The 100,890-nt window shown below is 48.2% G+C and carries 82 protein-coding genes, 4 tRNA genes and 1 pseudogene; 38 read left to right on the top strand and 49 right to left on the bottom strand.

From position 1 onward, the window contains the following. Window positions 1–126 precede the first annotated feature (126 nt). A tRNA-Gln gene (locus JHU38_RS03780) sits at window positions 127–197 on the bottom strand. Between the two features lie 232 nt (window positions 198–429). Then, a complete protein-coding gene (gene alaS, locus JHU38_RS03785) occupies window positions 430–3,054 on the bottom strand; it encodes an alanine--tRNA ligase (protein WP_107582422.1) in 2,625 nt (874 codons plus the stop codon). Window positions 3,055–3,319: 265 nt separating this feature from the next. Here alaS and JHU38_RS03790 point away from each other — a divergent pair, with 265 nt between their 5' ends. After that, entirely contained in the window at window positions 3,320–3,670 is a 351-nt protein-coding gene (locus tag JHU38_RS03790) for a MerR family transcriptional regulator (RefSeq protein WP_107582219.1), read from the top strand. A gap of 96 nt (window positions 3,671–3,766) precedes the next feature. Here the strand turns inward: JHU38_RS03790 and JHU38_RS03795 are convergent, their stop codons facing one another. Continuing rightward, complete coding sequence (locus tag JHU38_RS03795; protein ID WP_107582218.1) at window positions 3,767–4,429, bottom strand: SprT-like domain-containing protein; 663 nt, start codon at window positions 4,427–4,429, stop codon at window positions 3,767–3,769. A gap of 55 nt (window positions 4,430–4,484) precedes the next feature. Further along, window positions 4,485–5,951 (bottom strand): ATP-dependent DNA helicase, encoded by a 1,467-nt coding sequence (locus JHU38_RS03800; RefSeq protein ID WP_107582217.1) that lies wholly within the window; start codon window positions 5,949–5,951, stop codon window positions 4,485–4,487. A gap of 151 nt (window positions 5,952–6,102) precedes the next feature. Between JHU38_RS03800 and JHU38_RS03805 the strand changes: the two genes are divergently transcribed. The 3 genes from JHU38_RS03805 (at window position 6,103) to JHU38_RS03815 (ending at window position 8,468) form a co-directional block, all read left to right on the top strand. After that, entirely contained in the window at window positions 6,103–6,543 is a 441-nt protein-coding gene (locus JHU38_RS03805; RefSeq protein ID WP_107582216.1) for a hypothetical protein, read from the top strand. 150 nt (window positions 6,544–6,693) lie between these two features. Further along, window positions 6,694–7,227, top strand: coding sequence for a phosphodiesterase (yfcE, locus tag JHU38_RS03810; RefSeq protein WP_107582420.1), 534 nt, complete (start codon window positions 6,694–6,696; stop codon window positions 7,225–7,227). Between the two features lie 191 nt (window positions 7,228–7,418). After that, window positions 7,419–8,468, top strand: a complete 1,050-nt coding sequence (locus JHU38_RS03815) for a hypothetical protein (RefSeq protein WP_107582215.1) — start codon at window positions 7,419–7,421, stop codon at window positions 8,466–8,468. Window positions 8,469–8,781: 313 nt separating this feature from the next. On the opposite strand, the gene JHU38_RS03820 is transcribed toward JHU38_RS03815, so the two are convergent. Then, a complete protein-coding gene (locus JHU38_RS03820; RefSeq protein ID WP_107582419.1) occupies window positions 8,782–9,291 on the bottom strand; it encodes a histidine phosphatase family protein in 510 nt (169 codons plus the stop codon). A 97-nt stretch (window positions 9,292–9,388) separates the two neighbouring features. Here JHU38_RS03820 and JHU38_RS03825 point away from each other — a divergent pair, with 97 nt between their 5' ends. The 7 genes from JHU38_RS03825 to JHU38_RS03855 all read left to right on the top strand — a co-directional run bounded on the left by JHU38_RS03825 (window position 9,389) and on the right by JHU38_RS03855 (window position 20,960). Further along, entirely contained in the window at window positions 9,389–10,051 is a 663-nt protein-coding gene (locus tag JHU38_RS03825) for a DUF308 domain-containing protein (RefSeq protein ID WP_107582214.1), read from the top strand. Window positions 10,052–10,696: 645 nt separating this feature from the next. Then, window positions 10,697–11,191 carry an RNA polymerase sigma-70 factor gene (locus JHU38_RS03830; RefSeq protein WP_107582213.1) on the top strand — a complete coding sequence of 165 codons (495 nt, stop codon included), beginning with the start codon at window positions 10,697–10,699 and terminating at the stop codon, window positions 11,189–11,191. A 31-nt stretch (window positions 11,192–11,222) separates the two neighbouring features. Further along, window positions 11,223–12,368, top strand: coding sequence for a FecR family protein (locus JHU38_RS03835; RefSeq protein WP_158267307.1), 1,146 nt, complete (start codon window positions 11,223–11,225; stop codon window positions 12,366–12,368). 144 nt (window positions 12,369–12,512) lie between these two features. Continuing rightward, entirely contained in the window at window positions 12,513–16,031 is a 3,519-nt protein-coding gene (locus JHU38_RS03840) for a SusC/RagA family TonB-linked outer membrane protein (protein ID WP_107582211.1), read from the top strand. A 6-nt stretch (window positions 16,032–16,037) separates the two neighbouring features. Continuing rightward, a complete protein-coding gene (locus tag JHU38_RS03845; protein ID WP_107582210.1) occupies window positions 16,038–17,477 on the top strand; it encodes a RagB/SusD family nutrient uptake outer membrane protein in 1,440 nt (479 codons plus the stop codon). Window positions 17,478–17,489: 12 nt separating this feature from the next. Next, a complete protein-coding gene (locus tag JHU38_RS03850; RefSeq protein WP_107582418.1) occupies window positions 17,490–18,410 on the top strand; it encodes a hypothetical protein in 921 nt (306 codons plus the stop codon). 24 nt (window positions 18,411–18,434) lie between these two features. Then, window positions 18,435–20,960 carry a zinc-dependent metalloprotease gene (locus JHU38_RS03855; RefSeq protein ID WP_107582209.1) on the top strand — a complete coding sequence of 842 codons (2,526 nt, stop codon included), beginning with the start codon at window positions 18,435–18,437 and terminating at the stop codon, window positions 20,958–20,960. 83 nt (window positions 20,961–21,043) lie between these two features. Here JHU38_RS03855 and udk read toward each other — a convergent pair whose 3' ends face one another. The 3 genes from udk to JHU38_RS03870 are packed head-to-tail and all read right to left on the bottom strand — an operon-like array spanning window position 21,044 to window position 23,291. Continuing rightward, entirely contained in the window at window positions 21,044–21,679 is a 636-nt protein-coding gene (udk, locus tag JHU38_RS03860) for a uridine kinase (RefSeq protein WP_107582208.1), read from the bottom strand. Then, window positions 21,676–22,248 (bottom strand): uracil-DNA glycosylase family protein, encoded by a 573-nt coding sequence (locus JHU38_RS03865; RefSeq protein ID WP_107582207.1) that lies wholly within the window; start codon window positions 22,246–22,248, stop codon window positions 21,676–21,678. Before JHU38_RS03865 ends, udk begins: the two co-directional genes overlap by 4 nt. Continuing rightward, window positions 22,245–23,291, bottom strand: coding sequence for an endonuclease/exonuclease/phosphatase family protein (locus tag JHU38_RS03870; protein WP_107582206.1), 1,047 nt, complete (start codon window positions 23,289–23,291; stop codon window positions 22,245–22,247). The genes JHU38_RS03865 and JHU38_RS03870 overlap by 4 nt, the downstream gene beginning before the upstream one ends. A 216-nt stretch (window positions 23,292–23,507) precedes the next feature. Here JHU38_RS03870 and JHU38_RS03875 point away from each other — a divergent pair, with 216 nt between their 5' ends. The 5 genes from JHU38_RS03875 to JHU38_RS03895 all read left to right on the top strand — a co-directional run bounded on the left by JHU38_RS03875 (window position 23,508) and on the right by JHU38_RS03895 (window position 29,802). Then, window positions 23,508–26,045, top strand: coding sequence for a TonB-dependent receptor (locus JHU38_RS03875; protein WP_107582205.1), 2,538 nt, complete (start codon window positions 23,508–23,510; stop codon window positions 26,043–26,045). A 21-nt stretch (window positions 26,046–26,066) separates the two neighbouring features. After that, complete coding sequence (locus tag JHU38_RS03880) at window positions 26,067–26,906, top strand: DUF5689 domain-containing protein (RefSeq protein ID WP_107582204.1); 840 nt, start codon at window positions 26,067–26,069, stop codon at window positions 26,904–26,906. A 43-nt stretch (window positions 26,907–26,949) separates the two neighbouring features. Next, complete coding sequence (locus JHU38_RS03885; protein WP_107582203.1) at window positions 26,950–28,308, top strand: hypothetical protein; 1,359 nt, start codon at window positions 26,950–26,952, stop codon at window positions 28,306–28,308. Between the two features lie 166 nt (window positions 28,309–28,474). Next, window positions 28,475–28,726 carry a type B 50S ribosomal protein L31 gene (locus JHU38_RS03890; protein ID WP_107582202.1) on the top strand — a complete coding sequence of 84 codons (252 nt, stop codon included), beginning with the start codon at window positions 28,475–28,477 and terminating at the stop codon, window positions 28,724–28,726. Window positions 28,727–28,890: 164 nt separating this feature from the next. Then, window positions 28,891–29,802, top strand: coding sequence for a DNA/RNA non-specific endonuclease (locus JHU38_RS03895; RefSeq protein WP_107582201.1), 912 nt, complete (start codon window positions 28,891–28,893; stop codon window positions 29,800–29,802). Between the two features lie 485 nt (window positions 29,803–30,287). Here JHU38_RS03895 and JHU38_RS03900 read toward each other — a convergent pair whose 3' ends face one another. After that, complete coding sequence (locus JHU38_RS03900; protein ID WP_146157018.1) at window positions 30,288–30,839, bottom strand: hypothetical protein; 552 nt, start codon at window positions 30,837–30,839, stop codon at window positions 30,288–30,290. Between the two features lie 257 nt (window positions 30,840–31,096). Between JHU38_RS03900 and JHU38_RS03905 the strand changes: the two genes are divergently transcribed. The 3 genes from JHU38_RS03905 to JHU38_RS03915 are packed head-to-tail and all read left to right on the top strand — an operon-like array spanning window position 31,097 to window position 33,801. Continuing rightward, complete coding sequence (locus JHU38_RS03905; protein ID WP_107582199.1) at window positions 31,097–31,651, top strand: glutathione peroxidase; 555 nt, start codon at window positions 31,097–31,099, stop codon at window positions 31,649–31,651. Between the two features lie 17 nt (window positions 31,652–31,668). Beyond that, window positions 31,669–32,598, top strand: coding sequence for a thioredoxin-disulfide reductase (trxB, locus tag JHU38_RS03910; protein WP_107582198.1), 930 nt, complete (start codon window positions 31,669–31,671; stop codon window positions 32,596–32,598). A gap of 12 nt (window positions 32,599–32,610) precedes the next feature. Next, a complete protein-coding gene (locus JHU38_RS03915; protein ID WP_107582197.1) occupies window positions 32,611–33,801 on the top strand; it encodes an anaerobic nitric oxide reductase flavorubredoxin in 1,191 nt (396 codons plus the stop codon). Window positions 33,802–33,888: 87 nt separating this feature from the next. On the opposite strand, the gene JHU38_RS03920 is transcribed toward JHU38_RS03915, so the two are convergent. Beyond that, a complete protein-coding gene (locus JHU38_RS03920; RefSeq protein WP_107582196.1) occupies window positions 33,889–35,340 on the bottom strand; it encodes a sodium:solute symporter in 1,452 nt (483 codons plus the stop codon). Between the two features lie 143 nt (window positions 35,341–35,483). On the opposite strand from JHU38_RS03920, the gene JHU38_RS03925 reads away from it, so the two are divergent. Both JHU38_RS03925 and rsmD read left to right on the top strand, forming a co-directional pair. After that, window positions 35,484–36,296 (top strand): DUF3822 family protein, encoded by an 813-nt coding sequence (locus JHU38_RS03925; RefSeq protein ID WP_107582195.1) that lies wholly within the window; start codon window positions 35,484–35,486, stop codon window positions 36,294–36,296. A gap of 35 nt (window positions 36,297–36,331) precedes the next feature. After that, window positions 36,332–36,862, top strand: a complete 531-nt coding sequence (rsmD, locus tag JHU38_RS03930; protein ID WP_107582194.1) for a 16S rRNA (guanine(966)-N(2))-methyltransferase RsmD — start codon at window positions 36,332–36,334, stop codon at window positions 36,860–36,862. Window positions 36,863–37,069: 207 nt separating this feature from the next. Here the strand turns inward: rsmD and cls are convergent, their stop codons facing one another. Both cls and dnaG read right to left on the bottom strand, forming a co-directional pair. Beyond that, a complete protein-coding gene (gene cls, locus JHU38_RS03935) occupies window positions 37,070–38,494 on the bottom strand; it encodes a cardiolipin synthase (RefSeq protein ID WP_107582193.1) in 1,425 nt (474 codons plus the stop codon). Between the two features lie 16 nt (window positions 38,495–38,510). Beyond that, window positions 38,511–40,445 (bottom strand): DNA primase, encoded by a 1,935-nt coding sequence (gene dnaG, locus JHU38_RS03940; protein WP_107582192.1) that lies wholly within the window; start codon window positions 40,443–40,445, stop codon window positions 38,511–38,513. A 116-nt stretch (window positions 40,446–40,561) separates the two neighbouring features. Here dnaG and JHU38_RS03945 point away from each other — a divergent pair, with 116 nt between their 5' ends. From JHU38_RS03945 to JHU38_RS03960, 4 genes are all read left to right on the top strand, one after another. After that, a complete protein-coding gene (locus JHU38_RS03945) occupies window positions 40,562–41,119 on the top strand; it encodes a methylated-DNA--[protein]-cysteine S-methyltransferase (protein WP_232369829.1) in 558 nt (185 codons plus the stop codon). A 15-nt stretch (window positions 41,120–41,134) separates the two neighbouring features. Then, window positions 41,135–41,449: an MGMT family protein gene (locus JHU38_RS03950; RefSeq protein WP_107582191.1), complete on the top strand. Its 315-nt coding sequence runs from the start codon at window positions 41,135–41,137 to the stop codon at window positions 41,447–41,449. Window positions 41,450–41,493: 44 nt separating this feature from the next. After that, on the top strand, window positions 41,494–42,495 hold the full coding sequence (gene mutY / locus JHU38_RS03955) for an A/G-specific adenine glycosylase (protein ID WP_107582190.1): 1,002 nt from the start codon (window positions 41,494–41,496) through the stop codon (window positions 42,493–42,495). A gap of 201 nt (window positions 42,496–42,696) precedes the next feature. Next, on the top strand, window positions 42,697–43,707 hold the full coding sequence (locus JHU38_RS03960; RefSeq protein ID WP_107582189.1) for a DUF6261 family protein: 1,011 nt from the start codon (window positions 42,697–42,699) through the stop codon (window positions 43,705–43,707). A gap of 68 nt (window positions 43,708–43,775) precedes the next feature. On the opposite strand, the gene JHU38_RS03965 is transcribed toward JHU38_RS03960, so the two are convergent. From JHU38_RS03965 to JHU38_RS04005, 9 genes are all read right to left on the bottom strand, one after another. Next, window positions 43,776–44,342: a GNAT family N-acetyltransferase gene (locus tag JHU38_RS03965; protein ID WP_107582188.1), complete on the bottom strand. Its 567-nt coding sequence runs from the start codon at window positions 44,340–44,342 to the stop codon at window positions 43,776–43,778. Between the two features lie 71 nt (window positions 44,343–44,413). Continuing rightward, complete coding sequence (locus tag JHU38_RS03970; RefSeq protein ID WP_107582187.1) at window positions 44,414–46,144, bottom strand: acyl-CoA dehydrogenase family protein; 1,731 nt, start codon at window positions 46,142–46,144, stop codon at window positions 44,414–44,416. 63 nt (window positions 46,145–46,207) lie between these two features. After that, window positions 46,208–47,230: an electron transfer flavoprotein subunit alpha/FixB family protein gene (locus tag JHU38_RS03975; protein WP_107582186.1), complete on the bottom strand. Its 1,023-nt coding sequence runs from the start codon at window positions 47,228–47,230 to the stop codon at window positions 46,208–46,210. 6 nt (window positions 47,231–47,236) lie between these two features. Next, entirely contained in the window at window positions 47,237–48,106 is an 870-nt protein-coding gene (locus JHU38_RS03980; protein ID WP_107582185.1) for an electron transfer flavoprotein subunit beta/FixA family protein, read from the bottom strand. A 309-nt stretch (window positions 48,107–48,415) separates the two neighbouring features. Further along, a complete protein-coding gene (locus tag JHU38_RS03985; RefSeq protein ID WP_107582184.1) occupies window positions 48,416–48,709 on the bottom strand; it encodes a glutaredoxin in 294 nt (97 codons plus the stop codon). Between the two features lie 18 nt (window positions 48,710–48,727). Next, complete coding sequence (locus JHU38_RS03990; RefSeq protein WP_107582183.1) at window positions 48,728–49,303, bottom strand: sugar O-acetyltransferase; 576 nt, start codon at window positions 49,301–49,303, stop codon at window positions 48,728–48,730. A 173-nt stretch (window positions 49,304–49,476) separates the two neighbouring features. Then, window positions 49,477–50,865, bottom strand: coding sequence for an MATE family efflux transporter (locus JHU38_RS03995; RefSeq protein WP_107582182.1), 1,389 nt, complete (start codon window positions 50,863–50,865; stop codon window positions 49,477–49,479). Window positions 50,866–50,963: 98 nt separating this feature from the next. Continuing rightward, entirely contained in the window at window positions 50,964–51,668 is a 705-nt protein-coding gene (locus JHU38_RS04000) for an FKBP-type peptidyl-prolyl cis-trans isomerase (RefSeq protein ID WP_107582181.1), read from the bottom strand. A gap of 45 nt (window positions 51,669–51,713) precedes the next feature. Beyond that, the gene (locus tag JHU38_RS04005) at window positions 51,714–53,276 is read right to left on the bottom strand and encodes a glycine--tRNA ligase (protein WP_107582180.1); all 1,563 of its coding nucleotides are present in this window, start codon (window positions 53,274–53,276) and stop codon (window positions 51,714–51,716) included. 619 nt (window positions 53,277–53,895) lie between these two features. Here JHU38_RS04005 and JHU38_RS04010 point away from each other — a divergent pair. Genes JHU38_RS04010 through JHU38_RS04020 form a run of 3 tightly spaced genes read left to right on the top strand, consistent with a single transcriptional unit; the run spans window position 53,896 to window position 58,462 of the window. Then, the gene (locus JHU38_RS04010; protein WP_107582179.1) at window positions 53,896–56,604 is read left to right on the top strand and encodes a DNA gyrase/topoisomerase IV subunit A; all 2,709 of its coding nucleotides are present in this window, start codon (window positions 53,896–53,898) and stop codon (window positions 56,602–56,604) included. 13 nt (window positions 56,605–56,617) lie between these two features. Continuing rightward, window positions 56,618–57,427: a DUF3316 domain-containing protein gene (locus JHU38_RS04015; RefSeq protein WP_107582178.1), complete on the top strand. Its 810-nt coding sequence runs from the start codon at window positions 56,618–56,620 to the stop codon at window positions 57,425–57,427. Window positions 57,428–57,442: 15 nt separating this feature from the next. Next, the gene (locus tag JHU38_RS04020) at window positions 57,443–58,462 is read left to right on the top strand and encodes a S41 family peptidase (RefSeq protein ID WP_107582177.1); all 1,020 of its coding nucleotides are present in this window, start codon (window positions 57,443–57,445) and stop codon (window positions 58,460–58,462) included. Between the two features lie 160 nt (window positions 58,463–58,622). Here the strand turns inward: JHU38_RS04020 and JHU38_RS04025 are convergent. The 8 genes from JHU38_RS04025 to rlmN all read right to left on the bottom strand — a co-directional run bounded on the left by JHU38_RS04025 (window position 58,623) and on the right by rlmN (window position 65,780). Then, window positions 58,623–58,696, bottom strand: a tRNA-His gene (locus JHU38_RS04025). A 113-nt stretch (window positions 58,697–58,809) separates the two neighbouring features. Then, complete coding sequence (gene secG, locus JHU38_RS04030) at window positions 58,810–59,205, bottom strand: preprotein translocase subunit SecG (RefSeq protein WP_107582176.1); 396 nt, start codon at window positions 59,203–59,205, stop codon at window positions 58,810–58,812. Window positions 59,206–59,272: 67 nt separating this feature from the next. Continuing rightward, complete coding sequence (locus JHU38_RS04035) at window positions 59,273–60,040, bottom strand: hypothetical protein (RefSeq protein WP_107582175.1); 768 nt, start codon at window positions 60,038–60,040, stop codon at window positions 59,273–59,275. 18 nt (window positions 60,041–60,058) lie between these two features. Next, a complete protein-coding gene (locus JHU38_RS04040) occupies window positions 60,059–60,640 on the bottom strand; it encodes an LptE family protein (protein WP_369917213.1) in 582 nt (193 codons plus the stop codon). Between the two features lie 82 nt (window positions 60,641–60,722). Beyond that, window positions 60,723–61,949 (bottom strand): sigma-54 interaction domain-containing protein, encoded by a 1,227-nt coding sequence (locus JHU38_RS04045; RefSeq protein WP_107582174.1) that lies wholly within the window; start codon window positions 61,947–61,949, stop codon window positions 60,723–60,725. Between the two features lie 549 nt (window positions 61,950–62,498). Next, entirely contained in the window at window positions 62,499–63,512 is a 1,014-nt protein-coding gene (locus JHU38_RS04050; protein ID WP_107582173.1) for a lysylphosphatidylglycerol synthase transmembrane domain-containing protein, read from the bottom strand. Next, window positions 63,509–64,681, bottom strand: a complete 1,173-nt coding sequence (locus tag JHU38_RS04055) for a PdxA family dehydrogenase (protein WP_107582172.1) — start codon at window positions 64,679–64,681, stop codon at window positions 63,509–63,511. The genes JHU38_RS04050 and JHU38_RS04055 overlap by 4 nt, the downstream gene beginning before the upstream one ends. Window positions 64,682–64,733: 52 nt before the next feature. Continuing rightward, window positions 64,734–65,780 (bottom strand): 23S rRNA (adenine(2503)-C(2))-methyltransferase RlmN, encoded by a 1,047-nt coding sequence (gene rlmN / locus JHU38_RS04060; protein ID WP_107582171.1) that lies wholly within the window; start codon window positions 65,778–65,780, stop codon window positions 64,734–64,736. A 103-nt stretch (window positions 65,781–65,883) separates the two neighbouring features. Between rlmN and JHU38_RS04065 the strand changes: the two genes are divergently transcribed. Both JHU38_RS04065 and JHU38_RS04070 read left to right on the top strand, forming a co-directional pair. Continuing rightward, window positions 65,884–67,260 (top strand): SpoIID/LytB domain-containing protein, encoded by a 1,377-nt coding sequence (locus tag JHU38_RS04065; RefSeq protein WP_199222655.1) that lies wholly within the window; start codon window positions 65,884–65,886, stop codon window positions 67,258–67,260. Between the two features lie 64 nt (window positions 67,261–67,324). Continuing rightward, a complete protein-coding gene (locus JHU38_RS04070; RefSeq protein ID WP_107582170.1) occupies window positions 67,325–68,563 on the top strand; it encodes an MFS transporter in 1,239 nt (412 codons plus the stop codon). Window positions 68,564–68,824: 261 nt separating this feature from the next. Here JHU38_RS04070 and JHU38_RS04075 read toward each other — a convergent pair whose 3' ends face one another. The 8 genes from JHU38_RS04075 to JHU38_RS04110 all read right to left on the bottom strand — a co-directional run bounded on the left by JHU38_RS04075 (window position 68,825) and on the right by JHU38_RS04110 (window position 78,460). Further along, the gene (locus JHU38_RS04075) at window positions 68,825–70,282 is read right to left on the bottom strand and encodes an aminoacyl-histidine dipeptidase (RefSeq protein WP_107582169.1); all 1,458 of its coding nucleotides are present in this window, start codon (window positions 70,280–70,282) and stop codon (window positions 68,825–68,827) included. Window positions 70,283–70,293: 11 nt separating this feature from the next. Then, window positions 70,294–71,304 carry a lysylphosphatidylglycerol synthase transmembrane domain-containing protein gene (locus JHU38_RS04080; RefSeq protein WP_107582168.1) on the bottom strand — a complete coding sequence of 337 codons (1,011 nt, stop codon included), beginning with the start codon at window positions 71,302–71,304 and terminating at the stop codon, window positions 70,294–70,296. A 392-nt stretch (window positions 71,305–71,696) separates the two neighbouring features. After that, complete coding sequence (locus JHU38_RS04085; protein WP_107582167.1) at window positions 71,697–72,578, bottom strand: CvfB family protein; 882 nt, start codon at window positions 72,576–72,578, stop codon at window positions 71,697–71,699. A gap of 206 nt (window positions 72,579–72,784) precedes the next feature. Further along, window positions 72,785–73,450, bottom strand: coding sequence for an ABC transporter ATP-binding protein (locus tag JHU38_RS04090; RefSeq protein ID WP_107582166.1), 666 nt, complete (start codon window positions 73,448–73,450; stop codon window positions 72,785–72,787). Between the two features lie 17 nt (window positions 73,451–73,467). Next, on the bottom strand, window positions 73,468–75,591 hold the full coding sequence (locus JHU38_RS04095) for a cation:proton antiporter (protein WP_107582165.1): 2,124 nt from the start codon (window positions 75,589–75,591) through the stop codon (window positions 73,468–73,470). Between the two features lie 593 nt (window positions 75,592–76,184). Next, complete coding sequence (locus JHU38_RS04100) at window positions 76,185–76,748, bottom strand: flavin reductase family protein (RefSeq protein ID WP_107582164.1); 564 nt, start codon at window positions 76,746–76,748, stop codon at window positions 76,185–76,187. A 103-nt stretch (window positions 76,749–76,851) separates the two neighbouring features. Continuing rightward, window positions 76,852–77,766: a helix-turn-helix domain-containing protein gene (locus JHU38_RS04105; protein WP_107582163.1), complete on the bottom strand. Its 915-nt coding sequence runs from the start codon at window positions 77,764–77,766 to the stop codon at window positions 76,852–76,854. A 100-nt stretch (window positions 77,767–77,866) separates the two neighbouring features. Then, window positions 77,867–78,460 (bottom strand): flavodoxin, encoded by a 594-nt coding sequence (locus JHU38_RS04110; protein ID WP_107582162.1) that lies wholly within the window; start codon window positions 78,458–78,460, stop codon window positions 77,867–77,869. 316 nt (window positions 78,461–78,776) lie between these two features. On the opposite strand from JHU38_RS04110, the gene JHU38_RS04115 reads away from it, so the two are divergent. After that, complete coding sequence (locus JHU38_RS04115; RefSeq protein ID WP_107582161.1) at window positions 78,777–79,790, top strand: aspartate-semialdehyde dehydrogenase; 1,014 nt, start codon at window positions 78,777–78,779, stop codon at window positions 79,788–79,790. A gap of 11 nt (window positions 79,791–79,801) precedes the next feature. On the opposite strand, the gene JHU38_RS04120 is transcribed toward JHU38_RS04115, so the two are convergent. Continuing rightward, window positions 79,802–80,179, bottom strand: coding sequence for a RidA family protein (locus JHU38_RS04120; protein WP_107582160.1), 378 nt, complete (start codon window positions 80,177–80,179; stop codon window positions 79,802–79,804). A 50-nt stretch (window positions 80,180–80,229) separates the two neighbouring features. Beyond that, the gene (locus JHU38_RS04125) at window positions 80,230–80,400 is read right to left on the bottom strand and encodes an RNA polymerase sigma factor (RefSeq protein ID WP_158267305.1); all 171 of its coding nucleotides are present in this window, start codon (window positions 80,398–80,400) and stop codon (window positions 80,230–80,232) included. A gap of 154 nt (window positions 80,401–80,554) precedes the next feature. Between JHU38_RS04125 and JHU38_RS04130 the strand changes: the two genes are divergently transcribed. Next, entirely contained in the window at window positions 80,555–80,824 is a 270-nt protein-coding gene (locus JHU38_RS04130) for a DUF1573 domain-containing protein (RefSeq protein ID WP_107582158.1), read from the top strand. 192 nt (window positions 80,825–81,016) lie between these two features. Then, window positions 81,017–82,801 (top strand): alpha-L-fucosidase, encoded by a 1,785-nt coding sequence (locus JHU38_RS04135; protein ID WP_232369831.1) that lies wholly within the window; start codon window positions 81,017–81,019, stop codon window positions 82,799–82,801. A 109-nt stretch (window positions 82,802–82,910) separates the two neighbouring features. On the opposite strand, the gene JHU38_RS04140 is transcribed toward JHU38_RS04135, so the two are convergent. Further along, window positions 82,911–84,794 carry a heavy metal translocating P-type ATPase gene (locus JHU38_RS04140; RefSeq protein WP_107582414.1) on the bottom strand — a complete coding sequence of 628 codons (1,884 nt, stop codon included), beginning with the start codon at window positions 84,792–84,794 and terminating at the stop codon, window positions 82,911–82,913. A 325-nt stretch (window positions 84,795–85,119) separates the two neighbouring features. Here JHU38_RS04140 and JHU38_RS04145 point away from each other — a divergent pair, with 325 nt between their 5' ends. After that, window positions 85,120–85,557, top strand: a complete 438-nt coding sequence (locus tag JHU38_RS04145) for an Hsp20/alpha crystallin family protein (RefSeq protein WP_107582156.1) — start codon at window positions 85,120–85,122, stop codon at window positions 85,555–85,557. Between the two features lie 118 nt (window positions 85,558–85,675). Here JHU38_RS04145 and JHU38_RS04150 read toward each other — a convergent pair whose 3' ends face one another. Continuing rightward, window positions 85,676–88,270: a transglutaminase-like domain-containing protein gene (locus JHU38_RS04150; RefSeq protein ID WP_107582155.1), complete on the bottom strand. Its 2,595-nt coding sequence runs from the start codon at window positions 88,268–88,270 to the stop codon at window positions 85,676–85,678. Further along, a complete protein-coding gene (locus JHU38_RS04155) occupies window positions 88,267–89,016 on the bottom strand; it encodes a copper homeostasis protein CutC (protein ID WP_107582154.1) in 750 nt (249 codons plus the stop codon). The genes JHU38_RS04150 and JHU38_RS04155 overlap by 4 nt, the downstream gene beginning before the upstream one ends. 816 nt (window positions 89,017–89,832) lie before the next feature. Here JHU38_RS04155 and rsmA point away from each other — a divergent pair. The 3 genes from rsmA to JHU38_RS04170 all read left to right on the top strand — a co-directional run bounded on the left by rsmA (window position 89,833) and on the right by JHU38_RS04170 (window position 92,502). Beyond that, entirely contained in the window at window positions 89,833–90,636 is an 804-nt protein-coding gene (gene rsmA / locus JHU38_RS04160) for a 16S rRNA (adenine(1518)-N(6)/adenine(1519)-N(6))-dimethyltransferase RsmA (RefSeq protein ID WP_107582153.1), read from the top strand. A gap of 54 nt (window positions 90,637–90,690) precedes the next feature. After that, a tRNA-Leu gene (locus JHU38_RS04165) sits at window positions 90,691–90,772 on the top strand. 74 nt (window positions 90,773–90,846) lie between these two features. Continuing rightward, complete coding sequence (locus tag JHU38_RS04170) at window positions 90,847–92,502, top strand: phosphatase PAP2 family protein (RefSeq protein ID WP_232369830.1); 1,656 nt, start codon at window positions 90,847–90,849, stop codon at window positions 92,500–92,502. A gap of 353 nt (window positions 92,503–92,855) precedes the next feature. Here JHU38_RS04170 and asnS read toward each other — a convergent pair whose 3' ends face one another. The 7 genes and pseudogenes from asnS to JHU38_RS04205 form a co-directional block, all read right to left on the bottom strand. Beyond that, the gene (gene asnS / locus JHU38_RS04175) at window positions 92,856–94,250 is read right to left on the bottom strand and encodes an asparagine--tRNA ligase (protein WP_107582152.1); all 1,395 of its coding nucleotides are present in this window, start codon (window positions 94,248–94,250) and stop codon (window positions 92,856–92,858) included. A gap of 12 nt (window positions 94,251–94,262) precedes the next feature. Continuing rightward, on the bottom strand, window positions 94,263–95,690 hold the full coding sequence (locus JHU38_RS04180; protein ID WP_207859307.1) for a pseudouridine synthase: 1,428 nt from the start codon (window positions 95,688–95,690) through the stop codon (window positions 94,263–94,265). Between the two features lie 80 nt (window positions 95,691–95,770). Continuing rightward, window positions 95,771–97,117 carry an adenylosuccinate lyase gene (gene purB, locus JHU38_RS04185; protein WP_107582150.1) on the bottom strand — a complete coding sequence of 449 codons (1,347 nt, stop codon included), beginning with the start codon at window positions 97,115–97,117 and terminating at the stop codon, window positions 95,771–95,773. A 157-nt stretch (window positions 97,118–97,274) separates the two neighbouring features. Next, a tRNA-Val gene (locus tag JHU38_RS04190) sits at window positions 97,275–97,349 on the bottom strand. Between the two features lie 720 nt (window positions 97,350–98,069). After that, window positions 98,070–99,086: an IS3 family transposase gene (locus JHU38_RS04195; protein WP_107582149.1), complete on the bottom strand. Its 1,017-nt coding sequence runs from the start codon at window positions 99,084–99,086 to the stop codon at window positions 98,070–98,072. 2 nt (window positions 99,087–99,088) lie between these two features. Further along, window positions 99,089–99,439, bottom strand: a complete 351-nt coding sequence (locus JHU38_RS04200; protein ID WP_107582148.1) for a helix-turn-helix domain-containing protein — start codon at window positions 99,437–99,439, stop codon at window positions 99,089–99,091. A gap of 467 nt (window positions 99,440–99,906) precedes the next feature. After that, window positions 99,907–100,227, bottom strand: a pseudogene (locus JHU38_RS04205) (DUF4372 domain-containing protein); the annotation flags it as partial. 354 nt (window positions 100,228–100,581) lie between these two features. Between JHU38_RS04205 and JHU38_RS04210 the strand changes: the two are divergent. Then, window positions 100,582–100,890: DUF4372 domain-containing protein (locus JHU38_RS04210; RefSeq protein ID WP_207859311.1), on the top strand; the 309-nt coding region annotated here is incomplete at its 3' end.

A 100,890-nucleotide genomic window follows, 5' to 3' on the forward strand; every position in this document is an offset into this window, starting at 1 on the left:
TGACCCGATATTATTGATACTTGTAAACCTGTCCCCATTAATTTTCTACTGAGCCATAAACAAGCCTAAGAATTTATAATTATAAAAACAAAAAAGTTAGATAGTTTTTACCATCTAACTTTTTTGTTGGGATACTCGGACTCGAACCAAGAATGACAGGACCAGAATCTGTAGTGTTACCATTACACCATATCCCAAGATAATTTGCTCAAGAAATCCGTATCTCTTGTTTGCGTTTGCAAAGTTACTATGAAAAAGTGGAATCTGCAAAGGTTTTAATTAACTTTTTTGCAAATAACCTGCTTTTTTTGTTTAGAGGAGTATACATGCCCGTTTCGAGTCGCAGAAGAGTGGACGAACAAGAAGAAAGCCGCGAATCTTTCGAATCGCGGCTTCGCTTTTGAGATTTAGTGAAATTATAACATCTGATTACAGATTCGAAAGTTCGATAACCCTATCGACAGCCTGATTGATTCCGTCGAGGTTCTTGCCGCCGGCCTGCGCGTAATGAGGCTGCCCGCCGCCGCCACCCTGGATGAGTTTGGCTGCTTCGCGGATAATCTTGCCCGCATTGAGTTCGTGGCTCTGAACCATGTCGTCGCTGAACATGACGGTTAGCAACGGCTTGTCGCCGGCGGTGCTGCCGATGACCGCCACGAGGTTTTCGGACTGCGTCTCGCGCAGTTTGAAGACGAGATCCTTGGCGGCGTTGGGTTCCAAGGGTAATACGGCCTTGACGACCGTCACGCCATTGACGTGGTGCGCACGGTTGAGCAGCTCCGTCTTGGTACGCTCTACGGCCTGTGCCTGAAACTTTTCTATTTCCTTTCTCATGTCGTCGTGCTCTTCAATGTACTTCCTGATGGCCGACGTGAGGTCCTTGGCGTTATTGAACATACCTTTCAGTGCCGTCATGGTGTCTTGAAGCAAGTAGATGGCGTCCTCGCATGGCTTGCCCGTAAGCGCCTCGACGCGGCGTATTCCGGCGGCCACACTACTCTCGCTGATAATCTTGAAGAAGCCGATGCGGCCGGTGCTTTGGGCGTGGATGCCACCGCAGAACTCGCATGAGGGGCCGAAACGCACCACGCGAACCTTGTCGCCATACTTCTCGCCGAAGAGCGCGACGGCTCCCAGACGCTTGGCTTCCTCCAAAGGCATGTCGCGATGTTCGTCGAGCGGCAAATCCTGACGAATCATTCCGTTGACGATTTTTTCCACTTGGCGCAACTCTTCGTCGGTCACTTTCTGGAAGTGGGAGAAGTCGAAGCGCAGCGTGGTAGCGTCGACATACGAGCCTTTCTGCTCTACGTGGTCGCCCAGCACCTGCTTGAGTGCGTAGTCGAGCAAGTGGGTGGCTGTATGATTGGCTGCCGAACCGTTGCGCTTGTCAACGTCCACACAAGCCATGAAGTCGGCGGTTATATCCTTCGGCAATTCCTTGATAATATGAATGCTTTGGTTATTCTCACGTTTGGTATCGACGACACTGATGGTTTCGTTCTCGGAAACGAGCACGCCCTGATCGCCTATCTGACCGCCCATCTCACCATAGAACGGCGTGAAGTCGAGCACAACCTCATAGAAAGTGTTCTTTTTTTGTGTCACTTTACGGTAACGGAGGATGTGGCACTCGTATTCCGTGTAGTCATAACCCACAAACTCCTGCTCGCCTTCCTTTACGACCTCCCAGTCGCCATTCTCCACGGCAGCCGCGTTGCGGGCACGGGCTTTCTGTTTGGCCATCTCTTCGTCAAACCCTTTCTCGTCGACGGTGAAGCCGTGCTCACGACAAATCAGTTCGGTCAGATCGAGCGGGAAGCCGTATGTGTCGAACAGGCGGAACGCGCTGGCTCCGTCAAGCTGTGTCTGAGCGTGTGTCCTCAGCTCATCCATATCACCGTTGAGCAGGTTGATACCCTTTTCAAGCGTGCGGAGGAACGAGTCTTCCTCCTCTTTCATGACCCGGCTGATGAGCTCCTGCTGGGCAGGAAGTTCGGGATAGGCGCCGCCCATCTCCTGAACTAGTACGGGAATGAGCTTAAACATGAAGGCCGACTTCTGGTTGAGGAACGTGTAGGCATAGCGGACAGCCCGACGCAGGATACGACGGATGACGTAGCCGGCCTTAGCATTGGCGGGCAACTGGCCGTCGGCGATAGAAAACGCTACGGCGCGCAGGTGGTCGGCGATGACCCGCATGGCCACGTCAACGTTCTCCGTCTGCCCGTATTTCATGCCCGAGAGGTTTTCAATCTCCTTGATGATGGGTTGGAAGATGTCGGTGTCATAGTTGGAGTGCTTGCCTTGCAACATGCGCACCAGGCGCTCGAAGCCCATGCCCGTATCGATGACGTGCATCGGAAGGGGTGAGAGCGAACCGTCGGACTTACGGTTGTATTGCATAAATACGATATTCCAGATTTCAATGACCTGCGGATCGTCCTTGTTGACAAGTTCGCGACCGGGCACTTTAGCCTTCTCCTCCGGCGTACGTGAGTCCACGTGAATCTCGGAGCAGGGGCCGCAGGGCCCCGTATCGCCCATTTCCCAAAAATTGTCATGCTTGTTGCCGTCGATAATATGGTCGGCCGGTACGTGCTTGGCCCAATAAGCGGCTGCCTCGTCGTCGCGGGCGAGCCCTTCTTCCTTGGAACCTTCGAAGACAGTGACGTAGAGGTCGGCCGGATTCAGATGCAGTACGTCCACCAGATATTCCCATGCCATGTCGATGGCGCCTTCCTTGAAGTAGTCTCCAAAGCTCCAGTTGCCGAGCATTTCAAACATCGTGTGGTGATAGGTGTCGTGACCTACCTCTTCCAGATCGTTGTGCTTGCCGCTCACGCGCAGGCATTTCTGCGAGTCGACACGGCGCACGTCCTGGCCGGGATCCTTTGTTCCGAGGATAATATCTTTCCACTGGTTCATACCAGCGTTTGTAAACATAAGTGTGGGGTCGTCCTTGATGACCATAGGAGCGGATGGTACGATTTTATGTCCGTGAGCTTCGAAGAATTTTTTGAAAGACTCGCGGACTTCATTAGCTGTCATCATCATATATTATTATTTTAATTCTATTTCTTTACAAAAACACTGCAAAGGTACAAATAAAATGAGAATATGAAATTGAGAAATAGCATTAATTTCTTATCTTTGCATAAGATAGGCTGCGCTCGGCAATTTGAAAGCAAGCTTTCATTGCGCTCACTGGCGCTATCTTTGCATAAGATAGGCTGCGTTCGGCAATTTGAAAGCGAGCTTTCATTGCGCTCACTGGCGCTATCTTTGGCATTAAACTGGTACATCAAACGCTTTTATTATGGCATTAAATACCGATAAGAATCTGAAATTGTATTTTTCTATCAAGGAAGTGGCTAAGATGTTCGACATCAACGAGAGTACTTTGCGCTATTGGGAGTCGGAGTTTCCCTTGCTTAAACCGAAAACGCAGGGGGCCAGCAAGGTGCGGCAGTACACACAGAAAGATATCGATCAGATTAAGGTTATCTACAACTTGGTAAAGGTCAGGGGATTTAAACTGGCCGCGGCCCGTAAGATGTTGAATGAGAACAGAGAAGGGGCCGACCGCAGCGCTACCGTCATGGAGACGTTGGTGGCGGTGAGAGACGAACTGAAAGAACTGAAACGCCATCTTGACGGACTGGTTTGAAAAGCAAGGATAAAAGAAGCTACTGATATACGACTACGCCTTTCTCATAGTGTCTGTATGGAATGAGTGACGGGTGATGGGTGACGCGAGAAAGGATTAAATCAACACTTGTCGCATCGCGGCCAACTTGTTTTCATACTCATCTTGCGTCACGCGCTTGCCTCGCAGCGAACGCACGACGGGCATACGGTCGAACGCCGTGTCGGAAGAAGCATACCAACCATACCGCTCCACTTCCGCCAGCCGGCCCAATTGGTGATCTATTTGATGAGCGTAACGAGGATTGACAACCGACAGGAAATGTCGGTTGTTTTTCATTTTAAGCGCTAATATCAGATAGGTGACAGGACGGCGGTTGGTACGCGTCTTGGCCGATTCGGCCTTTTTCCATCCTTTCGTGGTTGTCATGGCTTTGATATTCCAACCATATTGTCGATTCAACTTATCGGCAATACCCCGAAAAACGACGCCATGCGGAGCCGTATCTTTCAATCCCGTATAGGCTATACTGTAATGGATCATCTCATGGAGCAGCACGTTCTGCGCCTGCCGTTCCGTCATATCATAATAAGTAGTCAGCTTGATGGTGAAATCATAGTATTTCGTGCGGCCCCATCGCGTAGTTCGCTTACACGACATCTGCCCCAACCGTGTACGGGCAGTCGAAGTCTTGAGAATGGGCAAGGGCAAGCCCGAGCCGAAATAGTCGTCATTAAACTTGTGAAACCATGTTTCCATCCATGCCGTTGTAACTATCATTCCCCGTTTTCTCCTATCTGTCTTAGTTTGATGATTTGATTCTTGGACCGTCAGATTAATCTTCTTCCGAGTCTGCCGTTTGACTTTTAGGCCAATTTACTAAATAAAGTTTCTCCGTGGCACGGGTCACTGCCGTGTAGAGCCAATGGATATAATCGGGTGTCAGCATGTCTTCGGTCATGTAGCCTTGGTCCAGATAGATATGAGCCCACTGCCCACCCTGTGCCTTGTGGCACGTAATGGCATAGGCAAACTTGATTTGCAGGGCATTGAAGTAGTCATCCTGCTTCAATTTAGCCATGCGATCACGTTTCAAGGGCACATCGGCATAATCCTCCATCACGCGTTGAAAGAGTAATTCGCTCTGCTCCTGACTCAACGCCGGAGCCTCTGTCGTGAGCGCTTCCAGTATCACTGTCTGATCCATTTCCAACAAATCGTAGTCGGGAAACTGCAGGGTCACATCGGCAAAATGGAATCCATAGAGTTCACGGATGTTCCGCACTCGCCGCACACGGGCCCTGTCGCCGTTGGCTATGAAGCCTAATTGCCGGTCATCGGACGACCGTGGTGTCTCTTCGATATACTTATTCTTGACCACCATTACCATATCGCCGGTGGATAATTGGTCTTCGCAGTCCAGAATCATGTTTCTGATACCCTGATTGTAGATATTGGCCCGCTTGTTGCTGCGCGTAATCACCATCGTCTCATCCACGCCCACCTCTGTATAACTGCCGCTCAACGCTTCAATAAGTTCGTTACCGGACACGTTCCGCACATCGGCAAACTGCTTGAAATGAATCTTCGGCAAGGACAGACAAACAGAATTATCCGCCGTCAGCGCGTCCAACCGACCGCGAATCATGGTCGCGTTGAAGAGTATACCGCTTTCACGGTCCTGCCTCACCACCTCGTTCAAGTCGCATTCATATACTTTCAGGCCCATGCTTTGCAGCTGCTGTCTGCTCAAAGCATGCGATTCGGTTTCGCCCACCGGAGGTAACTGCGCTTTATCGCCAATCAGCATCAGATAGCAGTCGCGACCCGAATAGACAAAACTGATCAGATCATGAAGCAGGCTGCCCGAGCCGAAGTTCCCACCGGACTCTCCTCCCTGCCCACTCGCTATCATGGACGCCTCGTCTACCATGAAAAGTGTATCTGTGTTCAGGTTGTTATTCAACACAAAAGAGCCATAAAGTCCGCTGTAACTTCGCTCTCGATAGATACGCCGGTGAATGGTAAAAGCCTTACAGCCGCTATTGAGCGAGAATATTTTCGCGGCTCTGCCCGTCGGTGCCATCAGCACAAGCTTCTGCTTCAGCATCGTCAATGTCCGTACGATAGCACTTGCCAGACTCGTTTTTCCCGTTCCGGCCGACCCACGCAGCAACATTACCACCTGCTCGTCACGATCAAACATAAAGGCGGCAAACGTCTCCAAGGCCTTCTGCTGGTCGGCCGTAGGCTCGTGGCCAAATTGGCGGGACACGGAAAATACCAACTCGTCTGTTATCATATATTAATTTATAAAGGCAAACCAACGCCTTACCCTTTTTTTATTAACTTTGCACGTATCAAGCTTACGCACGCCGGCCTTATAAAGGCATGCTTCACGCCACCTGCCGGCTTTGCTTGTGCAAAAATATAAAATAAAAACCGCTTTTCGTATGAAAATAAATAATAATCTCATCCTTTCATTATCGGTTTTAGCCCTTGTCATTCTCTGCTTCCTAAGTATATACTCCCCTATTCGATTCGACCGCGAACAGCAGCGCCGTGAACACATCGTACACCGCCACATGCTCACCATCCGCAAAGCCGAACAGGCCTATCTGCACCGCCACGGTGTCTATACCGGCAACCTACAGACGCTCGTCGACGAAGGACTGCTGGCCGACAGCCTGCAATACATTCCCTTTTCCAACGGTCGGAAGTTCAGACTCCAAGCCACGGTCGAAATAACTAAAAGCGGCCGGCAAGTTCCGCAGATGCAATGTCACGCTACTTACGATGACTACCTGCAGGGAATGGACGCCAACCGCATAGCCTCCCGGATAGAAGAAGCCACCGGTAAAGGTGAGTTTCCGGGACTGGAACTCAATAACTGATCATGAACGATTCATACATAAACAGGCGCCATGCCGTCGGTCGTTGGTCATCTGAAAGAGGCCGAACAGGCTTATGACTACCGGATTGTCATTGACCGCGACTATAAGAGCGACAACGAAGAATATTTATCAACCCAACAGTTCACCATTATGAAATATTTAATCTTATCAGATATTCACGGATCCTTACCGACCCTGCAACAGGCCCTCGCTTTTTATCATCAACAACACTGCGACATGCTGTGCATTCTGGGCGACATCCTCAACTACGGTCCCCGCAACGGGCTGCCCGAAGGACTCGATCCCAAGGCTATTGCCGACACGCTCAATGCCATGGCCGATGAAATCGTGGCCATTCGGGGCAACTGCGACTCCGAAGTCGACCAGATGCTACTCGACTTTCCCATCATGCAAGACTATATGTTGCTGGTCGATCAAGGCCGAAAACTCCTCCTGACCCACGGCCATATATATAATAAGGTGGAACTTCCAAAAGGTCGTTTCGACTTTGTTTTCTACGGACACACCCATCTTTGGGAACTCACCCGGCAAGAACAGACTCTCATTTGCAACACGGGTTCGATTACTTTTCCTAAAGGTGGCAACCCCAAAACACTGGCCATCTACGAGAACGGACACGTAAAAGTATTCACACTCGATGGCCAATTATTAGCCGAAGAATAATTCCCCGCTTCTTCCATCCTTATTTCAACCATAGGGATTCCCCCCTCTCCATTTAGGGAAAATCCGTTTTTCCCATCGTTTTATAGCCTTATCTTTGCGTCAGAAAGTGAAGACAAAGCGGCGTCCGACATGGAAATTCATCCTCCGGACACCCTTTCAAGCAAGGAAATAACCCTTTAAAGCATAAAACGATGAAGAAGTTTGTATTAGCCCTTATAGCACTGTTGACACTGACAGCATCAGCCCGGGCCATGAGTTATGAGCAGGCACGTGAGCAAGCGCTCTTCCTGACGGACAAGATGGCCTACGAACTGAATCTTACCGACGATCAGTACGAAGCCGCATACGAAATAAATCTCGACTATCTCTTGAGCATCGACGATTATAACGACCTGTATGGCACCTACTGGCAGCAGCGTAATCTCGATTTGAGCTACATCCTTTTGGATTGGCAATACCAGTCTTATCTGGCCGCCAGCTATTTCTATCGTCCGCTCTATTGGAGTTCAGGCTACTGGCATTTTGGTATTTACGCCCGCTATCCACGCCGTGATTACTTCTATTTCGGACGCCCGTCATTCGTCACCGTATATCGTGGCGGCCACAGCTGGAGAGTGAACGGCGGACGCTCCTGGTATCACGGCCGCACATTCGGTCAAGCGCCCGGCCGCAGAGAATATTTCGGTATGCGCGACGGATTTAATCGGGGCGATTACGGACGTGGTTACAGTCGTGGCGACTTTGATCGCAACAACCGCTATGGCAACCGAACCTATGACTATCGTTCTTACGACAACCGTTCTTACGACAACCGTTCTTATGATAATCGCGCCTCCGGAGCAAGGTCTAATGGCACTTTCAGCCCGAGAGACGGCCGCTTCAGTCCAAGAGACAACCACAACGATTCCTACACCGACAACCGCAGGACATACAACTTCGGCAACCGTGGCAATGGAAGTTTCGAAAATCGCCAGAGCAGCACCCGCACAACCGTAACCCGACCGGGGGCCATCGAAAGAGGAGTTTTTGGCGGTAATCGTTTCAACAGCGACAGAAGCAATTCCGTTCCCAGTCCTTCTTTCACTCCACGTGCGTCGGGCGACCGCGGAAACCTCAATAACAGCCGTGGCAGCTTCGGTGGAAACCAAGGATCAATCGGCAGCGCACGCAGCGGAGGTTCATTCGGTGGAGGTTCGTTTGGCTCATCTCACAGCAGAGGTAGCTTTGGAACAAGAAGATAACAATAGGTAAACTAAGGTAAAAGATTGAAAGGATAACCCTTACCGGTTTGAAAAAAAATATACGATTGAGTTATTGATAAAAACTATCTCGTGTCAAAAATAGAGAGTCATTATTCAAGAAACATAGGTTTATTCCAAAATCAGAGAATTATATTTAAAATTTCATTGGTTTATATTCAGGATTAGAGAGCTATAAAAACAAGTTAAGCAAAATGGAGCTCAGAATTAGAGAGTCATAAAAAAGAGAATTTTCTGCGAAGAACGTTCTCTTTAATCATTTTATTATAAGGCAGCTCTCAAGCGCTTGACGGATTTACAATATCAGCATACGAACCTCGGCATTACTCATCTTCTCAACCTCTTTCATCGGTTTGTTGAAGAATACACTCTGCACGGCTTTGTTCACAATGCCGTGTCCCACGGCCAACACCGTTTTGTCTCGATACTTCGTTTTAACCATTGCCAGAAAATCGCGGGCACGATTTTTAATCGACTCCAGCGACTCCACATTCTCGGGCCACTCCGTTACAGTCTGCAGATCGGGTATATAACATCCCGTGAAATCGCCCCAGTCACGTTCCCGCAACAACGGTGTCGTCTCCACCGGCTTGTGGTGGGGCGCGGCTATAATCTCACAAGTCTGGATGGCGCGACGCAAATCGCTGGCCATAAACACGTCGATTGCCGCATTCTTCATCTTATCACGAACTTCCTCTGCCTGTCTGACACCCGTCTCGTTGAGCCTTCCCGGCTCCTGCCCTTGCAAAATATGCCGGGCATTATCTACCGTCTCGCCGTGGCGAACCAGATAAAGTGTTGTCATCATCAAATCCTTTTTCGGCGCAAATATATCATTTTTCTCCCGAGAAACATAATTTATTTTCGTACATTTGCAATCATAACATCACAACAACTACAATATGAGAGTACTACAAAGTTCATTTTTCAGAGCCATCATAGCCATTGTTATCGGCGCGTTGCTCGTTCAGTATCGTGAGCAAACCGTGCAATGGATTACGATTTCGATTGGCGTTCTGTTTTTCCTGTCGGGTATCATCTCGTGCGCAACCTATGTCAGCGCTACCCGAAGCACAGCTTCAGACATGGAAATATTTGACGCGAACGGCGATAAGATAGCCCCTCTGAAACCTAACTTCCCCATTGTGGGTCTGGGTAGTTTGATTCTTGGCATCATTCTGGCCCTCATGCCCACAACGTTTATCAACTGGCTCATGTATATTCTGGCCGCTATTCTCATCTTGGGTGCCATCAATCAGTTTGTCAATCTGGCCTCAGCCACGAAGTATGCCCGTGTGGGCGCGTTCTATTGGATTATGCCTTCGCTGATACTCCTCATCGGAATCATCGCTATCCTTTATCCTCAAGCTACCGCCTCAGCCCCAATGTTTGTAATTGGTTGGTGCATGATCGTCTATGGTGTCGTAGAGTGTCTTAACTCCATCAAGATACATCAATGCTACAAAGCCTTTGCCAAAGCAGAAGAAGCCCGTCAGGCACAGCAGCAACTGCCCTCTTCGGATGATAATCAAGTAGAAGAAACGATCAGTGAACCCGCAGAATAAGCAGGAAAACTTATTCCCGAAGCTGTTGCTACGGCTAAAATAACTTGGCTAATTACAAGAAATTAATAGTAAAGAATATTGACTTTACCCCTTAAAATACGCGTGTTTTTTCAATCACCAACCCTTTTGGCTGAAAAAACACGCGTATTTTGCGTTTTAAGTAAGCTGCTGATAATCAGCATTTTGCTTTCTTTGCTGTTGTTTTGTTGTGCTTTTCATAACCATTTTGTCCCCTTTTCACTCCTCAAAGCATAGCTTTTACCACGTCAAAGCATAGCTTTTATCGTGTCAAAGCATAGCTTTTACGGCCCCAAAGCATAGCTTTTACCTTGTAAAAGTAGGCTTTTACAAGATAAAAACTCCATTTTGTCTCCTCCACATGTTTTTTTCGACCTTCTTCCTCCACTTTTTCTCCTTTTTTATCTGCTAGATTGCGTCACCTCGAAGGGCCCAAAAACCGTCGCTTTTTTTGACAAAATGCCCTCCGTATCATAAGGCGATTACGCTCTTTGCTTCAGATTTGTATCTATTTGTTACCTATCGGCATGTAAAAGGCCAAGCAAATATCATGGCATTAGCGTATAATTGCGTAACTTTGTTGCCACGAAATCAGAACCGCGACTATTGATTGGTTCTGTTTTGACAATGAGAGAATGCAGAGAATTTGACGTGATGTTCAGAGAATGGTATCGTCCATTCTTTTATTTTGCATACCGCTACGTGAAAGACGAGGAGGTATGTCGAGACATCGTGAGCGAAACTTTTGCAGTGTTGTGGCAGAACTTTGATACGATTGCCCGACCCACGGCCAAATCCTATCTGCTTTCCGTTCTGCGAACCAAGTGCATCGATTATTTGCGACACCAACAAGTGCACGACAACTACATCCAATACGCTACTCAACTGAACGATACGTTTACCCATGAAGGCACCTTGGAAGAGGTTGAATATCGGGTGTCGATGGTCAGAAGCAGCATGGAAAAACTCACACCCTACAACCGAAACATACTGGAACAGTGCTACATTCATCACAAGAAGTATAAAGAAGTGGCCGAAGATTTGGGCGTAAGCGTTGCCGCCATACACAAAAACATTGTTAAAGCCCTCCGTATTTTAAGAAAAGAACTAAAAAACAGGTAACCGATTTCATTTTGAATACGTAATGGTGGTGATGGAAAATCAAGATACAATCAGTCAGTCAGAGCAAAGGGCACTGCGCATGAGCGAGCCTGAGGCCGATATTTCTGCTGCCGACCTCCACGAATTTGCACAAGATGAGGAGGCCCAAGCGTTATGTCGTCTATTATCAGAAGTAGACGCCACGGCCTTATCTGTGCCCAATCCGGAAGAAGAGCTGGCCGTTTTCCATCGCCGTCACATTTACCGCAAGCCTCTGATAGCCCTCACAGCTCTGCTTACGGCAGCTGCCATTGGGTTGTTTGTTTGGCTTTTGCGCCCCACCACGGCCGTAGAACCACAACCTGCGGCGTCCGAAATAGCGCTTATCAAGGCCACGACAGGGCAGAAGAAAGCCATGCTTCAGATACCCGCCACTCATCAAGATATTCCTTTATATAGCAATATGGGCAGCCCTGCGGCCACTATTGCCAGCATGACTGCCCGTCAACTGGTCTATCGCCCGATACCGCTCGGCGGCTCTCTGCCGGCCGACGCCGATATAGCAACGCATCGGGTAGTTATTCCGCGAGGCGAAACCTATCAGCTAACGCTGAGTGATGGCACGCAGGTATGGCTCAATACCGACAGTCGCATCACCTATCCCGAAGTATTTGCCAAGGCCGAACGTATCGTCTATTTAGAAGGAGAAGCCTATTTCAAGGTGGCTGCGGATAGCCAGCATCCCTTCATAGTGCGCACGCAAACGATGGAAACGCGTGTGCTGGGTACGGAGTTCAATTTTCGCAGTTATGCTGATGAGCCGGCGCAAGTGGCTTTGGTGAAAGGATTGGTCGAGGTGTCGCTGCCCGGTACTTCTACGAAAACCAGCATCCATCCGGGGCAAAGTGCCGCTGTCGGCAAATCAGGCAAGATTCATGTCAACCATGTTGACGTAGACGCTTATACCTATTGGCGCGAGGGGCTGTTCTATTTCGACAACTGTTCGTTGCCCTATATTCTGAAAGAAATAGGCCGTTGGTATAATGTTGATGTCGAATTGCGATCCAAACGATTGGCTGCGCTCAACCTGCATTTCGTGGCCGACCGCCATAAACCATTAGCCTATACCATCCGTTTGCTCAATCAGATGGAACAGATGGAAGCCCATTTGGTCGGAGGACGTCTTATTGTAGAGTAAAAACTATTGCTTTTTATGTTTTTAATCGCTTTTCATACAAAAGCGTAAGAAAAGCGATTTTATTTGTTTAAAAGGGTAACCGTTTTTGTAAGCATTTCGTATACCTTATTAGTATAACATTTTTTATATTATAACGTGCTAAGTATGAAAGCCCTTCATCATTTATTTGTTTTATGGCTGCTGTGTTTTCTGCTGGGAACGGTTACTACGATTCATGCCCAAGGCCGTAGTGGCGGCATTACAGCCGTGGCCGATGACGAACCGTTGCCCACTGTTTTCAAGAAAATAGAAAAGCAGTCGAAGTATAAGTTTATCTTTGTCTACGAGGACATCAGTCAGTATCGAACCACTGTGCGGCTGAAAAACGTATCTGTCAGTGAAGCCTTGAACAAGATTATAGGTCGGCATCCGCTGAAATACACCATTAACGACAATTTCATTAACATCGTATTGCGCAAAGGCAGCAATGAAGTTATCGAAGTAAAAGGCAGCGTACTCTACGACGAAGATGGCACCACGGTGCAAGGCGCTACGGTTCGCGTGAACGGCAAACCGGCCGCCACTACTGATTTAAATGGTAGTTTTGTATTGCGTAATGTGCCTTCCGACGCTATCCTGACCGTTTCTTATCTCGGTATGGAAGACCTCCATGTCAAGGCTTCGTCATCCGTCAACCTGCGTATGAAGAGCAATGCTCACGTACTCGATAACGTGGTAGTGACCGGTTATCAGGAATTGGATCGGCGCAAGCTCTCCAGTTCTATTGTATCTGTGAAGATGGAAGACCTGGCTACGCCATCGGCAACGTCGCTTGACCAGATGTTGCAAGGCCGTATTGCAGGTATTGCCGTGATGAACGCTACTTCCACGCCGGGTGTAGCACCTAAGATTCGTATACGAGGTGCCTCTTCCATCACCGGAAATCGCGACCCGCTGTGGGTAGTTGACGGTATCATTCTGGACGATCCAGTCTCGATATCAGCCGAAGAGCTCAATAATATCGACAATGTGAACTTCGTAGGCAATGCTATTTCAGGCCTCAATCCCAGCGATATTGAGCGTATCGATGTCCTGAAAGACGTGAGTGCCACGGCTATCTATGGCGTGAAAGCGGCCAACGGCGTCATCGTTGTGACCACCCGACGTGGACATAAGGGCGCTCCGGCCATCAGCTATACGGGTAGCATGAGCCTGACGAGCCGTCCCACTTATAGCAATCTGAACCTTATGACCTCAAAGGAGCGCGTAGAAATGTCGGAAGAAATGGTCAATCGTGGCCTTCAGTTCAACTCCTATCGCCCTTCCACCATGGCCTATGAAGGCGAATTGCAAAAACTTTGGAGCAAACAGATAGACTACGATACGTTCCGTGAGAACGTGAAAAACCTCAAAGAGTTGAATACCGATTGGATGAAGCTGCTCTATCGCAATGCTTTGACCCAGCAGCATACGGTTTCCGTATCGGGTGCGGGAGAGCGAATGGACTATTATCTCTCGCTGGGCTACATGAACCAACAGGGTGCCAATCGCTATGAGGGACTCGATCGACTGACCGCCATGTTGAAAGTAAATGTCAAACTAACCCAAAAACTAACGGGAAGATTTAAAATCAGTACCACCAATACAGAAGCAAATTATCCTCATAGCAGCATTTCTGTACTCGATTACGCCTATCGCACCTCACGGGCCATACCTGCTTACAATGCTGATGGTTCGCGGTTTTATTACGATGAGGACAAAACCATCTTTGGTTCACTACCTTATAATATATTCAACGAACTGGAAAACAGTAGCCGTGACAACAAAACACGCAGTACGTTGATTAACCTGAGCTTAGACTGGAAGCCACTCGACTGGCTGAAAGTGTCCTCGCTGGCAGGCCTTAACTTAGGTAATACAGAAGAAGAAAACTGGGCAGACGAAAGAACCTTCTACATTTCAAAGAAAAGGTTGACGGCCTATGGCCAGAAAGACTACGATCCAGTTGAGTTTTATAAACATTCTGGTATACCTATCGGTGGAGAGTTGCAGCACAACACGACTCGTAGTCATCGGTACACATGGCGCAATAGTGTTGACGTAGCTTATCCCATGGGAAATCATCTTCTGTCCGCAAATGTGGGAAGTGAAATCACCTCGTTGAAATACGATGGCTACAAGAGTATACGCTACGGCTATATGCCATTCCGTGGCAAGCAGTTTGCCGACATCGACATCGCGGCTTATCCGACTTATGCAAACACCTTGCGACTTTATCCCGATGTGATTACTGACAATACGACCAATACATTGTCGGCTTATGGAACCTTTACCTATTCTTATGGTAATAAGTATTCTGCCAATTTCAATATTCGTACCGATGGTTCCAATCGCTTTGGACAGGACAAGAGTGTACGTTTTCTTCCTGTTTGGTCGGTTTCGGGCCGTTGGAACGTCAGCGAAGAAAAGTGGTTCAAGTCGCAAAAGTGGATTGATGAACTGGCTTTCCGTGCGTCGTATGGTGTGCAAGGCAACGTGCACCCTGATCAAACACCCAATCTGATTGTACGACAGGAAAACTACAACAGCACCTTGGGCGACTTCGTCTCTACGCTCAAGCAATTTCCTAATCGCAATCTGAGATGGGAGAAAACTATTTCAAACAACTTTGGCCTTGATTTCGCGTTCTTCAAGAATCGTGTTTCGGGTGCGGTTGAGCTATATCGCAAGCGTGGCTACGACCAGATTGTAAGTCGCAATATTGCGGCGTCGAACGGTGCAACGACGGTTACTATCAATGCCGGTGATATTGAGAACAAGGGATGGGAACTGAGTCTGAATGTGATTCCCGTCGTAACAAAAGACTGGACGTGGAGTCTTTCTTTCAATACGGGCAAGAACTATAATCAAGTCATTAACGAAGGTGACGGCGAAGCTACCTGGCAGCAATATGTCAACGGCACACTGGTCAAAAACGGACGGCCCGTGAACAGCCTGTATGCCTATCGTTTTAAAGGATTGGATCACAATACGGGACTTCCGACCTTCTATGGGGAAAGCGAAATAGATGAAAACGGCAAGACCATTATCAATAGTTTGCAAGAAGCTTATGACGCGGCCTTCGTGTATATGGGTAAACGCGAACCCGATTTGAGTGGTGGTTTCTCTTCTTCCGTGAAGTTCAAACGTTTTACTTTCAATGCCCTGTTCTCGTTTAATTTGGGTAATAAGATTCGTCTGAATGATCTCTACAAGGCTTCGGGGCAGGCTTTACCCTATCCACAGCAGAATATGTCGAATGAGTTTGTAGACCGTTGGCAACAACCGGGCGATGAATTACGAACGAATATCCCTGTGTTGTCAGACAAGACTCTGAACTTTGCCACTTCCGGGCGGAAGTATCCTATTGCGGAAAACCGCTGGGAAATGTACAACAAGAGCGATGTTCGGGTTGTGTCAGGTAACTTCCTGCGCTGCCGTTCCATGAGTCTGCGTTATGAATTTGAACCTGCTTTGCTGAAATTCCTGCATATTCGGGGTGGCAGCATCGCGTTAGAAGGCTCTAATCTCTTTGTTTTGAAAAGCAGTAAGCTGAAAGGTAAAGACCCGGAACAGCTGTCGCTGACATCGGGAACAATTCCACCACAGCAAACTTACACATGTCAAATCTTCTTAAACTTTTAATCAGAGATGAAGTTTCAATATATCGCTCGGCCATTTCTCTTGGGAATGATGGCCATGAGTCTTACCGCCTGCGGTGACTTTTTGGAAGAGAAGTCACAGGATCTCTATATTCCAAAGACCACCAAAGACTATAAGGAATTCCTCTTAGGCGAGGGACTCAACCACGGAAAGAATAATCAGGTGTCTCTATCGGAATATCTGGATGTGCTGACCGATGATGTCAGTGAATACGTAAATGTGCGCCGCAAGAATGCAACGGACAGCCGCGAAAGAATGTGGGGTTACTATATCTGGAACGATGACCCCGAAGTTGACTATAACAATACGGTGAGAGCGGATAATTCATGGGATGTATATTACCACAGAATACTGGTTAGCAATGTTATCCTCAACAATCTGGCCGAAGCAACAGGCACCGAACAGGAACGCAAAGATCTGGAAGGGGAGGCTCGTTTCCTGCGCGCATGGTCTTATTTTATGCTGGTCAACACTTACGCTGCGCCTTATGAGAACGACGCTCAGGCTAACGCAACCCAGGCTGTGCCCATTAACAATGCCATCAGCGTGGAGAACAAGAAATTGGCGAAGGCAACACTTGGTGATATTTACCGCCTCATCGAGCATGATCTGGAGGCTTCGATCAAGGCCTTTGAAGCCGCGGCAACAGAAAAGACAATTTACCGTCCGAATCTAAGTACGGCTTGGTTGTTGCGCTCACGTGTGGCTTTGTTTAAGAAACAATACGACAAAGCTGCCGAATATGCTACGCAAACCATCAAGACAAGCAATAAGAAACTCTATGATCTGACGAATGGGGTAGAAGAGAATAAAGATCGTTTCTTAAATGAAAAGAATACAGAAGTTCTCTTCACATACGGTCCTGACGCAGCAGACGCTTTCAAACTGCAAAATTATATCACGGCCAACAATAGCGAAAAGGGCTGCTTCATCGTCAATCCGGAGTTGATTAGCATGTACACTAAAAAAGATGTACGCCTAGAAGCCTGCTACTATACGAAAATGCGGCGTGCGAAACCCTATAAGTATTATGCTTTACGTTCGCACGGCATGTATCCTTATGCTTTCCATTTGGCAGAAGCCTATCTGAATAGGGCAGAGGCCTATGTAGAGGGGGGCAAGGTTGCGGAAGCCTTAAAGGATCTTGACGCGATCAGAGACAATCGTATCTATAACAACAAGGCTCTCACGGCTACATCGGCCGAAGAAGCTTTGCAATTGGTAAAGGACGAGCGTCGACGTGAACTTTCGTTTGAAGGAATCCGATGGTTTGACCTGCGTCGATGGGGCTGTCCGGAGCTGAAGCACACCTACAGTTCGAGTGACGTAGGCGGTGAAAAGACCGAATACGTGCTAAAGCAGGGCGACAAGCGCTATACGCTACCGATACCACGTGCCGAAAGATTAATAAACACTAACTTGCAGTAGACAATGGGAAAGATGAAATCTATATTATCGATAACAGTTTGCCTGTTGGGCATGCTGACTTCATGCACCAATGAGAGCGCTATACACGCAGAATTGGAAGACGCGCTATATGACTTTACTGACAATCCTGCCGATCCTATTCAGCATGAGCGTTATCTCTTGTTCTCTAAATATAAAACCTATCTGGTAACAAATCCGGTAACGAGAGATTATAAATTTAACTTCCAAAAGAAGAATAATCTGCGAATAACGCCTGTGAAACAGGATACGGAGCTACTGAAACGTGGCATTGAGCGATTGCATACGATGTTTTTGGATGTGTATTCGGAAGAGTTCAAGCAAAAACATCTGCCATTTTCTATCATCCTGGCCGATAGTATTCTCTTTTTGGGTATGGAAAATAAAACACCCAGCTATCATGCTTATGCAGCCAATCGCTTTGTTGCCATGGCTGGTGTGCGCCCGACAATGGGGCTGGAGAGTGATAGTTTGAAACAGGCTATCAAAGGCGACCTTCACTCCCGCTATTGGATTGATTATCTGGGTGGTGAAGCCAAGGTGTTTACGATTCCCGATTCGTTGGATGATATCAGTAAAGCTTATTTTGCAAAGGATGTCGGCGACCTGACGAAAACCCCATTGGGCAATGTTGTTGGCAAGTTGCCATGGCAGATAGACTTTCATCCGCTGGGCTTCGTGAGCTACAATCCGGCAACAACGTTCTTTGATCCTGATCCCGACTGGGGTGGTTGGTGGATAGAAACACCTAACGCCGATACAGACAGACGCCAGTGGATAGCGTTCATTTTTACAACACCTAAGGCAGAACGAGAGCGCATCATCAACAGCTATCCGCTCATGAAGCGGAAGTATGAGATACTGAAAAAAGCCTTTATGGCCTGTGATAACTTTGACATAGACCAATTACCCTAATCTTATTATAGTTAAATTACGGAAATGAAATTTGTATTATTACTCCTCTGCTTGTGCTTCAATATCAGCACAATGGATGGAAAGGATATAAAGAAAAATAAGAAAAAAACAACGGAAGTAGCCGAAGTTGTTACGCAGAGTGCCCCGGATAGTAAGTATCGCAGCCTGACGGCAGGCTATACTCGTAAGACCGGGCTGATGAACGTGTACCGGCAGGGTGATAATTACCTGTTTGAAATCCCCCAAACGTTGCTGGGTAAAGACTTGCTGCTGACCTCGCGCGTGGCAACAACGAGTAACAATGCAGGAAGTGTGGCAGGGCAAATGCCTCATTCGCCTGTTCTCATTACATTGTCGGTGCAGGGAGAACGACTCTATATGCATAAGAAGGTATATAAAACGCTATGTGATCCAACATCTTCCTTGCAGGCTTCATTCAATCGGAATTTCACAAATCCTATTTGGAAGTCGTTCAAGATTAAAGGAACTTCGGCCGAAGGTGATGTTTTGGTCGATCTTTCTTCTCTTTTTGAGAATGACGTAAAGGAATTGAATCCATTCAGTTCGGGAGCTAAAAATGGTGGAGGCGGCTCACAGGTAGGTGACCTTTGCATGATTATGGGTGTAAAAACATTTCCTAAGAATCTGCAAGTACGCTCTCAACTTGGTTACAATAGCGGTGGCGAGCCACTGACGGTGACAATGTTGCGTAACATTATTCTTTTACCCGAACAGCCCATGCGTCCTCGTCTGGCCGATCCGCGCATCGGTTATTTTGATGAGAAAAAGGAATATTTTACCGATAAGGAAGATGGTGTGACAAGCTTTTCATACATTAAACGATGGGATATTCGGCCTACGGACTCTGCCGCTTACGCCCGTGGTGAACTGGTAGAGCCATCGAAGCATATTGTCTTCTACGTAGATACAGCCATTCCACGCAAGTGGCGGCCTTATATAAAACAAGGTATATGTGACTGGAACAAGGCTTTCAAGCAGATAGGATTCAAGGATGTGATAGTAGTGAAGGACTATCCTGCCAACGATCCGGACTTCGATCCAGATGATATTCGCTACAATTGTTATCGTATGATTACGACAAAAGTAGAAAACTCCGTTGGCCCCAGTTGTTCCGATCCTCGTACTGGTGAGATTATTCAAGCCGATGTCTTATTTTATTACAACAGTGTAAAATTACTGCATAACTGGGAGTTTGTACAAACAGGGGCTGTCGATCCACGTGCCCGTGCCAAAGTGTTTGACAGCGACATGACGGGTAATTCACTTCGCTATGTAGCTGCCCATGAAGTGGGCCATACTTTGGGTTTGCTCCATAACTTCAGAGCATCGTCAACAATTCCGGTAGACTCGTTGCGCTCAGCTACTTTTACGGCAACCTATGGCACCACTCCTTCCATAATGGATTATGCTCGATACAATTATGTGGCACAACCGGGTGATAAAGGCGTCAATCTGCGTCCGCCTCATCTGGGCGTTTACGATGCTTACGCGCTGGCATGGGGCTATAAGCCTATCTTCGAAGCCAAGACCCCGCAGGATGAACAGCCTGTTTTGAATCGTTGGATTCGTGAAAAGGAGGGTAATCGTATGTATGTGTATGGTCCACAATATTTCTTCAATTCGGTAGATCCTTCTTGTCAGTCAGAGGACTTGGGTGACAATGCCGTGAAGGCTGGAACCTATGGTATCAACAATCTGAAGTACATCATGAAGCATCTGAATGAATGGTGCGTGGAAGAAGGAAAAGATTATCAGCGGTTACAGGAGGCTTACACCAATCTTACCAACCAGCTGCAAACCTATCTTTATCATGCGGTGATGTATGTGGGTAGTATCTATATGGATGAGCCTGTGGCCGGAGATGGAAATCGCAACTTCCATTTTACGGACAAGAAGATACAGCAAGAAGCCTTGCAGTTTGTCTTGAAGAATATTTATGATATGCCTGCGTGGTTGCTCAATAAGGATATTATCAATAAGATAGGCCCGGTTGTGTCTGTTACCAATTTACAGGCACGTGTATTGAAAAGCCTGTTTGCCAAACCGGTAAGTTCGGTCATGGCACTCAATGAACAACTGGAACCTGCCACCGCCTATACGTATAGGCAGTATATGATGGATCTGTATAATGCGGTGTGGAGCAAAAGTATGCGTGGAGGTAGCCCTGATATCTACGAACGTCAATTGCAAAATGTGTATTTAAGTTCCTTGTTACGCTTGTTGCCCGGTAAGGGAGATGGCAAGAAGGCCGCCCCCAGTTATCTGCAAACCATACAGCATGATGAGATATTACCTTGCATGTGGGCTGTTTGCCCCGATGAAAGCCTGAGTCGGAAGTCTTCAAACGCCTTCTTTGAGTTTGATCCGATGGAAGATTTCAAGATGGTGAAGTCGCCGGTAGACTTGAGTACAGCTCAGGATTTATTGACTTTGTTGGCAAAATTGCGTTTGTCAGCACCAACTAAACTGCTCAAGGCTCACTATCAGAGCATGTATGTGGAATTGAAAAAAGCGTTGAGCATGTCCTAAAAACTTATTTGGGAATATAATAAAAGTGCCGTTTTGTTCAAAACATATTAGAACAAAACGGCACTTTACCATTTTACATGGGCTTACTCCATAGGAACGAGGCCCTCGATATACTTGCAGAGAATGCCGATACCCTTGATATTCTCGCCACCTTGTGGAATAATGAGGTCGGCATAACGCTTCGTCGGCTCAATAAATTGCTCATGCATGGGTTTCAATACTTCCAAATAACGGTCTACAACCATGGAAACCGTTCGTCCACGGTCTATCGTATCGCGCTGAATGTTGCGTATCAATCGCTCATCAGAGTCGCAGTCGACGAATATTTTCAAGTCCATCAGGTCGCGTAGCTTCTTGTTGAGTAGCGTCATAATGCCCTCGATGATAATAACAGGCTTCGGTTCTACGCGGATGGTTTCGGGCAACCGGTTGCACTTGAGATAGCTGTAGGTAGGCTGATCGATAGCATGGCCCTCGCGTAATTCGTGGACTTGCTTATGTAACAGTTTCCAGTCGAAAGCGTCGGGATGGTCGAAATTAATCTGATGTCGTTCTTCGTCGGTCATGCCCGTCGTATCATTATAATAAGAATCAAGTGGAACTACGGCTACGAAATGAGGCGGCAAGGCCTCTACGATTTTTCTTACAACGGTCGTTTTACCACTGCCGGTGCCACCGGCAATACCGATGATTGTGATTTTATCTTCAGAGATATTCATACTAAGATATCATTAAACATTATACGGTAGAATTCTGATTTCTTTTCTACGGCCATGGGATAAGCCCGTGAGCTACTGGGCATGCGATAGAGCCGGAGCTCACGCCCTTCGAAAGTAAAGGTAGTGTACTGTCCCATCTTGGGTATGGTCTTGATTCCAAAGTGCGACGTGAAGACCTGCGTAGCCAGCTGACCGGCCAACAACACTCCCCTGCAATCGGGCAAGGCCCGCAGCATGCCGTCAAGATCACTCTGTTCGACGATTTCCAGATCCTTATCGGAGGCCGTGTTCTTGGTGCGACGAACACGTAATGCCGTATCGAAGAGGGCCACTCGCTTCTCTTTTAGAAAAGCTTTGAGTGCATCCAGTCTGAAAGTTTTATTGGATTGATCTACAAAATGAAACTTATCGTCGAAAAATACATGCCCAAAGATGCGCCACATGTCATTTTGGAAGTTTGGATAATACCACTCCATGCACCAACGCTTGGATGCCGGCGGAAAGGTGCCAAGCATGAGCAATCGGGCGTCGGTAGGCAACCAAGGCTCAAAGGGATGCGTTTCAATCATTGCTGTTGCTTGACCAAATAAACAACAACGGGCAGGTGATCGCTATAACCGTTGAGCCATACACCTGCGGCATGGGTACGTTTAGGCGTTCCCTTGTACTGGCCTTCGGTTTGGAACAAATAATCGAAGCGTACAACCTGATTCTTCCAGAATTTCAATGTAGTAAAATCTTTCTGCCCATTTTGATTCAAGAGATTCGGTGTAAGCAATATCTGATCGAAAAGATTCCATGCTCCTTGATAAGCTAAAGTACCCGTACCATTGGCCAGAACATTCCACCAAGGATTGTACATATCGCCTTCGGCCACTTCGTCAATATTGCGACGGCCACGCAGTTCTTTGGCCATGCTGGCGTCAGCAGGATCATCATTCATGTCACCCATGACAAGAATCTTGGCTTTAGGATCTTCGGCGATCAGCGAATCCTTTAAGGCCTTGATCTGTCGGGCACCTAACTCACGATAATAAGGCCCTGCGAAGCGGCTGGGAAGGTGGTTGACGATGGCCACGACATGCTCTCCGGCCAAGTCGCCGCTCACGGTAAGGAAACCGCGCGTGGCACGGTTGCTGTCCTTGGCCAGTTCGTAGACATAGGGAACGAGCTTTACGTCGCGCACAGAGAACAACGAAGGGTTGTAGAGCAACGCGCAGTCAACACCACGTTGGTCGGGGCCTTCGACGTGACAGAACCGGAAATTACGGGCTTTCAACGGTTCCTGGTCGCACAAATCCGTGAGACACTTCGCGTTTTCCACCTCGCTCACACCGATGATAGCGCATCCTACGCCTTTCAGAACATCAGTACCCATATCGGAAAGCGCCTGGGCCATGTTGCGAAGCTTGTGACTGTACTTCAAACCGTTCCACTTCATGCTGCCTGCGGGCAGATATTCATAGTCGTTTTTACCCACGTCATGACAGGTGTCAAATAAGTTTTCGAGATTGTAAAAACCAACGCCATAAACAGAAAATTTCTTTTCTTGCGCCTGAACGGTTACTGCCAAAAGAGTTGGCAGCAACAACAAAAGAAGTAACCTTTTCATTATTATTCGATTATTTAACTGCAAATATCGCTATTTTCAACGAAAATATGGCATGGAAAGGTAAAAAACATACGACAATGAGGCTTTTTCAGAAATAATTTCGTTACTTTGCAATGCTTGTATCAAGACATCCATACGACTGACCGGAATACAAGTCGTCATCGGATAAATGAAGTAGAATCATATTTACAACAAGACAAAAAATAACCAAAGATTATGCAGAAACAGCTCAAATTAGTGTTGCTTGCTCTATGCTGCACCGCTCCTTTGTCGGCCCAGAACAACAACACTTCGGGCCAAACGACGAGCGACGCGAACGAAGCGGCTTTTACCTTTACGGAGGCGCAGTTGGGCGAGGACGACAACGTCAACCAGAATGTCACCATTCTGAACTCCAGCTCGAATGTCTATGCCAGCGGAGTGGGTTATCTATTCTCACCGGTACGCTTCCGCTATCGTGCTTTCAATCAGAAGTACAATGAGATTTACATCAACGGCGCGCCCGTGAACGATGTCGAGCGCGGCCAGTTCGCCTTCTCCTCCATCGGCGGTCTGAACCAGATGACACGCAACGTAGACTTCTCGCTGCCTTTCGAGACCAACAATTTCGGCATGACCGCCATGGGCGGAAGCAACAACTACAATTTCCGTAGCGGCGCCATGAGCACGGGACAGCGTATCAGCTTGGGCGGCGCCAACCGCAGCTACACGCTCCGCGGCATGTATACCTACAACAGCGGATTCAACAACAAGGGGTGGGCCTATAGCGCCAACGTCACTTATCGCTGGGCGAAGCGCGGCTATGTGGAAGGAACTTTCTACAATGCGCTGTCTTATTTCGTCGGCGTACAGAAACTGCTGGGCAACCACAGCCTGTCGTTCGCCACTTGGGGCAATCCTACCGAGCGCGCCTCGCAGGGCGCGGCCACCGCGGAAAGCTACTGGATAGCCAACGACTACCAGTACAATCCCTACTGGGGTTACCAGAACGGAAAGGTTCGCAACTCGCGTGTCGTCACCGATTTTGCGCCTTCGGCCCTGATCACCTGGGACTGGACCATCAACAACAAGACCAAGCTCGTAACGACATTGCTCGGCAAATACAGCATGTACAAGAGCACGAAGCTGAACTACAACAATTCCGACAACCCCGCGCCCGACTACTACAAAGTACTGCCCAGCAACTTCTACGACGTCTGGGGCTCTAACGCCCGCTACCAGACAGCGGCGGCTTATGCCGACTGGAAAACAGCCTACGAGTGGCTGTCGGGCAGCAAGGCCAACCGCCAGATTAACTGGGACCGCCTCATCGCGGCCAACCACAACGTCAACGCCGTGAATGCCGACGCCATGTACTACGTTCAGGCCCGCCACAACAACAACCTCTACCTAACCTTGGCTTCGGCGCTGACCAAGCAAGTGGCCAAGCAGAGCACACTGAACTTAGGCTTCACCGTGACCGGCAACAAGGGTATGCACTATCAGACAATGGACGACCTGCTGGGAGCCAATTACTTCCACAACGTGAACAACTACGCTATCGGCACCTATGCCAAAAACTCCGACGCCGTGCAGTACGACCTCAACCATCCCAATGCTTTGGTGAAAGAGGGCGACAAGTTCGGCTACGACTATGACATTAACGTGCTGTGCGGCAACGTCTGGACAAACTATACCGAGACTTTCGGCATTGCCCACTACAGCATCGCCGCCAAAATAGGCTACGACGCCATGAACCGCGACGGCAAGATGCGCAATGGTCTGTTTGCCGACAACTCTTACGGCAAGAGCAAGACGGCACGGTTTGTAACGGGCGGCTTCAAGGTGGCCAGCTCGTTCGACTTCGGCAAGGGGCATGTCGTGTCGCTGGGACTGGGCTATGAACTGAAAGCGCCCAATGCCAACGTAGCTTTCCAGGCCCCGGAAATGAATAATGACTTCGCCCTGGGACTGAAAAACGAGCGTGTTTTCAGCAGTGAGCTCGCCTATCAGCTCAAGACTCCGTGGCTCAACGTGAACCTAAGCAGTTACTACAGCCGCGTGGACAACGCCACAGAGTGGACTTGTTTCTATTTCGACGACATCAATTCGTTCTCTTACAACTCCATCACGGGCCTCGCCAAAGAATATTACGGCGCGGAACTGGGCGCCAAGATGAAGCTGACCTCTTTCCTCGACCTGAAAGTAATCGGAAGTATCAGTGAGGCAAAGAACATCAGCAATGCTAATGTCATCTATCTCAACGCCACCGAAGGCAAACCTTACCAAGACCGGGCCTACATCAAAAATATGCGCGAAAGCGGCACGCCGCTCACCGCTGCCAGCCTCGGACTGAGCTATCATCAAAGCGGATGGTTCGTAGACCTCAACGGCAACTACTACGATCGCATCTATCTGGGCTATTCCCCTTACTACCGCTATGCCAAGTCGATGACCAAAGCGGGCTTGGTAGACAATGAAGGCAACTACATGGTTTCTCCCCAAGACAAGGGTAAGGGTGGTTTCATGCTCGACGGAAGCATCGGCCGCAATATCCGGCTCAAGAAAGGAAGTCTCTCCATCAACCTGATGGTGACCAACATCCTCAACAACCAGAAGATCATCACGGGCGGTTACGAACAGAGCCGCAGTGACTACTCGACCAACCAGACCACCGGCGTGGCCAGCCAGCGCTCGTACAGCTTCTCCAAGAACCCGAAGGTATTCCACGCATGGGGCACCAACGGCATGCTTCAGATTGGTTACAGATTCTAACTTAAACATTGATCAGAAAATATGAAGACTATTAAATATATCATGCTGGCCCTGGCCTGTGGCTTCTTCATGCAGAGTTGTATGAACGACGGCTTCGACGAGGTATCGGGCAACGTGAGAGGCAACGCTGCCATCAAGGAGACAAACGTCATGACGATCGCGCAGCTGAAAGAGAAATATGCCGGTACACTGAAAGAGCAATACGGCTATACCCAGATAACCGACGACATACAGCTGAAAGCCTATGTAACGGGTAACGATATCGAGGGTAACCTTTTCAGCCAAATCGCTTTGGAAGACGGCACCGGAGCTATGATAATTGCCATCAGCGAAGGTGGAATTTTCGGCTATCTTCCCGTGGGAACGGAGATTCTCGTCAACCTCAAGGACCTCTACATCGGCAACTATGGATACCAGCCACAGATAGGAACGCTCTATGAAAGCGCCAAGGGAGAGGTGTCGGTAAGCCGCATGGCCCGCATGCGCTGGGACCAACACTTCAACTATACGGGCAAGACCGTAGACGTAGTGCCGACAGAGTTTGACCAGACCAAACTGAAAGACGAAAGCTACCTGGCTGCCAACTGCGGCAAGCTGATGACCCTAAAAGGTGTCACCTTTGCCGACGGAGGACAAAAAGTATATGCCAACAAGGCCGATATCGTGAACAACAACAGCTGCGAACGTGCGCTGAAAGGAATCTCTTCCTATAATCTTGTGGTAAGAACGAGTACCTATGCTGACTTTGCGGCCGACCAACTGCCTACCGGCAAGGTCAACATCACCGGTATCTTCACCCGCTATGGCAATAAATGGCAGGTCATCATACGTCAGGCCAGTGACGTGACTGCTGCTCAATAACACCTATTTATATATATCATTGAAGAAATAAAAGAAATATCATATGAAAAAGATTATCAATTCATTGTTTGTTTTGGCCCTCGCAGCCATTACATTCACCGGTTGTGAGGATGTGCCCGCACCTTACAACATGCCTACCGACAATGGCGGTACAACGCCTCAGACAGAAACAAAAGCCGAGCCGACAGGTAAGGGAACGGAAACAGAGCCTTACAATGTAGCGGCAGCCATCGAACTGATTAAGGCTACTGAAGCTGACAAGAACACGGCACCGATCTATGTTAAGGGTACGATTTCCAAGATCGACAACGTGGAAACCGAGAAATATGGTAATGCTACTTATGAGATTGTAGATAAAGGTATGACACAGAAGCTCAGTATCTACCAGAGCCTTTACTTGGGCAACAAGAAGTTTACAAGTGCCGACCAGATTAAAGTAGGCGATGAGATTATCATCTATGGCCCGTTTGTCAACTTCAAAGGCAAAACGCCGGAGACAGCCGGCAAGGGTGCCACCTACATCTATTCGCTCAACGGCAAGGTTGAAAAGCCTCAGGAAATCCCTGCCGATGATAATTCCATTGATAAGCCTTACTCCGTAGCCAAGTCTATCGAACTGATTACAGCCGGCAAGGCGCCAACCGTAGAGGTTTACGTGAAGGGTATCATCAGCAAGGCTCCCACCTTCTATGCCCCGGCAGGAAGTCTTACCTATTACATTTCTGACGACGGAAAAACAGAGAAGGAACTGCAAATCTTTGGTGGTTTGAGTTTTAATGGCGGGAAGTTCAGTGGTGCCAAAGACCTGCAAGTAGGACAAACGGTTGTTGTGCATGGTATTATCAAAGCCTATAAAAACAAGGCTGGCAAAGTAATCAACCAAATGGACAAGAACAACAAGCTCATCACCGTAAATGGAAAAACTGAACTCATCAAAGGAGAAGATACCCCGGGTGACGACATATCCGGAAAAGAGATTACAGCCGCAAGCCTTGGCTTAGGTAACACAAAAGCTATCGCGACCCAGACTCTTGCCGATGGCACCAAGCTTATTGCAGACAAAGGCTCTAATGAAAAGAATGATCCCAAATACTATACGGCAGGTAGCGGTTCCATCCGCATGTATGCCGGCAACACGCTTACTTTCGACGCAGGCAGCAAGAAAATTGAAAGCATCGTATTGACCTGTGATACATACACGGATCAGAAGACAGGCGCTAAAACAGATTATACTGCCGAGGGAAAAGCTACTGCTTCGGCAGGCACTATTGCGCTGAAAGACCTTGTTTACACGATCAGCGGTATCAATGCCGCCAAGGTAACGATTACCAACGGCAATACGACTACCGGCGCCAAATCACAGCTCCGCATAGTGAAGTTCGTCATCACCTACGCCAAATAAGATACGGCGTCATGTCGTAGGACCAATTTTTATTAAACCTCCATCGATGTAAACAAAACGCCTACCAAGCATAAAATGTTTAAATAATTTGGCAGCGTACGAAGTTTTCACTAACTTTGCACGCTGATATACGGACAACAACATTATAAACATAATATTTAGAAAAATGAAAAAAGGTATTCATCCCGAAAACTATCGCCCCGTCGTATTCAAAGATATGTCCAACGGCGATATGTTCCTTACAAAGTCTACATGCAGAACAAACGATACTGTAGAATTTGAAGGTGAGACTTACCCCGTAGTAAAGATTGAAATCTCAAGCACCTCTCACCCATTCTATACCGGTAAGAGCAAGCTTGTTGATACAGCCGGTCGTGTTGACCGCTTCATGAACCGTTACGGTAAGTTGAAGAAGTAAATATATACCTTTTCTCTTAAGGATATATTATCATAGAGTGAGAGTGCGTTCGAACGTAGTTGCATATGCGTCGACCGCACTCTTTTGTATTTTTCAGCCCCCCCCAAAATAACTAATGGAGAAGCCGGTCGCCGTGTGTGGACTTCTCATTATCAAGATTCACTATGAAGATTCAGCATTTATTATTCACATTATTGGCTGCCGGCATGATGATGACATCATGCGGAGACTGTGACAATACGCCTGAAGACAGTCCCCAAACTGCCAACAGAAACAAGAATACCCCGTCAGCTTCAATGCCAATAGAGATCACACGTCTGGAATTTCCTCACGTGAAAGGCGACAGCAACGACCCCATCATCATGCACAAGGCTGACGGCGAAGTGAATTTCTCGCTCGAATGGGACAACGCCAAGCGGGCACAACGCTGGACTTGCTACCAGATGTATGCCTCAAACAGAGTGATCCGCTGGAAACGAAGCAACTGGAAGAAGATCGACCCATGGTTCGGTGATCCATTTCAGGTAGACCCAATGATTCAGCCCTCCTACCAGTCTACCGAAGAAGACCACTGGAACGACGGCTACGACCGTGGGCACATATGCCCTTCACAGGATCGTGTGAACAGCCGCGATGCCAACATGCAGACTTTCTACTACTCGAATATGCAACCGCAGCTGAATGGTTTCAACTCGGGCGTGTGGGAAGTACTGGAAGAGAAAATACGCGGCTGGATAACTCAAAACTCTCCCCAAAGCGATACTCTTTACGTATGTAAGGGCGGAATCATTGATGGCACGCCGGGAAACGACTTTACTTACAACAATCACAAGCTGATCGTGCCCGGTCATTTCTTCTGTGCGCTGCTTATGAAGAACGCAGGCGGCTACAAGGCCATCGGTTTCTGGTTTGAGCATAAAAACAACAAAGACAAGGATTTGGGTAAATATGCCATCAACGTTCGCGAACTGGAACGGCAGACGAAGCTCGATTTCTTCTGCAATCTGCCCGACGACGTAGAAAGTCATGTGGAGAACTTGGATCAAGACCGTGTGAAAACGGCCTGGGGATTATAGACCGACACCCTCGACAAACAAGTCAAGAGCGGACATACTACGATGATAGTATGCCCGCTCTCGCTTTATTTATATAAATTATTATTGGTGTCCGGTAAAAACTGATTGACAGTTCTGCAAGCCTTTATTTATCGACACTACAGGCATGTATAGCCGGTAGTGGCTTACTTTTTGCCCCCAATAGCAACCCTTACTAAAAACATTCCTTTTGCTTTGGTGTTTTCCACGCGCCGGGAAAGGTTGCCGGCATTTGCCGTGGCGTTTGCCGAACTTCGGCATTTAACATCTGTTTTGCTTTGGCGTTTGCCGAGCTTCGGCATTTAACACCTGTTATACCTTGATGTCTTCCGAGAACCCGGAAAGCCTGTCGTCATTTGCCGGGACGATATTTCCCGCGGCGCAAGCCTGTCTGCATTTGCCGGGATGGCGAAAGGCATGATTTATCGCTATAATTTGTTTATCGGACAGCAATAATAAATTATTCCTTACTGATTGGTCTTCGCAAAAGCTCCCATAGCTACAGCTTTTTTGCCTGCCGAGCTCCTTGTCAGCACGTTGTTGCCTTTGGCATAGCCACGATCATAAAGCTCATAAAAGGGATTCCAGTCGAACGAACCGTCATAGACAAATCGGAATACGATGTCCCGGTTGGTTCCGTCGTCCATGTAACCGCTGAAATAATTGTCGCTCAAACTATAATCGTAGATGTAAACGGGATTCCATTCGCTGTCCTTATAACGCAGGGTGATGGTGCCGTTGTTCACTGTCCACAGGAAAGGACAATACCAGTGGTCCCTATATGGCGAACGTACATCATAATCGATTTCCTCGCCCGTGCCGTCTTGATAGAACGTGATCGTCGTGCGATAATGGTCGCCTACCAGTCCCCAACGATCCTGATAGTAGGCCGAGAGATTTCCGGTCCACGTTCCGTTCAGCGTATAAGCGATTTCATCATCTTCGTCGCAAGAGACAAACAGCGACACTGTCATGACGGCCATAAGGGCCATTGCGAGAATTGTAGTCAACTTTTTCATAATCGTATGTTTTTTTATGTGAATATTCTTCTGTTTAATTTCAACAGCAAAGTTAAGCATAAAAAAAAGCGACTATATGGAGATTTTCCATATTCATCGATAGGGAGTTTCCTATTTAATCGGGGAATAATCCCCTAAAACCTAAATTATTATAATTATCCAACCACGCGACCATCCATCTCATTTTAAATGAGTACCTTTACGCATTAATATATATATCATTTAAGTATCATAACATTCATAAAAGCATAAAAAAGATGAAAACAGTCTATGATTTCTCTGTAAAAGACAGAAAAGGTAAAGACGTATCGTTGAAAGAATACGCTAACGAAGTTCTCCTGATTGTAAATACCGCTACCAAATGCGGTTTCACCCCACAGTATGAGGAATTGGAGAAATTATATAAAGAACTGCATCCCAAGGGTTTTGAGATTCTCGACTTCCCCTGCAACCAGTTCGGCCAACAAGCTCCCGGCACCGACGAGAGCATTCACAACTTCTGCAAGCTGACCTACGGCACCGAATTTCCACGGTTCAAGAAGTTGAAAGTGAACGGTGAAGACGCCGATCCGCTCTACAAATTCCTGAAAGAACAGAAGGGATTTGCCGGTTGGGACGAGTCGCATCCTATCTATCCCATCCTCGACAAGATGCTTTCTGAGGCCGATCCCAACTATAAGGAAAGCGCGGACATCAAGTGGAATTTTACAAAATTCCTCATCAACAAGAAAGGGCAAGTTGTCGCCCGCTTCGAGCCGACAACAAAAATTGAACTCATTGCCAAGCAAATCGAAGAACTTCTTGAAGCTTAATTTATCCCCCGAACATTATGAAAACAAAACTCTTAATCATAGGTAGTGGCCCCGCCGGCTACACCGCAGCCATCTATGCCGGACGTGCCAACCTACAACCCGTACAATACTGCGGCATTCAGATGGGTGGACAACTTACCCAAACCACAGAAGTAGAAAACTTTCCGGGCTACCCCGACGGCGTAGACGGCAATCAGATGATGATGGAACTTCGTCGTCAGGCCGAGCGTTTCGGTGTCGAAATGCACGACGGATCGATCGTTTCGGCTGACTTCAGCCAGCAACCTTACCGTTTCAAGACCGACAGAGACGAGGAAATAGAGGCCGAAAGCGTCATTATCGCTACCGGTGCCACAGCCAAATACTTAGGACTTCCCGACGAACAGAAGTATATGGGACAAGGCGTGAGCGCCTGTGCCACGTGCGACGGCTTCTTCTATCGCAAGAAAGTGGTGGCCGTCGTTGGCGGTGGCGACACTGCCTGCGAAGAGGCCAGCTACCTGGCAAGCCTCTGCGCCAAGGTCTACATGATCGTCCGTAAGCCTTATCTGCGTGCTTCCGACGTTATGAAGAAGCGTGTGGAGAATATCGAAAACATCGAAATACTCTACGAAACCAATACTTTGGGTCTCTTCGGCGACAACGGCGTAGAAGGCGCCCACGTAGTATATCGCAAAGGCGAGGCCGACGAGAAGGTTTACGACCTGCCCATTGACGGTTTCTTCCTGGCTATCGGGCACAAGCCACAGACCGATCTCTTCAAGGGATCTATCGATCTTGACGAGCAAGGATTTATCAAAATATCCGGCCATAGTCAAGCCACCAACCTTCCCGGCGTGTTCGCGGCAGGCGACGTGTGCGACCCGCACTACCAGCAAGCTATTGTCGCGGCCGGCACCGGTGCCAAAGCGGCCCTCGACGCGCAAGAGTATCTGCTCAACAAATAACCTTGACAAATTATGGCGAAACGAATTACAGACAATATCTCGTGGGTGGGTAAGATCGATTGGGAGCTGAAACGCTTCCACGGCGATGAACTTTCCACCCTGCACGGGTCCAGTTATAACTCTTTTCTCGTCAGGGATGAGAAGACTGCCCTTATTGATACCGTGTGGCAACCTTACGACAAGGAGTTTGTCAGTCGCCTGAAACGGGAAATCGATCTCAAGCAGATTGATTACATCATCATGAATCATAATGAGATTGATCATAGCGGTGCTCTTCCCGAACTGCTGCGCGAGATTCCGGGTACCCCCATCTATTGCACCAAGAAGGGCGAGGCTATCCTTCGCGGACACTATCATCAGGACTGGAACTATGTAAACGTGAAGACCGGCGACACGCTTTCACTCGGCAAAGCCACTCTCACCTTCATCGAAGCGCCCATGCTTCATTGGCCCGACACGATGATGACGTATGTCGATACCGAGCAGACACTCTTCTCCAATGATGTTTTCGGCCAGCATTTTGCCAGCGAGTCGCTTTACGACGACTGCGTTGACGATTATGAAGTGTTGTATGAGGCTAAGAAATACTATGCCAACATCATCAACACCTACAGCAACATGGCCATCCGCAAGGTGAAAGAGCTGAAGGAAATGAATCTGCCCATCAAACTGATATGCCCCAGTCATGGTATCATTTGGAAGAAAAATCCGACCGCCATCATCGACCTCTACCTCGAATGGGCCGGCGGCTACAGCGAAAACCAGATATCCATTGTCTACGACACGATGTGGCAGTCGACCCGCCTGATGGCCGAATCCATTGCCGAAGGCATTCTCAAGGCCGACCCAAGCGTCACGGTGAAACTCTTCAACGCGGCTCATGAGGACAAGAACGACATCCTCACGGAAATGTTCCAATCGAAAGCCGTGCTCGTAGGATCGCCCACTATCAACTACGGCTACTCCTATGCGATAGCCGGTATCTTGGAGATGACCCGCGGAATGAAGCTCAAGAACAAGAAAGCCGCGGCCTTTGGTTCCTACGGTTGGAGCGGCGACGCCCCCAAGATGATCAGTCAACATCTGCAGGAAGCCGGCTTTGAGCTGGTCAATGACGGTATCAAGAAACTCTGGGTACCTGACGAAGCCACGCTTCTCGAGTGCATAGAATACGGTAAAGACTTTGCGTTGCAGACGAAATAAGTTTTATAAGAACTAGCAAAAAAGCCAAGAACCAACCATGAGGTCGTGTTCTTGGCTTTTTTCGTTATCATTAATCAATTCTCAAAATCATTGTACGACGGCCGTCGCGGCCCCTTTCTCCCGCAGGAAAAAGCCCGAAATCCACAGGCCGACAAACGTCAGGAACCCGTTCAACATCAGCAGTTCGTAGCCAAACCGATAGCCCGTAGCGGCTGAAACCAATCGGTCGAGCGCGAAGCAGAGCAGCGGCGAGGCCACGGCAACCCACGGCGCCCAGCTGTCCTTGGGTCGGCGTCGCGTAAAGAGACCGAAGGCGAAGAGTCCCAGCAGCGGTCCGTAGGTATAGGAACAGAGAATATAGATGGCGTCGATGACGCTTGTGCTATTGAGAACCTTGAAAACCAGGATAAAGAGCACGAACAGCAAGGCTATCGCAAAGTGCGCCCGCTTGCGCAACCGCTCATCAGCGGGTCGTTCGCACACGTCTACGCAGAAGCTGGTGGTCAGCGCGGCCAAAGCACTGTCGGCACAGGAGAAACTGGCTGCCACGATACCGATGGTAAACAACACGACGACGACTTCGCCCAATCGCCCCGTCGCGGCAAACATTGGCAGCAAGTCGTCGCCCATCTCGGGCAGTGCCACCCCCTGCTTTTGGGCCAACATCATCAGCAGAATACCCAAGACGAGGAACAACAGATTGGCCGGAACAAAGGCAAAACCATAGGTACACATGTCTTTCTGCGCCTCACGCAACGACTTACACGTCAGATTCTTCTGCATCATGTCCTGATCCTGCCCCGTCATGACCACCACGACGAACGCGCCGCTCAGAAACTGCTTCCAGAAATTCTGTCGCGAAATCCAGTCGTCGAACACGAATATCCGGCTGTGGGCGTCGTTCACCACGGCGTCGACGGCCTCACCGAGCGTCAATCCCAATTGGCTGATAACCTGAAAGATAATCAATATCAGGGCCGTAAACATGCAGAACGTCTGAAACGTATCGGTGAAGACCAGCGTCTTGATACCTCCCCGACGCGTATAAAACCAGATGAGCGTCACCATAACCAGCGCCGTCAGGACAAACGGCACGCCCAGCCGGTCGAACACAAACCGCTGCAAGATGATACAGACCACGTAGAAGCGCACGGCCGCGCCCGTCATCTTGGAAAGAAGGAAGAAAGAAGCCCCCGTCTTATAAGCCCTTCGGCCCAGCCTGAGTCGCAGATACGAATAAATCGTGGTAAGATTGAGCCGATAGTAGACGGGCAAGAGGATGAAGGCCACCAGAAAGTAGCCGACAATAAAACCCAAACACATCTGCAGATAGGTCATATCCATCCGCATGGCCATGCCCGGCACACTGACAAACGTAATGCCCGAAATCGACGCGCCCACCATGCCGAAGGCCACCATGTACCAGGGTGACCGACGATTGGCCCTAAAAAACGTATCGTTATCGGCCCGGCGACCCGTCAGCCGACTAAACAACATCAGCAAACCAAAATAACACAAAACGGTAACGATAATGAGCATAGGTATCTATATTTCGGAAAAATATACAAAACAGGAGCAAAAGTACAATATTCGCGGCGTTTTCTGCCGCTTTAGACACTCATTAACAAAGATTCAAGTGAAAATTTGGAGTTATCAAAAAGATAAACTACTTTTGCAACAGCATGCAAAATGAAGCTTACAACATATTAAACAATCGGCTGACAATACGTATCAGTCAGAGTTTCATGTCGTTTGCCGTTATCAATCAGGCATCGACCGTAGGTATCGAATACGAGCCTTATGCCGTAAAAAACGGAATTTCGATAGCGGCCAATTTGCGTGAAGCCTTCAACGAAAGCGCCCTGTTGGGCATGGGATTCATCAAAGTTCAGGTCATGATCGATACCCCGGTGCTGCTGGTGCCCATTGAAGAGTTTGACGAATCGCAGAAAGAACTACTCTACAGCCACGCTTTTACCCGGCTGGGCAACGATATCATCATCCATACGATACTTCCTAATGAGAACGCCGTTGCTCTTTTTCCACTCAATAAAGACTTGAATATGGTCATCAACGACCACTTCAACGACATCAGAATCATCCCTATGATGCAATCGGTATGGAGTTATATGCACCACCGTAGTTTCAGCGGCAATCGCAAAAAGCTCTATGCCTACTTCCACGATCACAAGGTGGAAGTATTCTGTTTCAAGCAAAACCGCTTTAAATTTTACAATCATTACAAGATCGTAACGCCCTACGACGCTTCCTACTTCATTCTTTACGTATGGAAACAGCTTGGCATGGATGCCCAAAACGATGAATTGCACATCTTCGGCAGCATCAATGAAAAGGAAGTGCTTATCGAAGACCTGAAGAAATACCTGCGGGGCGTCTACGTCATCAATCCCGAAGCCGAATTCAACCGTGCACCCATCACTAAAATCAAAGGACTTCCCATTGATATCAGCATTTTGTTTCTGAAGGGAAGATAAGCGAAGGCTCCCTCCTCAATATTATTTACAGGCTTATGAGAATCATCACCGGCAAGTATAAAGGCCGTCATTTCGACATTCCACGCGCCTTTAAGGCACGCCCCACCACCGATTTTGCCAAAGAGAACATCTTCAACGTCATGATGGGCTACCTCGATTTCGAAGGCGCCGAAGCCCTCGATCTCTTTGCGGGAACCGGCAGTATCAGTCTCGAACTCGTGTCGAGAGGTTGCCGTCAGGTCATCAGTGTGGAAGCCGACCGTGACCATGCCAACTTCATACGCCGGTGTTTCGAAAAGCTGAACGACCAGACGGATATTCTGATACGTGGCGACGTGTTCAAATTTATCAAGGCTTGCCACCGGCAGTTCGACTTCATCTTTGCCGATCCGCCCTACGCGCTTGAGCAACTCCCCCAAATTCCGGAACTCATTTTAAGCAAGCAACTGCTCAAAAAAGACGGTGTACTTGTCTTCGAGCATGGCAAACAATACGACTTCAGCCACATTCCCGGATTCGTGGAACATAGAGTGTATGGCAGTGTCAATTTCTCCATTTTTCAATAGTCGTGCTTTCGGTTTCTAAAAGCATAGCTTTTACCTCCTCAAAGCATAGCTTTCAGCGTGTAAAAGGGCTGCTTTTGGCGTGTAAAAGCATTGCTTTTACAACACAAACAAAACAAGCCCGGACGCCCGCCGACAAGCAAGCTCCCAACAGATTGATTATCAACGAAATAAAAAACAGAAGAGAAACATCGCTTCGAAGCCCACAGGTCACAGCAACGGTGACAATAAGCGAATGATACTTTCCCACAGACGCTGCAAGAAAGGTGTGTGCAACAGATTTCTCACTTCCTCGATCGACAGGCTGTCAGCCTGATCATCGAGGAATATTTGTTTGATTTTGAGCGCCATTTCCTGATGGTAGAAGAACGCGTTGGCCTCAAAATTATTCTCGAAACTGCGAAAATCGACATTCGTACTTCCACAACTGCAAATAAAATCGTCGGAAACCAGAAGTTTTGAGTGGTTGAAACCTTTGTTATAGAAAAACACCTTTACGCCCGCTTCGATTACTTCCATCACATAAGACTTACTGGCCCACTCCACCAGTTTGGCATCGCTATGCATCGGTATCATCAGCCGCACGTCAATACCGGCCACGGCTGCCGTGCGCATAGCAAACAAAATAGGTTCGGTAGGCAGAAAATAAGGCGTTTCGATATAAACATACCGCTTAGCTTCGAGCAGAATACGCACATAGCCCTGCATGATATCGGGCCAGGGTTGGATAGGACTGCTCGTGACAATCTGCCCCAGACAGTCGTTATTGATGGTCGGGTCGAGCTCGAGATAATAAATGCGCGACGTGATAAGGCTACGTTCCACGAAATACCAGTCAATCAGAAACGAACGCTGCAAGGCATAAACAAGTCCGCCCTCAAGCCGCATGTGGGTGTCGCGCCAAGGCTGATGCTTGCTGCCACGCAGGTAACGCAGCGCGATATTCATACCTCCGATGTAACCGACCTTGCCATCCACGATGCATATCTTACGGTGGTTGCGGTAATTCACCTTACCCGTAAAAGCCGGAAACTTCACCGGCATGAACGAACAGACCTTCACGCCACCGGCTCGCATACGGTCGAAGAAGCGCTTTCTCACCTTCCATGAACCTACGTCGTCATAAATGACTCGCACTTCAACGCCGGCCCGCGCCTTGTCGATCATGACATCAGCCAAGAGATTGCTCAAAGGATCGTCTTCAAATATATACGATTCTAAATGGATATGATGTTGGGCTGTTCCTAAATCACGTATCAGATTCAGGAAAAACTGATAACCGTCGGTATAAATGTCTACGTTGTTATCCTTAAACGGCAGTGCCATACTTTGGTTGGCGAACTGACGCACCAAGGCCGCACAGTCTTCCGGAATCTTCAGATTACGCTGTCCGGCAAACTCCAACATCGAATGTTTGGTAAGCTGGTCAAGACTACGTTGGCTCACAAGCCTCTCCTTACGCGTATTCTGACCGAAAAAGAAATAGAGAATGATACCGACTAAAGGCAAAAAAAGCAACACCATCAGCCACGCAATGGTCTTAGCCGGCTGACGACGATCCATCAACACCGTCACCATCGCAGGTACGATGGTGAGGATATAAAACGCTAAAAAGAGCCAATGAAAGTAAATCATTCCATAATCTCCCTTCCTACATAATAATATTGTTGCCCAACTGCTGGGCCAGTGCGTTGCGAATCATCTGTAAATCCTTAAACTCCTCCAGCAACTTCATCATGCGGTCGTGGTCGGAAACGGCCTGCGCTATTTCCTTCTGCAGGTCTTTCAGTTTCTGCTCTACGTAATCCATACGGAAATCGAGTATCAAATGAATCACCCGTTGACGCAAGGTTTCTACAGTTTCTTTCATCTGCTGGCTTTCCGAAAGCCTGAACTTATCGGTGCTCATGTCCACAGCCAATTGGCTGATACCGATATCATGATGATGCACAAAGTATGGCTCAGCCATAAAACCCTCTTTGCCGGCGTGCGCCACGGCCTCGTCAAGAATCTGATTATACAGCGGCGTGTGGAAATAGAGCCCGTCGGCCGAGAGCGTATAATGAATATACTGGGCAAGAGTAAGGTCAATGAGGTTGCCGTCGTGGTCTTCCACATGGTCGAAGATAATCTGCTCACCATAACGGATGACCAACTGAATGAGCATTTGCTCTACTTTAGTTGCCTGCTGCAAAGGAGTGGCTGGCTCTAAACTGGGCAACGGCATGGCCGGTTGGCGTTCGGCTTCGCGTATCTGCGCTTTCTGCTCCTGATTCTTGTCCTCACGAATCATGCGGTTCATCGTGTTGATGAGCGTCCGCTCATTGATATTGAGGTAGGACATGCTGTCGTGGATATACGTGTCGCGCAGAATCTGGTTAGGAATGACGGATATGGATCTGACAATCGAGTTGATAGCTTCCGACCGTTTCAGAGGATCATTCTCCTTGTCAAGCAACAATTGGGTCTTGAAACGGATGAAGTCGGTTTCGTGTTCCTTGATATAAGCCTGAAAATCGCTTGCCGTATGCTTGCGGGCAAAGCTATCGGGGTCTTCGCCCGCGGGCAGAAGGAGAACCTTCAGATTCATACCCTCCGACAGCAGCATGTCGGTGCCTTTCAAAGCAGCGTGAATACCGGCCTCGTCATTGTCATAAATCATGGTGATATTGTTGGTGAAGCGTCGGAGCATGTGAATCTGGGGCAACGTTAGGGCGGTTCCCGAGCCGGCCACCACGTTTTCGATGCCACTCTGGTGCATCGCAATGACGTCGGCCTGACCCTCAACAAGGTAGACACGATCGTTCTTGGCCATGGCTTTCTTGGCCTGATAAATGCCATAAAGCTCATAGCCTTTATGATAAATTTCGGAATCGGGCGAATTGACATACTTCTGACTGACTCCCTTGGTGCGCGAATCAAGCACACGGGCCGTAAAACCGACCACACGACCGCTGTTGCCTATCCACGGAAAAACCACGCGACCGGCATAACGGTCAATCAGTTCGCCACGATCGTTCTGATAACAGATGCCCGTTTTCAGCAGAAACTCTCCCTTATAACCTTTAGCCAAAGCGGCCTTGGCCAAAGCATGGCGGTCGGGAAGATCATAACCGAGATGAAATTTCTCGATAATGTCGTCGCGGAAACCACGGCTCCGGAAATACTGCATGCCCACGGCCAAGCCGTCGACATCGTGATGAAGAATGTGTTGGAAATACTTTTCGGCCCAGTCATTGATGATAAACATGCTCTCGCGCTCGCCCTGCTCACGTTTCTCCTCGTCCGAAAGCTCACGCTCCTTAATCTCAATGTGGTATTTAGCGGCCAGCCATCGCAGGGCCTCGGGGTAGTCCATCTGTTCATGTTCCATGATGAATCCCACGGCATTGCCCCCTTTGCCGCAGCCGAAACAGTGGCAGGTACCTCTCGACGGAGAAACATAAAACGACGGAGTCTTCTCATTGTGGAAAGGACACAGCCCTTTATAATTGCTGCCACTCTTGTGAAGCGTTACAAACTCTGAAACAACGTCCACAATATTGGCGGCGTCCTTAATGCGGTCTATCGTCTGTCTGTCGATCATATTTGCAAAGATACACGAAAACAAATGAACCGCAAAGCGAAAAAGGGGCTTTTAATACTTGGCCTGCTTAAAGAATATGCGTATTTTTGTCAAATAAATCACAGCAAACACAAGCTATGCCGGAATTTATTTTCATGGAGAATCAAAGGAATACGACCGTCCATTATGTGGCTTATTACAGTTCGCCGCTGGGCACCATCACCATGGCAGCCGACAAGAAAGGGCTTATCGGATTATGGTTTGAAGGCCAAAAACACTACGGACGAGGACTATCCGACAACCCACGGCAGGCCGAAACGCCAATGATCCGGCAGACTCGGCGCTGGCTCGATCTGTATTTCGCGGGACAGCCCACCGACTTCACGCCGCCGCTTCACCTCACAGGCAGTGATTTTCAGCTGGCTGTGTGGCATGAACTCTTAACGATAGCCGCAGGACAGACCGCCACCTACCGGCAGATTGCCATGTCGATAGCCCGCCGAAAGGGCGTCCGTAGCATGTCGGCGCAGGCTGTGGGCAATGCCGTTGGCCGCAACCCCATCTCGATTATCATCCCCTGCCATCGGATATTGGGCACGGACGGCAGCCTGCGAGGCTATGCGGGCGGACTGGAACGCAAGGAGTGGCTGCTTCGCCACGAAGGGATCGCACTGCCGTTGGCGCCTCGCGAATAATTGACAGACCATATAATGCAAGTTGACACAAAACTTTTTCAGCAGAGCGTGGCAGACATCGTGCGGGCCATTCCGCCTGGACGGGTACTCACTTATGGCCATATCGCAACCTTGGCAGGCTTTCCGAAGCATGCCCGCCTGGTGGGACGCGTGCTCCACGGCATGGACGCGCCCGACATGCCGTGCCACCGCGTGGTCAACGGAACAGGCCGAACTGCTCCCGGCTGGTACAGACAAATAGAAATGCTACGAAGCGAGGGCGTACGATTCAGACCGAACGGATGCGTGGATTTGAAGACTTCGTTGTGGCTGCTCGACGATTTAATCTGAGCCGAAAATCCGTGACGAAACGGATACAGAGACTGACTTGAACGATGAAAAAGATACAAAGCCATTTCACAGAAATATTATTAAGGTGGTTTGAGGAGAACGGCCGTGATTTGCCGTGGCGCAACACGCGCGACCCATACGCCATCTGGCTGAGCGAAATCATTCTTCAGCAAACCCGTGTCGTCCAAGGCACCGACTACTGGCTGCGCTTCATGGCCAAATGGCCTACAGTAGACGACCTTGCCCAAGCTTCCGAAGACGAAGTGCTGCGCATGTGGCAGGGGCTCGGCTACTACTCACGGGCCCGCAACCTGCACACGGCGGCCCGACAGATGGTAGCTTTAGGCCGGTTTCCCGACACGATTGACGACATCAAAAAACTGAAAGGGGTAGGCGATTATACGGCGGCGGCCATCGGAAGCATTGCGTTCGGACTGCCCGCAGCGTCGGTCGACGGCAATTTCCACCGCGTCCTCGCCCGCTATTTCGGTATCGACACGCCCGTCAATTCTACAGAAGGCAAGAAACTCTTTGCGGCTTTGGCACAGGAACATCTGCCCGACGAAGCACCGGCCGCGTACAATCAGGCCGTCATGGACTTTGGCGCAACCCAGTGTACGCCCGTCAGTCCCAAATGCGTCATCTGCCCTTTGGCCGAAACCTGCACCGCCCGGAGGATGGGAAAGACGACAGAGTGGCCCGTGAAACTGAAAACAATAAAAGTACAGGAACGCCGATTAACCTTCTATTATGTACGCAGTAAGGGACGAATCGCCATCCACAAGCGTGGCAGCGGTGATATCTGGCAGGGGTTGTGGACATTTCCGGAAGGCGAGCACTTGCAAAAGAGCGACAAAGCAAAAGCCAAGCTAATCGTAAAGAATTTTAAGCACATACTCACCCATCGCGTCCTTTTTACTGATTTTTATACGCTCGATGCCTCAAAAAAGCCATGTCTGCCGTCCGATTTTATTTGGATAGATGAAAAAGACATCAATGATTACGGAATCCCCCGTCTCATCGACCTTTTGATAGCGGAAATATAAGAAAAACACGTCAAATCAATCAAAACTGTATTTCCCAATTTTGGGAAATGCAGAAATCAGTAAAAGTTGCGCTTCCCAACTTTGGGAAATACAGAAAATGGCAAAAGTTGCGCTTCCCAACTTTGGGAAATGCAATAAAATATCTAAAACAACGTTTCTCTGTATGAAGAAACTCAAAAAATGACCTAAACTCAAGGACTTATGAAAACGAAGAGAATTTATCTCCACGCGCTCCAAAATATGGAGCATTTTCAGTTTGCCAGCCATGTAATTATCATGTGCGAAGAGGCGAATATCGCAAAAATCAAGCCGCTGCTGACTGCACTCAAGGCTGCTGTGGCCGAAGAGGATTTGGCGCTGAATCGCCCTCGAAAGGAAGATGGGACGCGGGATTTGGAGATGCTCGACAAGGCGCGCGACCAGGCGTATAGGTCGCTGCAACTGCTTGTCGAGATGCATGCCTGCTCGGAGGACGTGACCCTGCGGAAGGCCGCTCAGCAGGTGAGCAACGTGATGAGATGCTATCCCAAACTTACTGCGGCCAACTACGACAAAGAGACGGGTATGGTGAAAAATCTCGTTACCGACCTGCGAGCCACAGCCATGACCGCCGCCGTTGCGAAACTTGCTGCCGCCGACTATATCAATCGTCTTGCTACGGCCAATGACCTCTTCGACGCCCGTTATCAATCGCGTCTGAAGGTAGCCATGCCATCCGGAACATTTGACGTCAAGGCTCTTCGTGCCGCCACCGACAAGGCTCTCGGGGCTGTTCTGCGTCGAATAGAAGCCCTCGATGAACTTGAGCCTTCTGTTCCCGTTTCCGAATTCATCACGCACTATAATAATCTGGTGCACGACCGCCGCATGCTGCTTGCTCGCAGAGCCGGTATGGCAAAGCTGGCTCGTAAGAAGCGCACAGCCGAGTATGCCGAATTATTAAAGTCGGGATTGCCCGCCATCGAACAGCAACTGGGGCTCACTGCCGGCACGCTCGCGGTCAGCGGAAAGGCTGTCGGCAGGGGATTGAAACGCCACTACCAGCTGTGCGTGAATGGGCAGACTGCGCCCGATGGCAGCCTCGCCACGATTTGGGTGGGCATCAACAAAGACGGCTCGCTCTACCGCTACGAGCCAAAGCCGAAGACGGTAGGTCCGAAGCCAAAAAAGCCGGCGCTCACTCCTGAAACGCCGGCCCAAACGAAGTCCTGAAAAAATGGTGTCGCTCTGATATTCGGCGCAGGCTGTGTTGACAAACATGGTCTGCGCTTTTTCATGGCTTATACTTTTCGCTGCAAATGGCGCATGGGATGGCTCCCCCATTCGGCGTCATTTACGTATTCAAAGCCCAATCGGGCATAAAGTCGCTCGGCCGCGGGGTTGCCTTGGTCAACCAGCAGTCCCGCCGGCAGATTCATCCGCCGGGCTTTCCGGCAGGTGGCTTCGAGCAACGAGGTGGCAATGCCTTGTCCGCGATGGCTTGCGGCTACGGCCAAGCTGTCTATATACAGTTCGCCGGCCCGCGTTTCGTCATCCATGTCCGAATGATCCATGCCAAAGGCCGCCTGCGCGCCTGCAATGAAAGCCTGTCGCAGGCGATGGAGTCGCGCGCCGTCGTAGCTCACGCAGCAGCCCACGACCTCCGTTCCGTCTAATGCCACCAACGTATTTGTGTAGGAATATTGCGAATCCGTGCGCTCCACAAGACTTTTCATCAAGCGGTGGAAGTCGGCCGTCGTGTGGCGTGGGCCCGCAAAGTATTGGCAGCACTCGTGATTCATCGCCTCCATAATAAGCGTTGCGATGATGGCTGCCTGTGTCGGCAGGGCATTCTCTATTCGTATCATATCGGTAAAATTAAAAAGGCCGCACTCGGAAAGTACGGCCTTCAATGATTTGTATTGAATTGTTGAGCCGATTAAGCCTCAACTTCTTCTGTCCGTTCAGCAACTTCAAAGCTCTTCAGGTCGTCTGCGTTGAAAGCCTTGATGTAGGCAGCCTTGCCGAGAACATTCTCTTCTGCCATGCGAACATATACGTGGGCACTCTTCTTGAAGAGTTCAGGTGCCTTGCCGGCATCGGCTATGATGAGCAGCGACATGATGATTTCGGCTGTCATATCATAGAGACGGCGGGCCAGGAAGTCGTGTTCGTCCTGATTGTCGTCGGCCTTCACCTTGTCAAGCGCTTCCTCGTATAAGGCCACGAGCTTGGCTACACGCTCCTTCAAAGGCTTCATGCAGTCGCAAACTTCTTCCTCGAGCATTTCCTTCATGATTGAAAGGTAAGTGCCGTTGGTGATGTAGCGTACGGCAGCAACCACCTGTAATTGCGTAGTTCCTTCGTAGATAGAGAAGATACGGGCGTCGCGGAACAGGCGCTGGCTCTTGTACTCCATGATAAAGCCTGAACCGCCATGGATAGAAATGGCGTCGTAGGCATTCTGGTTGGCGTATTCGGAGTTCATACCCTTCGCCAGCGGAGTGAACGCGTCGGCCAGACGGCTATACTGCTTCAGTTCCTTGCGCTCTTCGGGAGTAAGCTTGCGGTCGCGTGCGATGTCTTCCAATGCCTTGTAGATGTCCACATAGCGGGCTGTCATGTAAAGAAGCGAACGACCGGCCTCGAGCTTTGCCTTCATGCGAGAGAGCATGTCGTAAACTGCCGGGAACGTAATGATCTTCTTGCCAAACTGCGCACGCTCCTTGGCATAGGCCAAGCCCTCGTTGTAAGCCTCCTGAGCAACACCGACACTCTGTGCGGCAATACCCAGACGGGCACCGTTCATCAGAGCCATCACATACTTGATAAGACCCAATTTGCGGTCGCCGCAAAGCTCACACTTGGCATTCTTGTAAACCAACTCACAGGTCGGGCTGCCATGAATACCCAGTTTGTTCTCGATGTGGCGCACGGTTACGCCACCATCTTTCTTGTCATAAATGAACATCGAAAGACCACGGCCGTCGCGGGTGCCTTCTTCTGAGCGAGCCAAAACCAAGTGAATATCGGAGTCGCCGTTCGTGATGAAACGCTTAACGCCGTTCAACCGCCATGTTCCGTCAGCATCCTGGGTAGCCTTGAGCATGACACGCTGCAAGTCGGAACCGGCATCCGGCTCGGTTAAGTCCATCGACATGGTTTCGCCTGCGGAAATGCGAGGAATGTATTTCTTACGCTGTTCTTCTGTTCCAAACTCATAAAGCGTATCAATACAAGACTGCAACGACCAAATATTCTGGAAGCCGGCGTCGGCGGCAGAGATAACTTCCGAAGCCATGGAGAATACCACGTTCGGAATATTCAGGCCGTCATAACGGCGTGGCATGGAGATTCCCCACAGGCCGGCCTTGCGCGTTGCGTCAAGATTCTCGAATGTCTTGCTGGCATAAATCATGCGGCCGTTCTCCAAGTGTGGACCTTCCTGGTCAACGGATTCAGAGTTGGGCTCTATGATATTGGCTGCAACATCACCTGTAATGTCAAGCATGCGCTTGTAGTTCTCGATTGCGTCCTCATAATTTACGGGAGCGTCATCGTAGTTTGCCGCATCCTCAAAACTCTTTTCCTTCAATTCTACAACACGCTTCATCAAAGGATGGTCCAAGTGGAACGCAATTTCGGGATGATCACTATAATAATTTGCCATAATTGTTCTATGTTTTTTGATTACTGTAAACAAGCAGTGACAGGTCGTTCATAAAGGACCGGATTACTTGCTATTCTGTTTGTAATACTTAATCAGTTTGGGAACCACCTCTTCTACCGTACCATTGATTACATAATCGGCAATCTTGTTGATCGGTGCTTCAGGGTCGTTATTGATAGAAATAATGATACCGCTGTCCTGCATACCCGCAATGTGCTGAATCTGTCCGGAGATTCCGCAAGCGATATATACCTTGGGGTGAACGGTCACGCCCGTCTGACCAATCTGACGGTCATGATCAACCCAACCTGCGTCAACTGCTGCACGGCTGGCACCAACCTCACCATGAAGTTCCTTAGCGAGTTTGAAAAGCTGATCGAATCCTTCCTTGCTACCCACACCATAACCACCGGCTACAACGATGGGCGCACCTTTCAGATTATGCTTAGCGGCTTCTACGTGGCGATCAATAACCTTCACGGCATAAGCCTCTGCCGATACGTATTTATCTACTTCAGGATATACTACTTCGCCTTTGGCCTGACCTTCATACAAGGCCTTCTGCATAACGCCGGAGCGAACGGTAGCCATCTGCGGGCGGTGATCGGGATTCACAATAGTAGCAACGATGTTACCACCGAAAGCCGGACGAATCTGATAAAGCAAGTTATCATAGTGCTTACCGGTTTTCTTCTCTTCGTAATCGCCAATCTCCAATTGTGTACAGTCGGCGGTCAGACCTGATGTCAACGAAGAACTGACACGGGGACCAAGGTCACGGCCGATTACGGTAGCACCCAACAAGCAAATCTGAGGCTTCTCCTCTTTGAACAAGTTTACGAGAATATCCGTATGAGGAGCCGATGTATAGGGAAAGAGACCTTCACCGTCAAATACAAACAATTTATCTACGCCGTAAGGAAGAATCTGGTCTTCCACCTTACCTTTAATGCCGTTGCCGGCAACAACTGCATGCAGGTCGACACCGAGCTTATTGGCAAGTTTACGACCTTTTGTCAGCAATTCCTGAGAAACTTCCTGTACGGTTGTTTCTTCTATTTCGCAATATACAAAAACGTTATTCATATCTTATTAGCCAATAATCTTTTCATCCAACAATTCTTTAACCAGACCTTCTACATCGGCGTCACTGCCGGTGAGAGTCTTACTTTCTTTCGCCTGAAACACAATGTTCTGCACAGCCTTTACCTTTGTAGGAGAGCCAGCCAAACCACACTGTTCATAATCAGCTCCACAGTCAGCAATACTCCACTGACCCAATGTCAAGTAAGGCCGAGCGTCATACAGCTCTTTCCAAGGCTCTTCGCCGGTACGTTCCATTGGGCAAGTAGCATATTTATACTTCATCACGAGTTTAGCGTTGCACGGACGAGCGGGAGCGGCAGAGCCATTGACCGTGATCATAACGGGCAGCGGAGCCTCAACGGTCTCTACACCACCGTCAATATGCCGACGAATCGTTGCCTTGCCATTCTCGATCTTTACAACTTCCTCTGCGTATGTTACCTGATTCAAACCGAGCTTTTGAGCAACTTGCGGACCTACCTGTGCGGTATCGCCATCAATAGCCTGACGGCCTCCAATCACCAAGTCTACATTGCCAATCTTCTCAATACCCTTAGCCAGGAAATAAGAAGTTGCCAACGTATCAGCACCGGCACTCTTGCGGTCGGTAAGCAACCAACCTTCGTCTGCGCCACGATAAAGTCCCTGACGGATGATTTCACCGGCACGCGGAGGTCCCATCGTAAGGATACCAACAGTGGTTCCGGGGTTTTGGTCTTTAATGCGGAGAGCCTGTTCGAGCGCATTCAAATCTTCAGGATTGAAGATAGCAGGCAGAGCTGCACGATTCACAGTTCCTTCTGCGGTCATCGCGTCCTTGCCCACATTTCTTGTGTCTGGTACTTGCTTGGCAAGTACAACAATTTTCAAACTCATAAAAAATTAATTATATATGATTGTATTATTTGCAAAAACCGGAGCAAATTTACTTATTTTTTGCTTGTCAGCCAAACAAAATGCACAAAATCAAACCTTCTGTGCACAAAACAAATGATTTGTGCAGGTTTTTATCCCTCTGTTTAAAAGGAGAAAACAGAGGGTCTTTATGAAAAAAATATAAGCCTTGCAAGAAGATAAAAATGGTCGATAAAGGTGTTTTTTCTTCACTTTATCGACCATTCTGCGTTTGGATACTCACATATCTTCGTGTAATTATATAAGGTGTGTGTCATCATGCTTATGATTTCAGCAGCCTGTTCCGTCAATACTACAAGCTGGGCCGTCAGGCATAGGCTCTAAACCGGCATCGGCTGACGAAAGTGTTACCGTACCATCCTCCAATACATAGCAGGGAATACCTACGTCCCCCATCTTCTTTGCCTCGTCAAAAGCAGGATGACTGTCGCGCAAATCCAGAAATTGCTTCAGATTGCGCACATGCTTACTGATATCTATTACTTGAAAATCATTATTTCCTACAACCTGTTTCTCTACATATTCGCAATACGGACAGGTTTCCATTACAAACATTTTAATCATACGTTTAATGTCTATTCGTTATTCTTTCAATGATTCTTGGCCCACTTTCTTAATCACACGGCAGGGATTACCCACCGCAATAGAATTGGCCGGAATATCTTTTGTCACTACCGAACCGGCACCAATGGTGCAGTTGTCGCCTATCGTCACGCCGGGCAATACCGTCACGCTACCACCAATCCATACATTATTACCTATCGTTATAGGCTCTGCCCATTCCCGACGCGTGTTTCGTTCCACGGGATCGGTAGAATGGCAGGCGGTATAAAGGCTCACGTTAGGACCGATAAAGACATCGTCACCTATTGTGACGTAAGCCTCGTCGAGTACCGTAAAGTTGAAATTGGCAAAGAAACGGTCGCCTACCCGTATATTAACACCATAATCACAAAGGAACGGTTGATTGAAAAATGGTTTCACGCCACACTTCCCGATAATCTTTCGGATGGCTTTTTCACGCTCTTCCAATCGTGTTGGTTGAATCTGATTATACGCTCTGATGGCGTCTTTCGTCAGATTGAGCACACGAATTATCTCAGGATCGTCGGCCTGATATTCCTCACCACTCACCATTTTCTGCCATGCTGTATTCATTTCTTTGCTTTTATTGATACACTACAAAGTTATAATAAATCGCGAAGAAGCCATTCAGCGTTTTAAATTATTAACCCATGGAGGTCTCGACTGATGTTTTTTAGTTATCGGTTATATATATATAATGTATATTCATGGCGACACCGACAAAGCCGACCATGTATATCAAGGCATTAAGCCACAGGCTCTTTGATCTTATTCAGCCACTTTCCACGGAACAGACGGATGAGGAACATCGTGCCACGGAACGTTAGTTCAATGGCCATGGCCGTCCATACGCCTTTCAGTCCGTAATCCTTAGCGAGCCAGGCAGCCAATGTCAGACGCACACACCACATCGAAACCAGATTGATAATGGCCGGCCGCAAGGTATCGCCCGCTCCCACGCAAACATAGTAAGCAACAATACTGGCGGCAAAAAACGGTTCAGCAAAGGCTTCGATACGCAGAACAGTGGTTCCCAGCTCACGAATGGCTGTCACAGGACTCAACACACCGATCATCTCCGGGGCAAAGATATACATAATCGCACCCATGATGGCCATGATGGTCATACCCAATGCCACCGAAAGATAAGCAAAATTCTTACACAGGTTCTTCCGTCCGGCACCAAAAGTCTGGCCCACTAACGTGGTGGCCGCTTCGCCGATACCATAGCCGGGCATATAACAGAGGCTCTCGGCCGTGATGGCAAAGGAATTACTGGCAATGGCAATATTGCCCAAAGGGGCCACAATGCGCGTGCTCACAATCTGCGCGCCACTCATCAGCACGGACTGAATAGCCATTGGCAAACTTATTTTCACGGCATTGCGCACATAATCCCACACCCACCGAAATGGTTCGGTATCTTGCTGCAAAGCCAGAATCTTGTTCTTACGTGCCGTAATCCACGTGGCCGGTAGCGACACCGTGACGTAAGCTAAGGCCGTTCCGATGGCCGCACCCATTACTCCCAAACCAAGAAAGTAGATAAAAAAATAGTTATACATAACGTCGAGCACGCACAATACGACACTCATTACGCTCGGCACGTGCATGTTTCCGGCACTCTTAAGCATGTCGCACGACAGATGAAACAGCAGCATAAAGGGCAACGACAGCGAAATGACCAGAAAATAGTTAGAGGCGGCCGGAGCGATATCTGCTTTGCCACCCAGCCAAAAGGGCAATGATGTATGAATGGCAACACCCATGAGCATAAGGGCCGTAGCGAAAACGATACCGCAGACGAAAGCATGGCGCAACACCTGACGGGCTTTCACGAAATCGTTAGCGCCAATAAAGTGGGCCACCATCACCGAAAAGCCCATGGCCGAGGCACCCATTACGCTGCCCAAAAGCCAAGTGGTAGACTCCACAAGGCCAATACTGGCCGATGCCTCCTCACCCAAATGTCCCACCATCGACGCGTCGATGAAAAACATCAGCACGTTGGTTATCTGCGCCAAGATCGAGGGAATGCTCAATCCGATAATCAGATTGATCTTCTCACGGCGGGTCATGGGCAGCCCGTTACGAATACTTGCCATCAGGGCTTCGTTGCGCTTGTTGCTGAACATACGTAAATTCTAAAACTTCTATGCAAAAAACACGAATAGTGGCGGAAGGTTTTGCGGTTCCGCCACTATTCATGGTCTTTTATTACGATTGATGTAATTTACTTTTCTATCCACTTTCCGGCTGTTACCACGCCGCTTCGGCTATCGGGCACTTTCTGTCCCGGACGGTAGTAAGCCTTTAGATTCAGATTGAATATCAAGGTAGAATAGGCCGGAAGGCCTCCTTTAGTCGCGCCACGATAAGCCAACTGATAAGGGATATACACTTCCCACACGTCGCCGATGTGCATATTCTGCAAGGCTGTGGAGAATCCGTCTACGACACCACCCCCTGCCGGAAGTTTGACAGGCTGTGCCGTATCGTCCAAAGTGCCCGTATAGCTTTGGTCAAAGACCTTTCCCGAAGGATAAGAGGGCGACGGGAGCAGACGACCACGATAGTTCACTTTGACTGAATCGGTATAGAGCGGACAGCCGGAGCCTTTACCTTCTGTCAGCACATGCACATAAATAAACTGCGAAGCCTCCTTAGCCACGCTGGCCTCGAGCGACCAGTTGCGTATTTTCTTCCAGCTCTTGTCGCCGGCAGCGATACGCTGGTCAACCATCGTTTGAAGTTTACTGATATATTGGTCGTTCACTTCCTGCCAATTGGCAAACTCGTTGGTCGTGCCGTCATCTTCCTTGCACGACACCATGAGCACGCTTACAAGCACCAAGCCCAACAAGGCCCTACCTATCACGGCAAGACGCAGGCCCGGACGAGCCGATGTTATTTGTTTATTTTGATTTTTAAGGATCATGATAACCTTATTTTAAAGGACAGTCACCATGTGGTGACCGCCCGGTTAGTATTTCTTGATTTCCTCGCCCAGCTTCTTCAGTACAGAAGTAATGCTGACACGATCTTCGATAATCGAACGGAGCTGGCTGATATCAACACGTTCCTGTTTCATCGTATCACGATAACGCAAGGTCACCTTGTGATCCTTAGGCGTTTCGTGGTCAACGGTCACACAGAACGGTGTACCGACAGCGTCCTGACGACGGTACCGTTTGCCGATGGAATCCTTGGGATCACCATAGTGGGTGTTGAAATGGAACTTCAGTTCGTCCACGATTTGCTCGGCCAGTTCGGGCAGTCCATCTTTCTTATCGAGCGGGAATACGGCACATTTCACGGGCGCCAATGCCTCGGGCAATCGCAGAACGACACGCGACTCGCCGTTTTCAAGCTGCTCTTCGCAGTACGAATGGCAGAGCACGCTGAGGAACATACGGTCTACACCGATAGAAGTCTCGACGTCATAGGGCACATAGCTCTCGTTCTTTTCAGGGTCAAAGTATTTGATACTCTTGCCACTGAACTTCTCATGCTGCGCAAGGTCGAAGTCGGTACGTGAATGGATACCTTCAACTTCCTTGAATCCGAACGGCATTTTAAACTCAATATCGGTGGCGGCGTTAGCATAGTGAGCAAGTTTTTCGTGATCGTGGTAACGATAGTTCTCCGTTCCCATGCCGAGCGCTTCGTGCCATGCACGGCGCACACGCTTCCAATACTCAAACCATTTCATCTCTGTGCCGGGCTGACAGAAGAACTGCATCTCCATCTGCTCAAACTCACGCATGCGGAAAACGAACTGACGGGCCACAATCTCGTTGCGGAATGCCTTACCTATCTGCGCGATACCGAACGGCAGTTTCATGCGACCGGTCTTCTGCACGTTCAGATAGTTGACAAAGATACCTTGTGCCGTCTCGGGGCGCAGATAAACTTTCATGGCACCATCGGCGCTGGCTCCCATCTCGGTAGCAAACATCAGGTTGAACTGACGCACGTCGGTCCAATTCTTGGTACCACTGATAGGGTCGATGATTTCCTCATCAACGATAATCTGCTTCAGCATTTCGAGGTCGGGACCTTGCATCGCTTCGGCATAGCGGGCATGCAACGCATCGCGCTTTTCTCGCGCTTCCTTCACACGCTCGCTGGTTTCCATGTATTTCTCTTCATCAAAGCTGTCGCCAAAACGCTTGCGGGCCTTGGCTACTTCCTTCTGTATCTTCTCTTCGTACTTGGCGATCTGGTCTTCGATGAGCACGTCGGCACGATAACGCTTCTTCGAGTCGCGGTTGTCGATCAGCGGATCGTTGAAGGCGTCGACGTGGCCCGAGGCTTTCCAAGTGGTGGGGTGCATGAAGATGGCGGCGTCGAGTCCCACGATGTTGCTGTGGAGCAACACCATGCTCTGCCACCAATACTGCTTGATATTGTTTTTGAGCTCTACGCCGTTCTGTCCGTAATCGTAAACGGCGGCCAGCCCATCATATATTTCACTGCTGGGGAAGACGAAGCCGTACTCTTTGCAATGGCTTACTATCTTCTTGAAAACATCTTCTTGTGCCATAAACTAATTTGAATTTCGAAATTTGCGACAAAGTTACTACTTTTTTCCCAACAACGCTTTATATAGATGTAAAAACAACTTAAAACAAGGGGACAGGCGGACGGACCGATAGTCTACCTGACACCAAATGATACTCTCCCTTTCAATCAAGCCAAGCGATCTTGCTGTCATTTTTCTTAACAAACAGCATCAAAAAAGTGGCATTATTTTCACGGAAAAAAATATTTGTCCGGAAATAAGCGATTCCTGGCACATTTTATTTTGCGCTGATTATCAGCCACTTACTTATTCGCACGACCGCGAGAGCACAATTTTCATGCCCATTACGCACGTTTTAAGCCGCCAAAAAGGCCCTTCCGGCCGACCAATAGCAACCCTTTAGCGTTGCAAAAGCATTGCTTTTACCTCGCAAGAGCTATGCTTTGGCCGTACAAAAACCGTTTTTCGCCTTTTCATCCGCCGATTTTCACCCGTCAATTTATTAGATGGGCAAAAACAAAAGGTATGATTTTCGGTCAAGAAAATTGACAATCCATATTCTTCTTTCCGATAGCTATTGCCATTGTAAATAAAAAATCGTATCTTTGCATGGATTGCACTAATACCGCGATTTTTTCTTATGGACGACGAGATCATAGACAACGGGCAGCCGGAAAGCAGAAAAGAGGAAGAAACCGCTGCCGACACCCATAGCGACTACAAACCCGCAAACAGGTTTGACGCTTCGGCCGTACATCATCTGAGCGGCATGTATCAGAACTGGTTTCTGGATTATGCCTCCTACGTAATACTGGAGCGGGCCGTGCCGCATATCGAGGACGGACTGAAGCCCGTGCAGCGGCGTATTCTCCATTCGATGAAGCGCATGGACGACGGCCGATACAACAAAGTGGCCAACATCGTGGGCCACACGATGCAGTTTCACCCGCACGGCGACGCCTCCATCGGCGACGCGCTGGTGCAGATGGGACAGAAAGACCTGCTCATCGACTGCCAAGGCAACTGGGGCAACATCCTCACGGGCGACCGGGCTGCCGCCCCTCGCTATATCGAGGCCCGGCTATCAAAGTTCGCGCTCGACGTGGTGTTTAATCCGAAGACCACCGACTGGCAGCTGTCCTACGACGGACGCAACAAGGAGCCTATCACGTTGCCGGCCAAGTTCCCGTTGCTGCTGGCACAAGGGGCCGAAGGTATCGCCGTGGGACTGAGCAGCAAGATATTACCCAACAACCTTAACGAAATCTGCGAGGCCGCCATCCGCTACCTGCGAGGCGAGGCATTCCATCTCTACCCCGACTTCCCCACGGGCGGCAGTATCGATGCCAGCAAGTATAACGACGGTCAGCGGGGCGGCGTGTTGAAGGTGAGAGCCAAAATAGAAAAGTTTGATACCAAAACGCTCGTCATCAAGGAAATTCCGTTCAGCAAGACCACGGCCACACTGATCGACTCGATTACCAAAGCGGTGGAGAAAGGTAAGATCAAGGCCAAGAAGATAGAGGACAACACAGCGGCTGAAGTGGAGATATTGGTGCATCTGGCACCGGGCGTTTCGTCGGATAAGACGATAGACGCGCTCTACGCGTTCAGCGACTGCGAAATCAACATATCGCCCAACTGCTGCGTCATAGAGGACAACAAGCCCTGCTTCCTGACGGTGAGCGACGTGTTGCGTCATAGCGTAGACCGTACGATGGGACTGCTGCGCAAGGAATTACAGATCAGAAAGGACGAACTGTTAGAACAACTTTTCTTCGCCTCGCTCGAACGCGTCTTCATCGAAGAGCGTATCTACAAAGACAAGAAGTTTGAGGAAGCCAAGGACATGGACGCCGCCGTGAAGCATGTAGACAGTCGGCTGGAACCCTATAAGCCCGATTTCATTCGAGAGGTGACCCGCGACGACATCCTGCGACTCATGGAAATCAAGATGCAGCGTATCCTGAAATTCAGCAAAGACAAGGCCGACGACCTGATAGCCCGTATGAACGCGGAAATCAAAGAGATAGACAACGACCTGGCACACATGACGGATGTCACCATTCACTGGTTTGAGTTTATCCAAAACAAGTATGGCAAGGACCACCCGCGAAGGACGGAAATCAGGTCGTTCGACACTATTGAGGCCACCAAGGTGGTAGAGGCCAACGAGAAACTTTACATCAACCGTCAGGAAGGATTCATCGGTACGGGACTAAAGAAGGATGAGTTTGTATGCAACTGCTCCGATATTGACGACGTAATCATCTTTTACCGCAACGGTATCTTCAAGGTTATCAAGGTGGCCGACAAGATATTCGTGGGTAAAAACATCATCCATTTACAGGTGTTCAAGCGCAACGACCGCCGGACGATTTACAATGTGGTGTATCGCGACGGCAGACAAGGATTCTATTATCTCAAGCGTTTCAACGTGTCGGCCATCACCCGCGACCGCGAATACGACCTGACGAAAGGCACGCCGGGCTCAAAGGTGATCTACTTCACGGCTAATCCGAATGGCGAAGCCGAAGTCATCAAGGTGACGCTGGAGAACGATCCGCAGAAGAGACGGAAAAGTATTTTCATGGAGCGCGACTTCAGTACTGTCAATATCAAGCACCGCAGTGCCCAGGGCGTGATTCTGACGAAACGCCCCATCCACCGCATCGGCCTGAAAAGTCACGGACACAGTACGCTGGGCGGGCGTAGGGTTTGGTTCGATCCCGACGTGAACCGCATCAATTACGACGAGCACGGCCGCTTCCTCGGTGAGTTCTACGACGAAGACCAGATACTCGTCATCTTGCCGGGCGGCGATTTCTACGTGACTAACTTCGACGCCAACAATCATTACGAAGACAACATGACGCGGATAGAGAAATGGGACGAGCACAAAGTGTGGACAGCCATTCTCTACAACGCCGACAACAACGGCTTGCCCTATATCAAACGCTTCACGCTGGACGCCACGAAGCGCCATCAGAACTTTATCGGCGAGAATCCCAAATCGGAACTGTTGCTGCTGACCGACACGCCCTATCCGCGTATTAAGGTGACGTATGGAGGAGTCGACGCGATAAGACCCGCGGAGGAAATCGACGCCGAACAGTTTATCGGGCAGAAGAGTTTCAAGGCCAAAGGTAAGCGACTGACGACTTGGGAGCTGGCAAAGGTGGAGGAACTGGAACCCGTGCGCTTCCCCGAACCGGAGCAGGAAACCGACGCTCATGACGAAGAGAGTGAGCCGGAAAATCTTGATCCCGACAAGAATAAAAGCGAACAGCAAGTGATTGACGAAATGACAGGACAGTTGAGCCTGTTCTCAGACGACGACCTTCAATAATATTTTTCAAGCCATGCGTATCAGGAAAATTATCGGCGCCCTACTATTGGCTGTCTGCACGGCAGAAGCATGGGGCCAAACCGTTATCCACGACACCATCTACATCATGGAACCCCAAATCAAGCAGGCCGTCACGGCCCGTATGGTAGGCTTTGGGCACAGTAATATTCTTGATACCTATCTCTCGCCCGAGAAATATACCGGGCCGGAAGTGAAGTATATCTCACACACCACCTATCGTAAAACGGGCAGACAGATGTCTACGCAAATTATCAATCAAGGTAGCTTCGCTTATACAGACAATCGCTCCGGAAACGGCCGGGAGATGGCCGGGGCCTATAATTTTGGCTATGGACGCCACTACAACTGGGACCTGCGAGGTGGCGATATCAATATCAAGGCCGGCCTGATGGCGGAAATGATGTTGGGATTTATCTACAACACACGCAATAGTAATAACCCGGCACAAGCCAGAGCCAACTTCTGTCTGTCGCCCAATGCCTCGGCTCAGTACAAGTTCAGCCTTCATAACCGTCTGTATATATTAAGGTATGAACTTAATATACCCCTCATCGGGCTGATGTTCTCGCCCAACTACGGCCAATCGTATTATGAAATCTTCTCACGGGGCAATTACGACCATAATATCGTGGTCACATGGCCGGGCAACGCGCCATCGATGCGCCAGATGTTAACGGTTGACTTCAAACTTGGGCGCCGTACATTTCGTATAGGTTACTTAGGTGATTTTCAGCAGGCCCGGGTCAACCAACTGAAACAACATGTCTATTCCAACGCGATCGTACTGGGCATGGTGCTTTAAGAGAAAAGGAATTCTATGAGAAAATTGAGAAAGATACTCGGATTGGCTCTCTGCACGCTACTGCCTTTCGTAAGCAGTTGCGTGGATGAAGAGCAGTATGCCGATAATCCCAAAGGCAACTTTGAGGCATTATGGCACATTATCGACGAACACTATAGCTTTTTTGACTATAAGGCAGAACAATATGGACTCGACTGGGATGATGTCTATCGGCGCTTTAGCCGCCAGATTAGTGACGACATGACGGAAGCCCAGTTGTTTGAAGTGTTGGGAAATATGCTGAAGGAATTACGCGACGGGCATGTTAACCTCTACTCCAGTTTCGATATCGCACGTAATTGGAGCTTTCATGAAGATTATCCAAGTAACATTTCCGACTCTTTGATTAACAAATATCTGGGCACGGACTACAAGATTGCGGGTGGCATGAAGTATCGAGTGCTGGATGATAATATTGGTTACTTGCGTTGCGCGTCGTTTCAACACGAGTTTGGCAACAGCAGTATCACGAACATTCTGAATGAATTTCTGGCTTGTAACGCGCTGATTATCGATATTCGCGACAACAGCGGAGGCATGCTGACAAGTGCGGAAGAGCTGGCAGCCCACTTCACCAACGAAAAACTGCTGGTGGGCTACATGCAACATAAAACAGGTAAAGGTCACTGTGACTTTTCGGCTATGGAAAAACAATGGTTAAAACCGGCCAAAGGGTTGCGGTGGCAAAAGAAAGTTGTCGTATTGACTAATCGCCAAGTCTACAGCGCTGCCAACGAATTTGTAAAATACATGAAATGCTGTGGCGCCATCATTGTAGGCGATCAGACGGGAGGTGGAGCAGGTATGCCGTTCTCAAGTGAACTCCCCAATGGTTGGGGTGTTCGTTTTTCTGCTTGTCCCATGTACGATCATCAAAAGCAATCCACCGAATTTGGCATTGCGCCCGATTATAAAATCGACATGACTTCCGCAGACTTCTATCGAGGCATTGATACAATTATTGAAAAGGGAAGAAAGGTTGCTGTCGGCAAATAATCATTTCACCACAAGGCTTCCCACAAATATCGCATTGAAATTAATAAAGAATACTCAATCACTGGCGATTGAAGAACATAATAGGAACTTCGACTTGATAGAATGGTTCCGGGCAAACTAAACAAAAGCGGAAGCCTTACATGAAGACTTCCGCTTTAAGGGTGCCCGGTGGGATTCGAACCCACGACATTCAGAACCACAATCTGACGCTCTAACCAACTGAACTACGGGCACCATGTTGGTTGCTTATCAAAAGCGAGTGCAAAGATATAACATTATTTTTTATTTACAAAATAAAATATTATATTTTTGCACTCTTATTATCCTTTTTATCCTTTCGGCAAATATTATTTAGCCGAAGAAGGTTTTGCTGCCGGTGTTGCAGACTGCTGAGAAGCTCCATTCGGCTGCTGACCGGTCGCAGGAGTCTGACTTGCTCCAAAACCGGGAGCATTATTGGGGTTAGTCGCGGCGTTTTCAATAGCGTTATTTTCCATAACACTCTGGTCTGTCACAGCCGTAGGAGCTACATAAGCACAAACTACACTGATTACAACCATTGCTGCCGCCAATACCCAAGTGGCCTTTTCTACGACATCATTGGTCTTACGAACCCCCATAATAGAGTTTGAAGAAGAGAAGTTTGAAGCCAAACCTCCGCCTTTGGACTCCTGGATAAGTACAATTCCAATCATCAGAATTGAAGCCAGGACAATAAGAATTACGAATAAAGTGTAAATCATTTTGTTGTTATTATTATATTATTTATTGCTCAATAACCATTTTCTAAAGAAAAAATTACCATGCTTATTAATGATGCGCACCATGTGACGCGTTGATAATCAATTTCTCCAAGAAACGTATTTGGTCTGCAAAGTAAGCATTTTTTTTTGGATAATTCAAATTTAATCGCTTAATAATTTCCAGAGCTTTGGAATAACGACCTTGTTTGATATAAATTTTGGCTAAAGTCTCTGTAAAGTAGCCCTCATCACCAACTTGACCTGTCTCTCCATCCAAGTCTTCAACCTGTGGAAGATACTCCGGGGTTTCCTGTAATGTAAAGCTTCCTCCTTCATTATTAATAAAAGCATCGATAAGATTTTGCCCTTTCATTTGAGGAGTATCTACTTCCATTGGTGCTGTTTCTTCTGACTCAATTTCCATCAGATAAGAAACGTAATCAACAGCAGCGTCTGCCGGCGTAGGCTTTCGCTTTTGCTTCTTAGAATCTTCCGCGTCATCAACAGGGATTGTATTCAGAAAATCATCAATCAATGAAATGGTACGATTTGTCTTTTTCTCATCCAAACCAGAAAGAGTAGCCTGTTTGCCTGCCTGCTGAAGTTTGTAATGGGCCGCCTCTATCATATTAAAGATGATCCGACGATCTGTTATATAGATGGCTGTTCGGCGAAGCTCTTCGTCGAAAGAAGAATCATGAAGAATATAGAGGTTTTGCAATAATAGGAGTCTGGCCGTTTGAAAATAGGGATACAAAGCCAAAAGGCTTCGCAGATCGTATAAAGTCTCACGATCCATGCGTTCGGGATGCAGTATCAGTTCGGTCAAATTCATAATGATTACTTATAGAGATTACCAACTGGCAACTGTTGCGTTAAAAATCTGATCACATAGATCCTTACACATTTGCGTTACAAGTTCTTCCTGGACAGAGTTTAAACTGCGTGTGGTTTCATAAGTTTGAGAGGCCGTAAATTGCCGTTCAAAGTTTTCCGCGTGATTGGCATTATTCGTAAACCGCACATTCACAGTAATAGAAAGTTCTGTTTGGGCCGAATAACCTTCACTTGAAACACTCTTATTGCGCTGACTATATTGCGTGATTTCGCCCTCTATTTTCATGTCACCATTTCGTCTAACCTGAATCAATTTGGTATGATTGGCAAACTGGTCTTTCAAAGCATTATTGAATAATGGTCCCATAGGTCCCCACACATAACTGGAACGAATCGGGAAGTCGGCTATCTGAATCGTTTTGGTTTTAGAATAGTCAATACTCGCTCCATCCATACGCAGTTTGATCGCGCATGAAGAAAATAGCAGAAGAAACAAGACGGGAAGAATTGCATGCAGTGCGGGCTGCCGCGTCAAAGAAAAGAACCTCTTTGGCAAATTGCCCTTCATCGGATAAATAAATGTTTTATTATTCTTCATTTAAAAAGTGGTCGATTAATTCACACACATAATTATTTTCTTCGGCTAAGATCCATCAAATGTTCTTTCAAAAAGAGCGATATCAATCCAAGCCAAACTGTTTGATACGTCTATAGAGTGTCCGATCAGATATTCCAAGTTCTTGAGCGGCTTTTTTCCTATTGCCTCCATTACGCTCCAACGCCTTCTCTACCATCTGTCGCCCCAAATCACTCAAGTTCAAACTCTCGGGCTCATTGATTTCTTCTGCCACAGCGTCTTGAATCGTAGAACGGTGTAATTCCGAATCAGCCTGCAAAGTTGGAAAGTTTCTACCTGTGTCAAGTTGCCGGACTTGGATTGCGGTTGCATCAGAAAGGGTTCTTGCCTCATCCAGTTGTTTACGCAATCCATTCATCTCACGGCGCAAATCACTCACATTGCCACGAAGTTCATAAAGAATCTTATATAGAAGTTCCCTTTCATTTTCATACGAATGAGCACCGACAGAATTGATTGTTGCCAACTGGCGACTTTCCATGTCTTGCGGAATAAACTGAAGAATTGTCTCTGTATCGATCTCTCGCTGCTTACTCAAAATCGACATCTGTTCTGTTATATTTTTCAGTTGCCGAACATTTCCCGGCCATTTATACTTCAACAGCAACCGCTTTGCGTCCTCTTGCAAAGTAATCTTAGGCAACCGATACTTCTCGGCCATCTGCATGGCAAAGAGGCGAAAGAGTAATACTATATCTTCACCACGATCACGCAAGGGGGGAATAGAGATTGGAATTGTATTCAATCGATAAAAGAGATCTTCCCTAAAACGACCTTCACTGATAGCTTTGCGCATATTAACATTGGTTGCAGCCACAATGCGCACGTCTGTTTTAAGAACTTTCTGGCCACCCACACGAATATACTCACCTGTTTCCAACACCCTCAAAAGACGTGCTTGCGTTGCTAAAGGCAACTCGCCAACCTCATCTAAGAATATTGTACCTTTATTAGCCACTCCAAAATAGCCTTCACTTTCGCCAACAGCTCCTGTGAACGATCCTTTCTCATGGCCAAAGAGTTCACTATCTATCGTTCCTTCGGGAATAGATCCACAGTTAATTGCAAAATATTTCTCACGGCGACGAGGAGAATTATCATGTATCACCCGTGGAAAGATCTCCTTACCAACGCCACTTTCGCCTACAATAAGAACGCTAAGATCGGTAGGAGCCACCTGAAGGGCCACATTCAACGCATGATTCAACGCGTCGCAGTTACCCACGATGCTGTATCTTTGCTTTATATTCTGTAATTCTGATGTATTCATTAGGTGACAAAATTACATATTAAATTCCAATATACTGCAATTTTGGCAGTTTTTAACCCAAACATATATAAAACCACTTTTACACCGGTAGAATAAAGTAAGCCCATCCAATTAATTGATTCCGCGTATCCGTAATTTTTGTCAGAAAAAACTACCGGATTTTAACACTTCCGCAACACGTCATCTAACTGCCGGAACGCCGAAAAAGTCCTTCGCTTTGCCGATTTTTATATCCTTTTATGCCCAAAGCTATGCTTTTATCGGCTCAAAGCACAGCGATTACACGGCCAAAGCATAGCTTTTAGTCGGCAAAAGGGCCGCGATTATGGCCTGAAAGCATAGCGATGAAGGGTAAAAAAGCGAGGGAAAAATACGCTAAAAAGCACAACGTGTTGATAACCAGCGTTTTATAAACTTGCTCTACAATCGCTTATTTTCGTCCGGTTCTTTTCTTTTTCAAAATAATACCACTTTTTTGATGGTATATGTAAAGATAATTCAGGGTGCGGTAGATTTGAGTTTAATATATCTTGCATCATATCATCCTGCTTATTTCAAGCTATCTGACCGACGCTTCTTATCCAATTTTATCAACAAGAGGCCAATGCCTGTCCAGACTAACTCACGAATACGGACAATAAGGGCTACAAAAACACCGGCACTATACGATATTCCTAAATTCGTTATTGAAAGGACAAAGCCACCTTCTCGTCCACCTAATTGCAGAGGCATAAAGAATAAAAGGTTAGCAAATAATGTTGTAAAGGCCAATATCAATATGCTTTGAACATAGTCTACACCGGGCAACATTACCATTAATATGAAATAAACCTCAAGCGCAGAGCAGACACGACAAGCAAATTCAAGTAAAACCGCACTGACAAAGGCTCTGGGATTCTGCTTGTGTAAAGCCGCTATTTGCATATCTATTGTATCTAATTGCTCGCGATGGCTCTCTACAAAAGGACTTGCCCATTTCTTCACAAAAGGTATATGGCGAACCAAATTCATCACCCTTACAGCCAATCCTTTCCGATAACCTGAGATGAAAAACCATAAGCCCAATACACAAAAAGCCCCCGCTGCACCAAGCAAAACATCCATCATGAAATTAAGCGGCTGCGTCAGTAAATAAAGAAATATTGACAACGTCCAAAACCAAAAATGACTAAAGATGTGTGTCATGGCATAAAGAATTACTGACGAGGACGCGCGTTCAGTACCAATCTTGGGGGCCAGCTCCATCACACGATAAGGTTCTCCACCCATCAATCCTCCTGGTGTTGCGTAATTCAAAGCAAACCCCGAAATCGTTACTTTATATAACCACCAGAAAGATATATCAGACGGTTTGCTTTCTTTAGAATCCTGACTCCGAATGATAGTAAACCAGGACGCTGTATTAAGCATGTACAGGAAAAACCATAACAAAAGCACCGCGAAAAACCAATAACCGGCATGCCGTAATCCTTCCCACACTTGTGAAAAGTCGAGTTGGGTAATCATAATCACCAACACGACTATTCCAAAAATAAAGAAACCGTTCTGATATTTTTTTCTCATTCTGTTTTCGCTTCTACCGCATGATCGCCCTCACTCTTTTGAGACTTTTTAGACCGTGGAGTATCCTTACCGGACTCACGCTTTTGCTGAACAGAAAAACGGACTTTCTCACTCTCATCACGCTTTTCATGATAAAGTTTCGGTAAAGGATTGGCCAATGGCTCTTGATAGCGTTCCCTGTTGCGTAACACATCTATAGCCAGATAGATCGCACGACGGAAAGAATCTGCTTCACACATATTCTTACCGGCGATGTCAAAACAACTGTCAGTATTGACCGCCGTACAAACCAAAGGAAGTCCGGTCAGTAATTTCACGGATGGTTCGGCCGTCAATATGCTCAACGGAATAGCGGCCTGATCATGATACATGGCTACCACACCGTCAAATTCCTGATAACTTCCTTTCTCAAAAAAAACGTCAGCTGCATAAGGACCAAAAACATTGATACGTTTTTCGTCAAACAACGTTTGAATCGCGGGTATGATGATGCTCTTCTCTTCCTCTCCCCAGTTCCCGTCTTTGCATAACGGATTCAAAGAAAGAACGGCTATTCTGGGATTTGAAATATTAAAATCACGACGCAATGACTCAAAGAACAAAGTAACCTTTTTCTCTATATTTTCAGCTGTCACCGCTTTTGATACGTCGTGCAGAGCCATCTGATGCGTCAATTGAATCGTTCGGATATGGTCGTTGACAAAAACCATCAACCCATTCTTGCCATTATCCAAACTTGTTTCTATATACTCGCGATGTCCGGGAAACTTAAAACCTTCACCTTGAATATTATGGTTGCAGATCGGAGCGGCCACCAATACATCAAAAGTTCCTGTCCGAAAATCGGTCATCGCCTTATCAATCGCTTTCAAGGCTGCCCGACCACTCTCTTCCGTAGGTGTTCCAAATTCCACTTTAACTTCCTCATCAAAGCATGGCAACAAGTTCAGTCGCCCGTCCGTTGCCTCTTCTACACTATTGATAATCGTGAAATTACCAGGAATATCCAACGCCTTACGATGGTATGCCGCTATTTTAGGCGAACCATATATAATCGGAGTGCACAACTCCAACATCTCCGGTTCTGCAAATGCTTTAAAGATGAGTTCATATCCTATTCCATTGGTGTCGCCATGTGTAATGGCAACGCGAATCTTTCTATTTTCCATTATATTATAATTTTATCGGACCAAACACAGTTTCAATCTGTTTGGTCCTCTTTTATTGTTCATTCCGTATCTCTCCGATCTTCTTTGAAGTCGAGAGTAGTCCGCAAGCCGCAAAAATATCTTGTCCACGACTGGCACGAATGGTTGTAAAAACGCCATGCTTTGTCAGATAATCACGGAAATGTTCCATCGTCTGTTCATCCGCTCCATGAAGAGCCACGCCCGGTATCTGATGAAAACGAATCAAATTGACCCGACAATCTAAACCATGTAACAACTTGATAATTTCACGAGCATGGGCCATACTGTCATTGACTCCACCAAAAACGATATACTCAAACGACAGGCGACGCTGATGACTAAAATCATATTTTTTGAGCAAATCAATGATCTCTTCTATCTTCATGCCTTTTTCTGCCGGCATTAGTTGTGCCCGTTGTTCCGGAAGCGGCGAATGCAGGCTAATGGCCACATGACAATCGCTCTCTTCCAAGAAACGTTGCAACTTTCCTCTCACGCCGACACTGCTCACGGTTATCCGTTTCGGGCTCCATGCCCACCCATAGCCGGCTGTCAATATTTGTGTCACACGCAACACCGCATCCAAATTATCCATCGGCTCACCTTGCCCCATAAAGACAATATTGGTTAGCCGATCAGCCTCAGGAATGGAGTAAATCTGGTTCAAGATATCTGTTGCGTCTAAACTGCCTTCAAAACCTTGCTTACCCGTTTGGCAAAAAAGGCAATTCATCTTACACCCTACCTGGCAAGATACGCAAAGGGTTGCCCGGTCATCTTCCGGTATATATACTGTTTCAACAAATTCTCCATGAGTGGTAGGAAAGAGATACTTGATTGTTCCATCTGCGGAATACTGCGCATCAATCGGCGTAGCATTTCCTATCGTGTAGTTTTCTTCAAGTTTCAATCGGTTCGCCTTAGACAAATTCGTCATCTCGTCAATCTGCTTCACGTGATGTCCATATATCCATTTGGCTATCTGAACACCGGCGAAAGTTGGCATACCCAATTCTGTCGCGACAACTTTCAGTTCAGACAATGTCAATCCAAGAAGCGACTTTTTGATTCCTTCCATATTGATATATTTGCTGCAAAGTTAGCAAAAAACGAGATAAAAGCAATAAGTTTTACCCAAATTGTATTATATTTGCACGTAAAACCAGATAAATCCTAAAGCTATGCAAAAGGCCTTAATTGACGATTCCACAATGTTCACGCACACTACGCAAACGCTTTTTAAGAAAGAACCAATTGTTTCTGTAGGAATCGTATCGGGACAAACGCTCCATTTCACTTTTAATCAACCTTATCTCATCAATGGATTGCAAGTCCAAGGTGAACAAATCGCGACCTTCATAGATGGTAAGATCGCGTGGAATGGCGAAGCTGTCAACGAACTTCTTTTTATTCCTACCGAACGGCAGTGCTCCTTTTCGCTCAATGATGTAACAATTGGCGTAAACTTTCATTGGCAACGCCAAGAAACCCAAACTTTCACTGGCAGCCTTCGTCTCCTTCTTAATCATCATAAGATTTATGCGATTAACGAGCTCCCTGTCGAAGATTATCTGGAGAGCGTAATCTCCAGCGAGATGAGTGCCACATCCAGTCCGGAATTGCTCAAGGCCCATGCCGTAATCTCACGCAGCTGGCTTCTGGCACAAATGGTCAAAAGAACTTCTACAAACAATAAAAAGACAAAAACAGCCTCTTGTTTCCAAGATAACGAAAGCCTTATCAAATGGTACGACCGCGAAGACCATACGCTATTTGACGTCTGTGCCGACGATCACTGTCAACGATATCAAGGCATTACCAAAGAGACATCGCCTCATGTAGCACAAGCCATAGCTACTACCCGGGGGCAGATTCTCACCTATGATCATGAAATCTGCGACGCCCGTTTCTCCAAAAGCTGTGGTGGCATGGTTGAAGAATTTCAATACTGCTGGGAAAATATCAAGAAGCCTTATCTGACAAAACTACGTGATATAACTCCAAATAATACTCCCCTTCCCGACCTAACCATTGAAAAGAACGCAGAAGAATGGATTCGCACGTCACCTGCGGCTTTCTGCAATACGAACGACAAAAAGATTCTAAGCCAGGTGCTCAATGACTATGATCAGAAGACGACTGATTTCTATCGCTGGACGGTTGATTACGGGCAAGAGGAATTAAGCAAACTGATCTTTCAAAAATCAGGTATCGATTTCGGAAAGATTACAGACCTCATCCCCATCGAGCGTGGTACAAGTGGCAGACTCTGCCGGCTTAAGATCATAGGAACCAAGAGAACCTTAACCGTCGGTAAAGAATTGGAAATCAGACGTATTTTAAGTACTTCTCATTTATATAGCAGTGCGTTTGTTGTCGATAAATATGATATTATAAACGGCGTGCCTCAACGTTTTCAGCTTATCGGTGCCGGTTGGGGCCACGGCGTAGGACTTTGCCAGATTGGCGCAGCCGTGATGGGTGAACAAGGATTTAAATACAACGCGATTCTGACACACTATTATCCCGGAGCAGACATCAGAAAAATATATCAGTAGAATTTAAAACTTCCTCATTTAAGACTGCCCCCTTGTATCAATACTTCTTTTCAACACTAAGCCTATGAAGAATTGGTCGTGGATTCCGACACTCTACTTTGCCGAAGGTCTACCCTATGTTGCCGTAACAATTGTTTCCCTAATATTTTACAAACAAATGGGACTCGGCAATACAGAGATCACTTTCTACATCTCATGGCTCTATTTGCCGTGGGTCATCAAGCCTTTGTGGAGTCCATTCGTAGAAATCATCCAGACCAAACGCCGGTGGATTGTCAGTATGCAACTGCTCATCGGTGCTTCATTGGGCGGTATCGCCTTTACGATACCTACGGATAATTGGCTCCAATCCACTTTATTCTTCTTTTGGTTGACGGCTTTCGCCTCCGCCACGCACGACATTGCGGCCGACGGCCTTTACACGATGACCCTATCGTCTCACGACCAGACCCATTACATGAGTATTCGCTCAGCCTGCTACAATCTTGCCGGTATCTTCGGTCAAGGCATTCTTGTAATGCTGGCAGGCAATATTCAAGTGATTTATCGTAATGGCATTAGTTATTCCTGGAGCCTCGCCTTTTATGCGCTCACGGGTATATTCATCGGCTTGTGGCTGTGGAATCACCGTCAATTGCCAATTGTCCTCGAAGACCATCGCGGCAAAAATATCAATATCTATACCATTTGGCGAAAATCCTATGTCACAATCCGTGCCTTCTTCACCGATAAGACGGCCGCCCTCCTGCTCTTCATTTTTCTCTACCGCATGCCCGAAGGCCTGTTCAGTAAAATCTCAACACTCTTCCTTATCGACGCGCCCCACAATGGCGGGCTTGGCCTTTCGCCCCAGGAATATGGTTTCGTTCAAGGCACAGTGGGGGTTGTCGCCCTCTCACTGGGTGGTATTATCGGAAGCTTGGCAGCCCGTCGCAACGGACTTCGCCGCTGTCTTTGGCCGATGGCGCTTTCCATGTCGCTCCCCGAACTCATCTACATCTTCCTGAGCTACATACTGCCCAATAACTTTCCGCTGATAAGTATTTGTGTCTTTTTCGAACAGTTCGGCTTGGGATTCGGCACCACAGCCTACCTGCTATTCCTCATCTATTACAGCCGGGGTAAACAAAAGACTACACATTATGCCATAGCCAAATCTCTCATGATTCTTTCTCTCATGATTCCCGGCCTTGCCGCCGGCTATCTCCAAGAACTTGTCGGCTATCGGAGCTTCTTCATCATAACCCTGATCTTTTCTTTCCTTACACTTGCGATTACAGAAGGAGTAAGAAGAAAGAATTAGCATGCAAAATGAGAAAACTCTTGAAAGAATATAAATATAAGGAAAAAGAAAAAGTAGGGACATAAAAAAGCGATTAACTTCACAGTCGACCGCTCCAAATCTTCAATAGGTATTAGTTTTCTTTAAGGTAAAAAGATTGTATTCAGGATAACGAATGCAAAAGTAAAGATTTTTGTTTAAACTTCCAAACATTTTTTATATGTTTCTTAACATATTTGAATGGTCTCAACAAAAATCTCTACAAATGCTTATCGTACTATCTTACTTGATTGCCACCTGTTCCAACGCTGCTTTCAGGAGATTCCAGAAAGGTTCAATCGTGGCAATGAGACAGCGTTCCGTGGTCGTGTGAGGCGAACGTAGGGTCGGGCCGAAGCTCACTACGTCCATGTGAGGATATTTGCCCAGAATGACAGAGCACTCCAAACCGGCGTGGTCTACCTGTACGATACCGTCCTCACCGTTCTGTTCTTTGTAAACTTTTTTCAGCAAGTTAAGGACCTCACTGTTGGGATTTGGATCCCAACCGCTATAGCTCCCGCTCATCACAACCTTCATACCAGCCATACTGAAGCAACTCTCCAACATCGTAGCAACATAGTCTTTCATATCTTCACGTGAAGAACGGGCCAGAATCTTGATGGCAGCCTTGCCGCCCTCAATATCAATAATAGCCAGATTGCTTGATGTCTCTACTACATCGGGATAAACCGGAATGAAGCGTATCACGCCGTCGTGGCAAGCATAGATAGCGTCTACCAGATTGTCCTGAATCTCTACAGGCACTTCCATCTTCGGAGTTTCAACCTCTTCTACAAAGAATTCGATACCGCTCTCAATGGTTTTGAATTCATCTTCAAAGTCGGCTTTCCAATCAGCCACCATTTCTTTAAGTGCCTCAATATTCTCCTTCGGCAACGTTAGTACCACTTCTGCCTTGAACGGAATGGCATTACGCATGTTGCCGCCATGCCAGCTGACCAGACGGGCGTCAGTTTCCTCTATAGCTTCTCGCACAAAGCGCACCATCAGCTTGTTGGCATTACCACGGCCCTCGTTAATTTCAAGACCTGAATGACCGCCACGTAGTCCTTTAAGAGTCACTTTCACGGCAGCGTCGTCTGCCTCAGTAGCCACTTCCTTGTAATCGAGTGTTGCGGTAACATCCACGCCGCCGGCTGAACCAATGACGAATTTTCCCCAAGTCTCCGAGTCGAGATTCATGAGGATATCGCCCTGCAATTCTCCTTCAGGCAGATCATTGGCACCATACATGCCCGTCTCTTCATCAGCCGTAATCAAAGCTTCTACCGGACCATGCTTCAGATCTTTAGCTTCCATCACAGCCATAATGGCTGCCACGCCTATTCCATCGTCAGCCCCCAGTGTCGTACCTTTGGCCTTCACCCATTCGCCGTCAATATAGGTCTCGATGGGGTCGGTTTCAAAGTTGTGTGTACTCTCCGGCGCTTTCTGCGGCACCATGTCCATGTGGGCTTGCATGGTCACGACCTTGCGGTTCTCCATGCCCGGCGTGGCCGGCTTGCGCATCACGATATTACCCGCAGGATCTTGAAAGGCCTCTACGCCAACGCTTGCCGCGAAATCGAGCAAGAATTTCTGTACTTTTTCCAAATGTCCGGATGGACGTGGAACTTGTGTCAGTGCATCAAAGTTACGCCAGATGCACTCCGGTTTTAGATTTCTGATTTCTCCCATAAATTAAATATTTAAGTGTTCAACAAATGTTTTCTTTTCGTAAACGATAAGGCTATCCACGCGTAGACGCCCAGCAGAATGACAAGCATGGTCTGTACGGTGTGCACGATGAGCACGAAGTAGAGGGCATCCGAATCGGCCACGCCATAGAGTATCAGCATGGTCTTCACGGCGAAATGCCACGGACCGGCGCCGTTGGGTGTAGGCACCACGACGGCTATACTACCCACAATAAATGTAACAAGAGCACACATCATGCCCAAATGCGACATGGCGTCGAAACAGAAAAACGTGAGATAGTAGTGCAGGAAATAGCTCACCCATATTCCCAAAGTGAAAACGATGAACAACGGCACGTTTCTGACACTGCGCAACGACAACACTCCTTGCCAAATGCCGGTAAAGGTGGCTTTCACCTTATTATAAATACGCAACCGACGCAACAGATAGAAGAGCGACAGCAGTGCTGCCACGCCGCAGACGGCCGTCACAAGATAGCCCACGGGCGAAAACTGCATGAATATACTGTCAATGCTGGTACCCGTCTTGTCGAAAAACGTATGAAACACACGTAGCTGAAACAGGATAGTAAGTCCCGTGATGACCAACACGAGCAACGAGTCGATAGCCCGCTCGGTCACCACCGTTCCCAAAGCCTTGGGAAAGGACACGCCGTCATAGCGCCGTAAAACGCCGCAACGGGCAAATTCGCCTATACGAGGAATCACCAGACTCATGGCATACGACAGAAAAATGCTGTTGACCCGCACACTGCTACGCGCGTGTTCACCCACCGGTTCCAATGTCTGGCCCCAGCGCCACCCCCTGAACAACTGTGCCAGCACGCCAAAGGGAAACGACAGCAACATCCAGGTCCAGTTCATCTTGTGGAGCAACACGTCGCTTATCTTATGGAAATCAAAGTCACGATACATCCAATAAAGTATCAGTCCTCCCAACAAGAGCGACAGCGACACTTTAAAGATATTGTTGACTATATTCCGCTGATTAGATCCTTCCATATTATTATTACAAAGATAAAGTTTTTGAAGCACAACACACTCAATCCTTTACTTAATTTGACCTAAATCAACAAAAAAGCCCCCCAAACATGCTTTTTAGCATAATTGTTTGCGCACACAATAAGAAACGTTTAACTTTGCACTCGAAATAAAGAAGCAACCGTGGTGGTTGTGAAATGAAAATAAAGGATAACAATTTAAAGATTAAGTATTTATGGTAGCATTAATTTCATTCGCCGTAGTAGCAATCATGATTGCACAGGCCATCAATTTGAGCAACAAGATTAACTTGGACAACAAGTAAATCTTGTGTTCTACACAACAAAGAGTTTTATTTAAACCCATATTCAGCGACCTCGGCTTCGGCCAAGGTCGCTTTTTTCAAATCGTTTCTATTCTTTTGTCGGTATAAGTTCTACTCCATTGTCGTTAATGACGATAAGGTGGCGCTTGTATAAATCGCCAATAGCTTTCTTATAGACTTTTTTGCTGACCTGAAACTGGCGCTTTATTTCCTCGGGATCGCTCTTGTCGCCTAAATGACAGCGCCCCCCGTTGCGTTCCATATATTGCAACAGCGTGGTAGCAAAGTCTGTTGCGGCGGCCTGTCCTAATGGCTGCAGCGAGATATCGAGTTTGCCATCGGGACGGATGGCCGATACGTAGCCCGGTAACCTGTCACCCGTGTGGATATACTTGAACAGTTGGTCTTGATAGACAAGACCCGCATAAGCATTGTTGACGATGACCTTAAAGCCTAAATCGGTCTTCTGCCATACCAACAAATCGACTTTCTCACCGGGGCTCAGCGTGACGTCCTTAGCCGACTGCGGCTTCTGCAGGAAATGCTCAACCTTGGCACTGGCCATAATACGGTAGCTTTCTTCGTCGATATGGATATGGACAATGTAGCTGTCGCCTATCTCCATACGCTTCTTTTGTTCACGGAAAGGACAGAACAGATCTTTGGTCAGCCCCCAGTTGAGAAACGCGCCATATTCGTTGATCCATGAGCACTCCAAGTAAGCGAAGTCGCCAACCTTAGCCAAGGGCCTTTCCGTAGTAGCAATGGGACGCTCGTCCTGATCCAGATAAATGAAGCATTCGATATCGTCACCAACCTTGGCGTCTTCTGGAACATATTTCTGGGGCATGAGGATATCGCCCTCTACACCGCCGTCAAGATACAAGCCAAAAACCTCACCGTAGCCTTCGCGGCGCGCCTCCTCCTTGATGCGGAGGATGTTGTAATCTCCTAATTTAATCTTAGACATAAATTCATATTTTTATTTTGGTATGGATATATTATTGTTTTAGACATAAAGACATAAAGACATAAAAATCAATATCTGTTCTTATGTCTAAAAAACATCATCAGAAAAATATGTTCTTATGTCTTTATGTCTAAAAAAACAACATCTGTTCTTATGTCTTTATGTCTAAAAAACAACATCATAGAAATTGTCTTTATGTCTAAAAATTAAACCTCTGTCGATATGTCGAGCAGCCCATCTTTCATGTGGATGGTACGGTCGGTGATGGCCGCCAATTCCTCGTCGTGTGTCACGATGACAAACGTCTGTCCGAAGCGATCACGCAGGTCGAAGAAAAGCTGATGCAGTTCGGCCTTGTTTTTTGAATCGAGACTCCCCGAAGGCTCGTCGGCCAGAATGACGGCAGGATTGTTCATCAACGCCCTGGCCACAGCCACACGCTGCTTCTCCCCTCCCGACAGTTCGGCCGGCTTGTGATTGGCACGGCCTGTCAGACCCATGAATTCGAGTAATTCCTGCGCCCGTTTCTTTGCCTCGTTCTTGCTTTTCCCGGCGATGAAAGCCGGAATCATGATGTTTTCAATAGCCGTAAACTCAGGCAGCAGTTGATGGAATTGGAAAACAAAGCCGATATACTGATTCCGAAAGTCGCTCAGCTTCTTCTTGCTCAGCGTACTGACATCTACCCCATTGATCGTTACCGAACCGCTGTCGGGTTTGTCGAGCGTACCGATAATCTGCAGCAACGTCGTCTTGCCGGCACCCGATGGCCCCACAATACTGACCACCTCTCCCTGATCGATGTGCAGGTCGATACCTTTCAATACTTGCAGGTTACCAAAACTCTTCGTTATACCTTTAATATCTATCATAATTTTTATTGATACTTCTAATGTTTAAAACGTTGGAGCCAATTCAAGATCAGCTCATAGGCACTGCTCTCCTCGGTGTGTTGCGGTTGGGCGAAAGTCATTTCGTCCATCATGTCGCCATACTGGTCGGGGAAAATGATGAGAATGCTCTTACCCGAGAAGTAGCTGCGAATCTCTTCGGGAAGCTGCTCGAGCGCGTTCTTATAGGAAACAGTGCCTTTGCGCGCGGCCACAACCACGAAAAGATGATCCTCGGCAATGGTCGAAGCCAGTCGCGGCAGTTCATTCCAATGGTCCATCGTGCGGTAGTCGGCCCGTACTTCGGGATGTCGGTTGTTGATAAATTCATGAATAAGCGACAGCGTGTCCGTGCGCCCATGAAACTGTATGCGGCACTCTAAGTTGCCGGCTACGCGCGACAGACGTTCCAACCATCGGTAGAACCCCGGCTCATATTGCGCCCTGCTGGGCACCGCCACCTGTATGCGGCGTATCGTATTGAGCGGTTGGGCAAAGCGTGCCATCATGATCTGACGGCTCAGCCCGTTGAAAAGACTCTGATGAAACTGCCCCCAGAACTTCTGCGACACCTCCTTATGCTGGTGCATGCCGATGACGATTTCGCTGGCCCTGAACTCTTTGAAGGCGTGTTTGATACCGTTGGCGATATTGGCCGCAACCCTCACCTGGGTCTGCACGCCCACATCGGCCGAGGCTCCCAGCTGCGACAGGTGCTCGAGCAGTCGCCGCCCCCGCTCCATGTTCTGCCGCATGTCCTTGTCGTCATAGACCACATTCAGTGCCACGAGACTTCGGTTGAGTTTGGAGTTGCGCATAAGCATCGCCATATTGACGAGCTGATCGGCATATTCGGGATATTTTACGGGGATGAGAATCTTCTCGTCATCGCCCGTATTGTCGTTCTGTGGTATCTCCTTGTCGCGTAGAATGATAGCCTGAGCCGCCGACTCCGTGAGGATGGACGAGATGATACACGTGAAGAGAATCATAATGACCACGGCATTCAATATCTGATCATCTACCATGGGCTGTCCGTCAGCCATTTTCAGGCGCATGCCCACCATGGCCATGGCGATGGCTCCTGCCGCGTGGGCTGACGTCAGACCGAACATCATGTGGCCCGATGACAGCGGCAATTTGAACAGCACACAGGAAACATAGGCCGCAATGGCCTTACCCAGCGTGCCAAAGAAGACGATACAGAAGACAACCCACAATATCATGCCGCCCGCAAAGAGCAGCCGGATATTGATGAGCATGCCCACACCGATGAGGAAGTAGGGAATGAAAAGTGCGTTACCGATAAATTCGAGGCGGTTCATCAGCGGCGACACGGGCGGAATGTAGCGGTTCAGAATCAATCCCGACAGGAAAGCGCCGAAAATTCCTTCCAGTCCGATGGCCTCACTCAGGGCCGCGCTCATGAACATCATGGCCAGAATGAAGATGAACTGCATGACGGCGTCGCTGTAACGCCGCAGAAACCAGCGTGTGAGCCGTGGGATGAGTACAATCATGGCGGCGCAGTAGGCGGAGAATTTTACGACGAAAAACAGCCAAAAAGCAACCGATGAGCCACTGTCCTCGTGCGATGCCACGATGGCGGCCAGCGTAATGAGCGACAGTAGCAGCGACAGCATGCTCGACCCTACGCTCAGCGTTACGCTGGGCTTCTTTTGCAATCCGTAACGGCTCACGATGGGATAGGCTATAAGCGTATTGCTGGCCATGATACTGGCCAGCAACAAGGCCATGGCGGGCATGTAGCCCAGCAGACTGATTCCCGTCAGCAGCATGATGGCAAAGGGAATGCTGAACGTGAGTAAGCCGAAAATCAGAAACTTGTATTTGTTGGACTTGATTCCCTGCATATCCATTTCCAAGGCCGCCAAAAACATGATGTAGTAAATGCCCACCTTGCCGAACAGTTCGAAGGAACTGTCGCGCTGCAGAATGTTGAGTCCGTATTTTCCTATCAATACGCCCGCCAGCACCATACCGACAATATGAGGTATGCGCAGTTTACCCATGATAATCGGCGCAAAGAGAATTATCAGCAACACCACGAAAAATATCAGCGTGGGGTTAGTAATAGGAAAATATTGTGACAGGTATATCATCTTCCGGCAAAGATACACATATTTTTATATAGCGTAAAGGCCCGACGCTATAATTTTATGATAAATCTCGGCTCAGTAGAAAATTAGCGGGGACAGGTTTACAAGTATCAACCGATATCTGCCACGCCCTGAATTATCTTTACATATACCATCAAAAAAGTGGCATTATTCTGAAAAAGAAAAGAGAAGGACGAAAATAAGCGATTGTAGAGCAAGTTTATAAAACGCTGGCTATTAATATGTTGCGATTTTCAAGGTACTTCCCCTTCACTTTTTCTCCTTTAATAGCTATGCTTTTAGGCCGTAATCGCGGCCCTTTCACCGGCTAAAAGCAATGCTTTGACGGTGTAATCGCTATGCTTTGAGCCGATAAAAGCATAGCTTTGGGCATAAAAGAATGTCGAAATCGGAAAAGCGAAGGCCTTTTTCGGCGTTCCGGCACTTAGATGACGTGTTGCGGAAGTGTTAAAATCAGGTAGTTTTTTCTGACAAAATCACGGAGACACTGAATCAATAATGAGATTACCAGTGTGTGGTAACCTCATTACCAGCCTGTGGTAACAGGATTAGCAAAAGCCGATGGTCGTCGTCCTTTACTTTAACGCCTTGCCATCGGAAAAAGCCTTCCCTACCACATCGCCCATTTGGACGTATCGTAAATGGATGGGGTCGAAGCTGATCAGGTTCATCCGCGTCATGTCGGGCTTGCCGTCTTCAGCCAGATAGGCCTCATCGCAAAGAATGTTCACCACTTCGGCTATGAGATAGCAGCCCGTGGCCGACTCGTCTAATTTCTCCTTCACCCGACACTCCATAGTCATGGGAAACTCTGTGAACACCGGAGCCTTTACTTGTTCTGCGGGAACCACCGTCCAGCCTGTCTTCTTTATCTTGTCGGGGTTGTTCTTCATGCTCACGATTCCTACGAAGTCTGAGGCCGTCAACGTTTCTTTAGTGGCGAACGCCACGGTAAAGTCGCCTTTCTCTTCCAAGTTCTTCGTCGTTTGATGCGCGCCTAATGAAATCATGATACGGTCTCTGTCCCATGTTCCTGCCCATGCGGCATTCATGGCGTTGGGATTTCCGTCCTTGTCGTAAATGCCGATAATGAGCACCGGCTGTGGCAGCAGCCACGGTTTCGTTCCAAAACTTTTCATACTTCTGTCTGTTTTTAGGATTATCTGATATAGCTATGCTCTTGCTTCTTTTCGCAAGTCTTCAAGTTAGTTTTTTGGGTTTGTTGAGGGTGCAGCCGACCGCCTATGCCATGCGGTATTCCGTCGGACTCATGCCGACGTGTCGTTTGAAGAAGCGGGTGAAGTGCTGCGGATATTGAAAGCCCAGGCGGTCGGATATCTGATTGATGGAATAGCGGTTGTCGAGCACGAGCTGTTTGCTGATGGCGACGATGTACTGCTGGATATACTGATTGGGTGTCTGCCCTGTCTCACGCTTGATGAGGTCGCCGAAGTAGTTGGGCGACAGAGCGGCTTTGTCGGCAAAGTGGGCGACGGTGGGAATGCCGCTGCGGAGTGCCTCTCCGCTTTCAAAATAGGCACGGATATTTTGTTCGAAAGCCGACAGGATGTCACTGTTAATGTTGTGGCGTGTGATGAACTGGCGGTCGTAGAACCGTTGGCAGTAGTCGAGGATGAGCTTGATGCGGTCTACGAGAATGGTCTGCGAGTGCTTGTCGATGGGCATTTCCAGTTCCGCGCGTATGCTTTGCAGAGTGTCGGTGAACATCTGCTGTTCGCGCACGGAGAGATGGAGCGACTCTATGGAGTCGTAGTCGAAGAAGTGATAGTCGGCAATGTGCCTTCCCAGCGTGGTACCTTGGATAAGGTCGGGATGGAAGAGCAACCCCATCGTGTCGGGATTGATTTTCTCTCCCATGAGTTCCACCTCCACTACCTGCCCGGGTGCGAAACTCACCACCGTACCGTCCTGGTAATCGTAGCGGTTGCGTCCGTATCGGATGGCGCATTGCGCACCATGCTTCAGCCATAAAGCGTAAAAACCGTAACGGAAGCGCAGATGGTCGGGACCGCTATCCGCATTCTTGAAGTCGACCACCGACGCCAACGGATTCAACGTTTCCATGCCGTAGAGACGGTGATAGCTGTCAATGGTGTCGAGATAGAGCGTCCGGGGGACTCGTTTCAGGTTGGCCATGTCGAGGTTTTATTAATGATATATAATGTCTTTTCAAAACCCGCTTTTGAGATTTTCGGCGGAATCTGTCTTCAGATATTTATGGAAGAACGCCACAATCTCATCGAAAGGAATCGTTTATTTCATTCTTTCCACCAATCTCTCGGCCTCTTCCGGTGAATGGCCATTGAGCAAGTCCACCCTCTTTCCAGCGCAGCTCGGGATAAGCAGCTTTGAGATCACGGGAGGCTTTGGCTACAGTGCTGCCGCCGGATGTAGCAAAGGTAATGAGGGTCTTGCCTTTCAGGTCGGTTTGCTCGACGAAAGTGTTGATGATGGTAGGCGCGGTGTACCACCGTATCGGAAAGCCGACGTAAATGGTGTCGTACTGTGCTGCGTTTTCCAATTTTCCCTTGATGGCCGGACGTGACTTCGGGTCGTTCATCTCCACCGACGAACGGCTCTTCTCGTCGTTCCAGTTCAGGTCGGCATCCGTGTAGGGCTTCTCGGGTTGAATTTCATAGAGGTCGGCATTGGCGGTCTTTGCCAGTCGTTTGGCGGCTTCCGCCGTCGTTCCCGTTGCCGAGAAATAAACGATTAGCGTCTTCTTCGTTTCTTTGTCATTCATTTTCAACTCCTCCTTGTTCTTGTTCTGTGAGCACGCGCTGAGACCGAATAGGGTCAGTGCCATGACGGATAATAAAAATTGTCTCATTTGCTTGGTCTTTATTTGTGGATAATAAGATTTCGGACCCGATTAAAAACATCTGGTCTTTAAGCTCCGAAATGATGTTTCCTACTTCTATAAATGCAAAGATAGTGTAATCTTTTAGGTATCTGTCTACCCAAATCAAGGAAAGAATAACCTCTTTTACGGAATGTTGAGTGATAGGAAACATACGAGCAACAACAATATGCGTTTATGAAAGTATGGGGACAGGCGTGTTTTTCCTGCCATTTTACAATGTTAATCCGTCTAATTATCGTAAATTTGCCGTAAAATTGCACATTAAATTTAAATTTTATCGATTATGAAAGTAGCGATTGTTGGCGCGAGTGGCGCCGTAGGACAGGAATTTCTGCACATTCTCGCAGAGAGAGACTTCCCCATGGACGATTTGGTGTTGTTCGGTTCGGAGCGGAGTGCCGGACGGAAGTACAACTTCAAGGGGAAGGAATATGAAGTGAAACTACTACAGCATAACGATGACTTTAAGGATGTAGACATTGCTTTCGCATCGGCCGGCGGAAGCACTTCGGAGGAGTTTGCCGAAACCATCACGAAGCATGGGGCCGTGATGATTGACAATTCCAGCGCTTTCCGCATGTGTGACGACGTGCCCTTGGTGGTGCCCGAGGTGAATGCGGCCGACGCCCTGACGCGTCCCCGCGGCATTATCGCCAACCCCAATTGCACCACGATCATGATGGTGGTGGTGCTGAAGCCCATCGACGACCTGAGCCATATCCGCAAAATCCATGTCTCCAGCTACCAGAGTGCCAGCGGAGCGGGAGCCGCCGCGATGGCCGAATTGCAACAGCAGTACAAGGAGCTGGTGGAGGAAGGCCGTGTGAAGACCGTCGATAAATTCCCCCATCAGCTGGCTTACAACGTGATTCCGCAGATAGACAAGATGATGGCCAACGACTATACGAAGGAAGAGATGAAGATGTTCAATGAGACGCGCAAAATTATGCACAGCGACGTACGCACGAGTGCTACCTGTGTGCGTGTCAGTTCGCTGCGCAGCCATTCCGAAAGCGTATGGTTTGAAACCGAGAAACCGTTGGAAGTGGCCGACATCCGAAAGGCCCTTGAGACCGCGCCGGGCGTTTTCTTGGTCGACGATCCGCAGAACTACGTCTATCCCATGCCGCTGGAGAGTGCCGGTAAAGATGATGTATACGTGGGCCGCGTACGTAAGGACTTGGCCGACGACAATGGCAACACGCTGTGGCTTACGGGCGACCAAATAAGAAAAGGAGCCGCCCTCAATGCCGTTCAGATAGCTGAATATTTGATACGGGTGGGCAACGTGAAATAGCGAAGCCTTTTCTACCTTGCTGCCAACACTTCCACTTCGACGAGGGCACCCTTAGGCAACTTCTCTACAGCTACGGCGGAGCGTGCCGGGAACGGACTGCTGAAGAACTGGGCATACACTTCATTCATGGCGGCAAAGTCGTCCATGCTGTCGAGATAGACCGTTGTCTTTACGACATTGGCCAGATCGAGGCCCGCCGCTTGCAGAATGCTTTGCGCGTTGAGGATAGACTGGCGGGTCTGTTCCTTGATTCCACCTTCCGGAAACCGGCCTGTTGTAGGGTCGATGGGCAATTGTCCCGAGGCATAAACAAATCCGTTCACTTCGATGGCCTGGCTGTAAGGACCGATGGCAGCAGGTGCTTTTTCTGTGCTAATTACTTTTTTCATTTTCGTTATTGTTAAGTTAAATGTTTCTTATATATATAATGTGTAAACGTTTAATTTAAATAGAGCCGTTCAAAATCATCGGCAGAATCGCTATCAGCTAAAAAGCGCATGGCGTAATTGTGCAAGCGTGGATAGTAAGTGGCAAAAAGATATCCATATGCCTCATGCTTACCGTCCCTAATGCCAGCAATAAGAATCGTATTGTCAGAATAGTCTTGCATAATGAAATGACGCCGCTTAGCCATGCGACGCATGCAAAAATACAATAAAATTCCCGAAGCACAAGAAAAGTGTGACGTTTAAGTAAAAAAACACCATAATTAAAGAATTATCTTTTCCCCTTTTTCACTACCTTTGTTCTATCTAACGCATTCTATGGCAAAGTTCTCATTACTTTTTATTTGCGTTTTAAGTTTCATAACTGATCTTAAAGCACAGCAACCTGTTTACAATCGCCAGTTTGTTTACGACCAAAAAGTGTTTGATTTCGGAACAATCCAAGAGAAGGCGGGGGAAGTACGGCATACGTTTATCTTTACGAACAAAGGGACTAAGCCCGTCATCATTTCGGATGCAAATGCCTCGCAGCATTACGCTTCAACCCAAGCAACGCACGGTCGTAAAGGTTTCGTACACGGCATGTAAACGCTATCGCTACAATCGCCGCATGACTCTCCAGCCAATAGTGAATGGCAAGAAAGTAAAATCGCTGAAAATCACTTGGCTTGCTACACATCCATAATTCCAAAAGCCCTTTTCGATGTCGATTATTCTAACAAAAACAATATCATAATTTTCAACCAAATGACTAAAAACCTATTTCTCTTATCGTTATGTATGATAGCTGCCACAGCCGGTCATGCCCAGACAACAGCGCCAGAGCCTATTGCGCCATTACCGGAACCACGCCAAGTGGCTTGGCAACAGCTCGAAACCTACGCGTTCGTGCACTTCGGTCCCAACACTTTCAATGATCGCGAATGGGGATATGGCGACGCCAACCTCAATACGTTCGCTCCTACCCGACTTGATTGTGAGCAATGGGCCCGCACGGCTAAGGCTGCCGGGCTGAAAGGAATCATCCTGACAGCCAAACATCATGATGGTTTTTGTCTGTGGCCTTCGAAATATACCGACTATAGCGTGCGTAATACCCCTTATAAAGATGGTAAAGGCGATATTGTGGGCGAACTGGCGACAGCTTGCAAGAAGTATGGTTTGAAGCTCGGACTCTACCTTTCGCCTTGGGATCGCCATCAAGCGTTTTACGGCACCGACCTCTATCGCGAGTATTTCTACGCGCAACTCACGGAATTACTGACCCAGTATGGTCCCTTGTTTGAGGTGTGGTTCGACGGCGCTAACGGCGGCGATGGCTGGTATGGCGGCGCTAAGGAGACGAGAAAGATAGACAATCGCACCTATTATGATTTTCCACAGGCGTGGAAGTTGGTCGACAAGCTGCAACCCGAAGCCATTATCTTCAGCGACGAAGGTCCGGGATGCCGCTGGGTAGGTAATGAGAACGGTTATGCCTTCGCCACCAATTGGTCGTTCTTGCGCAGCAAGGATGTCTATCCCGGCTACTCCAAGCACTGGGAATTGCAGCAGGGACATGCCGATGGCGATAAATGGGTGCCTGCGGAGTGTGACGTTTCTATCCGTCCGGGATGGTTCTATCATGCGTCTGAAGACAGTAAAGTGAAGACTGTGGACCATCTGGTAGACCTATACTATCGCAGTGTGGGACATAACGGAACACTTCTTCTCAATCTACCGGTCAACCGTGAAGGCTTGGTTCATCAGATCGATTCCACCCATTTGGTAAAATTCTACAAACAGATTACCGCAGAACTAAAGACAAACCTTATCAAACAGGCCAAGGTGACAGCCACCAACACGCGCAGTTCTGCTTTTGCTCCCGGCAAGATGACCGACGATGACTTCAACACCTATTGGGCAACAAAGGATGGAACCTCTACGGGTGACATTCTGATCAAGTTTGGCAAACTGCAGAAAGTAAATCGTCTGAAACTCCAAGAATATATTCCTTTGGGTCAGCGGGTACGTAAGTTCGAAGTGGAATATCTTAATGGTAAGCAATGGCTACCCATTCAGATGAACGAAGAGACCACCACAATAGGTTACCGGCGCCTTCTCCGCTTCAAAACGATACAGACCAAGGCCATCAGAATACGAATTACCGACGCGCGCGGCCCACTCTGTATCAATGAGATCGGTGCTTACTACGCCCCCAACGCCAAGGAAGTCTATGTCGAAAAGGCCGAAGACGTGAACGGACTGGCTTATACCGAAGCCGACCGGACTGACAATACCGTCACCTTTGATTTAGGGAAAACACAGAACATACGTTCGTTCTTCTACATTCCTAATCCTGAAATGAAAGGGCTTGGACTGGTTTCCAATTATGAAATATCAGTAGGTAATAGTCTTGACAATATGAAAGTCGTAGCCTCGGGCGAATTTTCCAACATCCGCAACAACCCCGTGATGCAGTCGGTTTATTTCACTCCGGTCAATGCCCGCTACGTCATGCTGCGTGCTACGCGTATGGTGACCGACGGCGATAAACTCAACGATTTGAAAATAGCCATCCGGTAATGATTCCGGATGATCTAAAATCTTCTAAAAAGAGTCTAAAATAGCAAGAGGGCGCTCCCGTTGTGGGGCGCCCTCTTGCTGTTTTATAGGAGGAATGGAGGGGAGACGCTCATTGCCTGAGCGCACGCATGGCATTGAGCACGGCCAATACCATGACACCTACGTCGGCAAAGACCGCCAGACCCATCGAGGCCAGGCCGCCCGTAGCCAGAATCAGCACGGCCACTTTAATGCCGATGGCAAACCAAGCGTTCTGGCGGGCGATGCCGATGGTGCGTCGGGCTATACGAATGGCCGTGGCAATCTTCGACGGCTTGTCGTCCATCAGTACCACGTCGGCGGCTTCGATGGCCGCGTCAGACCCTAAGCTGCCCATGGCAATGCCGATATCGGCGCGGGCCAACACGGGCGCGTCGTTGATACCGTCGCCCACAAAGGCCAACCGGCCCGTTCTGGCAGTTTCGCCGAGCAATTTCTCGACAGCTTTCACCTTATCGGCCGGCAGCAGTTCGGCGTGATACTCATCCAAATGGAGCTGGCCGGCAACGTGTTCGGCCACTTCCCGCCGGTCGCCCGTCAGCATGACGGTACGCGCTACGCCCAGTGCCTTCAGCCGACTGACGGCTTCCTCGGCGTCGGTCTTCAGCCTATCGGCGATAACGACGTGGCCCGCGTATTCGCCATCGACGGCCACATGCACCACGGTACCTGCGTTTTGTCGACATTTGGGACACGCGTGCAACCGCGCGCCGATGGCTTCCATCATCTTCTCGTTGCCCACGCAGACGGTCTGTCCGTTCACTCGGGCCCGTATACCCTGACCGGCAATCTCCTCAACATTCTCCACCGAGCAGCTGTCGTGTTCATTCGGATAGGCCGTTCGCAGGCTGGCAGCGATGGGATGGGTGGAGTAGCGTTCCACGTGGGCCGCCAGATGGAGCAGTTCCGTGGGACTGAGACGGTCGGGATGAACCGCGTCGACCGCGAACTCACCTCGCGTAAGCGTTCCCGTCTTGTCGAAAACGACGGTGCGGGTCTTGGCCAGCGCGTCCATGAAGTTACCGCCTTTGATGAGTATACCATGGCGCGAGGCGCCGCCAATGCCCGCGAAAAACGTCAGCGGGATGGAAATGACCAGCGCGCAGGGACACGATACCACGAGGAACGTGAGCGCCCGATAGAGCCATGTGGGGAAGGCGACGGCGTAATGATCGGCAAAGAGGGGCGGCACGATGGCCAAAGCGACGGCCAGCAACACGACGGCGGGCGTGTAGACATGGGCGAACCGGCGGATGAACGTTTCGCTGCGCGACTTGTTCTCGCCCGCGCTTTCCACTAAGTTGATAATCTTCGTGGCGGTCGACTCGCCGAAAGTCTTTTCCGCTTTCACCTTCAGCAGGCCCGAAATATTAACACATCCGGAGACAACCTCATCGCCCCGGCCCACGTCGCGCGGCATACTCTCGCCCGTCAGCGCTACGGTGTTGAGGGCCGAGCTGCCTTCGACGACCCTTCCGTCCAGCGGAATCTTCTCTCCGGGTTTCACGATAATCGTTTCGCCCACCCGCACTTCTTCCGGACTCACCGTCACCACGCTGCCTTCGCGCTCCACATTGGCCGTATCGGGACGGAGGTCCATCATCTTCGAAATAGAGTCTCGGCTCTTGTCTTCGGCATAATCCTCGAAGAGTTCGCCCAGCTGGAAGAAGAGCATAACGAAGACCGCTTCGGGCATTTGCTGCTCGGCACCGGGCAGAAAGCCGATGAGCAGCGCGCCGATGGTGGCAATGCTCATGAGAAAATCCTCGTCGAACGGATCGCCCTCGGTGATTCCTTCCCAGGCTTCGGCCAGCACGTCATAACCAATCAACAGATAGGGCACCATGTAAACGAGCAGGAGTTGCCACATCTGCAAGTGTAAAGTGCGCTCGGCCAGATAAGCTACGCCCAGTAGCACGGCCGTCAAAATGATTCTCAGTAGTTTCTTATTCATCATGTTTAACTATAAGTTTGCGAATAAACGGCAAAGGACTGTTTTCCCTTTACGCTGTCGCAAAGGTAAAATATATTTCGTGCAACCGGGTTGCAAACTTGCGTTCGGGCAGCCTTCATCGTAAACAACGTTTAAATTTCGTGACATTTTTGTCAGCATAAGTAAATTATTTTAAACTATGCTGACAGCCTTGGCGTAGGTCTGGCGCACAAGGGGCATGGCATGTTTGTTGCACGATAACCGGTGAAGCTGATGAGAGCCGTAAAAAGCTTGTAAATCAGTTCGTTAAAATGTTTAATTAAAAATATAATCGGAGGTATTTATGATGTTGTTTCCAGTATTAAGATCGAATGATTGGCTTGACAATGCTTTCAATGATTTCTTTGACAACAGGGCATTGGCCAGAATGAACGCTACGGCTCCGGCCGTCAACGTAAAAGAAGACGAAAAGAGCTATACGATGGAGATAGCCGTTCCGGGAATCAAGAAAGAATTCTGCAGGGTGGCCATCAATGATGACGGCGACTTGGAATTGGCCATCGAGAACAAGATGGAGCACAAGGAGGAAAACAAGGGCGAAAAGAAAGAGCATTATTTGCGTCGCGAGTTTTCTTATTCCAACTATCAACAGGTTTATACGCTGCCTGACGACGTGGATAAAGAGCATATCTCGGCCAAGGTGAACAATGGCGTGCTGACCATCGACATGCCTAAGTTGGCAAAGGCGGAGAAGAAAATCCAGCGTAGCATTACCGTCGGATAGCATGTCGCATACGGGCCTGTGGCTGCGCCACGGTGCTCGGGAATAACAAAGAAAAGCTTTTGAAAAGGGATGAAGGGTCCTCTTTTCAAAAGCTTTTTTCGTTTGTATGGGCGCAAGATCAGAGCTTCTGCGCCACCTTCACGATTTGCTCGCCCAGGCCGATGGTGTAGCCTTGACTTACGAAGACCACGCGGTTGAACGTGTCGGCAATGACAAACATCGGCAGCTGCGTCTCGTTTTTCAGTTTCATCTGCGTGGCTATCTGATGCTTGATCTTACCATCGCGGTCGATACCGAAGATGGTGTTCCGAGGCAACGAACCGAATTCGGCCTTGTTGAACTTCTGTGCCGCGGCCTCGTTCTCGAAAAGCAGCACGAACGGGCGACCCCATTGGTCGAGCTTGTCTTTCAGTTTGGCGATGTCGTGCAGGGCATGATTGGTGGGTTCCTGACCTACGCCGAGCACGCCGATGACGAAGTAGCCGCGGCCCGTCTGCGAGAGAACGCTCACTTCCTTACCGTCTTTTATCAGCTTCGACTCGCTGTCGAAGTTGCCGATGACCTTGACGCCGTCGGTCGTTTCACGTATCTTCAGGTCGACATGCGTCGTCTTTCCCGCCTCAACACCGAAGATGGTGTTGCGGGCCAGTACGCTTCCGTCGGCCAATCGCTGTCCCGTAACGAGCAGATAGGTGCCTTCGTCCAGCGGGGTTCCGTCCTTGAAGACGCCGGCCCATGAGGTGCCGCCACCCATATCGACCTGTCCTTCGTCAAAGTTAAGCAGTTGCGTGCGCCCGTCGACAATCTTGCTGATGGTGAAATAGCTGTAATACTTGGGATTATCCAGCAGAGGCGTGGGCCGGTAGTCGAGCACGAGCGTACCGGTGCGGGCCACCGATGGCGTGGTTTGGTTGAAATTGACATCCATCCATCGGCCGTCGTGGCGGTATTGCACCTTTTGGGTGACGACGTCTTTCCGCGCTTCGATATCGAGACTGCGGGCCAGGTCAACGAAGAAGATGTCGCGTGAGCGCGCGTCGGTCAGCCGTGATTTCCAAACACCCATCGGCGTCTGCGGAATACGCATGGCACGCGTGTCCGGATTCAGTTTGACATGCGTGCGAATCCAGTCTACCAGCAAGGCCGGATTTTGCCGGAAACGCTGGCGGTCGGCCGCGCTGAAAGCGTCGTAAAGAGCCTGCTTGAAAGGCAAAATGACGAGTTCGTCCTCTACGCGCGGACTCAACTGGTCGCTCTTCGCGTTCATGTTGTCGTCGAGAATGTCGCGTTGCATGTCGCGCAGATCCTTGTTGCTCAGCGTGGAGAGCAAGTCCATCGCCCTTTCCTGGCGGTCGGCGTTCTGTTCTATGAAGTCTTTGATGACCCGCCAGTTGCCGCGTGCCTTGACAAGATAAGGTATGGCTTGGGGATAAGCATAACCTTTCAGGCTTTCCTCGGTGGGGAAGGTGGCGATGTAAGCGTTGCGAAGGGAGTCTTCGAAGGCGAAACGACGGTCGTTTTCCCGGCGTTGCGCCGGCGTGACGGCGGGCAGATTGGCCTTTTCAGACGGCGGGACGATGTTAATGTCCTGCCCCGTCAGGCGCGTAGACCGGTCATAATCGAGTTTGATGGTGATGAGCTTGTCCTTTCCGAACGAGGCCTTGGCATAGCCGAAGCGGCCGTTCTTCGACGCCCAGACGAGCATGTCGCCTTCACCGGCCGTGAGAAAGGTCTCGCCCTTGGCGTTGGTATATTTGGAAGCGGCCGTGTAGAATTCGGCGTAATTATAGATTTTGAAGTCTACGCGCGCGTCGTTCACGGGCTTGCCGTTTCGGTCTACCACCTTGAAGTCGGTCCGCGCCGAACTGCCGTAGTTGTCGATGAGGTTGATTTCGGTGAAGTTGCCCGTGCGAAGCATTACTTCCTCCGGTCCGCGATAGTCGCCGAAAGCCCGGGTGTGCATCAGCATGGCTCTCGAAGCCGGCGCGTTGAACCATCCCAAGTTCAGCACGGGCTCGGGCTCGCAGGCTCCCAGGAAGTACCACTTGCCGTCGGCCCACGCTTCCACCCACGCGTGGTTGTCGTCGGTGTGTGCCCATCGCGGCGTATAGACCTGTCGGGCGGGAATGCCGATGGAGCGGAGGGCGGCCACGGTGAACGTACTTTCCTCGCCGCAACGGCCCCGGCCCGTGCGAATACTCTGCAACGGCGAGGATGTGCGGGCGTCTGACGGCTCGTAGGTGACATGCTCGTGGCACCAGTGGTTCACTTCAAGAATGGCGTCTTTCATCGACAGCCCCTTGACGCGCTGTTTCAGTTCTTTATAAAACAAGGCACGCGAATCGTCGAGCGGTTCGTTGTTGACACGCATGGGCACTACGAAGTGGCGGAAGAGCAGTTCGGGCACTTGTTTTCCCCACGTCATCTCGCGTCGGGTCTGCAAGGCGGTGCGCACATTGTTAAGATGATAGGCCGTAGGATAGTCGGTAGCGTCGGCCACAGGCATGTAAGCATAGAGAAACCGCAGAGCTTCCTGCTCCTCGGGCGTCACTTTAAGTCCCTTGATGTTGTAGAACTGCGCGCCAATCAGCTTCATCTTTTGCTGAAAAGCGGTCTCGGTTTTCTGGCGGTAAGCCGCGTCGGTAATGAAATGCTGCGCATGCGAAGTAATCGTCATGGCGAAAAACAGCAGAGATAGATATGCTTTTTTCATAATAATTGATTAATCGTATTTTTTACGCGTTGTTCGGTGGTGAGCATGAGATTAGCTTCTTCGGCCCCCTTTGCGCCCATATAAACGGACGGATTGAAATAAGTCATGCGGCTGGGTTGTGGTTCGCGGGCCGAGAAATGGAAGTTTCTGACGCCCGTTTCACGTCCGATCACAGCGATATTCTGTTCGTTGACACCGCAACCGGCCATGATTTTCAGGCGTTCACCTGCCTTTTCGTTCAGTTGTCGCAGTAGCGCGATGCCTTGGTCGGCCGTAGGTTGCTGTCCCGAAGTGAGGATGCGGTCGAAACCTAAATCAATGATGTCTTCCAAGGCTTGCAACGGTTGGCAACAACGGTCGAATGCCCGATGGAACGTGGCGTGCATCTCACCGACGTGCTGCATCAGTAGGGCGTTGGCCTCACGGTCGACGAACCCATCGGGAGTGAGACAACCGAAGACTACACCGTCCACGCCAAGCTCCCGACACAGGTCGATATCCATGACCATGCGCTCTATTTCGAGTGGCGAATAGAGAAAATCACCGCCTCGGTTGCGAATGATGACATGCAACCGGGTCGCTTTGAGCAGCCGACGGGCCATCTTGATTTCGCCGTAAGAAGGGGTCGTGCCGCCTTCAGGAATGCCGGCACACAGTTCCACACGGTCGGCACCGGCCAGTTGAGCCTGAACGCAGCTCTCGACACTGTTGGCGCAGACCTCGATTTCAAATTCGTTGCGATTCATAAAGGCAGTTTTTACCGTTTAGGATGATTGACTTTGCAAAGCTACTAAATTTATTTTAATACGGAACGATTTAGCCATAAAACTCTTAAAGGATGGAAGGAGTTTAGGTATAAGATTATTTTGCCGGCCTATCGACGGGAGAATTGCTTTATTAAATCCATAGGTCAACGCTTGCCATAAAATCTTCCGCAAGTGCTGAAATAATTTTACAAAAGGCTGAAAATGCAGGCGTTATTTCAAAATAATCAGACAACGGGCTGAAATAAGCGATTCTACGACGTTTTTTGTATTTAACTCATAATCAGTTAATTACATAAAAATACCCCTTTCTTTGCCCCAAACACCTCTGTCAAAACATGGCTTTTACACGTTAATTGTGGCCTTTTTACCGGCTAAAAGCACTGCAATGACGGGCTAAAAGCACTGCTTTGGGAGCGTAAAAGCATAACGATGACCCGTCAAAACATAAAAATCACGTTCCGTTGAAGGCATTTTCAGCTCTCAAACGGTAAAGAAGGGGGCGGCAATCACACTATTTGAACAATTTTTTCAGACACTTTTTCGGTAATATTTTTATACAAAAGGCAAATAACATTTCACATGTTTGACATAAAGACATAAAGCTAATCACATTTCACATTAGCTTTATGTCTTTCTTGGCCGCTTGCGGCCCTTATGTCTTTGTTCCCCGTTGACAGAAAAATATGTCCTTATGTCTTTATGTCCTTAAAAACAACATGAGGAAAATATGTCCTTATGTCAAAGAATCGAAAAGAAATTCGTACTTTTGCAGCCGATTATCAACCCCATTATCGGATGAAAGCAGTTAAGCCCAAGAAGAATTTAGGTCAACATTTCCTGACCGATTTGGATATCGCACGTCGCATAGCGGATACGGTGGACGCCTGTCCCGATATTCCCGTATTGGAAATCGGACCCGGCATGGGGGTGCTCACACAGTATCTGGTGACGAAAGACCGACCCGTGAAAGCGGTAGAAATAGACGCTGAAAGTGTGGCTTATCTGCACGAGGCATTCCCCAAGCTGCGTGACAATATCATCGGTGAAGACTTCCTTCGCATGGACCTGAGTCGCGTATTCGACGGCCAATCCTTTGTTTTGACGGGCAATTACCCCTACGATATCTCCAGCCAGATCTTCTTCAAAATGCTTGATTACAAGGAACTGATTCCTTGCTGCACGGGCATGATTCAGCGCGAGGTGGCCCAACGTATAGCCGGCGTGCCGGGCAACAAGGCCTATGGCATTCTGTCGGTGCTCATCCAAGCTTGGTACGATGTGGAATATCTCTTCACGGTGGACGAAAATGTGTTCAATCCACCGCCCAAGGTGAAGAGCGCTGTCATCCGAATGACCCGCAACGGTGTAACGGATTTGGGCTGCGATGAGCAGCTTTTCAAGCGATTGGTCAAGACCGTATTCAATCAGCGGCGTAAAATGCTGCGCGTATCGATCAAGCAAATGTTCGCGGCCGAGAAGCCCGGAGCCGACTTTTTCGCCTTGGATGTCATGCCGAAACGCCCCGAACAGCTTACGGTGGCGCAGTTCGTGGAACTGACCAACATCGTGGAAGAAGCACTGGGCAGGCTAAACAAATAAAAACTTGATTTATTTTGCAATTCCCCGGAAAAGCATTACTTTTGCATCCGTTACGCGCCTGTGGCGGAATTGGTAGACGCGCCAGACTTAGGATCTGGTGGTTCACGCTGTGCAGGTTCGAGTCCTGTCAGGCGCACATAAATATTAAGGTGTAAAAGTGTTAAGAGGTTAGAATGGCCACTTGACACTTTTTTAGCTTCATTGAGAATCATGAGATTGCTATTATTGAGCCTATTGAATTTGATAGGTAACGTCAACGGATGTTGTGCCCATGTCCGGGCCGCCTCTCCTACAGTCGATTCAGTCATTGTCGCCAAAGCCGTGCACGATACGATCCGTTTTTTGAACGACACGTCGGCTACGAATGAGCGTAGAAGCGTGGCGAAGACGCTACCGGCCATACATCGTTCGTTGGAGAAGGAAATGACCTGGGCCGGCCTTCCCTGGTTGGCAGCCGGCATTGCCATTCGTGGAGAACGGCAGAATATCCGCGGGCTGCGCAATAAATTTCAATACAACTTTCACAATACCAGCGACAACTATTCGCAATACGTGCCTTTGGCTTTGGTGTCGGGGCTCCAGCTGGCCGGCGTAAAAGGACATACCAATATAGGACGCTATACGGCCAGCGCCTTCTTGTCGCTTGCCATTATGGCAACACTGGTCAACGGTATCAAGTATTCGGCCAAGGAAATGCGGCCCGACGGCACCACCCGCAACTCGTTTCCCTCCGGCCACACGGCAACAGCATTTGCCACTGCCACGATTCTGCACAAGGAGTATGGGCTCACACGCAGTCCATGGTACAGTCTGGCCGGCTACGCGCTTGCGACGGCCACGGGATGTATGCGTGTCCTGAACAACCGCCATTGGATAAGTGACACATTTGCCGGTGCCGGCTTAGGCGTTTTATCTACAGAATTGGGCTATACCATGGCCGATCTCCTGTTTAAAGATCGGGGATTACTCTTGCCTTACCGAACCGACGCTACGGATTTGATAATTCACCCGTCGTTTTTCAATGTGCAGATGGGGCTGGGAATCGGGAGCCAATCGCTGGATCTGGTGAAAGGCAACGACGAACTTCAAGAGTATTATGAAGACATAAATATTAGAAAGCTACGACTTTCAAGAGCTACCGTCGTGGGAGTGGAAGGGGCGTATTTCTTGAATCGTTACATCGGAATAGGCGGCAGAATGCGCATCGTGTCCCGAAAAGTAAAGAACTGGGAGGATTTTACCCAGAACCCCATCATCGGCTTCATGCTCTCCGCGCCCCAACTGAATGGCTTCGTCGACAATTACACCCTCCATGTCATGTCGGACCATCTGTCGGAATTCAGCATGAGTGGCGGCGTTTATTTCAACTATCCCCTTAGTTCACGCGTGGCCCTCGGAGCCAAACTATTAGCCGGCAGAAGCTATCTTCACGGTGTCGACATCAACGCGGAGGTAGCAGGACACCAACGAGATATCGACATCACGGTAGAGCAGGAGAACGGCAAGCGCGTTTTAACCTATGAAGTGTTGGGAAACGCTTCGAATAACGGAAAGGAGTACAGGGCCGTTTGGGATTACCTGAACGTAGAAGGTAGCCGGGCCATCAATCTGGGTACGGGGGTATCGATTACATTCGCCCACAAGTCGATGATCGCCTGGAAAATCTTCGCGGACTACGATTTTACACGCCGAAACTATACAATCAGGCACATGCCGACAGCTTTCATCCGTGAAGCCGCACGCAGCCTGACCTTTGACGGGCAGCCGGTGACCGATGTCGATCAGTTCTTTCAGCCCAATGTCTATACGCAGAAGAAAAACATTTCGAATGTGGTAATCGGCGGGGCGTTTGTGATTACATTATAGCCTCCCCCGCCCATTGCTTTGCTTTCCCCTCCGGTCAGCGATTTGCAATTCCCTTGCTACGCGAACAGCTAACTTCGGTTTCCCCAAGGAGAGGAGGGTTAACTGCAAAGAGTGTGGAATGTAAAGTGGAATGTGTGAAATGTGAAATGTGGAATGTGAAATGTGGAATGTGAAATGTGGAAGTGTAAAAAAGTAAGCTGTCTACAATTCACACTTCACATTCCACATTAGCTTTATGTCCTTATTCCGTCGCTTGCGACGCCTCAAACAGGAAATATGTTCTTATGTCTTTATGTCTTAAAACATCATAAGAAAATATGTCTTTATGTCATAAAAACATAAGCGCCGTTGGCTCAATATTCCGCGCTTTTTGGTGTACGTGGGAAAGGAATAACGTCACGGATATTCTGCATGCCGGTAACAAAAAGAATAAGCCGTTCGAAGCCAAGACCAAAGCCCGCATGCGGACAAGAACCATACTTGCGGGTATCAAGATACCAACTGTAAGAAGATGGCTCCATGCCACGAGTTTTGATTTCACCGACCAGCTTGTCATAACTTTCTTCACGAACAGAACCGCCAATAATCTCACCGATGCGTGGGAAAAGAACATCCGTGCCCTGCATAGTCTTGCCGTCAGCATTTTTCTTCATATAGAAAGCCTTGATCTCACTGGGATAGTCGGTCATGATGACCGGACGCTTAAAGTATTCCTCAACGAGGAAACGCTCGTGCTCACTGCTAAGGTCCATGCCCCACCCTTTAATCGGAAACTCAAACTTGTGTCCATCCCGCACGGCTTTCTCGAGAATCTGAATACCTTCGCTATAAGTAAGACGGACAAAATCTTCTTTCACAACAGACTCAAGGGTCTGCACAAGGCTCTTATCGATCATCTTATTGAGGAATTCAAGATCGTCTTTGCAATTATCCAAAGCCCAGCGCACACAGTACTTAATGAAATCTTCCTCCAGATCCATCAGCTCTTCCTTATCCATGAAAGCGACTTCAGGCTCTATCATCCAGAATTCAGCCAGGTGGCGAGGCGTATTGCTGTTCTCGGCACGGAACGTAGGACCAAATGTATAGATGGCTCCTAAAGCTGTAGCTCCCAGTTCTCCTTCCAACTGTCCGGAAACAGTAAGACTGGTCTTCTTGCCAAAGAAATCACGGTCATAGGGAACTTCCGCGCCCTCTCTGCCTGTACGGGCAAGATCGAGTGTCGTTACCTGAAACATCTCACCGGCTCCTTCAGCGTCGCTGGCGGTAATCAGCGGCGTATTGAAATAATAGAAACCATGATCATGAAAATACTTGTGAATAGCGATGGCCATGTTATGACGGATGCGAAAGACTGCCCCAAAGGTATTGGTACGTAAACGCAGGTGGGCGTATTTGCGCATGTATTCAAAGCTCTGGCCTTTCTTCTGCATAGGATAGTCGCCCGGACAAAGACCGTAAATCTCAAGCTCACGACATTGTACTTCAGAGGCCTGGCCCGCGCCTTGGCTCTCGACCAACGTACCAACAACATTGATACAAGCCCCCGTAGTAATGCTCTTCAGCATCTCCTCATCAAAGTGGGTAGGATCGACAACAACCTGAATATTCTTAATGGTTGAACCATCATTCAACGCAATAAAGTCGACGGCCTTGCTGCTGCGATGGGAACGGACCCATCCTTTTACATTTATATCTTTACCAAAGTCGGTGCAAACGAGCGCATCGACGATTTTCGTTCTTTTCATTACTTATCAATACTATTCAAACATGCCGCTGCGCAGCATTTCAACTTCTTTCTCTGTAAGGAATCTCCAGTCACCACGACGCAGATTCTTCTTGGTAAGTCCGGCAAACTGCACACGATCAAGTCTTACGACACGATAGCTCAAGCTCTCGAAGATACGACGAACAATGCGATTCTTGCCGCTGTGAATTTCGACACCCACCTGACTCTTGTCGCGCTCATCGGCATACTCGATAGCGTCCGCGTGGATTTCACCATCCTCAAGTTCAATGCCCTCTGCTATTTTCTGCAGGTCAGCCTGCGCAAGCGGTTTATCGAGATGTACATGATAAACCTTCTTCTTCAAGAACTTAGGATGAGTGAGCTTGCTGGCCAGGTCGCCATCATTTGTAAGGAGAAGCACACCTGTCGTATTACGGTCTAAACGTCCTACAGGATAAATGCGCTCCGGACAGGCGCCTTTCACAAGATCCATCACGGTCTTACGCTGCTGCGGATCGTCGCTTGTCGTAACATAATCCTTGGGCTTATTCAGCAGGACATAGACTTTCTTCTCGATACTGACAGGTTGATCGTGGAACTTGATTTCATCGGTACGAAGCACTTTCGTGCCCAATTCGGTAACAACGGTTCCATTTACGCTGACCACGCCGGCCTGGATAAACTCATCGGCCTCGCGACGACTGCATACACCCGCGTTGGCCAAAAACTTATTAAGACGCAACGGCTCATTGGGATCGATATTCTCTTCCTTATACTCTATGCGCTTCTTCATGCTATACTTAGCATTCGGATCATAATCGGCCGAGTGCTGACGATAGCCACCTTGATTATAGCCACCACGCTGCTGATTGCCTCCTTGACCATAGCCGCCGCGTTGCTGATAACCACCACGTTGTTGGCCATAGCCGCCGCGCTGCTGATAACCGCCACGTTGCTGATAACCGCCACGCTGCTGACCATAACCGCCTTGGTTATTATAATTATTACGAGGACGATAGCTGTTCTGCTCGCCTTCCTGATTAGAATCGTTTCCTTCGTAACGGGGGCGATAACCTCCCTGCTGGGCATAACCACCTTCCTGATTCTCACCGTTATAACGAGGACGATAAGGACGTTGCTGACCATAACCACCACGTTGCTGATAGCCACCCTGGTTGTTATAATTATTTCGGGGACGATAAGGACGCTGCTGCCCACCGTTATTCGACAGAAGGGCGGCACCGAAGCCTTCCGGTCGGAAGCCTTCCTCTTGATTGTTGTTCACATTTCCATGGTCAGAGCTATAAGCACGCTGACTATGGATGCGGGGACGCTGCGGACGAGCTCCCGCACGGTAGTCTCTTGAATAATTGCTCCCGGAAGAAGTTGTATAGCCTTCACGGCTACTCGTACTCTCTTCAGAAAAAGACTGAGGGTTGTTTTCCAATTCCTGATCCATTGTTTTGTTTTTTTAAAAATTAAGCCTCACGGCACTGTGTTTGTTATTAACTTTCGATTACTGAATAAATAATATAGGGATTAAATACCTGTATAGTTGGCAGGGGTAATGGCCATCAATTCGGCTTTCACCTCCTCGCTCACGTTTAGGTCTTGAATAAAAGCATGAATAGTCTGCTCGGTCATCTGCTGATTGGTACGGGTCAGCGCTTTTAAGGCTTCGTAAGGATGGGGATAAGCCTCACGGCGCAGAATGGTCTGAATAGCCTCGGCCACAACGGCCCACGTATTATCAAGGTCTGCCCGAATCTTCTCTTCATTTAGAATGAGCTTCCGAAGGCCCTTCAATGTACTTTGTATCGCGATAAGACTATGGCCGAGCGGCACACCGATATTCCGTAAAACGGTACTGTCGGTAAGATCCCGCTGCAAACGGCTTACGGGAAGTTTCCGGGCAAGGAACTGAAGGATGGCATTGGCTATCCCCAGATTACCTTCGCTGTTCTCATAATCTATCGGATTAACTTTATGAGGCATGGCACTCGATCCTACTTCACCTGCTTTAATCTTCTGCTTGAAGTAGTCCATTGAAATATACATCCAGAAATCGCGGTCCAAATCAAGAATAATCGTATTGATACGACGAATCCCATCAAAGATTGCGCCTAAATAATCGTAATTACTGATTTGCGTTGTGTACTGTTCACGTTCCAAACCTAACTTTTCATTTACAAAGCGGTTGCCAAAGGCCTTCCAGTCAAATGCAGGATAAGCCACATGATGAGCATTAAAATTACCGGTTGCGCCACCAAACTTAGCCGTAATCTTGGTTGATTTCAAAAGCCTGAGCTGCTCACTCAGACGATAAACGAAGACCATGATCTCCTTTCCCAAACGAGTAGGAGAAGCCGGTTGGCCATGCGTCTTAGCCAACATGGGCACGTCTTTCCACGCATCGGCATACTGCCGCAACTGCGCTATCAACTCTTCAACTTGCGGATAATACACGTCGACCAAGGCCTCTTTCAACGAAAGCGGCACACTTGTATTATTAATATCTTGCGAAGTAAGTCCAAAATGAATAAATTCCTTGTAAGTTTCGAGACCTCCTATTTTATCAAACTCTTCTTTAATATAATATTCTACGGCCTTCACGTCATGATTGGTGATATTCTCGATTTCCTTCACACGCCGGGCACAAGTTTCATCAAAACACAAATAGATGTCACGTAATCGCTCAAACAAAGTATGATCAAATGATGAAAGCTGGGGCAAAGGTAATTCACACAAAGTTATGAAGTATTCTATTTCAACCCTAATACGATAACGAATAAGCGCAAACTCTGAGAAATAATTAGCCAAAAGTTCCGTCTTCCCCCTATACCGGCCATCAATCGGCGATATGGCAGTGAGCAAATCAAGATTCATATTTTATAAAAAGCAATTATTTATTGCACAAAAGTAGTGATTTAAAACCAGACAGGAACCACGATTAATGATAAAAAAATAAAAAACAATATCCTTTGGCAACCTCTATCAGAAAATATTAAAATAAAAAGAGACTCAATTTGATGAATCTCTTTCGTGGGCGTTGACGGATTCGAACCGCCGACCCTCTGCTTGTAAGGCAGATGCTCTAAACCAGCTGAGCTAAACGCCCTTACTTCTGTAAAGCGAGTGCAAAGATACAATACGAAGAAGAAATCACCAAATAAACAATTTGTTTTTTTACTTTTTTAATAATAAAACTGTAGCTTAGCCAATAGTGTCCTAAATAATTTTTGTGAAAACGCATACAAAGTTGCATCAAATCATTTGATTTGACGTATTTTGTTTCAACGGTAAAACAGCACATCCCCCCTTATGTCTCAAACTCGTTCTCAGGCGGTGGCGTGAACGTTTCCCTTGAGTATCACAATCTCATCAATGAGTACTTCCGGGTGAGCCTTGTCAGGCAAGTCACGCTCGTCCCATGCGCTTATAAATCAGGTTGTCCCTGACTCTGACCGGGTCAGTAGAAAATCAGTGAGGACAGGTTTACAAGTATCAATAATATCTACCGCACCCTGAATTATCTTTACATATACCATCAAAAAAGTGGCATTATTCTGAAAAAGAAAAGACTTGGACGAAAATAAGCGATTGTAGAGCAAGTTTATAAAACACTGGTTATCAATACATTGTACTTTTAAGGATGTTTTCCCTTCACTTTTTCGCCTTTAAAAGCTATGCTTTTAGGCTGTAATCGCGGTCTTTTTGCCGACTAAAAGCTATGCTTTGGCCGTGTAATCGCTATGCTTTGAGCCGATAAAAGTATCACTTTAGGCATAAAAGGGCATCAAAATCGGCAAATCGAAGGCCTTTTTCGCCGTGCCGGCACTTAGATAACATGTTGCGGAAGTGTTAAAATCTGGTAGTTTTTTCTGACAAAATATATCCCCAAGCACAGTTCCATCATCTGATATTGGGTCTCCTTTTTTCTTTTCTGTACGAACTTCGGTATATCCGAGAGTTGTCTTTTCGCAAACGTGTCTTTTATGCCCAATAGGCCTTCCTCATACTTTCTTCTGTAATTGGCCGGCGTGTCGTATCCTATGGCGAAGCACGGTCGTCTTTCGTTGTAGAAGTTGACATACTTTTCAAGGCATCGCCTGACCTCTTTCATGGACCGGAGCTTCTCAATGCGGAAGTCAATGGTCAGCTCTTCCTTGATCCATCCGTTCAGTGCCTCATTTACAGGATTATCCGTCGGTTTCCCCGCCCTTGACATCGACCTTACGATCAGGGTATCTTTAATGAGCTCGTTGTACGCCATTGACGCATAGACGCTCCCCTGGTCGGTATGCAGCACCGTGGGTTCCGTTCCTCCTTCGAGCAGGCTGACGACCTCCTTCAGCCCGTCCACATACTGTTCTCTGGCACCCCTGCGCTCAGCCAGCTGCCAGGAAAGGATTTCCTTGGTAAAGACATCGATGTAGAGGGTCAGTTCAAAATAGTAAATCCAAAACTTCAAGGTCGTCATGTCGGACACGATCACCTGTCTGGGACGGTCTACGGTATCCCACGTGGAGAAGATGAGGTTGGGGAACCTGTCCTTCACCTTCCTCGGCTTGTAATGTACTTTATGCCTGGTTTCAGACTTGATGCCCAAATAGCGGAAACACTGATAGACGAAATTATCGCCGGCCTTTATCCCGAGCGTGTTCCGTATATAGGCGGCCACCCACCTGTATCCGTGAGAGGGGTATCGGGCATGAACCTCTTCCACGGTCTTGACCATGGCCGCCCTGTTGGTGTCACGTTCGGAGGGGACTCGCCTGAGCCTTTGATAGTAACCGGAACGACTGACGCCCATCAGTCCGCAGATGTCCGTCACAGGAAAGTCTCTTGAGAGCATACTCACGATTGTGAATTCTTCGGTTTTAAACGAACATACGCCGTTTGCCCATCCGCCTTCCGGACCAACGCATAGTTTTTTTTTAACCGCTCGTTCTCGATACGCAGTCTCAGTATTTCACGTTTGTAGGCTTCCTCCGTGCGGTCTATACCCTCAGGAAGCACGGACCGGATTTCCGCGTCGGCACGGGCAAGCCCTTCCAAACCGCCTTCCTCGTACTTCTTCAGCCAGCTCTTAAAAGCGCTCTCCGAGATATGGTGGACTGCGCAGAAGGCACGCAACTTGATCTGACCGTTCAGTTTATACTGATGGATCAGGAATTCTTTCTCCAAGGGATTCAAATGCTTTGACATAAAAAGTTCCTTTCCGGTGGATTAAACGACATAAAGCAAAGATAGGAAGTTTATTCCGGATTGCAGAATGTTAGTTATTTTTCCACCATTCAGTGTCCACTTTTTGAGGAGCAGCAAGCCGACAAAGATGTGCCTGTGGTATATTGCCACACTTTACAGTTAAAGCATAGAAAAGAAAAGCGAGGCTTAGAAATAATTTATTCATAAATTTATTTTTAATAAGTAAGTGAACAAAATTAATTTATACAAAACAAATATATGTAATTCCCGTTCTACTCTTAGTTATGGGAAGGCCAAAAGTATTGGGGTTAACCGAGACAGAGCGTCTCGATATGATCCTTCATCGCTAAGCAAGTTTTCCAAGACGATAATAAGTACTGTTGTAGTATTCCACATATCAACACCTCGTAACTTTTGGTTTTGAGTTGAAACGGCTCAAAAGTAACAAAAAGCCATTCTAAATTATTGCCGAAATAATTCAGCAGCTTGTAATAGCATTCGCGAAAGAACGCGCAGGAGCGTTTCTCATTCTGATAAGCGATGTTTGACTTGGAGGGAGCCCGAAGGATACCCAAATGATTCAGGTTGCCATTGGCCGAGCGAAGACCGTTACTTATCTCACGCAGGGATACGCAGTCGGCAAACTGACAGAATATCATGCTCACAAGGTGGCTCCATGTATTAAAGCCCTTGGCATGTTTGTCCGTTCCATGCTTTTTAATCAGAGATTTGATTAAATCTTTAGGTAATTGTTGGATTACTTGAGCGAAAAGTGTTATCTTTGTCATGAAGGAAGTTTTGGTTTTGGGTAAACACTAAGATAAGACTTTTTTGCCTTAGTGAAAACAACTTCCTTCACTTTTTTGAAAAATATTTAGGACACTATTGTGGTTTAGTAGAAAATTGTCCCCACGAAAATTCTATTGGGCCGTGCTTTCGGGGAATTTCCCATTAGCTTTATGTCTTTCTTGGCCGCTTGCGGCCCTTATGTCTTTGTTTCCCGCCGGCTGAAAAATATGTTTTTATGTCTTTATATTGCTGTCCGGTAAACATTTTTGTTATATAAAAGTTAAGGGCTAAAATCCTCACTTGGATTTCAGCCCTTTTTGTTACTTTTGTTTCTGCGAAAAAACTTCAATAACATGGGCAAAAGTACACATTTTAGCGGACAGCCGGTCTATCATCAGGTAATAAAATTACTCGATAAACAAAAAATCAAGAAAATAAGCCTTGAAACACCCCGAAGTGAAGCTTATGTTAAGCGGCTTGATGGGTGGACTCACCTTGTTATAATGCTCTTTGGCATTCTAAAACACTTTGATTCTCTGCGGGAAGTGGAGATTGGCATGAAGGCTGAAGTAAATAAACTGCATCATCTTGGTATCGACTATGTTGCTCGCCGTAGTACGCTTGCTGAAGCCAATAAGCGTCGTTCACAAGAGTTCTTTGCA

Origin of the sequence: Prevotella illustrans (assembly GCF_017426725.1) — a bacterium.
Classification (GTDB): domain Bacteria; phylum Bacteroidota; class Bacteroidia; order Bacteroidales; family Bacteroidaceae; genus Prevotella; species Prevotella illustrans.

Excerpts from the sequence above, each read along its gene's own strand:
- dnaG (WP_107582192.1), bottom strand. The coding sequence starts at position 40,445 with ATGATCGACAGACAGACGATAGACCGCATTAAGGACGCCGCCAATATT.
- JHU38_RS04100 (WP_107582164.1), bottom strand. The coding sequence starts at position 76,748 with ATGAAAAGTTTTGGAACGAAACCGTGGCTGCTGCCACAGCCGGTGCTC.
- JHU38_RS04125 (WP_158267305.1), bottom strand. The coding sequence starts at position 80,400 with ATGCAAGACTATTCTGACAATACGATTCTTATTGCTGGCATTAGGGAC.
- JHU38_RS03815 (WP_107582215.1), top strand. The coding sequence starts at position 7,419 with ATGAAGAAGTTTGTATTAGCCCTTATAGCACTGTTGACACTGACAGCA.
- JHU38_RS03820 (WP_107582419.1), bottom strand. The coding sequence starts at position 9,291 with ATGACAACACTTTATCTGGTTCGCCACGGCGAGACGGTAGATAATGCC.
- JHU38_RS03825 (WP_107582214.1), top strand. The coding sequence starts at position 9,389 with ATGAGAGTACTACAAAGTTCATTTTTCAGAGCCATCATAGCCATTGTT.
- JHU38_RS03830 (WP_107582213.1), top strand. The coding sequence starts at position 10,697 with ATGAGAGAATGCAGAGAATTTGACGTGATGTTCAGAGAATGGTATCGT.
- JHU38_RS03870 (WP_107582206.1), bottom strand. The coding sequence starts at position 23,291 with ATGAAAAGGTTACTTCTTTTGTTGTTGCTGCCAACTCTTTTGGCAGTA.
- rsmD (WP_107582194.1), top strand. The coding sequence starts at position 36,332 with ATGAGAATCATCACCGGCAAGTATAAAGGCCGTCATTTCGACATTCCA.
- JHU38_RS04140 (WP_107582414.1), bottom strand. The coding sequence starts at position 84,794 with ATGAATAAGAAACTACTGAGAATCATTTTGACGGCCGTGCTACTGGGC.
- JHU38_RS03875 (WP_107582205.1), top strand. The coding sequence starts at position 23,508 with ATGCAGAAACAGCTCAAATTAGTGTTGCTTGCTCTATGCTGCACCGCT.
- rsmA (WP_107582153.1), top strand. The coding sequence starts at position 89,833 with ATGAAAGCAGTTAAGCCCAAGAAGAATTTAGGTCAACATTTCCTGACC.
- JHU38_RS04170 (WP_232369830.1), top strand. The coding sequence starts at position 90,847 with ATGAGATTGCTATTATTGAGCCTATTGAATTTGATAGGTAACGTCAAC.
- JHU38_RS03980 (WP_107582185.1), bottom strand. The coding sequence starts at position 48,106 with ATGAGTTTGAAAATTGTTGTACTTGCCAAGCAAGTACCAGACACAAGA.
- JHU38_RS04035 (WP_107582175.1), bottom strand. The coding sequence starts at position 60,040 with ATGAATTTGACCGAACTGATACTGCATCCCGAACGCATGGATCGTGAG.
- JHU38_RS04080 (WP_107582168.1), bottom strand. The coding sequence starts at position 71,304 with ATGGAAGGATCTAATCAGCGGAATATAGTCAACAATATCTTTAAAGTG.
- JHU38_RS04000 (WP_107582181.1), bottom strand. The coding sequence starts at position 51,668 with ATGATCCTTAAAAATCAAAATAAACAAATAACATCGGCTCGTCCGGGC.
- JHU38_RS03960 (WP_107582189.1), top strand. The coding sequence starts at position 42,697 with ATGAAAACGAAGAGAATTTATCTCCACGCGCTCCAAAATATGGAGCAT.
- alaS (WP_107582422.1), bottom strand. The coding sequence starts at position 3,054 with ATGATGACAGCTAATGAAGTCCGCGAGTCTTTCAAAAAATTCTTCGAA.
- JHU38_RS03885 (WP_107582203.1), top strand. The coding sequence starts at position 26,950 with ATGAAAAAGATTATCAATTCATTGTTTGTTTTGGCCCTCGCAGCCATT.
- JHU38_RS03890 (WP_107582202.1), top strand. The coding sequence starts at position 28,475 with ATGAAAAAAGGTATTCATCCCGAAAACTATCGCCCCGTCGTATTCAAA.
- JHU38_RS03795 (WP_107582218.1), bottom strand. The coding sequence starts at position 4,429 with ATGATAGTTACAACGGCATGGATGGAAACATGGTTTCACAAGTTTAAT.
- JHU38_RS04050 (WP_107582173.1), bottom strand. The coding sequence starts at position 63,512 with ATGAGAAAAAAATATCAGAACGGTTTCTTTATTTTTGGAATAGTCGTG.
- JHU38_RS04105 (WP_107582163.1), bottom strand. The coding sequence starts at position 77,766 with ATGGCCAACCTGAAACGAGTCCCCCGGACGCTCTATCTCGACACCATT.
- JHU38_RS04070 (WP_107582170.1), top strand. The coding sequence starts at position 67,325 with ATGAAGAATTGGTCGTGGATTCCGACACTCTACTTTGCCGAAGGTCTA.
- JHU38_RS04195 (WP_107582149.1), bottom strand. The coding sequence starts at position 99,086 with ATGCTCTCAAGAGACTTTCCTGTGACGGACATCTGCGGACTGATGGGC.
- JHU38_RS04145 (WP_107582156.1), top strand. The coding sequence starts at position 85,120 with ATGTTGTTTCCAGTATTAAGATCGAATGATTGGCTTGACAATGCTTTC.
- JHU38_RS03865 (WP_107582207.1), bottom strand. The coding sequence starts at position 22,248 with ATGATTGAAACGCATCCCTTTGAGCCTTGGTTGCCTACCGACGCCCGA.
- rlmN (WP_107582171.1), bottom strand. The coding sequence starts at position 65,780 with ATGGAAGGAATCAAAAAGTCGCTTCTTGGATTGACATTGTCTGAACTG.
- JHU38_RS04120 (WP_107582160.1), bottom strand. The coding sequence starts at position 80,179 with ATGAAAAAAGTAATTAGCACAGAAAAAGCACCTGCTGCCATCGGTCCT.
- JHU38_RS03840 (WP_107582211.1), top strand. The coding sequence starts at position 12,513 with ATGAAAGCCCTTCATCATTTATTTGTTTTATGGCTGCTGTGTTTTCTG.
- JHU38_RS04110 (WP_107582162.1), bottom strand. The coding sequence starts at position 78,460 with ATGAGACAATTTTTATTATCCGTCATGGCACTGACCCTATTCGGTCTC.
- JHU38_RS04065 (WP_199222655.1), top strand. The coding sequence starts at position 65,884 with ATGCAAAAGGCCTTAATTGACGATTCCACAATGTTCACGCACACTACG.
- JHU38_RS03790 (WP_107582219.1), top strand. The coding sequence starts at position 3,320 with ATGGCATTAAATACCGATAAGAATCTGAAATTGTATTTTTCTATCAAG.
- JHU38_RS04045 (WP_107582174.1), bottom strand. The coding sequence starts at position 61,949 with ATGAATACATCAGAATTACAGAATATAAAGCAAAGATACAGCATCGTG.
- JHU38_RS04135 (WP_232369831.1), top strand. The coding sequence starts at position 81,017 with ATGATAGCTGCCACAGCCGGTCATGCCCAGACAACAGCGCCAGAGCCT.
- JHU38_RS04075 (WP_107582169.1), bottom strand. The coding sequence starts at position 70,282 with ATGGGAGAAATCAGAAATCTAAAACCGGAGTGCATCTGGCGTAACTTT.
- JHU38_RS03915 (WP_107582197.1), top strand. The coding sequence starts at position 32,611 with ATGGCGAAACGAATTACAGACAATATCTCGTGGGTGGGTAAGATCGAT.
- JHU38_RS04015 (WP_107582178.1), top strand. The coding sequence starts at position 56,618 with ATGCGTATCAGGAAAATTATCGGCGCCCTACTATTGGCTGTCTGCACG.
- udk (WP_107582208.1), bottom strand. The coding sequence starts at position 21,679 with ATGAATATCTCTGAAGATAAAATCACAATCATCGGTATTGCCGGTGGC.
- JHU38_RS03805 (WP_107582216.1), top strand. The coding sequence starts at position 6,103 with ATGAAAATAAATAATAATCTCATCCTTTCATTATCGGTTTTAGCCCTT.
- JHU38_RS03945 (WP_232369829.1), top strand. The coding sequence starts at position 40,562 with ATGCCGGAATTTATTTTCATGGAGAATCAAAGGAATACGACCGTCCAT.
- purB (WP_107582150.1), bottom strand. The coding sequence starts at position 97,117 with ATGAATCTTGATTTGCTCACTGCCATATCGCCGATTGATGGCCGGTAT.
- JHU38_RS03855 (WP_107582209.1), top strand. The coding sequence starts at position 18,435 with ATGAAATTTGTATTATTACTCCTCTGCTTGTGCTTCAATATCAGCACA.
- JHU38_RS04095 (WP_107582165.1), bottom strand. The coding sequence starts at position 75,591 with ATGATATACCTGTCACAATATTTTCCTATTACTAACCCCACGCTGATA.
- JHU38_RS03850 (WP_107582418.1), top strand. The coding sequence starts at position 17,490 with ATGAAATCTATATTATCGATAACAGTTTGCCTGTTGGGCATGCTGACT.
- JHU38_RS04005 (WP_107582180.1), bottom strand. The coding sequence starts at position 53,276 with ATGGCACAAGAAGATGTTTTCAAGAAGATAGTAAGCCATTGCAAAGAG.
- JHU38_RS04040 (WP_369917213.1), bottom strand. The coding sequence starts at position 60,640 with ATGAAGAATAATAAAACATTTATTTATCCGATGAAGGGCAATTTGCCA.
- JHU38_RS04090 (WP_107582166.1), bottom strand. The coding sequence starts at position 73,450 with ATGATAGATATTAAAGGTATAACGAAGAGTTTTGGTAACCTGCAAGTA.
- JHU38_RS04055 (WP_107582172.1), bottom strand. The coding sequence starts at position 64,681 with ATGGAAAATAGAAAGATTCGCGTTGCCATTACACATGGCGACACCAAT.
- JHU38_RS03920 (WP_107582196.1), bottom strand. The coding sequence starts at position 35,340 with ATGCTCATTATCGTTACCGTTTTGTGTTATTTTGGTTTGCTGATGTTG.
- JHU38_RS03845 (WP_107582210.1), top strand. The coding sequence starts at position 16,038 with ATGAAGTTTCAATATATCGCTCGGCCATTTCTCTTGGGAATGATGGCC.
- trxB (WP_107582198.1), top strand. The coding sequence starts at position 31,669 with ATGAAAACAAAACTCTTAATCATAGGTAGTGGCCCCGCCGGCTACACC.
- JHU38_RS04155 (WP_107582154.1), bottom strand. The coding sequence starts at position 89,016 with ATGAATCGCAACGAATTTGAAATCGAGGTCTGCGCCAACAGTGTCGAG.
- JHU38_RS04010 (WP_107582179.1), top strand. The coding sequence starts at position 53,896 with ATGGACGACGAGATCATAGACAACGGGCAGCCGGAAAGCAGAAAAGAG.
- JHU38_RS03835 (WP_158267307.1), top strand. The coding sequence starts at position 11,223 with ATGGAAAATCAAGATACAATCAGTCAGTCAGAGCAAAGGGCACTGCGC.
- JHU38_RS03995 (WP_107582182.1), bottom strand. The coding sequence starts at position 50,865 with ATGTTCAGCAACAAGCGCAACGAAGCCCTGATGGCAAGTATTCGTAAC.
- JHU38_RS04130 (WP_107582158.1), top strand. The coding sequence starts at position 80,555 with ATGGCAAAGTTCTCATTACTTTTTATTTGCGTTTTAAGTTTCATAACT.
- yfcE (WP_107582420.1), top strand. The coding sequence starts at position 6,694 with ATGAAATATTTAATCTTATCAGATATTCACGGATCCTTACCGACCCTG.
- JHU38_RS04150 (WP_107582155.1), bottom strand. The coding sequence starts at position 88,270 with ATGAAAAAAGCATATCTATCTCTGCTGTTTTTCGCCATGACGATTACT.
- JHU38_RS03895 (WP_107582201.1), top strand. The coding sequence starts at position 28,891 with ATGAAGATTCAGCATTTATTATTCACATTATTGGCTGCCGGCATGATG.
- JHU38_RS03970 (WP_107582187.1), bottom strand. The coding sequence starts at position 46,144 with ATGGCAAATTATTATAGTGATCATCCCGAAATTGCGTTCCACTTGGAC.
- JHU38_RS03800 (WP_107582217.1), bottom strand. The coding sequence starts at position 5,951 with ATGATAACAGACGAGTTGGTATTTTCCGTGTCCCGCCAATTTGGCCAC.
- JHU38_RS04085 (WP_107582167.1), bottom strand. The coding sequence starts at position 72,578 with ATGTCTAAGATTAAATTAGGAGATTACAACATCCTCCGCATCAAGGAG.
- JHU38_RS03925 (WP_107582195.1), top strand. The coding sequence starts at position 35,484 with ATGCAAAATGAAGCTTACAACATATTAAACAATCGGCTGACAATACGT.
- cls (WP_107582193.1), bottom strand. The coding sequence starts at position 38,494 with ATGATTTACTTTCATTGGCTCTTTTTAGCGTTTTATATCCTCACCATC.
- JHU38_RS04115 (WP_107582161.1), top strand. The coding sequence starts at position 78,777 with ATGAAAGTAGCGATTGTTGGCGCGAGTGGCGCCGTAGGACAGGAATTT.
- JHU38_RS03985 (WP_107582184.1), bottom strand. The coding sequence starts at position 48,709 with ATGATTAAAATGTTTGTAATGGAAACCTGTCCGTATTGCGAATATGTA.
- JHU38_RS03975 (WP_107582186.1), bottom strand. The coding sequence starts at position 47,230 with ATGAATAACGTTTTTGTATATTGCGAAATAGAAGAAACAACCGTACAG.
- JHU38_RS04180 (WP_207859307.1), bottom strand. The coding sequence starts at position 95,690 with ATGGATCAGGAATTGGAAAACAACCCTCAGTCTTTTTCTGAAGAGAGT.
- JHU38_RS03880 (WP_107582204.1), top strand. The coding sequence starts at position 26,067 with ATGAAGACTATTAAATATATCATGCTGGCCCTGGCCTGTGGCTTCTTC.
- JHU38_RS04020 (WP_107582177.1), top strand. The coding sequence starts at position 57,443 with ATGAGAAAATTGAGAAAGATACTCGGATTGGCTCTCTGCACGCTACTG.
- JHU38_RS03900 (WP_146157018.1), bottom strand. The coding sequence starts at position 30,839 with ATGAAAAAGTTGACTACAATTCTCGCAATGGCCCTTATGGCCGTCATG.
- JHU38_RS03905 (WP_107582199.1), top strand. The coding sequence starts at position 31,097 with ATGAAAACAGTCTATGATTTCTCTGTAAAAGACAGAAAAGGTAAAGAC.
- JHU38_RS03990 (WP_107582183.1), bottom strand. The coding sequence starts at position 49,303 with ATGAATACAGCATGGCAGAAAATGGTGAGTGGTGAGGAATATCAGGCC.
- JHU38_RS03965 (WP_107582188.1), bottom strand. The coding sequence starts at position 44,342 with ATGATACGAATAGAGAATGCCCTGCCGACACAGGCAGCCATCATCGCA.
- secG (WP_107582176.1), bottom strand. The coding sequence starts at position 59,205 with ATGATTTACACTTTATTCGTAATTCTTATTGTCCTGGCTTCAATTCTG.
- mutY (WP_107582190.1), top strand. The coding sequence starts at position 41,494 with ATGAAAAAGATACAAAGCCATTTCACAGAAATATTATTAAGGTGGTTT.
- asnS (WP_107582152.1), bottom strand. The coding sequence starts at position 94,250 with ATGAAAAGAACGAAAATCGTCGATGCGCTCGTTTGCACCGACTTTGGT.
- JHU38_RS04200 (WP_107582148.1), bottom strand. The coding sequence starts at position 99,439 with ATGTCAAAGCATTTGAATCCCTTGGAGAAAGAATTCCTGATCCATCAG.
- JHU38_RS03950 (WP_107582191.1), top strand. The coding sequence starts at position 41,135 with ATGCAAGTTGACACAAAACTTTTTCAGCAGAGCGTGGCAGACATCGTG.